A 113738-nucleotide genomic window follows, 5' to 3' on the forward strand; every position below is an offset into this window, starting at 1 on the left:
TTGACGACCATAGAGCATTGGAACCACCTGATCCCATCCCGAACTCAGCAGTGAAACGATGCATCGCCGATGGTAGTGTGGGGTTTCCCCATGTGAGAGTAGGTCATCGTCAAGATTAAATTCCAAACCCCCTGTCTGCTAACGCAGACAGGGGGTTTGTTTTTGTGGCGAGAAAAGGTGTGGCACGCGCCAAACCAGGCGAGGCCGCTCTTCAGATCGGCTACAGCTAAAGTCCTACAAATATGCACAGTTATTTTGTAGTCCGCGCACTAGAATAGACTCAGTCAATTTCTGAGCCAGAGACTCCCTATATGCCAGATCCGGTTGACCCCCGCAGGGTGTCAGAATTACCGCTGGACGAGTTGGTGGCCTGTCATGAGTGCGATCTGTTGATGCGCAAGCCGCATCTTGCTCTCGGTGAGAAAGCCCAATGCCCGCGCTGCGGTTACGAACTCTATGCACACAGGTACAAGGTGGTTGAACGCAGCCTTGCGCTTGTGATCGCCGCCTTGTTGCTCTACATACCTGCGAACTTTTTACCCATCATGCAACTCAACCTCTTGGGCCAGGCGTCGCAAGACACGGTCTGGAGTGGCGTGCTTGGTTTATTCAACACCGGCATGCAGGGCATAGCGGTTGTGGTGTTCCTGTGCAGTATGGGAATTCCGCTACTCAAGTTGCTCTGCCAGCTCGCCGTGCTACTCAGCATTCGATGGAATATAGGTCGCAGCTACGGGTTACTCATCTACCGTATTTATCATCACCTGCGTGACTGGGGCATGCTTGAGGTGTACCTGATGGGGGTGCTGGTGGCGATTGTGAAACTGGCCGATCTGGCAGAGTTGAGCCTTGGCCTGGGTCTGGTCTGTTTTGTGAGTCTATTGCTGGTACAGGTTTGGCTGGAGGTTGTGATGTCGCCTCACCAGATTTGGCAAGCACTGTCCGGGGAGGATGTTCATGCGGGCGATTGATGCGGGCATCTTGATCTGTGGCGAGTGCCACGAACTCAACAGGCAAGATCCCGACACTGACGAACAGACCTGTACTCGCTGCGGGGCACTGGTCCATGCGCGTCGCCCTGACAGCCTGATGCGCACCTGGGCATTACTGCTGACCTCGGCCATTCTCTATATTCCGGCTAACCTGCTGCCGATCATGACGGTCAACTCATTGGGCCAAGGCTCGCCGAGTACTATCATGGCAGGCGTTATCGAACTGGTGCAGCACGGCATGATCCCGATTGCGGCCGTCGTATTTGTGGCAAGCATTCTGGTTCCCACTTTCAAGCTGGTCGGCATTGCCTTGCTGTTGTTTTCAGTTCAGCGTCATCAGCCGCTGTCTGCACGGCAACGCATCATCATGTATCGTTTTATTGAGTTTATTGGCCGTTGGTCAATGTTGGATATTTTCGTCATTGCCATTTTGGTGGCCGTGGTGAACTTTGGACGCATAGCCAGCATCGAGGCCAATCTTGGTGCGGTGGCATTTGCCAGTGTGGTGGTGCTAACGATGCTTGCAGCTGTAACTTTTGATCCCCGACTGATTTGGGATAACACGGAGTCGGACGACGACCATGAGTGACTTGCCTACCGCTAAAACCCGCCCGGCTTCGAACTGGTCGGCGATCTGGATCCTCCCGCTTATTGCCCTGATCATTGGTGGCTGGCTGGGGTGGCGTGCCTACAGCCAAACCGGCATCGATATTCAAGTGCGCTTTGAAAGTGGCGAAGGCATCGTCGCCAACAAGACCGAAGTGGTCTACAAAGGCATGCCTGTGGGCAAGGTCAAAACCCTGGCTCTGGATGAGGATGGCCCCAACAAGGGTGTCATTGCTACCGTCGAGATGGACAAGGACGTAGAACAGTACCTCAAGACCAATACCCGCTTCTGGCTGGTCAAACCCAGCGTGTCATTGGCCGGTATCACGGGGCTCGAAACCCTGGTCTCGGGTAACTACATTGCCGTGAGTCCTTCCGATGGAGAGCCAGCGCGCAAGTTCAAGGCACTGTCGCAAGAGCCGCCCCTGTCAGATGCCGTGCCCGGCCTTCACCTGACCCTCAAGGCTGACCGTCTCGGCTCGCTGAACCGTGGCAGCCCGGTTTTCTATAAGCAAATCCAGGTCGGCCAGATCAAAAGCTACGTGCTCTCGGAAGACCAGAGCACGGTCGAAATCAAAGTCTTTATCGAGCCTACCTACGCCAATCTGGTGCGCAAACACACGCGTTTCTGGAATGCCAGTGGCATCAGCATCGACGCCAACCTGTCAGGTGTGAAGCTGCGCAGCGAATCCCTTGCCAGCATCGTAGCGGGTGGTATTGCGTTCGCTACTCCTGAAAACCGTAAAGACAGCCCGCCTACCGACTCCAATCTGCCGTTCCGGCTCTATGAGGACTTTGATGCCGCACAGGCCGGTATCAAGGTCAAAGTTAAGCTCAGCGACTTTGAGGGCCTGCAGGCGGGTCGCACACCTGTCATGTACAAAGGCATACAGGTCGGCAGCCTCAAGGGCCTCAAGGTCGATCCGGACCTTACCAGCGCTAGCGCCGAGTTGACCCTCGACCCGTTGGCCGAAGACTATCTGGTGCAAGGGACTCAGTTCTGGGTGGTCAAGCCATCGATCTCTCTGGCCGGTATTACCGGGCTGGAAGCGTTGGTAAAAGGCAACTACATCGCCATTCGCCCGGGTGACAAGGGCAGTACCCCTGAACGTGAATTTGTTGCACGGCCCAAGGCACCACCGCTGGATCTGCGTTCGCCGGGCCTGCACATGGTGCTCTTCACCGAGAACCTGGGCTCACTGGATGTCGGTAGCCCGATTCTATACAAGCAGGTCAAAGTCGGTTCAGTTCAGAGCTATCAGTTCTCGCGTACTAAAAAGCAGTTAGTGATTGGCGTACATATCGAGAAGGAATACGAAAACCTGGTCAACGCCTCGACCCGCTTCTGGAATGCTAGCGGTATCACGCTGACCGGTGGCCTGACTGGGGGAATACAGGTCAAGAGTGAGTCCCTGCAAAGCCTGATGGCCGGCGGGATTGCTTTTGAAACCCCAGAAGCCACGGCGCCTCTGCAAAAACGCATCCCGCGCTTCCGCCTGTTTACTGACCGCGATGCCGCGATGCAACAAGGTGTCGCCGTTACGATCAAAGTGGCTCGTGCCGATGGACTGCGTGAGGGCACGCCTATTCGCTTCAAGGGGCTGGATGTTGGCAAGATTGAAAGCGTCGACCTGAGCCAGGACCTGCAATCGGTCATGCTCAAGGCGCGTATTACCGAAGTCCCTGAGCGTATTGCACGGGTTGGTAGCCAATTCTGGGTGGTCAAGCCAGAACTGGGGCTGATGAAAACAGCCAACCTCGAAACCCTGGTCACTGGCCAATACCTTGAAGTGCAGCCTGCGACCAAGCAACTGGGTCGTCAGACCAGCTTTGTCGCTCTGGAACAAGCACCGGATGCCGCTGTTTCTCAGGCCGGGTTAAGCCTTGTATTGAGTGCTGCCCGTCGTGGCTCGCTCAAAGAGGGTGTGCCCGTGACCTACCGTGAAGTCACCGTGGGCAAGGTGACGGGGTATGAACTGGGTAACACCGCCGATCGCGTATTGGTGCATATCCTGATCGAGCCTCGTTACGCGCCATTGGTGCGCACCGGCAGCCGCTTCTGGAACACCAGCGGTTTTGGTGTCGACTTTGGCTTGTTCAAAGGTGCAACGATTCGCACCGAGTCGCTGGAAACCTTGGTCCAGGGCGGCATTGCCTTTGCTACGCCGGATGGCGACAAAATGGGTAATCAGGCCCGCCCCGAGCAAACCTTCCCGCTCTTCGACAAGTTTGAAGACGAGTGGCTGCAATGGGCGCCGAAGATCCAGCTAGGTAAATAAGCGTAAAAAAAACCGCGATCATTGATCGCGGTTTTTTTTATGCTCAGGATCCAGCCTCAGACTTCATCCAGCTCAGGCTCTTGTACAGCCGTAACTGCGTCAGGCTTCACCTCGTCATGCCGACGAATGTACTTCCAGTCGTCTTCATCGATGTAAATCCCGTTAGGCCCGCTGCCGCCCTCAAGGTCGATCGCCACATGAGCGCAGACCTGGGGTTTCACGCTGGCCAGAATCGGCACAAACCCCAGCTGTAAACTGGTCTCCAGCAGTGCGGTCTGGTTTTTCTCGTCGATATCCGCCGCTTCGTCCAGGTAGTACGGCAAGCGGATACGCCCGGCCTGATCGCGGTCCATCAAGTGCAGCAACAAATACATGTTGGTCAGCGCCTTGATCGTCATGGTCGTACCGTTGGACGCTGCACCGTCGATATCGGTATGGATCACCGGTTGGCCATTGACCTTGGTGATCTCGAATGCCAGCTCGAACAAATCCTTGAGCCCCAACTGGTTGTGGTTTGCAGCCACCAGTCGTGCCAGGTACTCCTTGGCTTCTTCGTTCTTGTTGTCCTGATCGGCGCTCTGGCTGAGGTCGAACACCGACAGGGTTTCGCCTTCTTCGTACTGACCGGCGCTGTGGATAATCTGATCGATATGCTTGAGCGCCTCCTTGTTGGGCGCCAGCACGATGCGGAAACTCTTGAGGTTGGACACCTGGCGTTTATTGATCTCGCGGTTGAACAGCGCCAGTTGATGCTCAAGGCTGTCGTAGTCGCTGCGGATGTTGCGCAGCGTACGGGCGATGTCAGTCACTGCCGCCCGGCGCGCCTTGCCCAGCGTCAGGGCTTCTTCGGTGCGGTGTGCGTAAGCATTGATCAACAGCTGCAGACGCCGCTCCATATCGTCTTCGCTGTCGAACTTGGCCACGCCTTTCAAGCGTACCTGAGCGTACAGGGCTTCAATTTGCCCATCGCAGCGCAACAAGCCCTGCCAGCTGTCCTGATAGTCATTGAGCAATGGCAGCAGGTTGTCCATTGAGTCATCGACCGGGTCCATGAACGGCGTACCGAATGGCAAGTCAGCGGGCAACAACTGACGTCGACGCAAGCTGTCATCCAGCGTGCGCTGCTTGGCTTCCATGTCACCGATCTGGCGACCGACCAACTGCAACTTGGCGGACAATTGCTGCACGCGCTCGGTAAAGGCATCGCTGGAACGCTTCAACTCGTCTTGCGCGGCTTCGGCCTGGGCCAGTTGCTCTAGTTTGTCGCCTTCCTCGGCACTTAGCGTCTGGCTGCGGCGGAAATCTTCCAGGGCCTTTTGGGCATCCAGCACTTGTTGATACAACGATTCGGCTTCGGTTTTGCTCGCAGCGCGATCTGATGTGACGGCTTGCTGGGTTTTCAGTTGCTTGAGTTCTTTCTCCAGACGCTCTTTCTGCTCGCGCAAGGCTGCACGGTCAGCCAGCGCCTGCAGGGCAGGGGGCTCAATGTGGCTGAGGTCGATGGAGAGCCCCGGCGCTTCAAAACGCTCGCCTTTAAAGCCGTCCAGGATCAGCTCCAGCGACTTGACCCAGGCATCATTGTCATCCAGCGCAATTCCGTGCTCACCCAACGGCAAGCTGAACAGGGCGCTGTTGAACAGACGCATCAGGCGCTCTACATCTTGCTGCGAAAACTCTTCGCGCAGGCGGGCATAACTGTTGTTGTCGGCGTGATCGAGTTGCTGCTTGACGGACTTGAGGCGTTTTTCCAGTTCACGCAGACGCTCGTCAAGATCCTCTGCACTGAACTGACGTGATTGCGCCAACGCTCCTGCCAGTTCGTCATGGGCATCCTTGGCGCTCAGCAGTTGCTGCTCCAGCACCTTCACATCGTCAACCAGGGCGAAGCGATGCTTGAGTACCGACAGCTCGCCGAGCCAGCGCTGAGCGCTGGCGATTTCTCGCTCAAGGCGCATCAACTCCTGGGTGCTGCTGCGCTGATCGTTTTGCAGGGCGTCCTGTTCGTTGCGGTAGTGCTCGGACTGAATCAGCAGCTCTTCCTTGCGAGCCCCGGCGTAGTCCTGCCATGTGCCAAGCAACGAGTCGAGCAGCGGCGACAGACGATGCAGCTTGCCGCGCAACAGGTCACGCTGGCGAACACCGGCAGCCAAGGACTCAACCAATGGCCCGGCGCCGACCAGTGCGTTGTAGTCTTGCTCCATGCGTCGTACATCGCGGAAAGCCTCTTCACATGCGGCGATGTAATCAACGCTACCCGAGCGCAGGCTGTGTTCGAATGCATCGAGAAACAGCTGCTTGAGCTTGGCAGCGGTGATTTCGCGCATATGCAGCAGGTTGATAAACAGTGCACGGAACGTTTTGAGGCTCTGTTCGCTGGTAGAGCGCAGCGGTATCAGTGTCAGATCCAGCGGGATCGACGTATGCCCACCCACCAGCAAACGACGCAGTTCATCGGGCTTGAGTTCGTAGGCTTTGAGGCCATTACGCTCAAGGTTATTGAACAGTTCTTTTTGGCGCAGGCAGGTATCGTCTTTTTGGTAATGCGCCAGATCCAGCTTGCCCGCATAGGCGAAAAACTGGTGGCCAAAGCCGCCGCCGGGCCCGCGTCCGACCACGCCGATCACATGGGGACCGTGGGGCAGGGAGACTTCTACCAGGATATAGCTGGTATCAGAGGCAAAGTAGAAGCGCCGCGATTGCTCAAGGCTGTACTTGCCGAAGCTCATGTCTGACATGCGTGCCAGAATCGGGAACTGCAAAGCGTTGATCGATGCCGATTTACCGAGGTTGTTTGCCCCGTATACCGACAGCGGGTGTTCCAGCGGGAACAGGCCCAGGCTGTAACCGGCCGTGTTCAACAAAGCAAAGCGGCGAATGCCGTAGCGTTCCTGGCTCATGCGTCCATCTCCTGTTGTTCATCCGCGATGGCGCGGGCCAGAGCCGCTTCGTCGTCAATGTCGTCATCGACCAGAACCGGTGTCGGCAAAGGCAAGATGCTGTGCAGGCTGGCGGCGAGATCACGATCTTGCTGCACCGACAGGCACACATCCAGAAACCGGTGCATCGGTGGCAGAAAACGATAGATACCGGGTTCTTCACTGGCAAAACCGAGCTGGGTCATGCGGCGCATGATCTTTTCTTCCAGCTCTTCATGGGTGGTGACTTCGGCCTGCACAAACAGGTCGCGGTACTTTTCCAGCAAGGCGGGCAACTCGTCGCGGCCCAGGCTGCCACCGTCGAGCACGGCAATCGGGTCGCGGCCCTGATCGGCCAGATGCTCGACGATGATGAAGGTGAAGAGCGCCAGGCGCTGTGCGGTCTTGTTGACTTGCGCGGTGGCGGTGTCGGGCACGAAGTAATAGAAGCCGCGGGTATCACACACCAACTCAAAGCCCAGCGCTTTAAACAGCGTGCGGTATTGATCCTGAAAGTTCGACAGTTGTGCGTACAGCTCCGGGTCCCGGCGGCTGACGTGATAGCCCTTGAACAATTCACGAAAAATCGGTGCCAGCTGGGACAGTTCAGAAAGATCAAGATGCATGCAGGGGGCTCGCAGATGTCTGGGTCGCATCTTCGCAGTGAGAAAGCAAAGCGAATGAGCGCAGGCTGACCAGGTGTTCTTGGGTGTGGTAATCGCGGCGCTCAAGGCGCTCGCGCACGAAGCGTTTTTCGCGGGACAGGCGGGAGAACCAATACAACAATTCGTCGGTGCCGCCGTCCGGCTCTTGTGCCAGTAGCCAGGTCATCAAGTCCGGCATTGGCAGCGCGTCGCTGCAGCGCTCGAGCATTTCCTTGACCGTGCGCGGGGCCTTGGGTGTCTCGCCCCGGTGGACTTTATGAGCCTTGGGAAATTTCGCGGGTTTGGGCTCGAAGCGGGCCAGGGCATACACATAAGCCTCAACCTGACTTGCACTGCCCAAAAAGGTGCTTTGGGGGCGAGTGAACATCGGCATCGAGGCTTGCGGCACCGCGTCCAGCCCCTTGCGCCGGATGGCTGCCAGTGCCAGCGCCGCGCCGCGGGTCACGGCATTGTGCCGGCGGGCTTCTTCACGCAGCGGCAGCAGCAGCTCGCGGGCATGGCGCAGGGTCATCTGGGCGCTGGTTTGCATTTCGAGGATGCGCGCATGGGTGCGCAACAGCATGTCGTCGTCCACCAGATGGCCAAGGCGCTGTTGCTCGCTGAGCATGCGCAGCAGCACGATCTCGACCTTGCGCACGCCCTGCTCGAAGGCACCATCGGCGTTGACCAGTTGAATCATGGGCTCGACGTATTCGTCCCACGTAGCCAGAACTTCGGCATAGCGCTGGCGCAGCGGGATTTGCCGGTCGCTGGTCTTGGCCCGCTCGGCTACGGCCACCAATGCTTGCTCATCGTTCGCCAGCTTCTTCAGTACATCACGTACCCGCATGTCGAGCAGGCGCAGCTGGCGAGCCAGGTCATGGCCGTCACGGATGTCGAACGCATCCTGGATATAGCCCGCCAAGCGCTCCAGATGGCGCAGGTAAGCTTCGATTTCAAGGCACAGCCCAAGGCGATGCTCGTGCCTCAGATACGCTAGAAAGTCGTGAATTTGGGCGTTGAGCTCGAAGCGGTTCGGGCTTTTTGCGACCGGCACCAGAATGTCCAGACGGATCCAGCTGTCGAGCACGCTGGTGATATCTTGAGGTGTGCTGTCCACCTGATGAGCGGCCAGTTGCAGACGCAATTCGTTCAGGCTCAAGGTGCCTTGGTCGAAGTGTTCACACAAAGGCTCAAGGAGTGCCCAGTGCTCGGCGAGGGCACGTAAAACGCGCTTGGGTTCGATCATGGGATGGCCAGTCAATTGGCAATGAAAGGCCGCGATTGTACTGCAACGTGCGGTCGAGTCATCACTTGGCGGATCAACTGCAGGCGGGAAGGGCAGAAGGGCGGTAGAATCCCCCCTCTTTAGTTATCCACAGATGGCCGACCCTTGTTGAACGAGTCCCGCCGCCGCGCTTTTTTAACTGCCATGCAAGTGGTCAGTTGGTTGCCGCGCACCGAACTGCCGTTTGCCGCACCTTCGCGGCCAGAGCTGCTGGTACTTCCTGAACCACCCGCCGAGCCAGTCATCACGCGGCCTGTGGTCAAGGCTGCGGTCGCACCGGGCAAACCTGCTGAGCGTCCAAAAATCGAAGTGCCCCGGCCTGTCAGCAAACCTGTGGTTGAAGCCGAATCGGCGCCCGTACCGGCCAAGGTCGTGCAACTGCCACCGCCACGTTTTGCCTTGCAGTTGCTGCGTGCCGGGCGATGCCTGGTGCTGGTGGAGTTACCCACAGGCAGTGCATTCCAGAGTCGTGACCCGGCCTATTTATTGTTGAAGGACATGCTGCGCGCAGCCGGGCTGCCCGATAGCCCGCAGATCATTGGCGAGCCGGTGCGTTGGCCGTTGCTGCGCCGTGGCAATGTCGATCAGGGGCCTGAGGCCGCACGTGAGTTCGTACAGGGTTTTGTCATGGCCCGCCTCGAAGAGGCCGAATGTGCATGCTTGTGGCTGATAGGCCTGCCGGCCGTGCGCTTTGCCGGTGAGACCGATGCACACGCGTTCAACAGCCAACTCCAAATCGAAGGGCTGGGCTGCGCATGGGCGTTGCCGGGCCTTGAACTCTTAATGGATGAGCCACAACGCAAAGCGGATGTGTGGCAAGCCATGCGCCAGCTAATGGCGCGCTGGAAACAAAACGATGAGTGATGCCGTAACTTTCCGCCCGATGACCGAAGCGGACCTTGATGCCGTACTGAAAATTGAATATGCCGCCTTCAGCCATCCCTGGACCCGCGGTATTTTTCTCGACGGCCTGGGCAAGTACCACATCTGGCTGATGTTTGAAGGTGAGCAGCAAGTAGGGCATGGCGTGGTGCAAATCATCCTCGACGAAGCTCATTTGCTGAACATCACCGTCAAGCCCGAGAGCCAGGGCCGTGGTCTGGGGCTCAAACTGCTCGAGCACCTGATGTCGATTGCCTACAAACATGAGGCGCGCGAGTGCTTCCTCGAACTGCGCGACAGCAACACGGCGGCGTTCAAGTTATACGAGCGCTACGGCTTCAACGAAATCGGCCGCCGCCGCGACTACTACCCTGCGGTAGGGGGGCGTGAAGATGCGGTGGTGATGGCCTGCACCCTGGTCGACTGACGGCGAAAAGTCGTTATGTGGGAGCGGGCTTGCTCGCGATGCAGGCGCTGCGGTTTATCAGGCAAACCGTGTTGATCCGATCGCGAGCAAGCCCGCTCCCACAGGGTTTACCGTTCAACGCTTGCGTCCCACCGGATCGATTTCTGCCATTTCGGCCTCGTCCAGCCCTTTTCCCGCACCGATGTCGTTTTCATCGACCAGGCTCAGATCCCAATCAGCAGCACCGTTTGGGCTCTGGGCGGCTTCCTTGGCATCGCGGGCACCGTCTTCGCGGATGAGCATCTCCTGCTCAAGATCGTCTTCATTCAAACCCAACTCCAGCTCATCATCCAGCACCGCCCTGTGTTTGACTTTTTCATCGTCGATAAACAGATCACTGATGGGCTCGTACGTGTCGTCATCATCAAAATTCAGTGGCTCGACTGAGCCCATGGCGTCTTCTATATCGTCTATAGGCGCGGGTTGCGGTGCCCCGTAAGGGCGGCGTGAATCAGTCATGGTAATTCCTCATAATATGGGGCCTTAATACGATGACTGTAGCCATTGTTGAAGATTCCACCCGGCCGACCGCCGGAATGACATTGATGATCTACGTGACCCCGACTGCAGGTCGGTTGTCAAAGCAGCGCATCAACTCTTGAGGCTTCACAGCATGAACGAACTACAAGATCTGATTGATAACAACGAGCGCTGGGCCGATGCGATCAAGCAGGAAGATCCTGACTTCTTCGCCAAGCTGGCTCGCCAGCAAACGCCTGAATACCTGTGGATTGGTTGTTCGGATGCCCGTGTACCGGCCAACGAAATTGTCGGCATGTTGCCCGGCGATCTCTTTGTGCACCGTAACGTGGCCAATGTTGTGCTGCACACTGACTTGAACTGTCTGTCAGTGATCCAGTACGCGGTCGATGTGTTGAAGGTCAAACACATTCTGGTCACCGGCCACTATGGCTGTGGCGGCGTACGCGCCTCCATGAAGGACCAGCAACTGGGCCTGATCGATGGTTGGCTGCGTTCCATTCGCGACCTGTATTACGAAAATCGCGAAGTGCTGGCGTTGCTGCCAACCGAGGAAGAGCGGGTAGACCGTTTGTGCGAGTTGAACGTGATCCAGCAAGTGGCCAACGTGGGTCACACCAACATTGTGCAAAATGCCTGGCATCGCGGGCAGAAGCTGTCGGTTCACGGCTGTATTTACGGGATCAAGGACGGTCGCTGGAAGAGCCTGAACACCACCATCAGTGGCCTTGACCAGTTGCCGCCGCAGTATCGTCTGCGTCCACTGGGCTCGATCTGAGGTTGCATGCATAACCCGTGGGAGCGGGTTTGCTCGCGATGGTATCGACGCGGTTTTCCTGCATTACCGCGCCGCCTGAATCGCGAGCAAGCCCGCTCCCACATTTGGTTGCGGGTTCGCTTACGGCATCACTGGCGGCGTATACGTAAGGGTAGTCCCCAGCGCCCACAGCAAAAACAGCACCAGCGGCGTGTGCACCAGCAACTGCACAAACGAAAAGCCGATCAAATCCCGCGCTTTGAGTCCCAGCACGCCCAACAGTGGCAGCATGTAAAACGGATTGATCAGGTTCGGCAGCGCTTCGGCTGCGTTGTAAATCTGTACAGCCCAACCCAGGTGGTACTCCAGATCATTGGCCACTTGCATCACATAGGGCGCTTCGATAATCCACTTGCCGCCGCCCGACGGAATGAAAAACCCCAGAATCGCCGAATACACGCCCATCAGTAATGCATAAGTATCGTGGGATGCGATCTGTACGAAAAACGTCGAAATGTGATGGGCCAGGGTTTGCCCGTCAGTTCCCTTGACCACTGTCATCAGCGCCGCAATCGAACCGTACAGCGGGAACTGAATCATCACCCCGGTGGTGGTCGGCACGGCGCTGGTCACGGCATTCAGAAAACTGCGCGGACGCCAGTGAAGCAGAGCCCCGAGCATCAAAAACAGAAAGTTGTAAGTGTTGAGCCCGGAGATGGCGCTGATCGCAGGTTTGGTTGAAAACTCATGGAACAACCAGCCCGCTGCCAGCAGTACCAGCAAAATGGTCAACAGCGGGCTGTATTCCAGCCACTCACCGGGCCGAGTTCGCGGGGGCAACTTTGGCGAACTGAAACTTGGATCAATGCCGCAGGCCGCAGCATCACGGGCTGACTCAGGGCCTGGCGCTGTGGCGTAGGCCACGATGAGCGACACCACGACCAGGGCCGCCAGCAAAACGCCTGATTGCCAAAGAAAGATCGTTTCCGTGAAGGGGATAACCCCCGTGATTGCAAGAATCGACGGTGGCAGGCTGGCCGGGTTGGCCTGTAACTGTGCTGCCGAGGACGACAAACCCAGCGCCCACACCGCGCCAAGCCCCAGGTAGGCCGCAGCCCCGGCGGCGCGATAGTCCATGCGCAGGTTGGTGCGACGTGCCAGCGCCCGCACCAACAAGCCACCAAACACCAGCGACAAGCCCCAGTTAAGCAACGAAGCGACCATTGAAATCAGCGCGACCCAGCACACCGCCTGACGACCGTTTTTCGGTACCTGTGCCAGTTTGTCGATCAGCTTGACGGCGGGCGGCGAACTGGCCACGACATAACCGCCAATGACCACGAAGGCCATTTGCATGGTGAACGGGATCAGGCTCCAGAATCCGTCACCAAACGCCATGGCGGCATCGGTGGGTTTGGCGCCCATAAACATCGTGGCCAGAGCCACCGTGATCACCGCAACAGCGGCGAACACCCACGAGTCGGGGAACCAGCGCTCGGCCCAGTTCGAGCAGCGCAGGGCAAAGTGGGCAGAACGGCTGTCTGCAATCTCAGCGGCCATGGGAAGTACCTCGGTTTTCTTATGATTATGGTGTCGTCAGCAAGGACGACTGACGAGGCACAGTAATTCAATCAGCTGATTTTTCCGATGGGTTTTGCCCCGAGTGACCTGTACGCGATAAAAATAACCTCAGCTGTCCGAAAAGAGGCTGGTGAGGGGTAAACTCTTCCCTTTCCAAAAGGAGTTTCTATGAGTTTTTACCAGCCAGGCATTCTTGCCAAACCTGTGCCTTCACAGGCGCGCTATATGTTTTTCGCCCTCAAGTCAGTAGAAGCATTGCCGGCTGCACTGGACGTTTTGTCTGCGTGGGTGGACGGCAAAAGCGTAGTGGCGGGTCTGGGCTCGCCGCTGGTATTGGCACTTGGCGCGAAAGTCCCGGGCTTGCGCGTGTTTCCGGCACTCAACGCCATGGTTGAAAACCCGTCGACCCAACACGCCCTGTGGTTGTGGTTGCTGGGTGATGATCGCGGCGAGTTGCTGCATCGCAGCCAGGCCATCGAAACGGCGCTGGCGCCTGCCTTCAACCTGCTGCAAGTGACCGAAGGCTTCCGCTACGGCTCCGACCGTGACCTGACCGGTTACGAAGACGGCACCGAGAACCCGGTGGATGACGCGGCTGTCGACGCGGCTATCGTTGCGAACGCTGGCGCAGGGCTGGACGGTGGCAGCTTTGTTGCCATCCAGCAGTGGCAGCACGACCTGAACGGCTTCGCGGCACTGCCGTCCGAAGAGCAGGACAACATCATGGGCCGTCGCATGAGCGACAACGAAGAACTGGACGATGCTCCAGACTTCGCCCACGTCAAACGCACGGCCCAAGAAAGCTTCTCGCCAGAAGCCTTTATCGTGCGCCGCTCCATGCCGTGGACAGAAAACGGCAAGTCCGGCCTGATGTTCGTCGCCTTCGGTCGCACCTTGAACGCTTTTGAAGTTCAGCTGCGTCGCATGAGCGGTATGGAAGACGGCATCATCGACGGGCTGTATCGCTACAGTCGCCCGCTTAACGGCGGCTATTACTGGTGCCCGCCATTGAAGGACGGGCGGATGGACTTGAGCGCTGTGCGCCCCTGAGGAGGCGACGACTGTTCCCGGTCAAGGTCCCTGTGGGAGCGAGCCTGCTCGCGAATGATCTTCGCGAGCAGGCTCGCTCCCACGCTTGAAGTACCTCTATCGCTACAGCGCTTCAGAATTCAGGAATTGTCTGATTATTTTTTTCATGCCCCAGCCTCAGGCTTGCGGCATGAAATCGACCCCTCAAGCCGCCCGAAAACTCCTCCATTTATTTGCCTTTGGCCTGATCGTAGCGGTCTTTGCGGGTTCGTTCGTTTATTTGCGTTCCGTTTTTAACGAAGAAGTGTCCCAGCGTCGCAGCGTCATGAACGAGGCGGTATTCAAAGCTCAGGATTTTTTCGTCAGTCGTCAGACCTTGCTCAAAAGCCTGGTGCTGGCAACGGTGCCTGATACCGCTCTGTCTCAAGCGCTTGGCAGTGTTGATCCCGAAGAAGAGATCAGTATCAGTCTGGGCAGCGATGCTGGCCATTGGAGCCTGTGGCTGACTCGTCGGATGATGGACTATCTGCACGAGAGCAAAGTCAATCTGCTCTACGTCCCACCAACCGATCAACCCCAGGTGGTACGCCTGTTTGACGCCTCGCCCGACCTCGACCCCCTGCCCAAGGTGGTCTTGAAACGATTGGCCGAGGAGGCTGACAAGGCGTATTCCTTTGATGATGACCTCTGGCTGACAGACAACAAGGTTCTGGATTCCCCGTTCTATTTATTCGCACGACTGGATAGCCGCAACCTGTCTTCCGGCTGGTTGGGCATTGAAGTTGAGGTGCCGGATCTTATTGAGGCATTGCGCAGTGACAGCGCTGGCGACTTCATGTTGCTGGACGGTCAGGGGCAGATCATTTTCACTAATACCGCGCAATCCACCCTGGTGGATTCTTTGCACACCCTGGAGGCCAATAAATCGTTTGGCTTTATTGGTTCAGGGTGGTTTCCCGACAGCTTGGCGATCTGGAAAAAACTGGGTTATTCAGGCTGGCAAATAGTCTATTCCGTGGACATCAAGTCTTTGCTGCCCGTACTGGGCTGGCCATTGGCGGGGTGTGTGCTGTTGTTGATTATCGTCTGTATCGGGCTGCGTTATTTGATTGTGCGCATCGACCGACGCCTGATTACTCCGGGTGAAAACCGCATCCAGGCTCTGATTGAAAGTGAGGCATTCAGTCGTGCTGCGCTGCAGGTCGCGCCGGTCGCCTTGTGCGTCATTCGCCGCACAGACGGCACGGTGGTGCTGGAAAACTCGCTTTCTCAACAGTGGCTAGGTAGCAGCAGTGAGCGTGGGAAGTTGTGTCATGGCTGGATTCACCGGGCTTTCGATGAGCCCGACACGCGCAACAGTGATGAAATTGAAATGGAAGATGGTCGTCTTCTGTACCTCGCGTTTACCCCCACACGTTACAAAAGTGAAGACGTGCTGATTTGTGCGTTCAGCGACATTAGTGCGCGCAAACAAATTGAGGTGACGTTGGAGCGTGCCCGGCAGTTGGCTGATCGGGCCAATGAAGCCAAGACCTTATTTCTGGCGACCATGAGCCATGAAATTCGCACACCTTTGTATGGCGTTTTAGGCACCCTTGAATTGCTGGCGCGAACCGATCTCAACGATCAGCAGAACAACTATTTAAAAGCCATCGAGCGCTCTTCCGGCAATTTATTGCAGTTGATCTGCGACGTGCTGGATGTGTCGCGCATTGAGGCGGGCCAATTGCAGCTGGAACTCAACACCTTCAGTCCGATGGAATTGATAGAGGAGGTTGTTCAGGGCTACAGCGGTGCTGCTCAGGCCAAGGGCCTGCAATTGTTTGCCCTGATTGATTCGACCGTACCCGAGTGGCTCAGTGGCGATGTCTCACGTATCCGCCAGATCCTGAACAACCTGCTCAACAACGCCCTCAAGTTCACCGACTACGGAAAAGTCGTGCTGCGCCTGAAAATGGACAGCCGCAACGATGAGCGGGTCATGTTGCACTGGCAGGTTTCGGATACCGGTAAAGGTATTGCCCATGAAGAACAGTCCCACTTGTTCGAGCCCTTTTATCAAGTTGAGTCTTCGAAACACGTGGTCGCGGGTACCGGATTGGGTCTGTCCATCTGCAAGCGCCTCATGCACTTGATGAACGGCACCATGCGGTTGGTCAGCGAGCCGGGCCTGGGCAGTAGTTTCACCCTGCATTTACCCTTGGTTCAGGTCATGGCCCCCTCGCGCTTAGGCGCACTCGGCGAGTTATCTTCCAGCATTGTTTATGTGGTTTCACCACTGCGTGAACTGGCTGAATCTTACTGCGCCTGGTTACAGCGTTGGGGCGCCCGGCCTCATTTGGGAGCGCCCAAGCAGGGTGAAGCCGGTGACGATACAGTTTTGCTGGAGCTGCACCCAGGCGCTGTCCGGCAACTGCTGGAACCCGTTTGGGCGGGACCGCGGGTGGTGGCCGCCAGCGACAACTCGCAGCCGCTTACGATTGAAAGCCCTTGCTGGCGCGCCGACCTCAATAGCTTGCAGGACGTATACCGGGCCTTGTGTGAGGCTCAGGGTATGCGTGCAGGGACTCATTTAAAGACCGGAGTGGCCAAGGTTGAACTCAATCTTGGATTAAACATTCTGGTGGCTGAAGACAACGTCATCAATCAGCTGATTTTGCGTGATCAGCTCCAGGAACTGGGCTGCACCGTGACATTGGCCAGTGATGGTCTGGAGGCCCTTGAACTCTTTCAGCAAGGGGCATTCGACCTGGTTTTAACTGACGTCAACATGCCAAGAATGAACGGTTATGAGCTGGCTACCAGGTTGCGGGCGATGAATATCACTCAGCCGATTATCGGTGCAACGGCCAAGGCCATGCCTGATGACTCCGAGCGTTGCCTGAGCGCCGGGATGAATCACTGTTTGATCAAGCCTTTTACGCTGCACACCCTATACAACTGTCTTCAGCACTTTTAAAGGAGGGTCCAGTGAATCCCTATCGTGTACTGGTCGTTGAGGATCATCCCTTTCAGCATGAGTATTTACTGAATGTATTCAATGAAGTGGGGGGCTTCACAGTTGACACCGTTTGGGACGGCGATGGTGCCTTGCAATGTCTGGCTCGCAACGACTATGACCTGTTGCTCAGCGATTTGCTGATGCCAGGCATGGATGGCGTGCAGTTGATCCAGAAGATCGCTGCTCTGAAAAAAACACCGGCATTGGCACTGATGAGTGCCTCGTCACGTCGAATGTTGATCAGTGCCGGCCTGGCGGCGAAAAACCTGGGTATTTCAGTAGTCGGCCTGATTTCCAAGCCGGTCGAAGTTAATGCGGTTATGCGTTTGAAGGAACGAATGGCTATCTTCCGTCTCAACGGCGCCATGCACCCCGCACGGGGCGTAGAGGTCGATCCGCACAGTATCGAGATGGCCATGGACAACGGCCAGATCCAGGCGTGGTTCCAGCCCAAGAAGTCTCTGCGCAACGGTAATATTCTCAGCGCTGAAGCGTTGGTCCGCTGGGCACATCCCGAGGTCGGACTATTACTGCCCAAGGATTTTCTTTCACTCTTGATCAATCAGGGGCTGGAGGAAAGGCTACTGTGGTTAATGCTGGAACAAACGCTGCAAGCACAAAGACAGTGGAGAGAGCAGGGTTGGGATATTCCGGTTTCAATCAACTTGCCCACCCATTTGCTGGATAGCCATGATCTGGCTGACCGCTTGCGCGATTACGTGATGGCCGATGGAGGTGAGCCGCGCAGCATCGTGTTTGAATTGATGGAGAGCTCAACCACAGAGGAGCTCAGTAACTACTACGCTGGCGCCTGTCGCTTGCGCATGATGGGCTTTGGTTTGGCCCAGGATGACTTCGGCAAAGGGTTCAGTTCCTACTTCAACCTGGTCTCAACACCCTTCAGCGAACTCAAGATTGACCGTTCGCTGGTGCATGGCTGTGTTGAAAATGAAAACTTGGCCTCTGCACTGCGCAGCCTCGTGGAGCTAAGCCGAAAGCTGGGCCTGACGGTCGTCGCCGAAGGTGTCGAGACGCAGGCAGAACTTGCATTCTTGCGTAGTATTGAGTGTGATCAGGCTCAGGGATTCCTGATTTGCGGCGCCGTGTCATGCACAGATTTTGAAACCCTTCTGCTCGAAGATAGCTCCAAACCATCACGGGGATAGCTCCAGCCACGACTTATCGGCATCCCCCTTTTCGGTTGTGCATAACCGCTTTAGTGGCGTCATCAATATGGAGTCAGGTAATGCGCGAATTAAAGGTTGTGATTGCCGACGATCACCCGGTAGTACTGGTGGGGCTTCGGGAAGTGATTCAACGCGATAAGTGTTTCACTCTTGTCGGCGAAGCCTTGAGTTCTTCTCAGTTGGTGGAACAGTTGAGGTTGCATCAACCAGCCTTGTTGATTACCGACTTCAACATGCCCGGCGATGAGACCTATGGCGATGGACTGCAACTCATCGAGTACCTCATCGAACATTTCCCTGAGGTGAAAATCCTTGTGCTGACGATGGAGAGTAATCAGCTGATTATTTCGCGCCTGCTGGAAATGGGCGTGGCGGGAGTGATTGCAAAAAATCATATCTATCAAGAAATAGGTAAAGCACTTAGTGCCCTGGCCAGCGGTAGGTCCTATACCCGGACATCGACCCCGAACACGTCAGTGATAACCAACCCCAAAGTCATCGATGAGCGTTTCTCCACACTGTCGCCCCGTGAGGTTGAAGTGCTACGGCTATTTGTTGCCGGCAACAGCGTGGGGGATATCGCCCGTCAGTTGAATCGAAGTGTCAAAACAGTCAGCACCCATAAAGTAGCTGCGATGCATAAGCTGGAAGTGATTAATGACCATGCTTTACTCACGTATTGCATCAAGGCTGACCTGTGGAACGTGTAGTCACTGCTCTGGCATGAGGCTACGATCCCGATCCGATCCCGATCCGATCTCGTGCCTCGTCAGTGACTACTCAGCAAGTTGGAGTTATGTAAGCCATGCCGCAAATGAAAGTCCTATTGGCCGACGATCACCCGATTGTATTGATGGGCGTGCGTGAAGTCATCGAGCGCGACCCGCGATTCAAGGTTGTGGGAGAGGCAATGAGTCCCTCCCAACTAATCGAAAAGATTTCGCTGCTACGTCCTGATGTGATTATTACGGACTACAACATGCCGGGTGACGATCAATACGGCGATGGCTCGCGTCTGGTCGAATACCTGCGCCGGCATTTTCCCGAGCCTCGGGTGATCGTTCTGACAGTGATTTCCAATCCGCAGGTTTTGACCTGGTTATATGAATTGGGCATCAGCGGGGTCATTTCCAAAAGCTCCGGTCTGGAGCAAATTTTGGTCGCACTGGATGCGTTCTATCGTGAGGGGCACTACCAGCAAGACATGCCCGACTGCACGTCGAGTGACAACGTAGATGATGTCACGCAAAGGCTCAGTCAATTAACCGTCAAGGAATTTGAAGTCTTGCGACTGTTCGCTTCTGGCATGGGTGTCGGGGAAGTTGCGCAAAGCCTGAACCGCAGTATTAAAACGATCAGCACCCTGAAGATTTCAGCAATGCGCAAGCTGGATGTCGACAATGATCAGGCGTTGCTGATTCTGTGTCTCAAAGCCAATCTGTTTGCCTGATCGGCCGGATTTACAGGTAGATCATTTCCATCAGTAGCGTTGAAGTGTAGCTCCCGGCTGCGGGCATCTGACTCCCGATCCTGACTGGGCGGACAGAGAGTTTGAGCATCAGCAGTGTGTCTTCAACAGCAAAAGCATGTTGTTCGCCCAGCTTCAAATCCACCACTTTGGCTGCGCTGGTCATGTCACTCAGACGGGTTTTCAACCCGAGTCTGTCGAGGGTGGTACGCAGGGTATTACTGTCAAATGAACCATTGCCTGCAGTAAAGCGCAGCAGCACCTGGCTGCCTTTGAGGCATTTAAAGTTCAAGTCCACATCGGTCCAGTCAGAACTGTCTGCGCTTAGCGCACTCAGACTCGCCTTGGGAATATCAACACTCTGCGACGCCGGGAAACTGGCGGTGCAGGGCGGCTTTATCAGAGTGCCAGTGATATCGAGTTGGCTTGCGTCCTCGGCGGCATACACTGTGCTGCCGCACAGCGTTACGCTCGCCAGCAATGCTGCAATCAGGCTCCCTTTGGCCTGCCTGAACATCTCACAGATACTCGAGGGTGATGACTGACGACCCGGTAAAAGTACCCTCGGTCTGTGCGGTGATCGCATACAGCTTGGCCGTCAAACCTAGGTTTACGGCGCCGCTTTGATTGGTCAGGTTGCGTTTCGTCCCGGTGACGTTAGCCGCGGTGCCGTCACTTTTCCACGTCAATGTATACACAAGGTTTGCCTTTGTTGTGCTCGCATAGGTGGTCGAGCCTTGATAGACGCCTGAAGCCTTGATGCTGACGTTCAGTGACGAGTTGGCCGGGCAGCTCAGGGTGACCGGAATATCGACGGCACTGGCTGTGTTTATCTGGTCAGTACGGATGCTGCCAAAGTTGGCCGTCAAAGTTTTGCTGCTGGTCAGGGAGCAAGGCGCTCGTGTCAGGGTGCCACTGACGTTGATGGTGACGGTGTCGTCTGCATACGAAGAGGTGCACGCTAGGCCAGTGAGAAGGGCTGCAGCCATTGATAAGCGCAAGTTCATGATCGGTTCCTGTGATTGATCAGAGATAGTTGATGTTGAGGGTGTATTGGCTGGTGAAACTTCCAGTAGGTGAAGCACTGGTATTCAGACTCGGCCGGAAACCCAGGCGAATCGTATTGGTGCCTGTCGTCAGGTTGAGCGTGCGCGGGCTGTTGAACGTTACTGCGGTGTTGTTATCGGCCCAGGTGGCGGCCATCGACAGCCCGGCCAAGGTGGTCGCCGAAACCCCGGGCCTGCCACTGACAGCGCTTTGGGTCGGGACCAGGGTGGCGGTTGCCTGGGTGCCGCGGGTGCAGTTAAGCGTGATGTTGGCAAGTTGCTGGGAGGTCGCGAAGTCGTTGCTGTTCAGGGTGCCGAAGTTAAGGTTCTGTGTGCTGTTCGAGCCCATGGTGCAGGCGGGGCTGATAATCCTGAATTTAAGCGTCAGGGTTTGAATTTTGTCGACATAGGCTTCATAGCCTCTGATGGAGGTACTCGTCAGCGCAAAGGTTATCGAGTAATTGCCAGGCCTATTCACACCGGAGGGCATGTAAAACAGCACGTTGTAGGGCGCGATAGTACCGACGGTCATCGGTTGACAGACACTGCCGTTGGGTGACATGCAAGTAGTTGAGGCGTTACCCCACGGCTGCTCAGGAACGACGCCTCCAGCCGCCGCCCACGCATAAATGGGTAGCCCTGTGTCGACTGTTTCGGTCCAGACCTGGGTGTGTTGCAAAGACGAGCCATAGGGGAAATTGCGGGTTACTCGGCAACTTCCAGTCATTCTCGCTTCGAAATATTGCCCCGGGGCCAGGTCGCCCAGATTAACCACGCCCGTGGTACCTGAAGGGGTACACGTCAGGTTGTTTTCAACCAGGGCAAAGGCCTGCTGGCAGCCAAGGCTGAACAGCAAGCCAAGCAGCAGTAAGCTGCGTTTAACCCAGCTCGAACCGGGTTGCAGTTTTGTTGAGTTATGCATCGGGAGTACCTTGAGTGTCTGCAGGTGCGGCCGACCGGGTATCGCAACTGACCTGCAGTTGTCCGATACCCGTCTCTGACAGCGTGTAGTTGTTCAGGTCCAGATCCTTGGCACACCACTGGCGTCCGTTGACGTTGATCAGCAGTCGTGACTTTTCAGGTACGCCAGTCAGAAATGCCCGCCCCTTGTCCGCCACCATGGCGTTGCTCAATAAAGTGCCATCAAGTCCATACAGCTGAACCTCGGCAGCAAACGGTGCTGGCTTGCCGTCTTTTGAACTGAGGCTGATTAACAGACGGCGGCCGTTACGTGTTTCGAAGTTGGCCAGTACGAAGGCACCACGATTGGGGGTCACTTCCTGAACCAGTTTTTCAACATCGGTGTTGTCGGATAACGAGTCCGTGTCGAGCGCGACCTTGTTTTTTCTGTAGGGCTGAGCAGAAGAAATAATCGTGTAACCACTGCTGTTGGTTTTCACGCCGCTTTTGGTCAGTACCCCGATATCCCCGGCACCAGGTGTGGCCACGATAATGTTGGTCTCGCCCAAGGGCTGGGTCAGCATCACGGTGTCACGGGTGGCGACGATCGCCCCTTCCACGCCATAGTCCGTCTGACGTGTGTTCTGATCCCTGTTGTAAGACCCGTGCCATATGGCATTGGCCGCGTTGTAACGGGCGGCGACCGAACCACCGAGCAAGCGCTCATCGTCACTGACTTGCTGATTGACGCCCAGGTTGTAAGACAGGGTGTCATTCGGGAAATATGAGCCGCTGTATGTGGCGTTACGGCTGGCATTACCGCTGGAATCCTGGCTGTTGCTCAGGCCCAGACGGCTGCTGCTGCCAGGATCGCCCAAAGGAATACTGACGCTCAGCGAAACGCTGCGAATGTCATCTGCGACGCCGCTGTTCTGTGCCACGCCCAGGTTGTAGGACGCGCGCCCGACACTGAAGCTGTAGCCTAATTGCACAGAGGTATTGCTCTTGGCCAGGTTCCAGTAATCGGTTTTGGTCAGGTTGGCATACATGCCGCCATAGGAGCCGAATTGCTGCGATACGTTGGCGGTAAAGCTGCTTTTCATATGGCCGCTCAAGTACGGGGAGTACATCGCACTGTCGGTCAGCGTTTCGTCTACATAGGGTTGGAGCGAGTTGTTGGCGCGCGCGTTGATCGCTTCGTTGAAGCTGTAATAGCCGCTGGTGGAATAGCGGTAGCCAATCAGGCTGAAACTGGTGTCTGTCAGGTCGATCGACTTGGAATAACGAAAGCGATAGGACTGACCCGACAGGGCTTTGGAGTCAGGACCCATGTCGTCGCTGATGGCATGGGTCACGTCCAGCGAAATGGCGCCGAAACCCGCAAAGTCATGCGCAAAACCCGCCAGCACCGAGTGGTACTGCTCGCTGACAATGGTGCCACCGAACAGCGTGGTACCGTCAGTCAGCCCCCGGCGGTAGGTGCCTTGTATAAAGCCCGGCTTTTGCGAATCCAATGCTCCGTCTGCAGGGCGATACTGGCCTGCAGTCACGGCGTAGCTTTGCTGACCTTCGCGCAACATGTAGGGCACGGACGAGAACGACTGGATATACACCTGACGCTCGCCATTGGGGCCTTCAACCGTGACTTCGATATCACCGTTGCCCGAGGTCGAGTAAAGGTCCTTGAGTGCAAACGGGCCGGACGGCACCCACTGTTCGCTGATCACATAGCCGCGCTGGCGTAACGTTACGAGCGAGCGCCCGTTGGCCACGCCACGTACTACAGGCGCGAAGTTGCGCGAGTCATCGGGCAGCATGTCCAGGTCAGAAGCGATGCCCACGCCACGGTACGAGATTGTGTCAAACAGATCGCTGTCGGTTGAGCTTTCACCGACAGTGGCAATGGCCATCATGTTGCCCAGGTCCCGCTGGACATAGGTGTCCACGGACTTCCAGTTGCCGTCGACGTTGGTGCTCTTCTGCCAGGTCGAGAAGTTTCGAAAGCGCCAGGCACCGCTGTTGAATCCGCTGTGCACACTGCCAAACTGGGATTGACGATTACCGTACTGATTCTCGTAGTTGCTGCCCGAAAAGTTATAGTTGGCAAAGGCTACTTGCTCGCCATCACTCCAGCTTTTACGGCGGGTTGCGAATGGAATGCTGCCGATGAATGCCTGTGGCACTTGCAGGTCAAGGTGTTGTTTATTGAAGTCGTAGTCATAGGTGATACCGGTCAGGTCACCCTGAAAATACACACAATGGTCAGCACTGGTCTCAGCGTTTTTCAGGCGCTCTGGATCAACGCCAAAATCAGTCAGGGCCTGAAGGCTCAAGCAGGGAAACAAACCTGAAGGCGTCGATGGCTGACTCGCCGTTTCGCGGACAAATTGCAAGTCGCGCTGTTCGATATAACGATTGTTCAGTGACAGTTCAACACGATAAATGCCCGGAAGTTGACTACGGCTCATGGCCTTTACTTGCTCGGCTACTTCGGCAGAACTGGTACCGCCACCAATCTCCAGAAAGGAAGAATCGAAGCTGTAGTCTGCGAGGGCTGCAGTCGTTGTGAGACTAAGCGCGCTGAGAGGGAGAAGGCCCCAGTAGTTAATTCGGCGCGCGAACGCGCACATGCGCAATCGCAGCATGAGATGGTTCTTCCAGAAGGCGTGTAGTTCAGTATTCAGCGAGCTAAAACAGGGGTTGCCTTGACCGTACTGCCGTATTCATTGATGTAGCTGAATTCGAGGGTGTCGCTGTTTTTCAACGGGATGTTGGTAGTGACGGAGCTACCGGGCTTGATAACCTCAGGCATGCCTTTGCTGGCACTGTTGTTAATTAACAGTTCGCTGACTACCACGTTATAGCCCGACGGGTTATGCACACTTAAATTACCGCCATCCGCACGCCATTGAAGTCCGTCAACGGCTTGCACCAAAGTGCCTTTCAAATCGGCAGGACGATAGAACAGTTTGATCGTAGTCTTGAGTGCAATCTGCAACACGTTCTGGTTACGTTGCTCTTCACTCAGTGCCGGGATCGCCTTTACATTGAGAAAAAACAGGCTTTCTTTATTGGTCGGCAAGTTTTGTGCGTTGGTCGCAATGACTCGCAAAATGTTCTGGCTATTGGCGTCCAGACGAAACAGCGGCGGCGTGATGATGAACTCATCTGCACTCTCATCCGGCTTGTCGAACGTACTGACCCAGGATTGAACCAGATACGGTACACCGTCGTCACCGGAGTTTGAGAGTGAAAGATTGGCTTCCTTATCCTTGCTTTGATAAATAACCCGCGTAGAGCCCACATTGACGCCCGCTTGAATCTGGGGCAGCCAAAAGACTGCTGCCAGTGTCAAAAAGGCTGCAATTTTTAAACGCATGAAGGGTGTCCTCTGTTTAACGTAACGAATGAGCTCGCGATTCATCGCGAGCTCTTTCGTTTACAAACACGAATTACTTGTAAGTCACGTCGAAGCTAGCCAAGGCGTTAACTTTACCTGTGCCGATAGCGCTCACTTCGTCAACGTCTGCAGCCAGACGTACATAGGAAGCGGTGAAATCGAAGGTGTTGCCTTGAGGGCGCAGTACGTAATCAGAGCTGGCGGTGTTCAGTGCCAGTTTGGAGCCGGTGCGGGCATCGTTGATCTGAATGCCGACGCCAGTGATCTGGTTTTCACCGGTCATGCCCAGTACGGTTGCATCCGTCACGGCTTGTTGACCGCTGAACTTGATCGAGGCGTTTTTCAGGGTTGGACCGCTGCAGTTCTCAAGGGAGATAGAGAACGGAGTGGCGCCGGCTGTTGAGCCAACAGTGCTGGCGAAGTCAGCGATACGAACCTGGCCCATATCAACGGACTTCTTCACGCTTTCGCTGTTGATGGTGCATGGGTTGTCGTTGATGACACCGGTGAATTCAACTTGGCCATCCGCGGCTTGAGCGGTAGCCGCTGCCATGACGATCAGCATCGAAGAACCACAAAGTGCCGTGTATTTGCCTATTTTTTGAAACATTAGGGACGTCCTTTACAAACCGATGAAGTGTGATATCTATTTTAAAAGCCAGCCTGTTAACGGCTTGCCGCAGCAGGTGTTGCAAAGGATGCAACTAAACGTGGAGGAGCCCCATCAGACGATTCCTGTTCGTACGGTCAAGATTAATATCGGGCGCTCAAAGGTGTGTTGTGTGCCTCTTGAAGTGTTTAGATACCTGAGCAGGCAGTGGGCATGCGAGGCTCCATCCAGCTAAATGACGGCACTGAATAATGAAGCAAAAAACGGTTCGTCTCGGTGCACTGGCACTGAGTTCACTGCGACTGAACAAGTTGTTGCTGCTGCTGAGCGGGCTTGCTCTGTTGTTGGTGGGCATGAGTTATTGGGCCGTTAACCGGCTACTAATGGAGGAGCGCGAGAAGACGGATTTTCACTTCGCACGGTTGATCGAAAGTATTCATGAGCACGAAGTTTTTTTACGCACAGGCGCTGAGAGTTATGATCACGCCAGCGGCACCTTTTCGATGGATACCAAGCCGCGTTCGCACATTGAATTGATGCGCCAGGGCGATGAGCTTTTATTTCAAAACCGAGACACGGCCAAGTCTCTGCCGTTTACGGTGAGCCAGCGAGACACGTTCACGCTGGGTGAAATGCAGGGGGTCTATTCGCTTGGCGTTCAGTTGACTGATCTGTTCACGGCTTACTGGTCTGATTCTTATTATTCGGCACCCCAGGTGTTTGTGTTTTCGCCCACGGCTCAGTTCTCCATCGCCGTACCCGGTATTGATGGCACCCGTCAGTACCCCCTGTTGTTCAAAAACAATTTTTTTGATGTGACCAAGCGTTTGTACGACGCTTTTTTGCCCCAGCGCCATTTGCTGAACACTGATCGTGTGCTGTGGATGAAAGCGCCGCTCGAACTCATTCAAAAACGCAAATATATAGTGGGCGCAATCAGTGTCGATCTTCCCGATCGCTTTATGCAGGCGGCCAATCAAGGGAGCTCGGTGATTCTTAGCGCCTTGCTCGATGTCAGCGATGTCAGCGACCTTGAACGCTTGTTGATGCGCCCCACTAACAGTCGCCTTACCCTGATTTCCCCTACGGGTGATGTGCTGTTGGGTGACGTTCAGGATGTCGAGGAGCTGGCGCCGGGGTTGAGTTTTGCCCGTGACGGCCTGCGGTTCAAGTTGAGCTCGGGCGGGGATGATCCCTGGATCGGCCTGTACGCCATCACGTATCAGAATTTCTTTGGTTATGCGAAATGGGCCTTGATGTGGGCGGCGGGCCTGTTTCTTTTGTTCGTCCTGATTGGCTGGCGCTTAAATCGCTGGTACAGGGTGCGGATCATCGAGCCCGCACAGCAGTCCAGCCTGTCCCTGGCTGAAAGCGAAGAATTCAATCGGGTCATGCTCGATAACGCGCCCGTTGGGCTGTGTGTGGTTGAAAGGGGGACTGGTGTCGTCTTGCTGGAAAACCAGCGGGCGCACGAATGGCAGGGTACCCCTGAACTGATTGCTTTATTGAAGAGTGATTATGGTGAACGTGAGTCGGGCGAGATACAGCTTGAAGTTTCGGGACGTCATCTTCAGGCCTGTTTCGTCTTCACCCGTTACAAAGGCAAAGACGTAGTGCTCTGCGGTTTCAACGACATCACCCGGCATGTGGATGACGCCAACCTGATGGAGCAAGCACGTCGTTCAGCCGATGAAGCCAGCAAAGCCAAAACCCTATTTTTGGCTACTATGAGCCATGAAATTCGTACCCCTTTGTACGGGGTGCTTGGCAATCTAGAACTACTGGAACTCACTCCTCTGAGTGAGCGCCAACATGAGTACTTGCACACTATTCAGCGCTCATCAGCGGTGTTGTTTCAATTGATCAGCGACGTGTTGGACGTGTCAAAAATCGAGTCCGGGCAAATGGCTGTCGAAGCCCAAACATTCAGCCCTCTGGATGTGTTTGAAGATTGCGTGCGCAGTTATTCCGCTGCTGCGAGCAATAAGGGATTAAAAATATTTGCCTGTGCGGACGCGAACTTACCGGCACTTTTGTGCGGAGATGCGGTGCGCATCCGGCAAATCATCGACAACCTGCTGAGTAATGCGATCAAGTTCACCGATACAGGCTGGGTGCTCTTCAGGCTTAAGGTGACAGACCTTGAGCATGGTCAAGTGTCATTGCAGTGGCAGGTCTCCGATACCGGTGTAGGGATCAGTGAGGAGCAACTGGCGCGTTTGTTTAAGCCCTTTTCCCAGGTGGGTGGCAGCGAGCGTGCAGGCGGTGCGGGCCTAGGTTTGTCTATTTGTGCCCGACTTGGCGAGATAATGGGTGCGAACCTGCGGGTGGTCAGTGAGCCAGGCTTGGGCAGCAGCTTTTCACTGAATATAAGTTTGCCTGTTATGGCTGGCCCGCTGGATAAGAGTGCCGATATTGATCTTGAGGGCGTGAGTGTCTATGTGCGCGCCTCTCGCAGTGATATCGGAGTGGTTCTGATTGACTGGCTAAATCGTTGGGGCGCGCGGGCCCAAGCACTCCCTGCATCGGATACCCACGCCAGCCATGCAATATTGCTGGATGTCGACCCAGACCCGCAGCTTGCTTTGCACTGGCCGGGAGAGCATGTGATAGCGACTGAAACGGGTCGCAGCCAGCCCAAAAAGATCGCGAGGGGATGGGAAGTTAACGCCTATGACATACGAGCCATCGCTAGAACTCTGATGCAGGTCGCGCAAGGAACTGCTCCCGAGTTAGCCGGCAGCGTGCCGCTACCCCTTGCAGGCCTGGACCTGAGCGTTCTGGTTGCAGAAGATAACCCCGTCAATCGGGAGATTCTCAAGGAGCAGCTGGAGGCTTTGGGCGTTCAGGTGACGTTGGCTGAGGATGGTGAGCAAGCCTTGCTGTGTTGGAGTGAGGCGTCATTCGATCTGGTGATTACCGACGTCAATATGCCCAGGCTTGATGGTTATCAGTTGACACGGCGCATACGGGAGCATGATCCGCTGGTGCCGATTATTGGCGTGACCGCCAATGCGCTTCGTGAGGAGGGGGAACAATGTTTGAAGGCCGGGATGAACGTCTGGCTGGTCAAACCCCTGAGCCTGACAACTTTGCGCCAGACCTTGTCAGCCTACTGTTCTCAGCCGGTACCATCGCAGTTGTCCACGTTAGAAGCTGTCGTGGCGACAGTCCAAAAGGATGATCTTGAGGACTGGATTACGCTTTCACCGAGCATGCACCGATTGTTTATCAACACCATGCATGAAGATTTGGAGCAGGCGCAGCGGGCTTTGCAAGAATCCAACACATCGAAATTGCTCAATTATGTACACCGCATGCATGGATCATTTGCGACGGTAGGCGCCATCGCTTTAGCGACGGCCTGTGGTGAGTGTGAAGTCGTTTTGCGGCGTGAACCCTTGAGTCCTGAGTCAGTCGACAAGATCCAGGTGTTGTTGAAACGCTTGCACAGCGCAGTGTCGAGGTTGGTTGACGGGGAGTTGTATCCCAACGGCGGATAATCGTAACCGATGGTATTCATTGATCTTTTTTTAATTCCTGCTTGACGTCCACGGCGTAATAAACGTTTAATTGCGCCGTTGCCCAGATAGCTCAGTCGGTAGAGCAGGGGATTGAAAATCCCCGTGTCGGCGGTTCGATTCCGTCTCTGGGCACCACTACTTCCAAACCCCTGATGCTTAACGGCACCAGGGGTTTTTTGTTTTGGGCCGCTGCCGTTATTTGCAGGCGCGCGCTCCCCATCTCGCAGGCTGACACGGTCTGTGTCGCACTATCAAAATTCAATTCAAAACAGTGATGCGAGTGGCGGGGCCGGCCCGATGTGCTGGCGTTTCTTTTGTGTATGCGCGGCTCAAGTGTTCTTGAGGCATACACGAAGGCGGGGGGCTATGCGCGAAAAACAAATACCCCAGACACAAGAAAGCCCGCACTAGGCGGGCTTCTTGTTGGTTTCATTTTCATCTTGCGATGTAGTGAAGCCGGTGTTTGGTGGCTACACAGGGACTTGAACCCCGGACCCCAGCATTATGAATGCTATGCTCTAACCAACTGAGCTATGTAGCCAATGGCGCGCATTATTCCCTCGTAAGGGACATGTGTCAAGCAAATATCTTAAAAAATCTTTGTTCTATCAACTGCTTAAGGTTTTGGGCGGCTTTGGATGGCAATATCTTGTAAAAAAATGGCACATTGACGTATCTGCAAGCGTGCATTCACCAGTCGTACGGAAGCTCACATGGCTCTTAGCAACGCTCAAACAACTACAAGCGCGTCCTCTCCAGTCCCTCAGTCCAGCCCGTTAGTCATGCGCATTATTGGTGCTGTGGCTTTGGCGCATTTGATCAATGACCTGATCCAGGCGGTACTGCCTTCGATCTATCCCATGCTCAAGGCCAAATATGACCTGACCTTTACCCAGATCGGGCTGATTACCCTGACGTTTCAGATGACGGCCTCTCTGTTGCAGCCTTGGGTGGGGTACTACACCGACCGTCATCCCAATCCGTTATTGCTGCCAGCCGGTATGATTTGCACCCTGATAGGGATTTTGATGCTGTCCCAGGTCGGCAGTTTTCCGCTGATTCTGCTGGCAGCAGGGTTGATCGGTGTTGGTTCTTCAACCTTTCACCCTGAAGCATCCCGTGTGGCACGACTGGCTTCAGGTGGGCGTTACGGCCTGGCGCAATCGACCTTTCAAGTGGGGGGTAACGCGGGCTCGGCCTTTGGGCCGTTATTGGCTGCGGCAATCATCATTCCCTATGGTCAGGGCAATGTGGCCTGGTTCGGGCTATTTGCGTTGTTCGCCGTAGGACTGCTGTATGTCATCAGCCGTTGGTACCGCAACCACTTGAACCTGTTCAAGCTCAAGGCCGGGCAGAAAGCGACTCATGGCCTTTCAAAACGACGGGTGATTGGTGCGTTGGTGGTGCTTGGCCTGCTGGTGTTCTCCAAGTATTTCTACATGGCGAGCCTGACCAGCTACTACACCTTCTTCCTCATTGAGAAGTTCGACGTGTCAGTCTCGACGTCACAGCTGTATCTGTTCCTGTTCCTGGGGGCGGTTGCAGCGGGTACGTTCTTTGGCGGTCCGATAGGCGATCGCATCGGACGCAAGGCGGTGATCTGGTTCTCCATTCTCGGGGTGGCGCCGTTCACGTTGCTGCTGCCTTACGCCGATCTGTTCTGGACCAGCGTACTCAGTGTGGTCATTGGCTTTATTTTGGCATCCGCCTTCTCGGCTATCGTGGTGTACGCGCAGGAGCTGGTGCCGGGGAATGTGGGGATGATTGCCGGTATCTTCTTCGGCTTGATGTTTGGGTTTGGTGGGATCGGTGCCGCCTTGCTCGGGCACTTGGCTGACATTCATGGCATCGAGTACGTTTACACCCTGTGCTCATATTTGCCGCTGTTCGGTGTATTGGCAATTTTGCTGCCGCGAACGAAAAAAATCTGAATCGGTAGTGGGGGCCACTCCCTGGCCTTTCTACACGCTAGCTCTGAGCCATGGACTTCTCTGTGCAGATGTCCGTGGTGAGCACTAGCAATGGGTGGCCATCTTGAGCTGCTCTCGAGCCCGCGAGATACGTGAGCGAACCGTCCCTATGGGGATCTCCAGAACATTGGCCGTGTCGCGATAACTGCCGCCGCTTTCAAGTGACGCGTACAACGTATTGCGCATTTCGGTTGGCAATCGATTGATCGCAGTGAGCGTCAGCTCAAGCCGTCGATTAATTTCGAACTGACCGCCCAGGTCGCTGGCGCAGTGCTGCTCATGGCACAGCGTTTCGTCGTACTCACAATGCACCGGCCTGGCGTACAGGCGGCGAAAATGATTGCGGATCAGGTTCTGGGCAATGCCGCACATCCATGTGCTGAGTGTTGCCTGGCCGTTGAAGCGGTCTTTGCTGCGCCAGGCCTCCAGACAGGTCAATTGAAAAATATCGTCGGCATCCTCCGGGTTCAATACGCGCTTGTGAATAAACGCTTTCAGTTTTTTCTGGAGCTCGGCCGACAGGTCCAGACGGTTGGGAGGAGAGCTCAAAAGGTGGGGTGGGGAAACATCATCAAGGCGATCCATTTTTTTATCCTCAGGGTGAGCATTGTCGAAATGATTTCGACCAAGGCCTCCTAAGCACCGCTTGTGCCAATCAATGGTTGGTATGTATCTGATTGTTTTTTATAGATTTTATTTTTTAAAAGGCGCGATGTAGTGCCGGATCTTGCGTAGCCGCTCCTGGGCTTGCGCCAACTTTTTCAAAAATGATGCCGTCTGCCTCCGGGAACCGTTTGCCTGTGATCGACCACACAGGTCATCGAAACTTCCTCACTTGGCCCCCCTATGAAATTTGACGGACGAAACGAAGCCGCGCAGGCAGTGAGTTCGATGCTCTCTTCGCGTGCCGTTCAATTTCAGGTGCCGCAGACGACTGCGCAAGATGCCGCCGAAGAAGTCGGCATGCTGTTCAGTCAGAAGGTTGAGAGCAGCAGCAAGGAACTGACTCAACGAAAACTGCGAACCCTTGATCCCCAAATACAGAGAATTCAGGGTGTTGAGCAGTTAAGTGAACTCTATGAGCAGTTGGGGCATCCCGGCCAGCTCAGCTTGGGGCAACTGGCCCGGCAAGTTCGTCAGGAGCTGTTGTTAACGCCGGATGTCGACAGCCTGCTGACGTTGACCGGGGGTGATCCGGCTCGCACCCATGTCGTATTGCAGCACGTGACAGATCAGGCCAAGGCGCAAGGGCGTGAAATCGAAGCAGCGCTGGCACGGGACTTTCAGGTGCAGGTGCAAGCCCGCTACCACCCACAAATCCAGGCCGGGATGAACATCGCGCTGGCGCTTAAAACGGCGGATGGCGATGCCGCATTACGCCAGGCGGTTCGCGTTTTGTATTACTCCAGCGTGGTAATGAAGCAATCGCTGGTGAACATCACTCAGGCACTGCTGGGGCTGTTCGGTGAAGAGGGGATCAGCGCCGGGCTGGGCATGATGGGCCGAGCGCTGGCGGATGATCTTGCGGCCTACCGCCCCTCGGTGCCGACGATCAAACTGCGTGCCCTGCTGCTCGGCCTGCACAGCTGTAGCCAGCTGGGCAGTGCCTTGAGCGACTGCCGTTTTTTTCTTGAACGTTTGCCAACCCGTGAGCGGCAGGTCGAACTGTCGGCAGTCGCCCTGTTGCAACGCCTGTTGGGATACGCGAGTACGGACATTGACGCCGATGAAGTTCAAGGCCTGAGCCAGCAGTTGGGCGGCGACAGGTTGTCGAGCCAACTGGTCTCGCTCAATCAAGTCTACCCGCTGATTCAGCGCCTTCCCCCGGCGCTGTGGAGTGATCAGGAAAAACGCGAGGCCACCTTGCACCTTTTTTTGAGCCTGATGGGTGAGCACACTCAGGCCGAAGGCATTGCCCGACTGACACCTGGATTGTCGAGATACATTCGATGAAGCTGGTTCAGTGGCTCAATAAAGGCCTTTCCAATGTTGCTAGTCCGGGGGAGGTGCTCGGGGCCATGGTGGTGCTGGGGATCGTGTTTATTTTTATCGTGCCGCTGCCGACCTGGATGGTCGATATCCTGATTGCGATCAATATCTGCATTGCCTGCCTGCTGATTGTTCTGGCGTTTTATTTGCCCAGTCCCTTGGCGTTCTCTTCGTTTCCTGCACTGCTGCTGCTAACCACGATGTTTCGCCTGGCGTTATCGATTGCAACGACCCGTCTGATCCTGATGGATCAGGACGCCGGCGACATTGTCGAGGCGTTCGGTAATTTTGTGGTGGGGGGCAATCTCGCCGTGGGGCTGGTGATCTTTCTGATCATCACCCTCGTTAACTTTCTGGTAATCACCAAGGGCTCTGAGCGTGTGGCCGAGGTGGCCGCGCGTTTCAGTCTGGATGCGATGCCAGGCAAGCAGATGTCCATCGACAGTGACTTGCGTGGCGGGTTGATCGATGGTGCGCAGGCTCGTTACAAACGCGATCAGCTGTCTCGGGAAAGCCAACTGTTCGGGGCCATGGACGGGGCCATGAAGTTTGTTAAAGGGGACGCCATCGCAGGCTTGGTCATTGTAGTGATCAATATCCTGGGCGGGTTTTCCACAGGCATGTTGCAGCATGGGATGAGTGCTGCAGAGGCCATATCGTTGTATTCGGTACTGACCATCGGTGATGGCCTGATCGCGCAGATTCCGGCGCTGCTGATTTCATTGACCGCAGGCATGATCATCACCCGTGTCGCTCCCGACGACCAATCCCCACGCAGTAACATCGGTACGCAGATCGGGCAGCAAATAACTGGCGAACCCAAGAGCTGGATAATCGCATCGGCGGGCATGCTTGCGTTCGCAGCACTGCCGGGAATGCCGACCCTGGTATTTGTCTTTATTGCCTTGGCCACCTTTTCGCTGGGGCTTTATTTGTTGTTGCGCCGTACTAAGGTCGAGCCGCTGCAGCCTGAACAGGTACTGGAAATTGCTCCGGAACAAAACGGCGAAGATGACCTGAGAGGTTTTGATCCGTCTCGTCCTTACCTGTTGCAGTTCGCCAGTACCCATCAACATCAGGAGCGCACCACGCGACTCATTCACGGGATACGTCAAGTGCGCAACAGCATCGTCACCGCTGTCGGCTTGACTCTTCCTCCGTTTGAAATCGAATACAGCGCCCTTCTGGCCGAGGATGAGTTCCGTTTTTGTGTTCACGAAGCGCCCGTGTTCAGGGCGACCTTTGGTGAGTGGCTGGCAGTGGCACGGGACAGTGTCGAAGGGCAGCCCTCGAATGCGCTCAGGGGCAGCGAGCAGCGAGATGAGCTGGACTGGCTGTGGCTGCAACCCGACGATCCGCTGCTGACCCGGACTGAGGTGATATCTGTCAGTGCGCATGCCTTGATTCTCGAACGCATGCGTCAGGCAATGATGATCAGCGGGCCACGGTTTTTGGGGATTCAGGAGAGCAAATCAATCCTCGGCTGGCTTGAGGAAACACAGCCTGAGCTGGTTCAAGAACTGCAGCGCATCATGCCGCTTTCACGATTCTCTGGCGTATTGCAACGTCTGGCCAGTGAGGGAGTGCCTTTGCGTGCCGTGCGCCTGATTGCCGAAGTATTAACCGAACACGGCCAGCACGAACGCGAAGTGATAGCACTGGCCGACTACGTGAGAATCGCCTTGAGGGCGCAGATCTATCACCTGCACAGCCAGATCGATGGCCTGCATGCCTGGTTGTTTTCACCCCACACCGAAAACATCTTTCGCGAGGCGTTACGCCAGACCCAAACCGGTGTGTTCTTTGCTCTGGACAATGAGCACAGCACCCAGCTTGTGCAGTTGCTCAAGGAAACCTTCGAGCCACGTAGACGCGAGAAAACGGTGTTGCTGGTAGCTCACGATCTGCGCAGCCCTTTGCGCACGTTATTGTTCGATGAGTTCAACCACGTTCCGGTCATATCGTTCGCCGAGTTGATGGGCTCGGCCAAGGTCAAGGTACTTGGCCGCTTTGATCTGGAATACGAAGGCCTGCTGCGCGAGGTCGTGTCTTGAGTATTGAACTCTGTCTGCCTGAAGCCGCAACCGTAGTCATCGACATGGTCGAGCCCGGCGACCTGTTCGAATTGAGGGTGTTGAGCGGTTTGCATCAGGGTGCCGCGTTGCCATTGTTCGGCGAGCAATGGTGTATCGGTGCTCATCAGGAGGCCGACCTGGAGTTGTGCGACCCCGGGATAGAAGATCAGCATGCCCGGTTGCACAGCATTGACGGTGGGTGGATGGTGCAGGCCCAAGAGGGCCTGTTGCAGGATGAAACGGGCGCTACCCTGGCGCGCATTGCCAACCTGGTCCCGGGTGCAGAGTTTTCCATTGGCGGCATTCGACTGTGCATCGCCAATGCACACGGTCCCTGGAGGGAGGCGCCTGTACCCGCGCCTTCTGTGTCGAGCGAAGCCGTCCCTGAGCACAGGCGCACACCCTCTGAAGGACGCACGGGGAAATGGCTGATAGCAACCCTCACCGTGCTACTGCTGGCCATGGCCGGATTGGCCATGTTGCCTTCCAGCAAGGTGCAGCCCGCCGTCCCTCCATCCTCTTCTGTCGGCGACAGACGCCCGCTTGCGACGACCCATCAGGTCCATCAGCAATTGCTCAAAATGTTGATCGAACGGGAACTGGGCAATCACCTCAGGCTGGAGGTGGCCGCAGATCAAATCACGCTGCGTGGTGACGTCACCCAAGAGGTGCTGGCGATGGTTTCGCGCATGCTCGAGCGCTTTGAGGCGCAGTTTGAAACATCGATTTCGATCATCAACAAGGCTCAGGAAATCAGTACCGCGCTGCCCTTCAGAATCGTTCAGGTCATCGGCGGTAAACGGGCCCATGTGGTACTGGCAGATGGTCGTCGGTTGTTTTTTGGAGATGAGACTGACGGCGTTCGGCTGACTGCGATCGACAATCATCGCCTGCTATTTGAGGGAAAACAGCGCTACGAGGTGAACTGGTGAGCCCCGGTATTGAACAGCGCCTTGAGCGCTGGCGGCAGCGTCAGTCTGCAATGCTGGCCGGCTTTTCACCGGTGACCGTTTGTGGTCGGGTACTGCGGGTCAATGGCATGTTGCTGCAGTGTCGGTTGCCCCAGGCCCGGATAGGCGACCTGTGCCAGGTCCAGACATCGGGTAACGAATGGATACTCGCCGAAATCATCGGCTTTGATCAGCAAGACGCAATGCTCAGCGCCCTGGCAGGTCTGGAAGGCATCGCTGCGGGTGCGGCAGTTGAGCGGCTGGGTGGCGCCCATCAGGTTCGTGTCGGTAATGATTTACTGGGTCAAGTGCTCGACGGGTTTGGTCGACCGCTCAGTGGCTGCGGCCAGGGCGCTTTCGCCCGACCGCCTTGCAAAGGTGCCCGTGCGGTTGTGTGCGAGGCGCCATTGCCCACAGAGAGGCCGCGTATCTGGCGTGCATTGCCAACAGGCGTGCGGGCAATCGATGGTCTGTTGACCCTGGGCGAGGGGCAGCGGGTGGGGCTGTTTGCCGGTGCCGGGTGTGGCAAGACCACACTGCTGGCCGAAATTGCCCGCAACGTCGATTGCGATGTGATCGTTTTTGGCCTGATTGGCGAACGCGGTCGCGAGTTACGCGAGTTTCTCGACCACGAGCTGGACGATGGATTGCGTGCCAAGGCAGTGCTGGTGTGTGCGACCTCGGATCGTTCAAGTATGGAGCGTGCGCGGGCAGCCTTGACGGCCACTGCCCTGGCCGAAGGTTTTCGGCGCAAGGGGCAGCGGGTTTTATTGCTGATTGACTCCCTGACGCGCTTTGCCCGTGCCCAGCGGGAAATCGGTCTGGCTGCAGGCGAACCCTTAGGACGAGGCGGGCTGCCGCCATCGGTTTACAGCATGTTGCCGCGTTTGGTGGAGCGCGCGGGCCTGACCCAAGACGGTGTTATCACCGCCATTTATACCGTGCTCATCGAGCAGGACTCCATGAGCGATCCCGTGGCCGATGAGGTCCGCTCCCTATTGGACGGGCACATTGTGTTGTCTCGAAAACTGGCAGAGCGAGGCCACTATCCGGCGGTCGATGTGCTGGGCAGCCTGTCTCGGATCCTGAGCAATGTTGCAACAGCAGAGCATGTGCACAACGCCTCGTCATTGAGGCGCTTGCTTAGCGCTCATCAGCAAATCGAGCTGATGCTCAAGCTGGGTGAATACCAGGCGGGAAACGATGCACTGACCGATATGGCCGTCGATAGTCGACGGCAGGTGGATGCCTTTCTGCGACAGGATCTGCGTGAGCCTGCGTCCTTTCAGGCAACTCTGGAGCATTTGAACGAGTTGACCGCCCATGTCCCTGTTTGACGGGCTTCTTTGTGAAACACGTGCCCTTGAGCGCTTGCGCGGCCATCGAGCCGAGCGGGCCGAGCGCGTATTGCAAAAAGTATTGAGCGAGCAGCGGGCCTTGAACCTGTGTGTCGAGCAAGCCCGCATGGATGTTGAGCAAGCCCGTGACCACGAAAACAGTCAGCAGATCGTATTACTGAATCGCTATCGGGGGCAGGTGGTGTCATTCCAGGTTTTGTCGGGCTGGAACGAGGCGCTGCACAAGGTTTCGGCGCATACGGCTGAGCAACAAAACATCTTGCAGTCGTTGCTTGAGCGTCAGCGCCATGAAGCCGTGAGTGTCGAGCGTGCCCGCAAGCACGTTGCCGAGAGTCAGCGACAAGTCGAGAAACTTCGTGAGTTGTCGTTGTTGCTGGCAGAGGAGGGGGTATGGCCCAGGGATCAGGATTGAAATCGGCGCAATTGTCCTTTCATGACGCTCAGACGGCAGTTGTAGCCCGTGTGTCCGAGGCAGACAGCAAATTGTTTGCCGACAACCTGTCAGGCACCGATTTCGGGCTGGCCCATGCAATGTCTGAGCAGTTGTTGCCCCGTTTGGCAGTGACCGGGCAATCACCCCTGCAGTTTGTGATCTGCCTGGCGCGCCGTGGGCGGATCTATGTCCGCGCCCGGTATGAAGGTCGGGCCTGGAGTATTTCGTTGCAGGCTGAGCAAGCCGGCACCCGCCAATGGCTCATCCGCCTGCAGCAACATTGTCAGCAACACCTGGCCCGCACGCTGGGGCAGCCGGTCAGTCTCCAGTTGATGCAGGCGCGCAGGGGATGAAGGTGATGCCCGTCACATGGTCCCGTCTGGATGCTCAACAGGTAGCGGCTTACCGCCGATTGGGTCGTGGCATTCGATTTTCGTTCCAGGTCGCTGGCGAGCCCGCAGAGCTTTTGCTTGAGCCGGGCCATGGGCCTGAGGCCGGGGTCGCGCACTCATTCGAGACCCGGTGCGGCGTCATCACCCTAAGTGACGCAGGCGCGATGCTGAGCCTGTTCGGTGAGTGTCCGGTGGTTTTGGCCGACGGCGACAATGATCCGAACTCATGGTTTTGGGCACTTTTTCAGCAGCGCATGAGCCCGCAATTAACTCGGCTGTTTGGCCACTTACGACCGCTTGCGACTGTGCAGCCGGGCACCTTCGAATGCCGGATCAGCGTGAGTCTTGGGCAGTCACGCAGTGTCGGCCAACTGAGCATGGCGCCTCACAGCCTGTTGATGTTGCATGACGCGGGAGGATGGCAGGCCATCAAGGCGCTGCTGCCCGAGGACTTTGCGCTGGCAGTTCCTGTGGAACTCGCAGGCTTGCAGTTGGCAATTAAGCAGGTACGCACGTTACGCGTCGGTGACGTACTGGTGGCGGAGCATGGGCCGTTCAGTGCGGATGGCATAGGTCAACTGAGTGTCGGACGGCTGCGGCTACACGCGCAGATTGTTGATGAAGGCGGGCGCCGGAGCCTGCGTATTTGTTCTATCGAGGAGTCAGCTGTGGATGAAGTTCTGTTTGCGGGCACGGCGGTTGCTGAGTCAGAGGGTGATGAGCCGTTTGAAACCTTGCTGTTGGATCTGAGCGTGCGTTGTGGGGTGCTCAAATTGAGCCTGGGAGAGCTGCGTCAATTGGCACCCGGCACGGTAGTGAACATTGAAGGCTACGGCACAGGCATGGCCGGGCTGTACTACGGCAATCGCGCGGTTGGGCACGGTCAATTGGTAGAGGTCGATGGACGACTCGGCTTGCAATTGTCGCGCATCAGTTTTTCGCGATGACGGTTCAGGGGGTTGACCCTCTTCTGCTGGCGCTGTTCCTCGCCGGGCTGTCGTTGATGCCCATGCTGCTGGTGGTGTGCACGGCTTTTTTGAAAATCTGCATCGTGTTGATGATTACCCGTAACGCCATCGGTGTGCAGCAGGTGCCACCGAGCATGGCCCTCTACGGTATTGCGCTTGCCGCAACGCTGTTTGTGATGGCGCCGGTAGGTTATGAAATCTCTCAGATTCTCAAGCAGTCACCGGTGGATTTGAGCAGCGTGCAAGCCTTGCAGGACAGCGGTCTGCAAGCCGTAAAACCCTTGCAGGCGTTTATGTTGCGTAACACCGCCCCTGATGTGCTGACCCACCTGCTGGACAACACCGCCCGCATGTGGCCCCCGGAGATGGCGCAACAGGTCAGTCGCGATGACCTGATTCTGCTGGTTCCGGCTTTTGTTCTTTCGCAGTTGCAGGCGGGGTTTGAAATCGGTTTTTTGATCTATATCCCGTTCATTGTCATCGACTTGATCGTGTCGAACCTGCTGCTTGCTCTCGGCATGCAAGTGGTTTCACCCATGACGATTTCACTGCCGCTCAAGTTACTGCTGTTTGTACTGGTATCGGGCTGGACACGTCTGCTGGACAGCCTTTTTCTGTCCTTTCTGTGAGACGCCAATGGACCCGATCCTATTGTTCAAGCAAGGCATGTTGCTGGTGGTGGTGCTGTCTGCGCCGCCGCTGATTGTGGCGGTCGTAGTGGGGGTGTTGACCTCATTGATCCAGGCGCTGATGCAGATACAGGACCAGACCTTGCCGTTCGGTATCAAGCTGGTAGCCGTGGGAATTACGCTGGCGCTGACCGGGCGCTGGATCGGAGTTGAATTGATCCAGTTGACCAGCCTTACCTTCGATATGGCGGCGCGCACGGCGCAGTGACTGGAGCCCTGGCATGGCGCTACAAATACCTTACCTTGAGTACTTGCCCAGCCTCGCCATTGCCATGGCGCGTCTGTATCCCTGCTTTTATCTGATTCCGGCATTCTGCTTTCAGCATGTGCGAGGGATGCCTCGGCATGCCATCGTTTTTTCACTGGCATTGATCCCTGTACCGGGCATTCACCACACCCTTTCGGGCATGGATTACAGCCTGCTCGCGATAGGCGCGTTGGTGCTTAAAGAAGCGGTTTTGGGTTTTTTGCTGGGGATGTTGCTGTCCATGCCCTTCTGGTTGTTCGAGTCGGTTGGGGCCTTGCTGGACAACCAGCGCGGCGCCTTGATCGGTGGGCAACTCAACCCTTCACTGGGGCCGGATGCCACGCCTGTTGGGCACATGTTCAAGCAGTTGAGTATCTTCTTGCTGATAGTCAGCCTGGGGCTGGGCAGCCTGACCCAGGTGATCTGGGACAGTTACCTGATCTGGCCTGCAACGCTTTGGTTCCCGGCTCCGGGGGCAGATGGCTTTGCCGTTTATTTAACGCTGCTGGGCGACACCTTTACGCATTTGGTGCTTTACGCGGCCCCTTTTATTGCGTTGCTACTGATTGTCGAGTTCGCGGTTGCCGTGCTGAGCCTCTACAGCCCGCAGTTGCAGGTATTCGTGTTATCGATGCCCGCCAAGAGCCTGGCAGGGCTGTGCTTCCTGTTGCTCTATCTGCCGCAGTTGCAGGATCTGATTGTGGAACGCATGAGCCGGTTGGGGGATCTTGGGCATTCCTTGGGTTTGTTGTTCAAGGTACCGCCGCCATGAGTGAAGACTCGGGTGAAAAGAAATACGACGCGAGCCAAAAAAAGCTGCAAGACCAGCGTCAAAAAGGCCAGGTCGCTCAGAGCCAGGACATTGGCAAGCTTCTGGCGCTGACAGCCATCAGCGAAATTGCATTGTTATCGGCTCACAGCAGCATGCAACGCCTCGAACAATTATTGATGTTGCCCGTGAGCCTGATAGGGCAGCCCTTCAGCCGTTCGCTGCAAGCGGTCATCGCAGAGGCGGGCTACGTATTTTTTGGCTTTGCCTTGTTGATGACAGGTACGGCAATTGTCATGAAGTTGATCAGTAGCTGGCTGCAGTTCGGCTTTCTGTTTGCTCCCGAAGTCCTGGTGCCTGACTTCAATCGGCTCAACCCGTTCAATCAAGCCAAGCAGATGTTTTCGGCTCAGTCGTTGATGACCTTGCTCACGGGCCTGATCAAGGCGCTGCTGATCTGTGTGGTGCTTTACCTTGTCATAGGGCCGTCACTGGGCGCGTTGGTGGGGTTGGTCAACGCCGACTTGCCTGGCTATATCGACGCGTTGATTACCTTGTTCCGGTATTTATTGCACGTGTGCCTTGGATTGTTGCTGGTGCTGGCGCTGGTGGATCTGGCGTTGCAAAAGTACTTTTTTGCCAAGCGCATGCGCATGACCTACGTCGAAGTGATCAAGGAGTACAAGGGCATGGAGGGTGATCCGCACGTCAAGATGATGCGCCGGCAACTGGCTTACGAAATGGCCCAGCAAGCGCATGCGCCCACGTTGCCGCCGCTGGAAGAGGCCGACATGTTGCTGGTCAACCCGACTCATTTTGCAGTGGCACTTTATTACCGCCCGCCACAAACCCCCTTGCCGATGCTGCTTGAAAAAGGCACCGATGCCCGCGCGCGGCAGATGATCGACAGAGCCAAGGCTGCGCAGGTACCTGTGGTTCAGTGTGTCTGGCTGGCGCGTACGCTGTATCGCGAAGCGCTTGGCAGTTGCATTGGCCGCGAGACATTGCAGGCCGTTGCGCTGGTCTATCGCACCCTGCGCGAACTGGATGATGACGCGCTGCGTGAAACCATTGAACTGCCGGAGCTTGACCGTCGCTAACCGAGAGGGAACCGGGGCCGGGTTTAAAGCCACTTCATCGATATCATCCGATTGAGTCGAGCCTGTCATGCCCTTAGTGCCCATAGATCCTGTTCGTGCGCACATGCGTTTGAACGCAACCCGTCCCGCCCTCCCGGGCATCCAGCAAAAACCTGCTTCGAGCAGCATCGCAAAGTGGTGTTCCGACCTCTTTCAGCGCGGACGGTGTAGCAGGCCGCCTGCGCAATTGACGCAGTTTCGCAGCTATCGGCAGCCTTCAATGGCGTTCAGCGCCCAACTGTCCGATGGCAAAGTCATGACCGAAGGCTCTCACGCCGGGCAGGACATTGCCCACCAGCTCAACCGGTTGCCCAAACGCTTTATGCAAGACCCGGACTACACAGGTAAAGGCCAGGGGCTGCGGATCCTGGACGAAACGCTCAATGTGTTTCATATCCAGTCCACGCCTGCTGCTGCCGCGGTGCTCAAAAGCAGCCGCACCCTGGCGGCTCAACCGTTGCCACTGGCCAATCCCGGCCGTGCCCACCTGGGGCAGATCAGTGGTGTGCACACCACTGATGACGGTCGCCAATTTCGCTTGGTTGAGCAGCGTCTGCATCGGTTTGAACCGCAGACTTTAAGCTGGCTGCCCGACAAGGATGAGGCTGCCTACAGTCGTCTTGGCCTGACCAGGGAAGGCGCGCTGATGAAGGTGCCACTGGGTGTCGGGGACATGAGTGTCGAGGGCAAGACACAGGTGAGCCTGGAACCTTGGGCTGAGGGTTTCTCACTACGGATCAGCCGGGATGCCACAGCCCCCGGCACGCATCTTGTGCCTGTCAGCGAATCGGGCAAGCCCGTGCAACTCACCCGTATTGGGCTGTCGGGCGATACGCTGTACGCCTCCAATGCCCAGGGTGAACTCTTGCGCGGGGACCTGCGCAGCGCGCAGGCTGGGCGTTTGCGCATGGTGCCTGAACCGGCCGGGAAACTTGAGTCTCTGTACAAGGGGGGCGTCAGCATCAAAGGTTTTATGCATGACGACGCTGGCCAGCTCAATGCCCTGATACGTGACACGCACAACCAGCTGCACAGCGCTCCTCTGACAGATACGCCTTCTCAGGAGCCGGGCTGGAACCTCAGTGATGTGTTGTTCAAGGTTATTGATAAGGGGGTGCCGGAGCCTGGGCTGCGAGCACTCGCTAATGCCGTTGATCTGGGCCAGCGGGGCAAGGTTGCGCTAGAGGGCAACACACTGCTGTGTTGGGACTCGCAAGCACAGCAATGGGAAAAGACCGATCACATGAATGTGGACCAGCTGGAGCGGGGACTGGATGGTCGTGCTTATGTGTTGCAAGCCGGTCAGCTTCAGGAACTGGCGACACACAAAAGTCGTGGCTCTGTGTACATGGAGGCTAGTTACGACCTGGCACCGCCTGAGGGCGCCCGCACTCATGTCACCCTCAGCAGCGGGGCAAGCGTCAAGGGTGAACGGCAGATCACAGGTTTTGCGGTGGAAAACGCCAAGCGCTTTGTGACCCTGGATCAAGATAATCAGCTGCATGCCCATGTGGACGGAGCAGAGAGGGCCTTATCCTTTACCCTGCCAAAAGCGCTTAAGGCACTGGCGCTGGATCGCCGGGGAGATCTTTACGCGCAGAGCCGAACGGGGGAGTTGCTCAAGCTGGAGAAAGCCCACTGGCAAAGTCCTTCCTCGACAGCGAAAACGTGGGAAGCCGTCAAGCTACCCGGCAATGAGTGCTTGAAATCACTGCGCATGGGCCCTGATAAACAGTTGATTGCCAGTTGGGGAGAAAACGATCCTCAACAAAATCGCTGGGGCGAAATATTTCGCCAGTTGGTCGTCTCGCCCGACGGGCAGCCGAAATGGGAAGCGCCAGCGCCGCCCAAAGCGGGCGATAGTTCCTTGAACTCAGTGTTGAGTGGCGGTGAAATCAAAAGCCAAAACAACGGCACAGCCTGGGCTGTGACCTCCACCGTTCTAGGCCATAAAGCGGAAGGTCTGGAGCGTGATCGAGGGCTTTTATCCGGCATTGGCGCCCACATAAAACCCCTTGAAGGCCTTAAGAATATAGGCCTGGATATTCAGTATCACTTCAAGGGACGTGCCGGACTGGCTGGGCTTTACGCCGATGATCGGGCCTTGCGCGGGCAACTTGATGCGCTGGCGAAGGCAGCACCCTGCACCACGAACATGACGACGCGTCTTGAACGCTTGAGTGAGCAGCAATCGACGCAAGCTTTGGCTGGCGCCCTCAAGCACGCACTGGGTCAGGTCGAGAAAAACAGTGAGTCTCTGGCTATCCGGCTGGGTGACATCAAGGGGGCCAGGGTTATCCCGGAACAGGCCGTCGCGGCGGTTGATCACTCTGCGAAGCGCTCGGCGTTCAGTCTTAATCAAATGCGCCAGACGTTCGAAAACCTCGCGCCCTCAAACACTAATACCACCGCCGCTTTGCTTCGCAGTTATGAAAAACAGGGTGTTTCCTTGTCGCCCTGGCACGGGGATCAAAAGCGTGATCTGGGCAACCCGACTGCACTGATAGAAAGTGATTTGATTCAACATGCCCGCACACTGTCCCGGCTCGGCGAACTGATCACCCTGCTGGAAAATGACCCCCCCGATCAGCCCCTGATCAGCGGGACACTGGAGGTGATCATGCAGGCGTATCACGACAGCCCTGTGCACAAGAAAGCGTCGCAACAGATCAACAGCTTCGCGCAAGCGGAGACGCTATATAAGAATTTCAAATTATTGGCCAAGGACTTGAGCAACCCCGGATCAGCGCTGCATTTCCATATAGCGCGAACCTTGGGCATTGGCGGGAAGGGGGATATCAAACAGGTCTTGATGCAGCACATTCAGCAATCGGACAGCGGGCAATCCATCGCGTCTAGCCGGACTAAAACCAAGGCGGCCGGGGTATTTGCCACAGGCATGTTGCCTGTGCCGCTGCTTGAAGTGTTTGTAGGCGTTTCGAGGGCCAAGGCGAGTGGCGTCATTTTCAGTCGAACGGATACGGGCGCCACTATTGAAATCAACAGTGGCACGGCTCATGGGCTCAGTGCCTCTTTGGGCAGTGGCGTGACGCTAATGCCCGTGGGGGACGCATTCGGGACCGGAGTTCGGGTGGGGGCGGAGGCAACCCTGGCTGTCTCGCGGGACACGGGTGCAAGTGTCAGCTTTGATGTGACGGAAGCTGACTTGCCGGCGGCGATGGAGATTCTTGCGGGGCGCAAGGGAGATGTCTTCGACCTACTGGACCTGGGTTGTAATCATCAAAGTGGTCAGCGCTCCAAAAACACCGTGGATTTAAGTGTGTCCGCTCTGGTGCAGGGGCGTGCCCATGTTCTGCTGCCTGAAAACTCAGATGCCCTGGCGGGGCTGGTGCGGGCGGTGATTAATGTGGGCGGGGGACTTAATCTGGCCCATTTTGATCAGAGTCGCTCTGTGTCCCAAGGAGCGAAGGATATGACCTGGGCGAGGGGCGACAATTTTCAGCTGTTAGCCAAAGGCAGTGCATCGGCAGGGGTGGGGCCAGCCAACACGGCCGCGTTGGCCCAGGTCGATTCTGGCGGCTCGACTCTGGTGGGGTTCACCGGGTCTGATATTTCGCTCATGGTCAGTTTTGACCGCAGTGCTGCCCGTGCCATGCGCTTTACCTTCAAGCAGCCTGTTGCGATTGAACAGGCGAAAATCAATGATCTGCGTGATGCCTTGTCGAGCCATTCACCGCAATTAAAGGAGCAATTGCTGGCTAGAGTTCCGGCAGAGGGTCACCCGATCGAACAACTGAAAAGCCTGCAACGTCTATTCGAACAACAGTCAGTCCCGGACACACGGCCCCAGGAACACCATGAGCTCAAGAACCAGCTGCAGCAGCTTCATCATCAGCAGGCACTGATTGCACAGGGCAAGCGCGAGCTGAGTTCAGTTGAAGGCACGGTGACCTATGTGGGGCTGAGCGGTGGCGCGCAGGATGAGTGGCTCAACGACGTTGCTCCCGCGAACAAGGCGGCCATTCTCCACTTGTTGGCGAGTCAGCCACAGCTGGCCCGCACCCTTGAAGACCTGAAGAGCAACCAAGGCACTTCCGTGAGCATCGGGCTGGAGGTCAAACCCGATGTGTTACGGATGATCGAAAGCAAGGTCGGGGATGTCCGCAGCCCTGAATATGATGTTCAACAGGCGCTGAAAAACCCGGACAACCTGCGGATCAAAACCATGAGTGTGAGTTACACGGCCAGCCGAACCCATAGCATGGCGTTGCCCACGCCTGTTTTGTCATTCAGCAGCAGTGCAGCGCTGAGCCATACCCATAAGGTTCTCAATACCGAGTTCGAATATGGCAGGGACCAGAATGTTCCGGTCAGCATGAAGCTCAAGGATGTGGTCAGCGAGCCCGGTAAAACGGAGTTCAATCCAGAGGTGCTTGATCTCAAGATCAGGGATGGCCGCAGACCCTTGATGTAACGATACGGCCAGCCTGACTGCTCACGCAGGCTGGGTCAGCAACTGGCGGGTGTCGGTCACTTGTTGGATAAAACCGCAGACCCATTGGCAAAAGTCGGGTGGCGTTAAACGTTCGGCCGGGCACTGGGCACACAGACGTACGCTGTCATCCGCGTCCAGCGCCAACCAGCAACCGTTCAGCAGGTCGGGTTGAAAGTTGAGCCGGAGCAACTGGCGGTCTTGATCAGGGGCAGGGCGGTGAGTGCTCACCGCACAGTGCAGCAAGGCAGCGCTGTGTTGGGGCAAGAGCTCGATGACGCATACCTCCAGCCCCTGACTGTCGAACAATGCACACACGCCGTTTTCCAGATGCAAGTCGACGTTGAGATGCTGACTCAGGGCTGCCAGCAGTAGCTGAGGGGAGCACGGGTGTTGTTTCATTCATATCTGCCTATGAAGTGTTCGGCGGTTGGGATCACTGTTCAAGGAGAACCACCAGATGGTCTGGCCGTAGGGCGTCAGGACCTGTCTCGTTGCGCATGTGTGTGGGCCACCAGATCACCAGGTTGCCGGCGCTGGACACTGGGCGTGTGCACGAATCACCTTGGCAATTCGTGGCACACCCTTGAAGCGTCATCCCCAGGACAAGGGTCATGACAACAGTGAACAACCGGATCATTGGGAGGCACTCTGTGCGGGTGTTAACAAGGATGGTCGAGGCACCGCCTTCAGCTCATCCTGGTCGGGCGGTCGAGTAGCAATAAAGACTTCCGCCTGCTCTCCCGGGGCCAGCCACGGGCGGGGCCAGACACTCACCGCCAGGGTGTTGGTATTGCTGCATTCACTTTCATCGATGCGCACGCGGCTCTGGCTCCGGTTGTGCAAAACCAGGACGGCGACGTTGTAATGGGCGCTTTCGAACCATTGGCGCCGGTCGGGATCAACCCTCAAGAAATCGGGCGTATTACACCGAATACCCGTCCGGGCAGGCATCGGCATGGCCTTGAAATGGGCAGGTATGCGGCCCGTGACCAAATGAGCCAGGGCTTGCGCGACATCGGTGCGATTGATGACGGGCGGGTGCTGCGCCCCACGCCGTGCCAACGGGCTTAGCGCGGCTTCGAGCACCGCCTGATCCGATTGCGGCAAGTAGCGCACAGGGTTGGTCTGATCGCCAATAAGCCGTGGTGTCAGGATAAACAGTCGTTCACGGCGATTATTAGTGGACTGCGTCGAAGAAAACAGCGCTTTGCCCAGCCAGGGAATACTCCCAAGCCAGGGCACCTGATTGCGGTTGTCGGCTTCTTCTGCCACATGAAAACCGCCAATGACCAGGGATTGTTGTTCGCTGATAACCGCTTGGGTACTGACTTTGCCTTGACGCACATCCGGTGTTGAATTGGGACCGACGTTATTGGCAAAAGCGCCGTCCTCAATGTCGATGATCAAATGAATTTGATTGGCTCCACTGGCTGCGATCACCCGTGGGATGACCTGGAAGCTGGTGCCCGTGGTGACCGGCAAGATGTTTGCCACTCCGTCGCCGACGGCTTTGATGTATTGAGTGCGGTTAAAGTCGATGACGGCAGGCTGGTTTTCCAGTGTCATGATCGAAGGATTGGACACCACCGTCGCCAGGCCGCGCTCCTCCAGGGCCTTCACATCGGCTACGAAACGATCAAACCGGGCAATGTTTACAGTCGAGGGGTTGTTGCCTGACAGATTGCCTGTCCCGGCCCGAAAGCGGCTGTTCTGAAACCCCCAATTCACGCCCAACTCTTTGAGTTGAGTGCGATTGATGTCCAGAATCACAGCATCTATTTCTACCAGTTTTCGTGGTACATCCAGCTCGGCGATCAAGGATTGATAGAGTGCCCGTCGCTCGTTCGTGTCGTAGATCAGCACGCTGTTGTTGCGCACATCGGCCTCCACCCGGATGTTGCTTGTGCTTGTTGGTGCCAGGGCGGTTTTAGGCGCTGGGGTTGTAGAGGTGTTTGAGAAGGAGGCGCCGAGGCTGCCTATCGGGGACGCCCTGTCAGGCTCAAGAGCCAATGGCGTTGGAGATTTGGGATCGAGAAGCCCGCGTAACAGGCTGGCAATACCGGGGACTGTCAGTTTTTCGCCCCGATAGTCGATCTGGCGATCCGCAGCGTTGGCGAACTGGAGCGCGAAGGTCAGAACATCCTGTTTGTTGGTTGCCTCTGCCCGTTTACGGCTGAACTGTCTTATTTGCTCTATGTAGCGTCTGGGGCCTGAAACCAGGACTACGCCGATATCGGGCAGCTCACCCCAACCGAAACGCTCGTCCAGCAGGCCTATCTGACTCAGAGCTGTTTTCAAGTCAGCTACGGTGTCTTGCGCGACTTCCAACCGTGCAGAACGTTGTTGGTCCAGAGAGCTGATGTACAGCGTGTTGTTGTAGACGAACCATTGGAAGCGATGCTCCAGCCCCAGCCGATCCAGAAACCCCGGCAGCGTGTCGGCGCGCAGCTTGCCGTTGACGACGCCTTGCAATGAACCGTCGATCTGTAGCTGAAGGCCAACGGTGTGGGCGAAGTCCTCCAAAACATCGCGCAACATCCGGTTGCTCGCTTCATGGGCATAGGGTGTTTTTTTCCAGTCATCGGGCACTGCAGCCATGGCGTGGGGCATTAAGATAAAAAGATAAGTCAGCAATGCGATCTGGCTGGCGCGCTTGATTCCCATCATTACTGCACGGCATCAATAATGCTTTTGGTCAGGCTGTGTTTGAGCCGTGTTTGCTCGGTGATCGCAAACGTTGCGATCGCCACGCTTCGTGACGCTTCGAAGAACCGCCTCATGTCTTCGACACCGGTCTGATTGTTCGAGGCGATTTCATCCAGGTTTTTTTGGGCCTGGGCAAAACGGGTATCTATTCGGCGCTGGACACTTTCGAACGAAGCCATACTTCCTCCAATCAGTAATATTCACGACTCAGTGGCGGCTACGTCATCATCGGTTCCATCGGTGCAAGCAGGTATCAACAAGGCCTCGATGGCTGTGGCCCAGTCGATACGCAGGTCTTCACGGACAGTGACAAGCACCAGAGCCTGAGTGTCGAGGCGTTCATCGGTCTGGAGTTGCCAGGACGTGTCGGGGTGGGTGCTGAGCCACTGCCCAATACGTTCAAGAGCTTGTGGATGGCAGCGCAGCGTTGCGTTCGCGGGCGGGCATTGTGCGCGCAGCAAATGCTCAAGCAAGGCGACGATACGAGCCGGTTGCGGCACCTCATCGAATAGATGACGCAAGGTCTGGTTGACCACTGTTGAAGCGCTCGACTCAATCCCCTTGCACAGGACCAGGTGTTCCAGTTGCCAGTGCGAAAGCTGGGCGTTGGCCAGTTGCCAGAATTCGCCGTGGGCTTTTTTCAACAGGGCCTGCGATGTTGCTTGAGCAGTGCTCAGCAGTTCGTCAGCTTGCGCCTTTGCTTGCGCAAGTACTTGATTGACCTGGCCGCAGTCGATGAGGTTTTCGCGGGTAATAAGTGTCTGGTGCAGTCCAGGGGGCCCGGGCCGCAGTTTAAGGGTGCGTCGTGACAGCATTGAGCTGAACCTCGGTGCTACCTGCGTCTGGATTGTAGGTTTGCTCGTACCAGAGCACCGCTTGCCAAAGCACCTGAAGCTTGGCCGCAGAGATATCCGGTGCTGGGATTTGCTCCATGGCCATGATCCGGCAAGGCGCAAAACGCAGTCGCAATCGCGACCACACGTGCGGTGCGACCCAAGCCCTCAGGAGTTGCAAGGTATCGTCGGTCGGCTTGAGCCAGCGTTGGGTGTGCAAGCTCATGGCCAGACGCTGGCACCACAGACGCTGTGTCGCGTCGAGCCGATTGGGCTCTAATGGCCGGCAAATGTTGTCGGCCAGTTGCAACATGCGGTCGTGTTGTGACGGTCGCGCCAGGGCCAGGTAAACCAGGCTGGCAGTGGGCTTGCAGGGCAGGCAGGGGGCAATGGCAAAGGTCTTGCTCAGGGCCGCGTGCCGGTTACGGGTCAGTCCGGCTTCATAGGCGACTACGTCTGGGGCCTGCCAGTCCGGGTGCGCGTGGCGCCACGGGAAGGCCCACCACTGAGCCCAGCTGTAAGCGTCGCTCATGCAGAGCCCTCTTTAGAGGGGGCCGTTCTATTTCGTAACTTAAGCCACAAAATCGGGCCAGTGATCGCCAGAAGGAACCCAAGAATCGCACCGTAGAAGGTTTTTTTCCAAAACCCCAGGTCTTGCTTCGGCACCAGAAAAGGGCCGAAGAAGAGCAATTGCTGCGTGTCTTGAAAGGCGGTTGCTGGCACAAACACCGTGGTGATTTTATGCGGGTTGTCTAACGCCGTGGCCATGCCCGGAATGCTGCTGGCAACCATTCGGCGTACCCGTGATTGAATGCTGTCGGGGTCAAGCCTTGAGTCGTGTTTGATAAAAACCGAAGCGGAAGCGGGTTGAACTGCCTCCCCCGGGGCTACCCGCTCGGGAAGTACCACATGCACCCGTGCCACGATGATCCCGTCAATATTCGACAACGTGGCTTCGAGCTCCTGTGACAAGGCATGGATGTAACGGGCGCGCTCTTCCAGCGGCGTAGAAATGACCCCCTCCTTGCGAAATATTTCCCCCAGTGTCGAACGAGTGGCTTTGGGTAACCCGGCTGCTGCCAGTGTCTTTATGGCCCGGCTGATGTCTTGCGCACTTACGCGCACGGAGACTCCGTTTTTGGTAGCGATCTTTTGGCTTTGGACGTGTTTGTCTGCCAGTTCGGCGATGACTTCATTGGCCTCTTGTTCGGAAAGCTGGCTGTGCAGCTCGACGCTTTCGCCACAACCGCTCAAACACAACGCGAGCATCAATAACAGGCTCCTGAGAAGGCGCGATGCCATGCGGTTACCGCCTAGGACAGGTTGGTGAGTTTTTCGATGGCTTGTGACGTCTTGCTGATCATCTTGGCGCTCAACAGCGTCTCAAGGTGAAATGCCGATATGGCCCGGGTTGATTTGAGCATGTCGATTGGATCGGTACTGGTGCTGACTTTTTGCAAGGCACGCGCGGCAGTGTTTGAGAGCTCCTGCAATAACGCCGAGCGTTGCTTTAGCGGATGAGCGATTAGGCTGTCGGAGGTTGCGATGTAAGGTGTTTGGGTGGGAGAGGGGAGTAATGAAGCGGTGAACCAGTTGATATCGGCTATTGCAGGTGTATGAAAAGGGGCCTCAAAAGAGATCGACGGTTTTAGGGCGACAGAGGGTGATGTGTTAATTTTCATTTAAACCTCAAACGACGGCTTGGAATTGCGTATTCCAGTTGCTGTACTCACCGATCGGTTAGATGCCCCATCCAGGGATGGGGCGGTGTTAAAGATTAAACAGTGATTTTTCTTGAGAGTTCGGTCATTGCGTTGACCTGTTTGGTTTGTGAATCTATAACCCCATTAAATTTTGCGCTTTTGTTGTCGGTTTCAATTTTTTCTTTAGTGTCATAAAACTTTTTCAACGCTTCCTGTTTGTTGAAGTCTTTTAGCGCTTCCAACGGGTCGATTTCATTGTTGCGACCCCCCCCCCGATAAGTGAGCCAATAATTCCGCCAATACCAAACATGTGTTTTGCCTCTCTATGATAGCTGGATAACTAGTACGAGATTTTATGGGGTGTATGGGTGGGGTGCGATGTGATGTTTTTGGTGTGTGATACCGCATTGTCTACAACGTTTCCCACCAGGTTTTTGGCCATGCCGCCCAGCGAGTCAATGACTTTATTGGCGAGGGGCAATATAAGAGGTGCTAGCAGAGAAAGCATATGTTATCTCCAAATGCAAAGTGTGAGATTTAGGGGGTGAATCAGTTAATTGATTCAAGTATTGAGTGTCAGTATCGGAGTCTGCAGTTCCAATGAATGTGGGTCAGGAGATTTCAAGTTGTTTCATTCGGTGATAGAGCGTGCGTTTGGCTATGCCAAGCTCAAGCACAACAGCGTCTATACAGTGGCGGTGGCGACGCAGGGAGTCCGCGATCAACTACTTTTCTATTTGCTGTAAACGGTCTTTCAATTTCAGGGTGCTGTTTTCATGTTCGCGGGTAGATGAACACAGGGGGGGAATCCCCAATACCAGGCGCTTGGCGGCGGAGCGCAATTCTCTGACATTGCCTGGCCAATCGTGGCAAGCCACTCGTTGAAGCAGTGAGGTGCTGGGCACTGGTATGGACGAGTTAAAGTAGTGTGCCTCGCGCTGAATAAGATTCAAAAACAATGGAATAATATGTTCGCGTCGTTCACGTAACGGCGGTAAGTGCAGGTTGACTACGTTGAGGCGGTAGTAAAGATCACGTCTGAATTGACCTTGTTCTACCAACGTTGGAAGTGAGGTTTGAGCCGATGCAATAACGCGCATGTCGACCGGTATGAACTTTGTCGAGCCCAGCCGTTCAACCCCTCGGGTTTCAAGTACGCGTAGTAATTTTGCCTGCAGGGTCAGCGGCATACTGTCTATTTCATCAAGGTATAACGTGCCTCTGTCAGACGCTTCTATAAAGCCAGGGCGTGATTGCAGTGCGCCGGTGAATGCCCCTTGAGTGACACCAAATAATTGGCTTTCTGCCAGCCCCTCCGGAATGGCTGCGCAGTTAAGTGCAACGTAGTGGCCTCGGCGTTCGGATAAGTAATGAAGTTGCTCGGCCAGTGTGTCTTTTCCTGTGCCGGTTTCTCCGTGGAGCAATATATCGATATTAAGTGTTGCCGTGCTGTGGATGGTGGCGTCGAGTTCGGGATCTTCGAAATGATAGGTTTGATAAAGTTTGTCTTTCGAATGGGAAGACACCATTGAGTGTACTCTCGTTATATTTCTTTTTTGAGACAGCCGTGTTGACAGCCAACTCGGATAGACAGTTGTGTAGAGTATTTCCCGTCTGGAAACAGCTTGGTGCTATTGAATAGGTAAGCCAAGTCATGAAGTGGCCGTATTTCTGGGGTTAAGAGAAATAGAAACTGTGGGAGTTTGTACTAGTAACTGCGTGATTTAACGCCTGAGCCCGAGGGCTCAAGCGTTTTGCTTGTGCTTAGGGTTTGCTTTTCTCGGCGTTTTTAGTGCTTTCGGTTTGCGTGGTAAAGCCAAAGGTCAAAAGGGCGCTTTCAACCGTACTCAGGTGTTGCAAGCACAGCTGCCACGGGGCCGACACCGCGTCGGCCAGTTCACTGGCAGACACCGGGATCAATACGGGACGCTCATTGTCGTTGGCGATCGAAGCACAGCCTGAGGCGACATTTGCCAGTCGCTCGTGCAGTGAGGCTGGCGCCGGGCCTTGCTCCTTGCGCAAGGCATCGGCAAAGGCTTCAGAGAACAGTAGGGAACTGGCATACAAGCGAACGGCGTGGCGTTCGTAACGACTGGCAATGCCCTTGACCTCGCGTGACACAAAGCGCCCGCGCAAGGTCCAGCGTGCGGTGTTGCGAGCCATGCTGATTCCGTTCTCCAGAGCAATCAGGCTGTCGTGGGCCCGGGAGAAAATCTGCACGGCGTTTTGGGCTTTATCGGCGTTTTTTTCTTCGAGTGCCTGCAAGCTTTTGCTGAAGCCCGAGGAGAGCTTTTCCAGTAAGTCTTTCGCCGAGCTGTCAATGATACCAATAGGGTTGGGGGTCAGTAACACCTGGCTGAAGACCAGTCCAACGCCAGCCCCGACCAATACATCAAGCATGCGTACCACTCCGGCACTCTCCGGGCCGACAGCCAGCATCAGCACAGCAGAAACCCCTGCCTGGATCGGTACTACGGCCCCCAGGCCGTACAAGGCCGCAATGGCGATTGCAGAGAAGGTGGCAAAGCCAATCCGCAGCAGGGGGTAATCATCCGGAAGCCACAAGGCGGCGTCACCGACGATAATCCCGGTGGCCACCCCCACCATCAAACCAATCGCCTGTTTGCCATGACTGGGCAGGCCTGGTGCCAGGCAAACCACTGCGCTGATGGCCGCAAAAACGGGGTGTACATGGCCGAATAAATGTTTGGCGAGGACCCAGGCCAATGCGGCCGCGATTGCCGAGGCCAGCGCATCTCGCCAGGCGGAAGACCAGCGAAAGGTTATCCGCTGAATCAGAGGGGTGGTGAAACGATTGATAAACACCTTGGCGAGCATTGAAACTCCCGGTCAGTCTTGAGGCCTTGAGACTTACCATAGACCTTTTGTCCGGGGGATGGTTTGCCCTGCACTAAATACCAGGCCAAAAAAAACCGCGCCTGAGCGCGGTTTTTTTAGACGTGTGCTGTTTTACACGTTGAAGCGGAAGTGCAGGACGTCACCGTCTTTTACGATGTATTCCTTGCCTTCCAGACGCCATTTACCGGCTTCTTTTGCACCGGCTTCGCCGTTGTACTTGATGAAGTCGTCATACGCGATAACTTCGGCGCGGATAAAGCCTTTTTCGAAGTCGGTGTGAATTACGCCAGCGGCTTGCGGAGCAGTAGCACCTACCTTAACGGTCCAGGCACGTACTTCTTGAACGCCTGCAGTGAAGTAGGTCTGCAGGTTAAGCATCTCGTAACCGGCACGGATAACGCGGTTCAGGCCTGGCTCTTCAAGACCCAGGGCTTCAAGGAACATGTCCTTTTCTTCACCGTCTTCGAGCTCGGCAATTTCAGCTTCGATCTTGTTGCAGACCGGAACCACGATTGCGCCTTCTTCTTCGGCAATGGCCATTACCACGTCGAGCAACGGGTTATTTTCGAAACCGTCTTCGGCCACGTTGGCGATGTACATCACAGGCTTGGTCGTCAGAAGGTGGAAGCCTTTGATGATGTGTTTCTCATCGGCATCCATGTTCTTGATCAGGCTGCGTGCCGGCTTGCCCAAGGTGAAGTGTGCGATCAGTTGTTCCAGCAGTGCTTTTTGAGCCACTGCGTCCTTGTCGCCGCCTTTGGCGTTACGCGCCACTTTCTGCAGTTGCTTTTCGCAGCTGTCGAGGTCGGCGAAGATCAGCTCAAGATCGATGATCTCGATGTCACGCTTCGGGTCAACGCTGTTGGAAACGTGAATCACGTTTTCATCTTCAAAGCAGCGGACCACGTGAGCGATAGCATCGGTCTCACGGATGTTGGCCAGGAACTTGTTGCCCAGGCCTTCGCCTTTCGATGCGCCAGCCACGAGGCCCGCGATATCTACGAACTCCATGGTGGTTGGCAGGATGCGCTGAGGTTTAACGATGGCAGCCAGCGCGTCCAGACGTGGGTCGGGCATCGGCACGATGCCGGTGTTCGGCTCGATCGTGCAGAAGGGGAAGTTCTCGGCCGCAATACCGGATTTGGTCAGGGCGTTGAACAGGGTGGATTTGCCGACGTTAGGCAGGCCGACGATGCCGCAGTTAAATCCCATGGTGTTTTCCCCGAGGAGTAGAGTCAGGCCTTCTGGCTGTGCAGGTTTTTCATCGCACGGTTCCATTCCCCGGCGAGGATATCCGGCAGCACGCCGAGGGCAAAATCGATGCTGGCGTCCAGTTTTTCCTGTTCGGCGCGAGGCGCACGACCCAGAACAAAGTTGGACACCATGCTGGCGACGCCTGGGTGGCCAATGCCGAGCCGCAGACGGTAAAAATTATTGTTGTTTCCCAGCTGCGCGATGATGTCGCGCAACCCGTTATGACCTCCATGACCGCCGCCCAGTTTGAGCTTGGCAACGCCAGGTGGGAGGTCGAGTTCGTCGTGGGCCACCAGTATGGACTCCGGCGCAATGCGGTAGAAACCGGCAAGCGCCGCAACGGCTTGGCCGCTTCGGTTCATATAGGTGGTGGGAATCAACAGACGAACATCCTGACCCTGGTGGCTGAATCGCCCGGTCAGGCCAAAATATTTGCGGTCTGCAACCAGGTTTACCCCGTTTGCCGACGCGAGACGCTCAACAAAAAGGGCCCCTGCGTTATGCCGGGTCTGTTCGTATTCGGTGCCTGGATTTCCCAGGCCAACGATCAGTTTTATGGCGGTCACGACAAGGGCCCTTCTATGGAGTTGTGGATAACATCGCCGCTAACGGTTAGCGGCGAAAACGGACAAAAAAGCGGGTTTACATGAGTAAACTTCGCGATCTTGTCCGCTTTACTCGCTGCGTGTTAGCTCGCGATGTTTCTCAAAACTCCAACGACAGAGTAATGAATTACTCTGCGTCTGCTTCTGGTGCAACACGTGGAGCGTGAACGTTGGCTACTGCCAGGTCGTTACCGTGTGCCAGAGCTACGAACTCAACGCCTTTAGGAGCGGTGATGTCCGACAGGTGAATGATCGAGCCGACTTCGGCGTTAGCCAGGTCAACTTCGATGAATTCAGGCAGGTCTTTTGGCAGGCAGGAAACTTCGATGTCTGCAACAACGTGCGAGATCTCGCCGCCTTTCTTGATCGGAGCAGCTTCACCAACAAAGTGAACTGGAACGATTGCAGTCAGCTTTTGACCAGCAATAACGCGAACGAAGTCAGCGTGCATCACGTGGCCTTTAGCCGGGTGACGTTGCAGAGCTTTGATGATCACGTTTTGCTTAACGCCGCCAACGGTCAGTTCGATAACGTGGCTGTAAGCAGCTTCGTTTTCGAGCAGTTTGGCAACTTCTTTAGCCAGCATGCTGATGGATTCAGGGGCTTTTTCGCCACCGTAAACTACAGCTGGAACCAGGCTTGCGAGACGACGCAGGCGGCGGCTCGCACCTTTCCCCAGGTCGGAACGCACTTCAGCATTCAGAGTAAAATCGTTCATGTTGTATCTCCAAAATAACCACATCCGGCCTAGCGTTTGCGACCAGCGCTATGGACGGTATGGGCAAAAAAGCCCCGCCCCAACAGGCTGCTGGGGCGGGGCGCTTTTCGTCAACGTGATGTCTGAGAAGGGCAGGGCCCTTAGCGGAACATCGCGCTGATCGATTCTTCGTTGCTGATGCGGCGAACCGCTTCAGCAACAACCGGTGCGATATCCAACTGGCGGATACGCGAACAGGCTTGTGCGGCTGCGGACAGCGGAATGGTGTTAGTCACCACCAGCTCATCCAGCATGGAATTTTCGATATTCTCGATTGCCCGACCCGACAGCACAGGGTGTGTGCAGTAGGCGAACACTTTGGAAGCGCCATGCTCTTTCAAGGCTTTAGCCGCGTGGCACAGAGTGCCGGCGGTATCGACCATGTCATCAACCAGAATACAGGTACGCCCTTCGACATCACCGATGATATGCATCACTTCCGAGTGATTGGCTTTCTCACGGCGTTTGTCGATGATACCCAGATCGACGCCCAAGGACTTGGCAACAGCTCGTGCACGCACGACGCCGCCGATATCCGGGGACACAATCATAAGGTTCTCAAAGCGCTGATCTTCGATGTCATCCACCAAAACTGGGGAGCCATAGATGTTATCTACAGGAATATCGAAGAAACCCTGTATTTGGTCAGCATGCAAATCAACCGTGAGAACACGATCGATGCCGACTACGGTAAGCATGTCAGCGACAACTTTTGCGCTGATAGCCACACGTGCGGAACGCGGACGGCGATCCTGACGGGCATAACCAAAGTAAGGAATAACAGCAGTAATACGAGTCGCTGAGGAGCGGCGGAAGGCATCAGCCATCACGACGAGTTCCATCAGGTTATCGTTGGTCGGAGCACAAGTCGGCTGAATGATGAAAACGTCTTTACCGCGGACATTTTCATTAATCTCAGCGGTAATTTCGCCGTCGGAAAACTTGCCGACAGAGATGTCACCGAGTGGGATATGCAGCTGACGTACGACACGCCGAGCCAGATCGGGGTTAGCGTTCCCCGTAAAGACCATCATCTTGGACACGCGCAGTACCTGAAGGCTGAGGGTAACCTGGATGAGTATAAGAAATGGCAGGGGCGGCTGGATTCGAACCAACGCATGGCAGGATCAAAACCTGCTGCCTTACCGCTTGGCGACGCCCCTGTATCTGTTGCTACGAGTACCGTGTACCCGTTTCCTTTGCCAGATCTTGTAGCGTGCGATGCAACATCGAAACGTTGCTTCCTTTTGCTACAAACCCTGTAAGGGTGTCTGTCAGAAGGTGCAGCACTTTATCAGCATCTGCTTCGTTTGGGAAGGCCCCAAATATACAACTTCCAGTTCCAGTTAATTTTGCTTCGGTATATTTACCTAACAAATTCAAAGCGTTACGTACTTCTGGATAACGCTCCTTCACAACTGCTTCGCAGTCGTTTCGGCTGTTTCCCTTGGGAACGGGGCGCACTTTAATGGGCAAAGAGTCACGTGTCAACAAAGGATCTGAAAATATTTCTGCTGTACTAACAGAGACTTGCGGGACAAGGACCAGATACCAGGGTTCTTCAGGGTCTGCAGGCGTAAGGATTTCCCCTACACCCTCAGCAAATGCGGCGTGCCCGCGGACGAAAACCGGGACGTCGGCCCCAAGGCTCAGGCCCAGCGCAGCCAGCCGATCTTCATCCCAGGCCAACTGCCAAAGGTGGTTAAGCCCCAGCAGGGTAGTCGCCGCATTTGAACTGCCGCCACCAATGCCGCCGCCCATGGGCAACACTTTTTTGATCCAGATATCGATCCCCAGTGCGCAACCGGATTGCGCCTGAAGTTTTTTTGCCGCCTTCACGATCAGGTTTTCGTCGTGAGGGACTCCGGGGAATTCGGTGTGTAGGCAAATGACGCCGTCGTCACGCACGGCAAAGGTCATTTCATCGCCGTAATCGAGGAATTGAAACAGCGTTTGCAGTTCGTGATAGCCATCGTCTCGGCGGCCGAGGATGTGCAGCATCAAGTTAAGTTTTGCCGGGGAGGGCAGAACCAGGGCGTCTTTATCTAAATGGCCTTGCATCTCATTGACCCAACAGGCGAGGTTGCCAATCTTTAACCACTAACGTCACATCCAGATCCGGGCCGTGCAGCTTGACCCGCTCGGGCAGCCAGAAGCCGTTTTGCTCGACGTAGCTCAAATATTCGATTTTCCAGCCGTCCTGCTCCAGGTTGGCAAGGCGGCTATCAGCATTCAACGTCACGCGGCTTTTGCTGCCAGGTGCAGGCAAACCGCGCACCCACCAGACCAGATGTGACACCGGCAGGCTCCAGCCCAATTGCTCGCCCAGCAGTTCTTCGGGCGTGGGTGCTTCATAGCGACCCTGGCTGGCGACTTCCAGAACGACACTTCCCGGGCGTCCGGTCAGGCGGGCAGCGCCCCGGCCCAGCGGACCGGAAAGGCGGATATCGTAATAATCCTGGCGCTGGAGCCAGAACAGCGTGGCGCTGCCTGAGTCTTTGGGGGCGCGAATGCCGACTTTGCCGTTGATTTGCCAACCGTCGAGCTGGGTCAATTGCTGTTTATGCGCCGACCACAAGGCCGGGCTGCCGTGACCTTCAACGGATTCGCGGGAACCAAAGCCCGCGCAGCCGGCGAGCAAGGCAACAAGGCTAAAAATAACTAAATGGCGCATATGACGAAAAAACATGAGTTAAAGAGTCTCTGATCCGGTCAGGCGCAAGATGGTTTTGCGCAGAATAGGGCTGTCAGGATTTTCTTTAAGAAAAGTGCCCCAGATTTTTTTGGCTTCACGCTGCTTGCCGTTGGCCCACAGGACTTCGCCCAGGTGAGCGGCGACCTCCTGATCCGGGAAGCGCTCCAGCGCCTGGCGCAGCAAGCGTTCTGCTTCATCGAGATTGCCAAGGCGGAAATTCACCCAGCCCAGGCTGTCGAGCACCGCCGGGTCATCCGGGTTCAGGTCATAGGCTTGCTGAATCAGTGCTTTGGCTTCCGCGTAGCGCGTGGTTCGATCCGATAGCGTGTAGCCCAGCGCATTCAATGCCATGGCATTGTCAGGTTCGCGTTTGATGATGGCGCGCAAATCCCGTTCCATTTGTTCGAGATTGTTGCGTTTTTCGGCCAGCATGGCCCGTGAATACAACAGGTTCATATCGTCCGGGTATTGCTTGAGTGCTTGCTGCAGAACATTCCAGGCGCGATCGGTCTGGTTATTCGCCGACAGGGTTTCCGCTTCTATCAAGTACAACTGAATGGCAAAGTCGGGTTGTGCATCACGAGCCGCGGCCAGCTTTTTCGATGCCTCTGCACCGCGACCGTGGCTGATCAGAATATCGGCCTGACGCAATTGTGCTGGCAGATAGTCGTTGCCCGGGCCCACGAGAGCGTACTGGGTGAGTGCAGTTTCGGGGTCGTTGCGCTCTTCGGCGATACGGCCAAGGTTCAAGTGCGCCGAGTCAACATGGCTGTCGCGCTCGATCAGTTCTTCGAGATAGCCCTCGGCCTCATCCCAGGCCTTGCCTTCCAGGCACACCAGGGCCAGGGAGAACCGCAGCTCATCGTCTTCGGGGTATTGCTCTACCAGTCTGGCAAATTGCACTTTTGCCTCGCCCATGCGGTTCTGCTCGACCAGCGTGCGGGCATACGTCAGGCCCAGGCGTTTGTCGTCGGGGTATTGGCGAATGCTTTTTTGCAGCAGTGGCAACGCTTCGTTGCCGCGATTGAGGCTTTGCAGCAAACGGGCGCGCAACAAGACAGGGGCGACTTCACCGTTTTGCGGCGGATTTTTTTCCAGCAGTTTCAGCGCGCCTTCGGCATCACCGTCCTGCTGCATCAACAAGGCCTTGCCGAAAATCAGCTGGCCATTGTCCGGATGCTTGACCAGCAGGCTATCAAAACTTTTTTGCAGGCCCGCACGGGTTTCCGCGTCTGTTTCTACTGCCGACAAGGCCAGGAAATCGAAGTGAGTATCGCCCTTGGCCTGCAGGACTCTTTCCATGTAGACCATGGACTCGTCGTAACGGCCATTGCGAGCCAGCTGAATGGCTGCAGCACGTTGTGCCTCAAGATCGTCCGGGGCGTTTTTAGCCCAGATCAGCGAGGTATCCAGTGCGGCCTGGTCAGCGCCCAGGTACTCGGCAATACGAAAAGCCCGCTCGGAGATGCCGGGGTCTTGTGTATTGATTGCCTGCGTCACGTAGTTATCGAGTGCGATATCCAGACGATTGCGTTGGCCGGCCAATTCAGCGCTCAACAGGCTGTACAGCGTTTCTTCGCTGAACGAGCTGTAGACCGTTGGTTTTTCCGGGACGGAGGTGACGTCTTCGGCCGCGGATGAGTCATCCGGGGACGTGGGAGCCAAAGCCTGGCAGCCACTGAGAAGAACGAGGGCGAGGAGCAACGCGGAGGATCTATTCATATAAGAGATGGGCGACTTACCTGCGGTCCGGGCATCATGACACATGCTATGACGCAAACCCTAGCAGGTGCGACCATCGATATCCGGGGGGCTGATGGTGTGTTCAACAGACGTTAACTATAGAGACAATAGTCAGGAGTGGTTGTTCTCAATCTGACGAAGTAGGACAATTGCCGGCTTCTCGTCATCATCAGCGATATTGAATGGCCTTCCTCGCACTCGGTATTAACCACAAGACTGCTTCAGTAGACGTCCGCGAGCGCGTGGCTTTTACTCCGGAGCAGTTGGTTGAGGCCCTGCAGCAGCTCTGCCGCCTAACCGACAGTCGCGAAGCTGCGATCCTCTCCACCTGTAATCGCAGTGAGCTCTATGTCGAGCAGGACCACCTTTCAGCTGACAGTGTGCTGCAGTGGCTGGCCGACTATCACAACCTGAGCCTCAATGAGCTGCGTGCGTGCGCGTACGTTCATGAAGACGACGCTGCCGTTCGTCACATGATGCGTGTGGCCTCGGGCCTCGATTCGCTGGTGCTGGGCGAGCCGCAAATTCTCGGCCAGATGAAATCGGCCTACGCCGTGGCGCGTGAGGCGGGCACTGTAGGGCCTTTATTGGGGCGCTTGTTTCAAGCGACCTTCAACTCGGCCAAGCAAGTGCGCACCGATACCGCCATCGGTGAAAACCCGGTTTCCGTCGCTTTTGCTGCCGTGAGCCTGGCCAAGCAGATCTTCAGCGACTTGCAGCGCAGTCAGGCCTTGCTGATCGGTGCGGGCGAGACCATTACCCTGGTCGCCCGTCACCTGCATGACCTTGGTGTAAAACGCATCGTGGTGGCTAACCGTACCCTGGAGCGCGCGAGCACTCTGGCTGAACAGTTCGGTGCCCATGCCGTGCTGCTGTCGGATATCCCTCAAGAGCTGGTACACAGCGATATCGTGATCAGCTCCACGGCCAGCCAGTTGCCGATTTTGGGCAAGGGGGCGGTCGAAAGCGCCTTGAAGTTGCGCAAGCACAAACCTATCTTCATGGTCGATATTGCGGTCCCCCGGGATATCGAGCCTGAAGTCGGCGAGTTGGACGACGTTTACCTCTATACCGTCGATGACTTGCACGAAGTAGTCGCCGAAAACCTCAAAAGTCGTCAGGGCGCTGCCCAGGCTGCAGAAGAGCTGGTCAGTATCGGCGCTGATGACTTTATGGTGCGCTTGCGTGAGCTGGCGGCTGTCGATGTGCTCAAGGCCTATCGCCAGCAGAGCGAGCGTTTGCGTGATGAAGAACTGCAAAAGGCTCAGCGTATGCTCGCCAATGGCAGCAACCCTGAAGATGTGCTGGTACAACTGGCACGTGGCCTGACCAATAAATTGCTGCACGCACCCAGCGTTCAGTTGAAAAAGCTTTCCGCCGAAGGCCGCCTCGATGCGCTGGCCATGGCCCAAGAACTTTTTGCCCTCGGTGAGGGCTCATCGCATAGCTCTGCGGATAAAAAATAGTAATGAAAGCGTCACTGCTTAATAAGCTGGACATCCTCCAGGACCGTTTTGAAGAACTGACCGCACTGCTTGGCGATGGCGAAGTCATTTCGGATCAAACCAAATTTCGTGCCTATTCCAAGGAATACGCAGAAGTTGAACCCATTGTCGCGGCTTACGGGCTGTGGCTCAAAGTGCAGGCCGACCTTGAGGGCGCCCAGGCGCTGCTCAAGGATAACGACCCTGACATGCGTGAAATGGCGGTCGAAGAAGTTCGCGAAGCCAAAGAGCGCCTGAGCGAGCTTGAAAAAGACCTTCAGCGCATGCTGTTGCCCAAGGACCCGAATGACGGACGCAACGTGTTCCTTGAAATTCGGGCCGGCACGGGAGGCGATGAGGCGGCCATTTTTGCTGGCGACCTGTTTCGCATGTATTCCCGTTACGCTGAGCGTCGCGGTTGGAAGCTTGAAATCCTGTCTGAAAACAGCGGAGAGCATGGTGGCTATAAAGAAGTCATTGCCCGCGTCGAAGGCGAGAATGTTTACGGCAAGCTGAAGTTCGAGTCGGGTGTTCATCGCGTACAGCGTGTGCCCGCCACCGAATCCCAGGGCCGTATCCATACCTCCGCGTGTACCGTGGCGGTATTGCCCGAGCCGGACGAGCAGGAAGCCATCGAGATCAACCCGGCCGACTTGCGCGTTGATACCTATCGCTCCTCGGGTGCGGGTGGTCAGCACGTCAACAAGACCGACTCGGCGATTCGTATCACCCACTTGCCGTCGGGCATTGTGGTGGAGTGTCAGGAAGAGCGTTCCCAGCATAAAAACCGGGCGCGGGCGATGTCCTGGCTTTCGGCCAAGTTGAATGACCAGCAAACCAGCGCGGCGGCCAATGCCATTGCCAGCGAGCGCAAGTCGCTGGTGGGCTCGGGAGATCGTTCCGAGCGCATCCGCACTTACAATTTCGCGCAGGGGCGAGTGACCGACCATCGCGTCAACCTGACCCTGTATTCCCTGGATGACGTACTGGCTGGCGGCGTTGATGCCGTTATCGAGCCTTTATTGGCGGAGTTTCAGGCTGATCAACTGACAGCCCTGGGTGAATAAATGACTATTATTGCCAGTTTGTTACGTGCTGCTGAACTGCCTGACTCACCCACGGCCCGCCTGGATGCGGAGCTTTTATTGGCTGCTGCCCTGGGCAAGTCGCGCAGTTATCTGCATACATGGCCCGAAAAAATTGTCAGCAGCGAAGCGGCATTGACCTTCGCCGAATACCTGTTGCGTCGCCGTACCGGTGAGCCGGTGGCCTACATTCTGGGCCAACAGGGTTTCTGGAACCTTGATCTGGAAGTGGCGCCGCATACCCTGATCCCGCGCCCCGATACCGAACTGCTGGTCGAAACCGCGTTGGCTCTGTTGCCTGCGAGCCCGGCCAAGGTGCTGGACTTGGGCACCGGCAGTGGTGCAATTGCCCTGGCATTGGCCAGTGAGCGCGCCGCCTGGCACGTCACGGCGGTTGACCGCGTACTTGAGGCCGTGGCGCTGGCCGAGCGTAATCGCCAGCGTTTGCAGCTCGAAAACGTCAACGTGTTCACCAGTCACTGGTTCAGTGCATTGGCCGACCAGCGTTTTGACCTGATTATCAGCAACCCGCCCTATATTGCCGCGGGTGATGTACACCTGGCGCAAGGCGATGTGCGCTTCGAACCAGAGAGTGCTCTGGTTGCCGGTGCGGATGGTCTGGACGACATACGCGAAATCATCACTGCTTCTGCAGGTCACCTGAACGCGGGTGGCTGGTTGATGCTGGAGCACGGTTACGATCAGGCCGAAGCGGTTCGCCAATTGTTGCAGGACGCAGGTTTTGCACAGGTTGAAAGCCGCAAGGACCTGGGTGGCCACGAACGCATCACGTTGGGCCGCCTGCCGTGCTGACCGATGAGGAGCTGTTGCGCTATAGCCGACAGATCCTGTTGCAACAGGTTGATATCGACGGTCAGTTGAAGCTGAAAAACAGCCGTGTACTGGTTGTCGGCCTTGGCGGGCTTGGATCGCCTGTTGCGCTCTACCTCGCGGCTGCCGGTGTCGGCGAACTGCATCTGGCCGACTTTGACAGCGTTGACCTGACCAATCTGCAGCGTCAGATCATCCATGACACCGCCAATGTGGGGGAGAGCAAGGTCGACTCGGCGTCTCGCCGACTGCGCCTGATCAATCCGCTCATCAAACTGGTTGCCCACCGTTCGGCGCTGGATGCCGACTCGCTGGCCGAGGTCATTAGTGCGGTGGATCTGGTGCTCGATTGCAGCGACAACTTTGCCACCCGTGAAGCGGTGAACAAAGCCTGTGTCGCAGCGCGCAAACCGTTGGTCAGTGGCGCGGCGATTCGCCTTGAGGGGCAGTTGTCGGTGTTTGATTCGCGTCAGCCAGCCAGCCCCTGCTACCACTGCTTGTACGGGCATGGCAGCGAAGCAGAACTGACCTGCAGCGAAGCTGGAGTGATTGGGCCGCTGGTGGGGCTGGTCGGCAGCTTGCAAGCTCTTGAAGCGCTGAAGGTTCTGGCCGGTTTTGGTGAGCCGCTGGTGGGCCGTCTGTTGCTGGTCGATGCCTTGAGCACGCGCTTTCGCGAGTTGCGGGTCAAGCGCGACCCTGCCTGCAGCGTGTGCGGTACAGGCCATGAGTGAGGCGCCGATTGGGGTTTTTGACTCCGGCGTTGGCGGTTTGTCGGTACTCAAAGAAATTCATGCGCTGTTGCCCAACGAATCGCTGCTCTATGTGGCGGACTGTGGCCATATTCCCTATGGCGAAAAAAGCCCCGAGTTTATTCGTCAGCGTTGTGCGGTGATGGCCGATTTTTTCCAGCGCCAAGGTGCCAAGGCTCTGGTGCTGGCCTGTAACACGGCAACGGTGGCGGGAGTGGCGGATTTGCGTCAGCGTTACCCGGACTGGCCAATGGTCGGTATGGAGCCTGCGGTCAAACCGGCTGCAGCGGCCACCCGCAGCGGCGTGGTGGGTGTACTGGCGACGACTGGCACTTTGCAAAGTGCCAAATTTGCCGCCTTGCTTGATCGCTTTGCCAGCGATGTCCGGGTCATCACCCAGCCATGCCCGGGCCTGGTGGAACTGATCGAGACCGGTGATCTGCACAGCGATGCCTTGTGCACCTTGCTACGCGGTTATGTCGAACCGTTGCTGGCAGCGGGCTGTGACACGATCATTCTTGGCTGTACCCATTACCCCTTTCTCAAACCTCTGCTTGCTCAAATGCTCCCGCCCTCGATCACCCTGATCGATACCGGCGCTGCCGTGGCCCGTCAGCTTCAGCGCTTGCTGACTGAAAAAGGCCTGCTGGCATCCGGCCCTCCCTGTGAAACACAGTTCTGGACCAGCGCTTCACCTGAACACATGGGAAATATCCTGCCTGTGTTGTGGAATAAATCTGGCGTTGTGCGAAGCTTCGGTCTGTAAAAAATCGGAACTCTGCTTTAAAACGCCTGCCTGATGAAGCGCATAACAACTGACACAGGCATATGAAAATGGGATTTTTCTTATGAAACGACTGTTTGGCTTGGCTGCGGTTGCAGTCGTGGCACTGGGGCAAAGTTTCACGGCACAGGCTGCCGGACTTGAATTTGGGGTGGGGCATACCAGCGAGTCGACCATGACTTACCGTCTGGGCTTGAAGTCTGATTGGGACAAAAGCTGGTTGCAGACTGATGTCGGGCGTCTGACCGGTTATTGGGATGGGGCTTACACCTACTGGGAAGGTGACAAGTCATCCTCAAGCAGCAGTCTGTCGTTCTCACCCGTACTGGTGTACGAGTTTGCGGGCGAAAGGGTAAAGCCCTATGTCGAGGCTGGTATCGGAGTAGCCTTGTTCTCCCACACGGAAGTCGAAGGCAACAAACTGGGAACGGCTTTCCAGTTTGAAGACCGTATTGGCTTTGGTGTGCGCTTTGCGGGCGGTCATGAAGTGGGGATTCGTGCAACGCACTACTCCAACGCGGGGATCTCGAGTACCAATGACGGTGTCGAAAGTTATGCGCTGCACTACACCATGGCGCTGTAATTGTGGGTGTTTAACGGTACGCCGTTGCAATGCCCTGGCGTTCATTGAGGCATTCGACATCGCCCATTTCGAACTCGCGACAAATCAGCGGGCGCAGCTCATAAATGGTGCACATCATGGTGTTGCGGTCTAGGGCCGCACACCAGCCATCATCCAGACGTAGCATCACTTCACCGCCCCAGTCATCGTTGTCGATAAAACGCTCAGGCACGCCGGTATCGGTGATCAACATCACTTCCAGTTGGCAGCAGCACGCCGCGCACGTCGAGCAGGTGACAGCGGGTTCGGTAATTTCGGTCAGGGGGATGTTGGTCATAGGCGCGCAGTGTAAGGCAGAGCTGCCATCAGGTGTACATGTGCTGATGAACGCAGGTTTTTTTATAGAAACCAGGCTGCCGGTCAAGGGGCCCTTGTAGCCGCTCCCACGGTTGAAATCATGCGGTCCTTATCGCAGCCTTCGGCAGCGGCTACAGGCGTTTAGCAATGGAAACAACCCCGCCCACAACAGGCTCAATCCGGCCAGCGTAGGCCACAGGCCCAAGGGGAATTGCACCGCGCCCAGACGTTGCCCGGCGTAATACGACAGCGGTCCACCGATGGCACCCAGCAAAACAGCCCGCCACCAGGGCTTGGCAGTCCACGCCAGACAGTGGTTCAAAGTGGTTGCCAGCAGGGCCCAAAGCAGTATCAGCCAGAATGGAATCAACAAACCGGGCTGCTTGAAGGCGAAAACCCCGGCATTGAGCAGCAGACTGTCGACGGCAGTGCCGAGCAAACACACGACGGCCACCAGACGGACTTCTGCCATTGAGCGACTTATCCACAGCAAGTGCGTGAACAAGGCAGCACCTGCCAGCACTAGCCACAGGCTATTGCCGCCCAGCACACAGGCAAACCAGCCGAGCTGGAACAGCCCGGCATTCGCCAGATTCTTAAGCATTGAAGCGGCCGAGCAATGGTTCAGGCATGGCTGCAGGCTTGGCCAGCAACAACTGCGCAGTGCCGATGCTGCGTTCCAGAAAGCCACCTTCGCAGTAGCACAGGTAAAACTCCCACAGGCGCAGGAAGTATTCGTCGTAGCCCAGTTCCGTCAGGCGGCTGTGAGCACGACGGAAGTTCTCATGCCACATGCGCAGGGTTTTGGCGTAGTGCAGGCCAAAGTCCTCCATGTGCATCAGATTCATGTCAGTGTCCTTGCCCACGATTTCGAGCATTTTTTGCACACTGGGCAGCGCACCGCCGGGGAATATGTAGCGTTGGATAAAGTCCACGCTGCTTTTGGCTTGCTCGTAACGCTGCTCGCGAATGGTGATGGCTTGCAGCAGCATCAACCCGTGGGGCTTAAGTAGACGGGAGCACTGTTTGAAGTAGCTGGGCAAAAAGTGATGACCCACTGCCTCGATCATTTCGATCGACACCAGCTTGTCGTATTGCCCGGTCAAGTCGCGGTAATCCTCCAGCAGTAACGTCACCTGGTCTTGCAACCCCAAAGCCTCAACGCGGGTTTTGGTGTAGTCGAACTGCTCCTTGGACAGGGTCGTCGTCGTGACCTTGCACCCGTAATGCTGTGCGGCAAATAACGCCATGCTGCCCCATCCGGTGCCGATTTCGAGCAAATGGTCTTCAGGTTTGAGGTCGAGCTTCTGACAGATGCGTGCCAGCTTATTGAGCTGCGCTTGTTCCAGCGTGTCGTCAGGGCTTAAAAATTGCGCCGCTGAATACATCATGGTCGGATCGAGAAACTGCTCAAACATCTCATTGCCAAGGTCGTAATGCGCGGCAATGTTTTTTTGCGAGCCCTTGCGGGTATTGCGGTTGATCCAGTGCAGGCCGCGTATCAGCGGGCGGCCCAGACGCGCCAGGCCACCCTCCATTGCATCAAGTACGTCCATGTTACTGACCAGCACGCGGATCACCTTGGTCAGGTCGGGGGAAGTCCAATAGCCATGAATAAAGGCTTCACCCGCGCCAATCGAGCCGCTGCTGGCCATCATGCCCCACAGGCTTGCATCGTGAATCTGTACTTCGCCGACCAGGCCCGCGGTGCTGTCACCGAACATCAGGCGTTCGCCGTTTTCGATCACCACCAGGTGACCGTTTTTCAACTGGCCGAGCTGGCGCATTACACCGCGTCTCAGCAGCGCACTGGTCAGATTATGGGTAGTCGACAGTGAGGATTTGCTCACCAGGCTAGAGCTCTTCATGGCGTTTATCCTTAGGTTGCAGGGCGGCAATTCGAAAGGCGCCGTCGGCGGCCTGATGGGAAAAAATCGGTGTGCGTTTAAGAAATAGGCGCAAGGCTTGCCAGTAAATGGCCAGACAGGTTTTGGCGGTCATCCACGGAAACTGCCGCAAGTAGCGATGCACCCCGGCGCGGTCCAGTGTCGTGCGTTGCAGGTTGAGGGTGGCGTCGAACAGCTTCATGTCGCCTTGCCAGTCGGCCATGTGCACCCCGAGCCGGGCCCCGGGTGGACTGAAACTCATGCGGTATTCCAGATCCCGAGGCAAAAAGGGGGAGACGTGAAAGGCTTTGGCCACGCTCGCATATTGAAAACCGTCCCCTTGAGCTGGCAGCACGTAGTGATAGCGTTCGCGCCAAGGCGTATTAGTGACTTCACACAAGATTGCGGCCAGTTTCCCGTCCGCCTCGTGGCAGTAAAAGAAACTCACGGGGTTGAAAGACAGCCCCCAGCTGCGGGCCTGCGTCAGCAAACAGACTGAGCCCTGGGGCGTATGCCCTAAGGCGACGCCTACTTGCTGGCGAACCGCGTCAATCAGGCGCATACCGGTTGCCGTGTGCGCTTTCAGGTAATCGGTTTCGCGAAAAGAGAAGGGCGCAAAGCGGCTTTTTCCAGCCAGCGATGAAAGCCCCAGTACAGCGTCTTGCTCATCCAGATCCAGATACAGCAAGCCGATCTGGTAACGAAACGCATGGGTGGTCGGCGCAAAGCGTCGATGGGCGATCCAGCCGCTGTACAGGGCGCTGTTCATAGTTGTCGGCCAAAGGCCTGGGCCACGCGCAATGCGCTGACCACGCCGTCTTCATGAAAACCGTTGGCCCAATAGGCACCGCAAAAGTAGCTGTGCCGAGCGCCCAGCAGTTCTTGCCAGCGCGCTTGCGCGGCAATGGCGTCCAAGCTGTATTGCGGATGCGCGTAGTTGAACCGGGCCAGTACTTTGAACGGATCAATTGCACTGGTTTGATTGAGGCTGACGCAGAATGTTGTCTCGCTCTGAATCCCTTGCAGGATGTTCATGTCATAGGTCACGGCCGCACGTTTTTGACCTGCTGCGCCCAGGCGATAATTCCAGCTCGCCCATGCCAGTTTTCGGTCTGGCAACAAGCGGGTATCGGTGTGCAGCACTACGTCATTTTCGGCATAGGGCATCGCGCCCAGAATTTGCTGCTCTGCAGATGAAGGGTCGGCCATCAAGCTGAGCGCCTGGTCGCTGTGACAGGCAAAGATCACTTTGTCGAAGTGTTCAGAACCGCCAGCGCTGTGTACCTGAACGCCCTGTTCAGTGCGGACCACCTGGATGACCGGGCAGTTGAGGCGGATTCTGTCGGCGAAACCTGCGCTTAACGGTTGAACGTAGGCACTGGAACCTCCTTCAATCACACGCCATTGCGGGCGATTACTGACGCTGAGCAAACCGTGATTTTTGAAAAAGCGCACAAAAAACTGCAGCGGAAAGGTCAGCATGTCTGCCAGTGACATGGACCAAATCGCTGCGCCCATCGGCACGATGTAGTGCTCGATAAAGCGCGATCCATAGCCCTGCTGCTGCAGGTAGTCGCCCAGCCGGGTGTCGCTGGCAATGCGCTGCTCGTCCAGATCGCGAATGGCTTGGCGATTGAAGCGCAGGATGTCACGCAACATGCCCCAGAACCCGGGAGATAACAGGTTGCTGCGCTGGGCGAACAGGCTGTTGAGGGTGTTGCCGTTGTATTCGAGATTGCTCTCGGTGTCGTGTACTGAAAAGCTCATTTCAGTGGCTTTTGAGCGAACCCCTACCTGGTCCATCAGCTTGATGAAATTAGGGTAAGTCCAGTCATTGAAAACGATAAAACCGGTGTCGATGGCATAGGACCGGCCCTCGACGCTCACGTTGACGGTGTGTGTGTGGCCGCCGACCCAGTCACTGGCCTCGAATACGCTGATGTCGTGTTCTTTGTGCAGCAGGTAGCCGCAGGTGAGCCCCGAAATGCCGCTGCCAATGATCGCGATTTTCATGATGGTTTACCGTCAGAATTACGGGCCAGACGTTTGCCGAGTGCTACTTGCAGGCGTTTTGGCAAGTTCGCCAACAGCCGCAGCGTGACGATAAACAGGGTGGGGAAGGCGATCTCCAGCGGACGTTTTTTCAGGCGCTGGCAAATATGCTGTGCCGCCTTTATCGCTGACCAGCGCATGGGCATCGGGAAATCGTTGTTTTCGGTGAGCGGAGTATCGACGAAGCCCGGGCTGACGAGGGTGACGTCGATGCCTTCCTGGGCCAGGTCGATACGCAACGATTCGAGCAAATAGCGCAAGCCCGCTTTTGACGCTCCATAAGCCTGGGCACGTGGCAGCGCCCAATAAGTGACAGAACTCACCACCCCCACCAGATACGGACGCGAACCAGCGCGCAGTAGTGGCAGTGCGCTCTCAATGCAGTAACAGTTGGCCAGCAGGTTGGTGCGCACCACGCGCTCAATCAGTGCAGAGTCGAATTCGCGCACGTCGACATATTCACAGGTCCCGGCGTTGAGGATTACGGTGTCCAGAGCGCCCCAGGCTTGGGCGATGCGTTTGCTGATCTCTCGGACCTGCGCAATGTCGGTCAGGTCGCCGGGCACCAGCAGGACTTGACCAGGGAAACGGTCGGACAAGGCTTTCAAGGGGGCGATCGTGCGAGCAGTCAACGCCAGCCGGGCGCCGCTTATGAGCAATTCCTCAGCCATTTGGGCGCCAATCCCGCTGCTGGCGCCTGTCAGCCAGATCCGCCGTCCGTCAGCCATGGCTCACCTCCAGTAATTGCCGTGATGGCAAGCTCTTGAAAGCGCTCAGGGCCCGCTCACGGCTTTGGCTCAAATTGACCATGGGCGCCGGGTAATTGGCCACGCCAAACAGCCCGCCTATAGAGGCGGGGTTATGCACCTGTTTTTTATTCAGATCCGCCAGTTGAGGCAGCCAGTGCTTGATAAACCGGCCCTCTGGATCAAAACGCTCTGACTGAGTCAGCGGGTTGAAAATTCGGAAATACGGTACTGAATCGGTGCCTGTGGATGAGCTCCACTGCCAGCCACCGTTGTTGGCGGCCAGATCGCCGTCGATCAAGTGCTGCATAAAAAACCGCTCGCCTTCGCGCCAGTCGATCAACAGGTTTTTGGTCAGGAACATTGCGACCACCATGCGCAGGCGGTTGTGCATCCAGCCGGTTTCCAGCAGTTGGGCAATCGCCGCGTCGATAATCGGGAAACCGGTGCGCCCCTGTTTCCAGGCGGCCAGTTCATCCGGTGCGTTACGCCACGGCAGGTACTCAGTTTCGGGGCGGAAGGCCCGATGGCGGGAGACCCTTGGGTAACCGACCAGAATATGTTTGTAGAACTCGCGCCATAGCAGTTCGGTAATCCAGGTGAACACCCCCGGGCTGCCGCTTTCAAACTCGCCGTTGTTACTGTGCAATGCCGCATGCAGGCATTGGCGGGGTGAGATAACGCCCGCCGCGAGATAGGTCGAAAGTTGGCTGGTACCGGGCTTCGCCGGCAGGTCGCGTTCGTCCTGGTAGAAATGAATTTGCTCATCGGCAAACTGCGCCAGGCGCTGCTGAGCTTCTTTCTCGCCTGCGGGCCACAGCGCCCGAAGAGATTCGCTGGGCGCAGCAAAACCGCTGACCGATTCGGGAATGCTGTCAGGCACGATGTTCAGCGGTGCCTGGCTGTCAGGCCTGGCGACAATACGCGGCAAGGCCATGTGCAGTCGGTTGTAGCAGATCCTGCGAAACTGGCTGAAGACCTGAAAGTACGAGCCCGATTGCGTCAGGATGCTGCCCGGCTGAAACAGCAGTTGGTCGAGGTAGCGATGAAACTCGATACCCCGGGCTTCAAGGCTCTGTGCCACCTCCTTGTCACGACGGGTTTCGTTGATGCCGTATTCTTCATTGACGTGGACTGCCTGAACGTCGAGTTGCTGACACAGTTCAAGCAGCACTGCAGACGCCTGATCCCAGGTTGGGGCGGTACGAATCAGCAGCGGGATATTCAGTTGCTGCAAGCTGTCACTCAAGGTGCGCAGGTTTCGCAGCCAGAAATCGACTTTGCTCGGCGCATCATCATGGGCCTGCCATTGCTCGGGGCTGATGAGGTACACGGCCGCAGTAGGGCCACGTTTGGCTGCGGCGCTCAGGGCGGTGTTGTCGTAGTGGCGCAAGTCGGTGCGCAGCCAGATCAGTTGCATGTCAATTCCTTGCTATAAAAGGCCGAGTTGGCTGAGGCGTTGATGGGCCTCAACCGGGTCGTGGGCCAGGTACAATCCTGCGATCTCGGTTGCAGTTACGGACAACAGGTCGAAATGGATGCATACCGTTGGTCCGGCAATCAGGGCCGGGCATTCAATGCCGCCCAGTAGCTTGGGCAGTGCTTGGGTATTAAGGGTCTTGCTCGAATACAGCACCACCGCGCGGGGCTTTAAATGCTCCACAGCAAGGCCCAGCTCGCCGTTGGGCAGTGGCGCGTCGAACACTTCGACCGGGCAGTGACTGCTGCTGACCAGCAGTGCGGTGAGCCACAGTTGAGGCTCGAAAGGCAGGTCCGAATGGTTGATCAGCAATACCGGTGCACCCTTGAGCGAGCGGTTGTTGTGATAAATCCGGGCCCCCAGTTTGCTGCGCAACCAGGAGTGGAAAAACACCCGTTCCAGTTGCGCACCGAATTGCCCTTGCCAGCGCTGTTCCAGATCGTTGAGCAGGGGCATCAGCAGTTGTTCGCAGAGCGGGCGAGCGGGGTAGAGCGACATCGCCTGATTGAAGCAATCATCCAGGCGGCGCTCGGCCAGTTCACCGATGGACTCCATCATGGTTTGGCGCCAGGTCTGCCAGTCACTGTCGGGTGTTTCGGCTGGAGTCGAAGGCGTGTTAAGCAGCGGCTTGATCTGGCTGACCGAGACACCACGATTGAGCCACAACAAAATGTGCTGGATGCGCTGGATGTGTTCGGTCGAAAACAGGCGATGACCCTTGGCCGTGCGGTGCGGCACGATCAGGCCATAGCGGCGCTCCCAGGCACGCAAAGTCACGGCATTCACACCGGTGATGCGCGACACTTCACGAATGGGCAACCAGCCTTCAGCCAGTGCCTGGCTGTAGTCCGTGTCAGGGGTATTGGACATGATCAGGTCATCATTCATGGTCAGATGGCATTGCGCAGGCTGAGGTCTTCAGGATGCGGCTGAAGGTAAACCTGGCGCGAGATATACGGGTTCGGGTGCAGGCGAAAGTGATGCTTGAGCAGGGTCAACGGCACCACCAGCGGCACGATGCCGTGCAGGTACTGGCCAATCAGTTGTTGAACTTCCTGCTTGTCTTCCGGGCTGATGGATTGCTTGAGGTAGCCGCTGATGTGTTGCAGCACATTGGTGTGGGTGCGGCGGGTCGCGCACTTTTTCAGGGCTTTCATCAGTTCGCTGAAGTACTGCGGTGCTATGTCTCGCGGGTCTTGCTTGCCAAGACTGCCGAGCAGATTGCCTAGGATTTTGTACTGCACCGGATGATGGGCCATCAGTTGATATTTGTAGCAGGCGTGAAACTCAGTCAGCGAACGGCGGGTGATGCCCTGTTCGAGTAGGGCTTGCCAGGCGCTGTAGGCATAGACCCGGGTCATGAAGTTTTCGCGCAGAACCGGATCATTCAATCGACCGTCTTCCTCCACCGGCAAGTCGGGATGGGCGTCACAGAACGCTTGGGCGTAAATGCCGCGCCCGCTCAACTCCGCAGGGCGACCACCGTCCTGGTACACCTTGACCCGCTCCAGGCCGCATGACGGCGACTTTTGCATGAAGATGTAGCCACAGATATCGGTGTGAGCTGCGGCCATTTCCACACCGTAGTCGTGCAATGGCCGGGTCACGTTCAACGTGCTGTCGACGGTGCCAACAGCTTGCGGTTGTGCAGGGTTGCCCACCAGTCGTACAGGTTGGCGCGGAATGCCAAGACCGATGGCGACCTCGGGGCACAGGGGCACGAATTCGAAGTGTTGGTTCAACGTCTGGCTGCACAGCCGCGACTCTTTGTGCCCGCCGTTAAAGCGGACTTCGGCCCCCAGCAAGCATGCGCTGATGGCGATTTTCGGTTTGTGCCGGGCGGGAACGGTGCTGGCCATGTGACGAACCTCCAAGAATTACTTGTACATCTTTTAATCGATGTACAGCTTGAGTTCATCATAGGCCTGATGTTGTACAAGTCAATTATCTTGTACAAGTATTTGGAGTGCTGCCGAAAGGATTATTGCCAGCCCATTTTCCATTCGCCCGCATCTTGCAGGCTTTGCCACGTCAAACGCTGATTGCGCTGGGTAAGCACCGCTTGCAGTTCGATATCGAGCACGGTGCCTTCTTCGTCGCAAAACAGCTGGGTGACCAGAAAATGTTTTTCACGGTTACGCGGCACAGCTGCTGTCCATTTTGACAGCAGCAATTTGCGCGGGTTGATGCGGTTCATTCCAGGTGCTCAATCAGCCGGCGTGCAGCTTCCTGACCACTCAGCCATGCCCCTTCGACGCGACCCGACAGGCACCAGTCGCCGCAGGCATACAGGCCCAGATCGGAGTCCGCCAGGGCCCCCCATTCATGGGCTGCGGCGGGGCGGGCGTAGAGCCAGCGGTGCGCCAGGCTGAAAATCGGTGCAGGAGTCGGAAAGTGCATCAGTTCGGCGAATGCACCATGAAGGTGTTCGATGACCGCCTCCTTGGGCAAGTCGAGGTTTTGCTTGCTCCAGGTGCTGGTCGCGTGCAAAACCCAGGTGTCAGGCTGGCTGGCACGTCCGGGTTTGCTGGGGTTGCGGGCCAGCCAGTCCAGCGGGCTGCCTTGTACGAAGCAACCCTCCATAGGTGTGTCGAGGGGGGATTCAAAGGCCAGGGCGACGGCCCAGGCAGGTTCCATTTTGACCCCGGCAGCGGTGCTTGCCAGTTTTGGGGCGCTGGCCAGTAGAGAGGTGGCCTGGGGCGCTGGCGTGGCAATGATGACGTGGCTGAAAGGACCGTGTTCTTCACCCTCGGCATCCAGCAGGTGCCAGTGTTTTTCGCCGCGTATCAGGTCGGTGATCTGGCACGTAAAACTCACTGGCAGACTGCCAAGCAGGCCGCGAGTGATGGCACTCATGCGCGGGGTACCTACCCAACGGGTTTGCTCGTCAGGGGAGGGGCTCAACTGACCATTTTTATAGTGGTACAGGTGTGGCTCCCACTCGGCGGCCCAGCCATTGATTTGCCATTGCTGGACTTCATCGACAAAACGCCGGTCACGTGCGGTGAAGTACTGAGCCCCCAGGTCCAGTACACCGACATCGCTGCGTTTGCTCGACATGCGCCCGCCGCTACCACGGCTTTTATCGAAAAGATGAATCGCGTGACCTGCCTTGTGCAGGGTATTTGCTGCTGCCAGTCCGGCTATGCCGGCGCCAATAATCGCGATAGGTACAGTCATTGTGGCCTCGATCTCTGTTTGCACAGACTACGCCGTTGGCAATACCTGTACAATTCTATTTGTTAGTATAGGTTTTAGTCTTTCTTCCAGATCCATGTGGCCTATTCTTAAGTCAGGTCGACGACCGATAAAAGGTCTTCATATAAAAATAGACCAGTGCTCCCGATAAAACTCCTTGCGAGGATCAACTCATGCACATATTGCTGACCGGCGGTACAGGCTTGATAGGGCGTCAGCTCTGTCGTCACTGGCTGGCGCAAGGCCATCGCCTTAGTGTGTGGAGTCGGCGCCCAGAGCAAGTGGCCCGACTGTGCGGCGCTCAGGTCAAGGGGATTGCCCTCCTCGAAGAGCTGGGACAGGAGCGGATTGATGCTGTGGTCAATCTGGCAGGCGCACCCATTGCGGACCGTCCCTGGACCCGCAAACGCAAGGCTTTGCTGTGGAGCAGTCGCATCACCCTGACCGAAACCCTTGTGGCCTGGCTGGAAAGCCGTGAGCAAAGGCCATCCGTGTTGGTATCCGGTTCGGCCGTGGGCTGGTATGGCGACGGGGGTGAGCGTGAGCTGACCGAAGACTCGCCGCCCGTCAGCGAAGATTTTGCCAGCCACTTGTGCATTGCCTGGGAGGAGACCGCGCAGCGGGCGCAAGCCTTGGGGATCCGTGTGGTACTGGTGCGCACGGGTCTGGTGCTGGCGGCCGAAGGCGGTTTTTTGTCGCGCCTGTTGTTGCCGTTCAAGCTGGCACTGGGCGGGCCCATAGGCAATGGTCGGCAATGGATGCCGTGGATTCATATCAAGGATCAAATTGCCCTGATTGATTTTCTTGTGCATGAGAATGCCACCAGCGGTCCTTATAATGCTTGCGCGCCGCACCCGGTACGTAATGCCGATTTCGCCAGGACTTTGGGCAGCGTGTTGCACCGTCCGGCGTTTATGCCCATGCCCGCCTTTGTGTTGCGCGTGCTGTTAGGCGAAATGTCCGGTTTGTTACTGGGTGGCCAGCGGGCGATGCCTGCAAGGTTGCAGGCTGCCGGTTTTACTTTTCAGTTCACCGATTTGCGCGCGGCACTCGATGATGTAGCCGCCCGCCTCTGAAATAGGAAGTTGCATGACCGACCACGCGCTGTTGCTGGTTAACCTGGGTTCACCGGCGTCTACTTCGGTAGCGGATGTACGCAGTTACTTGAACCAGTTTTTGATGGACCCGTACGTGATCGATTTGCCGTGGCCGGTGCGGCGTTTGCTGGTGTCGCTGATCCTGGTCAAGCGTCCCGAACAGTCGGCCCATGCTTATGCCTCGATCTGGTGGGACGAGGGTTCGCCGCTGGTTGTGCTCAGCCGTCGCTTGCAGCAGGCGATGACTAAAGAGTGGACTCAGGGCCCGGTTGAACTGGCAATGCGTTACGGCGAGCCGTCGATTGAAACCGTGCTCACCCGTCTGGCGGCGCAGGGCATCAAGAAGGTCACGCTGGCACCGCTTTATCCACAGTTCGCTGACAGCACCGTGACCACCGTGATTGAAGAAGCCAAGCGCGTGGTCAAGGCTAAAAAGCTGCCGATGCAATTCTCGATTGTGCAGCCGTTCTACGATCAACCCGAGTACCTCGATGCCCTTGTGGCCAGTGCCAAGCCGCATCTGGAGCAGGATTACGATCATCTGCTGCTGAGTTTTCACGGTTTGCCCGAGCGGCATTTGCACAAGCTGGACCCGACCGGTAACCATTGCTTCAAGAATGAAGACTGTTGCCAGAACGCTTCACCCGCGGTTCTGCAAACCTGTTATCGAGCCCAGTGTTTGCGTTCTGCCCAGGCCTTTGCCGAGCGTATGGGCCTGCCTGACGGCAAATGGTCGGTGGCGTTCCAGTCACGTTTGGGCCGGGCCAAGTGGATCGAACCCTACACGGAGGCGCGTCTTGATGCGTTGGCCAAACAGGGAGTGAAGAAGCTGTTGGTGATGTGCCCGGCGTTTGTGGCCGATTGCATCGAAACGCTGGAAGAGATTGGTGATCGCGGACGCGAGCAGTTTATAGAGGCGGGGGGCGAAGAGTTGGTGCTGGTGCCGTGTCTCAATGACAGCCCGCAATGGGCGTCGGCGTTGAAAACATTGTGTGAACGGGCGCCGCTGGCGCTTTAGAAAAACCCGTGTGGGAGCGGCTTGCTCGCTCCCACACGGATTACAGGTCAGATAACGGGCCCGTCACCTTTCTTGTGTTTCCAGCTGTCATTGCCCGGCAGGATCAGGTTCAGCGCAATGGCCACAATGGCGCACAGCGCGATGCCTTTCAGACCGAAATCTTCAGGCCCCATCCCCGTCCCGATCAGCACACCGCCAATCCCGAACACCAACGTCACCGATACGATCACCAGGTTGCGTGCCTCGCTCAGGTCGACCTGGTGGCGGATCAGGGTGTTCATGCCCACGGCTGCAATTGAACCGAACAACAGGCACAGAATTCCGCCCATTACGGGGACCGGAATGCTTTGCAGCAGTGCGCCGAACTTGCCGACAAACGCCAGGCTGATGGCGAAGATCGCCGCCCAGGTCATGATTTTCGGGTTGTAGTTCTTGGTCAGCATCACTGCGCCAGTCACTTCGGCGTAGGTGGTGTTGGGTGGTCCACCCAGCAAACCAGCTGCGGTGGTGGCAATGCCGTCACCGAACAGCGTGCGGTGCAGACCCGGCTTCTTCAGGTAGTCGCGACCCGTCACGCTGCCTACGGCAATCACGCCGCCGATATGTTCAATGGCCGGAGCAAGGGCTACCGGGACGATAAACAGAATCGCCTGCCAGTTGAACTCGGGGGCCGTGAAGTGCGGCATGGCGAACCACGGCGCAGCGGCGATTTTGGCGGTGTCGACGACGCCGAAGTAGAACGCCATGCCAAAACCTACCAGCACGCCGGCGATGATGGGCACCAGACGGAAAATCCCTTTGCCGAATACAGCCACGATCAATGTGGTCAGCAGCGCTGGCATCGAAATCATCATGGCGGTTTGATAGTGAATCAGCTCGGAGCCATCTTCAGCGCGGCCCATGGCCATGTGCGCAGCAATGGGCGCCATTGCCAGGCCAATCGAGATAATCACCGGGCCGATCACCACAGGTGGCAGAAGGCGGTCGATAAAACCGGTGCCCTTTAGCTTTACCGCGAAACCGAGAAAGGTGTACACGAAACCGGCTGCCATGACGCCGCCCATGGTCGCGGCCAGGCCGAACTGCCCCTTGGCGAGAATGATCGGGGTAATGAAAGCGAAACTCGAAGCCAGAAAGACCGGCACTTGGCGCCGGGTCACGATCTGGAACAGCAGAGTCCCGAGACCCGCCGTGAACAGCGCAACGTTAGGGTCGAGGCCTGTAATCAACGGCATCAACACCAACGCGCCAAACGCCACGAAGAGCATCTGCGCGCCAGAAATTATCTGGCGCCAGAGCGGGTCGTTGAACTCGTCCTGCATGTTATGCGTCCTTTTGCTTGGTGCCGAAGATCTTGTCGCCGGCATCGCCCAGGCCCGGAATGATGTAGCCGTGCTCGTCCAGGCGCTCATCGATCGAGGCCGTGTAGATGATCACGTCGGGGTGGGCCGCTTCTACAGCAGCAATGCCTTCAGGGGCGGCAACCAGCACCATGGCGCGGATTTCCTTGCAACCGGCTTTTTTCAGCAGATCAATAGTGGCAACCATTGAAGAGCCAGTTGCCAGCATCGGGTCGATAATCATCGCCAGACGCTCGTCGATTTCCGGTACGAGTTTTTCCAGGTAGGTATGGGCCTGAAGGGTTTCTTCGTTACGGGCAACGCCGACAGCGCTGACTTTGGCGCCCGGGATCAGGCTCAGAACGCCTTCCAGCATGCCGATACCGGCGCGCAGGATGGGAACGACGGTAATTTTCTTACCGGCAATTTTTTCAACTTGAACCGAGCCGCTCCAGCCTTCGATCTCGTAGGTTTCGAGAGTCAGGTCACTGGTAGCTTCGTAGGTCAGCAAAGCGCCGACTTCCTGGGCGAGCTCTCGGAAATTCTTCGTGCTAATGTCAGCGCGACGCATGAGGCCGAGTTTATGACGGATTAGCGGATGGCGTATCTCACGGATAGGCATAGGGAAAAACTCCGGGGGGCAGGCAAAAAAACCGGCCTAGATTAATCTAATCCGGGGTGATGTCCTACAGACATTACTGCACGTTAGTCCATAAATGCTTGATCTGAGCCATGCGGATGCGTACCTTTGCCCGCTTTTCTTGCACAACCCCCCCTGGAGAGCGTCATGTCTGCTGATCTCGAGCATATCCGTCAAATCATGCGAGAGGCTGACTGCCTGTACACCGAAGCTGAAGTCGAGGCGGCAATTGCCCGCGTTGGTGCGCACATCACGGCAGAAATGGCCGAGACTAATCCAGTGGTATTTTGTGTGATGAACGGCGGCCTGATTTTTTCCGGCAAGTTGCTCACCCATCTCAAGTTCCCGCTTGAGGCGTCGTACCTGCACGCTACGCGCTACCGCAATGAGACCACTGGCGGCGACCTGTTCTGGAAAGCCAAGCCAGAAGTATCGTTCATCGACCGCCACGTGTTGATCATCGACGACATCCTCGACGAGGGCCACACCCTTAGCGCGATCGTAGAGTTCTGCAAACACGCCGGTGCCCGTCAGGTGCACACCGCGGTATTGATCGACAAGGACCACGACCGCAAGGCACGTCCGGACCTCAAGGCTAACTACGTAGGCTTGCCGTGCATTGACCGTTACATCTTCGGTTATGGTATGGATTACAAAGGTTACTGGCGTAATGCCGCCGGCATTTATGCCGTTAAAGGTATGTAAGAAAGGACGCTGAAGCTTTCTTTCAGAAAGCTTCAGCCCGGCTATACCTCAATGAGTGTGCTGACATGCTGGCTATTTTCCTTCAGACGCTCACGATAACCGCTCCCGTATTTGCCATGCTTTTTCTAGGCGTGGTGCTCAAGCGCGTGGGCTGGATCAATGACAACTTTATCCACACAGCGTCGGCACTGGTGTTTAACGTCACCATGCCGACGTTGTTGTTTCTGGGTATTTTGCATGCCGATCTCAGAGCGGCCTTGCAGCCCAAGGTGCTGGGTTATTTTGTCGTGGCGACCCTTGCAAGCTTTGCGCTTGCCTGGGGATGGGCGATCTGGCGTTGCCCCCGTGTGGATCGCGGGATCTACACCCAGGGCGCGTTTCGCGGGAACAACGGGGTTGTTGGCCTGGCCCTGGCGGCCAGCATGTACGGCGACTACGGGATTTCTCTGGGCGCGGTACTCGCCGGTCTGGTGATTCTGCTCTACAACACCTTGTCGACCATCGTCTTGGCGGTATACAGCCCGGTGATCAAGTCCGACCCGTGGAGTATTTGTAAGAGTGTGGTCAAGAACCCGCTGATCATCAGCGTACTGGCGGCGGTCCCTTTTGCAGTCTTCAAGATTGGCTTGCCCGGCTGGTTGCTCGCATCGGGTGGCTACCTGGCGGCGATGACCTTGCCGCTGGCGCTGATCTGTATCGGCGGCACACTGTCGCTGGCAAGTTTGCGCAAAAGTGGCGATATGGCACTGAGCGCCAGCCTGGTGAAAATGGTCAGCATGCCGTTGCTGGCCACCCTGGGGGCCTGGTTATGTGGCTTTCGCGGGCCGGAATTGGGGATTTTGTTTCTTTATTTCGCCAGCCCGACGGCCGCTGCCAGTTATGTCATGGCGCGGGCGGCCAACGGTAATCACGAGCTGGCGGCCGCAATTATCGTGATCACCACGTTGATGGCCGCCATCACGACCAATATCGGGATTTTTGTGTTGCAGTGGGGCGGCTGGATTTAGCGACTGCAGGCTCAGTGCTGTCGGCGCCAGGCGCGCAAGGTACTGAACAGCAGGAACACCAGCAGCGCCGGCAAGATAAAATACAGCATCAGGTGTTCAAGCTTGCCGGCCAAAGGCATGCCGGTTGTGAAGGACACCACGTGCAGCCCATAGGCCAGGTACAGCCCCAGAAACAGCAAGCCCTCACCTCGGGTCACACGGTAGCCCGTGTAGAACACGGGCAGGCACAGCGCCGCAACACCCAGCATTACCGGCAAGTCGAACGCCAGGGCATTGGGGGAGACTGACAAGGGCGCCGGAGCTATCAGTGCGGTCAGGCCCAGTACCCCCAACAGGCTGAAGACATTACTGCCAATCACATTGCCGACAGCGATTTCACGCTGCCCGCGAAATGCTGCGATCAAGGAGGTGGCCAGTTCCGGTAGTGAGGTGCTGACCGCAATGATAGTCAGCCCGATAATCCGCTCCGACAGTCCCAGTTCCGTGGCAACCGTGACTGCCGCGCCCAGTAGCAGGTGCCCTGCAGCCCCGAGCAGGATCAGGGCCGCCAGCATTAACAGGATGTTGTGCCGCCAGGGGGTAGGCGGGTGCTCATGGCTGTTGTGATGATGGCCGCTGTGACGTGATTGGCGCAGAAGCAGGGCCAGGTAGACCAACAGGCCGCACAACAGGACAGCTCCGTCCATGCGATCGAGCTGTTTGTTCAGTGCCAGGGCAAACACCAGGGCGCTTGCGAGGATCATCAGGGGGATGTCCAGGCGCACCAGTTGGCGGGATACGCGCAGGGGTATGATCAGCGCCGAAAGCCCCAGGGTGACCAGGATGTTGAAAATATTGCTGCCGATCACACTGCCCACGGCTATGTCCGAGGTGTCATTGAGCGCGGCCTGCAGGCTGACGGTCATCTGCGGGGCACTGCTGCCCAGTGCGACCACGGTCAAGCCGATCAGCAACGGGCGCACTTTCATGTTGGCGGCCATGCGCACGGCGCAACGCACCAGCAATTCGGCCCCAGCAATCAGCATGACGAGGCCGCAGAGCAATTGCAGCAGGTTCCATGGTGATAGCGCGCTTAAGCCCAAAATGGCGGCAACTCCCTCATTTAATCACCCAAGCCCTGAACCCGGACCTTGGCGGTGCCGGTGCGCAGCATACCCAGCTGCTGGGCGGCCTTGCGCGAAACATCAATCAAACGCCCGCGTGTGTGCGGTCCGCGATCATTGATGCGTACCACAACAGATTTGTCGTTGCTCAGATTGGTGACCAGTACCCGCGTCCCGAATGGCAGGGCGGGGTGGGCGGCGGTAAGGGCATTCTGGTCGAAAGGTTCACCGCTGGCGGTTCGCTTGCCGTGATGGCGAGCACCGTAATAAGAGGCTATGCCTGTTTTGTCATAGCCACGAGGGTCTATGTCATGGCTGGCACAGCCAGCGAGCAAGCCGAGCAGGGCGCAGGCGCCGAGTAGCCGCTTCATGGGGTAGTCCTTATGTTGCGGGAAAAAAACCACAAAACCCTGTGGGAGCGGGCTTGCTCGCGATGCGGGCGGCGCGGTGTTTCTGTAAGGTCCGCATCGATCTCATCGCGAGCAAGCCCGCTCCCACAGTTGAGTGGTTTAGCCTTCGAGTTTGCTTTTGAGCAGCTCGTTGACCTGTTGCGGGTTGGCTTTGCCTTTGGAGGCTTTCATCGCCTGGCCCACAAAGAAGCCGAACATCTTGCCGCGCTTGGCTTCGTCTGCCGCACGGTACTGCTCGACTTGCTCAGCGTTCGCCGCCAGTACTTCATCCAGCACCTTTTCAATGGCGCCGCTGTCGGTCACTTGCTTGAGGCCGCGCTTCTCGATGACCTCGTCTGCACTGCCTTCACCATTGGCCATCGCTTCGAGCACAACCTTGGCAATTTTGCCGGAGATAGTGTTGTCCTTGATGCGCTGCAGCATGCCGCCCAGTTGGTCAGCGGTGACCGGTGACTGGTCGATGTCCAGGCCTTGTTTGTTGAGCAGGCTGCCCAACTCGACCATCACCCAGTTGGCTGCCAGCTTGGCGTCGCCACTGATGCTCACGACTTTTTCGAAGTAGTCCGCTTGCTCGCGGCTCGAGGCCAGGACGCTGGCGTCGTAGGCCGATAGGCCGAATTGCGACTGGAAGCGTTCGCGCTTTTGCGGCGGCAGTTCCGGCAGGGTGGCGCGCACGTCTTCGATAAACGAATCTTCGATCACCACCGGCAGCAGGTCAGGGTCGGGGAAGTAACGGTAGTCGTTGGCTTCCTCCTTGCTGCGCATGGCGCGGGTTTCGTCCTTGTTCGGATCGTACAGGCGGGTCTGTTGAATGACCTTGCCGCCGTCTTCGATCAGCTCGATCTGGCGTTGGATTTCGCTGTTGATCGCCTTCTCGATAAAACGGAACGAGTTGACGTTCTTGATCTCGCAGCGAGTACCGAACTCGGCCTGGCCGACCGGGCGAATCGATACGTTGCAGTCGCAACGCAGGGAGCCTTCAGCCATGTTGCCGTCGCAAATACCCAAGTAACGCACCAGCGCGTGCATCGCCTTGACGTAGGCCACGGCCTCTTTGGCACTGCGCATGTCCGGCTCGGAAACGATTTCTAGCAACGGTGTGCCAGCACGGTTCAGGTCGATGCCGGTGGAGCCGCTAAAGTCTTCGTGCAGGCTTTTGCCTGCGTCTTCTTCCAGGTGGGCACGGGTAATGCCGACACGTTTTACGTTGCCGTCTTCCAGGGTGATGTCCAGGTGGCCCTTGCCGACAATTGGCAGTTCCATCTGGCTGATCTGGTAGCCCTTGGGCAGGTCCGGGTAGAAGTAGTTCTTACGGGCAAACACGTTGTGCTGAACGATTTCGGCATCAACGGCTACACCGAACATGACCGCCATACGCACGGCTTCCTGGTTCAGCACGGGCAGTACGCCGGGCATGCCCAGGTCAACCAGGCTTGCCTGGGTGTTCGGTTCTGCGCCAAAGGTGGTGGCGCTACCGGAGAAAATCTTTGATTGGGTGGCGAGCTGGGAGTGAATTTCCAGCCCGATCACAACTTCCCATTGCATATGTTTCTCCTCAGAAGCCGGCAGGTGAGCGCGTGTGCCAGTCAGTGTTGAGCTGATACTGGTGAGCGACGTTGAGCAGGCGGCCTTCCTGGAAATAAGGCGCAAGCAACTGCACGCCTACGGGCAAGCCATCGACAAAACCGGCTGGCATCGACAGGCCTGGCAGACCTGCGAGGTTGGCGGTAATGGTGTAGACGTCTTCCAGATAGGCAGAAACCGGGTCGCTGTTTTTAGCGCCGATTTTCCAGGCCGGGTTAGGCGTGGTTGGACCGAGGATGATGTCGACTTCGTTGAATGCGGTCATGAAGTCATTTTTGATCAGGCGGCGGATTTTTTGCGCTTGCAGGTAGTAAGCGTCGTAGTAACCCGCCGACAGGGCGTAGGCACCGACCAGAATCCGGCGCTGTACTTCCGGGCCAAAGCCTTCGGCGCGCGAGCGCTTGTACAGGTCAGTGAGGTCTTTCGGGTCTTCGCAGCGATGGCCGAAGCGCACACCGTCAAAACGCGACAGGTTGGACGAAGCCTCTGCTGGCGCGATCACGTAGTACGCCGGAATGGCGTGCTGCATGTTCGGCAGGCTGATGGGTTTGATCACGGCACCGAGCTTTTCAAGTGCCTTGATGCTGTTGTGAACCAGCTCTGCAATGCGCGCGTCGAGACCTTCACTGAAGAACTCTTTTGGCACGCCGATGCGCAGGCCTTGCAGCGAACCATTAAGGTTGGCGCTGAAGTCCGGTACGGGTTCGTCGATGCTGGTGGAGTCTTGCGGGTCGAAGCCGGCCATGCCTTGCAGCAGGATGGCGCAGTCTTCGGCAGTGCGCGCCAATGGGCCGCCCTGATCGAGACTGGAGGCGTAAGCGATCATGCCCCAGCGCGAAACACGACCGTATGTCGGTTTCAGGCCGGTAAGGTTGGTCAGGGCTGCCGGCTGTCGGATAGATCCGCCCGTGTCGGTGCCTGTTGCTGCAGGGAGCAGGCGAGCGGCAACAGCAGCGGCAGAACCGCCCGACGAACCACCCGGTACGTGCTCAAGATTCCACGGGTTTTTAACTGCGCCGTAGTAGCTCGACTCGTTGGCCGACCCCATGGCGAATTCGTCCATGTTGGTCTTGCCCAGGGACACAGCGCCTGCAGCCGCCAGCTTGGCAACGACAGTGGCGTCGTAGGGAGCCTTGAAGTTGTCGAGCATTTTGGAACCGCAGCTGGTGCGTACGCCCAGGGTGCAGAACAGGTCCTTGTGACCGATCGGTGCGCCCAGCAGGGCACCGGTTTCACCGTTGGCGCGACGTACGTCGGCAGCCTTGGCCTGCTCTAGAGCAAGGTCTTCGGTGAGGGTGATGAAACTGTTGAGCTGAGGATCGAGCTGGGCGATACGCGCCAGCAGGGTCTTGGTCAGCTCTTCGGAAGAAAACTTTTTATCGGCGAGTCCGCGGGCGATCTCGGCCAGAGTCAATTGATGCATGCAGGCTCTTTCCCTTTACTCGATGACTTTCGGAACCAGATAGAGGCCGTTTTCGACCGCTGGAGCGATGGACTGATAAGCCTCGCGATGATTGCTTTCAGTCACGACGTCTGCACGCAAGCGCTGGCTGGCTTCCAGGGGGTGAGCCATTGGCTCGATACCTGTAGTGTCGACAGCCTGCATCTGATCAATCAGCCCCAAAATGCTGTTAAGGGCTTCGGTGGTGCGTGGAATATCGGCATCATTGAGGCCAAGACGGGCCAAATGAGCGATTTTTTCCACGTCGGAGCGGTCTAGCGCCATGGGATTCTCCAGTGGAAAACAGGACGGATGCTATCCGTGTGTTAGATTGTCGGAACACTACCGCATTTCTACGGTCATATGGCCGCGATTGTGGGAGTTGGTGCTCAGAAAAGCGCCCAATTTAACATATTGGCGCCTTGCCCAAAATCCCTGTCGTTGTTAGAGTTTGCCGCACTTTTTTACCCACGCGTTGCCTAGGGTCCCTTTCCCATGTTCAAGAAACTGCGTGGCATGTTTTCCAGCGATCTTTCCATCGACCTGGGCACTGCCAACACCCTTATTTACGTGCGTGAGCGCGGTATCGTCCTGAATGAGCCATCGGTTGTGGCTATTCGGACACACGGTAACCAGAAAAGTGTCGTTGCCGTTGGCACCGAGGCCAAGCGTATGCTCGGCCGTACACCGGGCAACATTGCTGCCATTCGTCCGATGAAGGACGGCGTTATTGCCGATTTCAGCGTTTGCGAAAAAATGCTGCAGTACTTCATCAACAAGGTGCATGAAAACAGCTTCCTGCAACCTAGCCCTCGCGTACTGATCTGTGTCCCTTGCAAGTCGACTCAGGTAGAGCGTCGCGCCATTCGTGAATCGGCACTCGGCGCGGGCGCCCGTGAAGTGTTCCTGATCGAAGAGCCAATGGCTGCTGCCATCGGTGCTGGCCTGCCGGTTGAAGAAGCTCGCGGCTCGATGGTTGTCGATATCGGTGGTGGTACCACTGAAATCGCGCTGATCTCCCTGAATGGTGTGGTTTATGCCGAATCCGTAAGGGTTGGCGGCGACCGTTTCGACGAAGCGATCATCACTTATGTGCGTCGTAACTACGGCAGCCTGATTGGTGAATCGACGGCCGAGCGCATCAAGACTGAAATCGGTACTGCCTTCCCGGGTGGCGAAGTACGTGAAGTCGACGTACGCGGCCGTAACCTGGCAGAAGGTGTTCCTCGTGCCTTCACCTTGAACTCCAATGAAGTGCTTGAGGCTCTGCAAGAGTCGCTGGCAACCATCGTTCAGGCAGTGAAAAGCGCGCTGGAGCAGTCTCCGCCAGAGCTGGCTTCGGATATCGCCGAGCGTGGTCTGGTACTGACCGGTGGTGGCGCCTTGCTGCGTGACCTCGACAAGCTGCTGGCACAGGAAACCGGTCTGCCGGTGATTGTTGCCGAAGACCCGCTGACCTGCGTTGCGCGTGGCGGTGGCCGTGCGCTGGAAATGATGGATAAACACACAATGGACCTGCTCTCCAGCGAATAAGATCGCGTGGTGCAGTCCTTTGGTTATCACCAGAAGGTAGCACTTTGCAGTGCTGCCTTTTGGCGTTTATCTTCTGTCAATCTTCATCCAGGCCGCTTGAAGCCGTATGAATAAATTGAACACTTGCCCGGGAGGAGCGGCCTATTAAACCGCTCTTTTCCAAAGGCCCGTCATTGGGCGTGCGCTTTCTGGTGCTGGTCGTGCTATCCGTCACGCTGATGGTAGTGGACGCTCGCTTCACGTTGCTCAAGCCTGTGCGCAGTCAAATGTCGCTGGTGCTGATGCAGTCTTACTGGATCACCGATTTGCCGCAGCGATTGTGGCAGGGCGTGGCCAGTCAGTTCGGCAGCCGTACCGAGCTTGTGGCTGAAAACGAGAAACTCAAAACCGAAAACCTTCTGCTTCAAGGCCGCATGCAAAAGCTGGCCGCCTTGACCGAGCAGAACGTTCGCCTGCGCGAGTTGTTGAACTCCTCTGCGCTGGTCAATGAAAAGGTGGAAGTGGCCGAGTTGATCGGCATGGACCCTAACCCCTTTACCCATCGCATCATCATCAACAAGGGTGAGCGCGACGGCGTGGTGCTGGGTCAGCCTGTGCTCGACGCACGGGGCTTGATGGGGCAGGTGGTTGAGTTGATGCCCTACACCTCCCGTGTACTGTTGCTCACCGATACCACCCACAGCATTCCGGTGCAGGTAAACCGTAATGGCCTGCGTGCGATTGCCAGCGGTACGGGCAACCCCGAGCGTCTGGTATTGCGTCATGTGGCCGACACTGCGGACATCAAAGTGGGCGACCTGCTGGTCAGTTCGGGCCTGGGGCAGCGTTTCCCGGCCGGTTATCCGGTGGCTACGGTCAAAGAAGTGATCCACGACTCGGGTCAGCCTTTTGCCATTGTGCGTGCGGTTCCCACGGCGGCATTAAATCGCAGTCGCTACCTGCTACTGGTGTTCAGCGATAGTCGAACCCCTGAAGAGCGGGCCAACGATGCGGCCCAGGCCCAGGAAGCTGAGCAAAGCGGTGAAGCGCCCGCGATCGTTCCGACGACGGTGCCCAAGCCGGCCCTGCCTGCATCGACCGCAGTACCCGTTGCACCGGCCGCTGCACCCGCCGCACCAGCGGCTGTGGTCACCGATCCCAAGGCCGTGAAAAAACCTGCGCCAGTTGCAACCCCCGCCGCAGCCAGGACGCCTGCCGCTGTGCCGGCCACTACACGGGAGAGGCAATAATGGCGAATACGCGTTCGAGCAATGGCTGGCTGATCTGGCTGACGTTTGCCATCGGCTTGTTGCTCAGCATTTCACCGATGCCGCAATTCATGGAAATCCTGCGCCCGCTCTGGCTGGCCCTGTTGTTGGCCTTTTGGGCTTTATACATGCCGCATAAAGTGGGTATGGTTACTGCGTTTTGCCTGGGCCTGGCCGAAGACGTGCTGTACGGCACGTTGTTGGGGCAGAACGCCCTGACCCTGACACTGATCACCTTCTTGGTGTTGTCACTTCAGCAACGCCTGCGGGTGTTCCCGATGTGGCAGCAATGCCTGGTGCTTCTGGTGATTTTCGGTCTGGCCCAGCTTGCCCAGTTGTGGCTCAGTGCATTGACCGGGAACCGTCAGCCAACCCTGGCGCTGGTGTTGCCCGCGTTGGTCAGCGCCTTGTTGTGGCCCTGGATCAGTTACGGGCTTCGTGGGCTGTGCCGACGTTTTAAAATCAATTAACGGGATACGAGCCATTTCCTGGTTTGTGCACTTCGACAGGGAGATGTCTTGATGACTTCGCTTTATCTGGCCTCTGGCTCACCACGCCGACGAGAACTACTGACTCAAATCGGCGTGCCGTTCAAAACGGTCAGCGCGGCCATTGATGAAACTCCCCTCCAGAATGAGCCCCCTGTGGCCTATGTCGAGCGCCTGGCGCGCGAAAAGGCCCGGGCTGGGCGCCAACAACTACTGACCACACTGCCGGACAGCGCGTTTTGCGTGCTGGGCGCCGACACTGCCGTGGTTCTTGATGACTGCATTCTTGGCAAGCCGGTCGACGAGGCCGATGCCTTGGCTATGCTCATGGCGCTGTCTGGCCGTGAGCATGAAGTGTTGACCTCCATCGCAATCATCGACGCCGATCGCTGTGAAACCCGAGTGGTCAGCAGCCGCGTGCGCTTTCGACACATCAGCAAACAAGAAGCCAAACTGTATTGGGCCAGCGGTGAACCGCAGGATAAAGCCGGTGGTTACGCCATTCAGGGGTTGGCCGCGGTGTTCGTGGCGGGGCTCAATGGCAGTTATTCTGCCGTTGTGGGCCTGCCTGTGTGCGAAACCGCAGAACTGCTCGGGCATTTCGGCATACCCTGTTGGCAAAACCTTACCGTGCGCTGAATACCGCACCTACGAGACGTGGCACTACTGTGATGACGCCTGAACGAGACCCAGCCATGAGTGAAGAGATCCTGATCAACATCACGCCGATGGAATCGCGCGTGGCGGTGGTAGAGAACGGTGTTCTGCAAGAGGTGCATGTCGAACGTACCCAGCGCCGGGGTATTGTGGGCAATATCTACAAGGGCAAGATTGTCAGGGTTTTACCCGGCATGCAGGCCGCCTTTGTTGATATCGGTCTGGATCGCGCTGCTTTTATCCATGCTTCAGAAATTTCCCTGCGCGAAGGCCAGGCCGTCGAAAGCATCAGCACACTGGTGCACGAAGGCCAGAGCCTGGTGGTGCAAGTCACCAAAGACCCGATTGCTTCCAAAGGTGCGCGTCTAACCACTCAGCTGTCGATTCCGTCACGCTACCTGGTGTACATGCCGCGCACTGCCCATGTCGGCATTTCGTTGAAGATCGAAGACGAAGCCGAGCGTGAGCGCCTCAAACAGGTGGTCAGCGACTGCGTTGCCAAAGAAGGCATCAAGGAAACCGGTGGTTTTATCCTGCGTACGGCGGCCGAGGGTGCCGGGGCGGATGAAATCCTGATGGACATTCGATACCTGCGCCGCTTGTGGGACCAGATCGAAGCTCAGATCAAAACCGTTGGCGCGCCGACGGTGATCTACGAGGACTTGGGGCTGGCACTGCGCACACTGCGAGACCTCGTGAGCCCCAAGATCGAGAAAATCCGTATTGACTCGCGCGAGACCTTCCAGAAAACCACGCAGTTTGTTGCCGAGCTGATGCCGGAAATTGCCGACCGCCTTGAGCATTATCCGGGCGAGCGGCCGATTTTTGATTTGTATGGTGTCGAAGACGAGATCCAGAAAGCCCTGGACCGAAAGGTGCCGCTCAAGTCCGGCGGTTATCTGGTGGTCGATCCTGCTGAAGCCATGACCACCATTGACGTCAATACCGGTGCGTTCGTGGGCCATCGAAACCTTGAAGAAACCATCTTCAAGACCAACCTAGAAGCGGCCACCGCCATTGCCCGGCAACTGCGCCTGCGTAATCTGGGCGGGATCATCATTATCGACTTCATCGACATGGAAGATGAAGAGCATCAGCGTCAGGTGTTGCGCACCCTCGAAAAACAGCTCGAACGTGATCACGCCAAAACCAACATCATCGGGATTACCGAGCTGGGCCTGGTGCAGATGACCCGCAAACGCACCCGTGAGAGCCTGGAACAGGTCTTGTGCGAGCCGTGTGTGTGCTGTCAGGGCCGTGGCAAGTTGAAAACCCCTGAAACCATCTGCTATGAAATCTTCCGTGAAATCCTGCGCGAGGCGCGTGCCTATCAGGCAACGGGTTATCGGGTACTGGCCAACCAGAAAGTGGTCGATCGTTTGCTGGACGAAGAGTCGGGTAACGTTGCTGAGCTTGAAGGGTTTATCGGGCGTACGATTCGTTTTCAGGTCGAAACCATGTATTCCCAGGAACAATACGACGTGGTGCTGCTCTGAAGTATCAGGCGTCATATAGCGTTTTAAAGGGGCTGAATCCGGCCCCTTCGATTACTACTGAAGGGGCCACATGACATGGAGCGTCTGACACGCTTTTTTGCCGCGCTGACCCGTTGGGGGTTGGGTCTGTGCGCCCTGGTTTTGGTGCTGACGGCGCTGTACGTCAGCCTGGGCCGAGAACTCACCCCCCTGATTGCTGAATACCGCGTAGAAGTGCAGAACAAGGCCCGCGAAACCTTGGGGATGCCATTGACCATCGGTAGCCTTGAAGGCCGCTGGAGTGTCATGGCGCCGGTGTTGCTGGCACACGACGTGATGATCGGCGAGGGCAACAGTGCCCTGCGTCTGGATGAAGTGCAGGTGGTGCCCGACGTGTGGGCCAGCCTGTTGAACCGTGACATCCGCATCGCCCGCGTACAACTCAACGGCCTGCAACTGAGCCTGCGCCAGGACGAGAGTGGTCACTGGAGCCTTGAAGGGCTGCCAGTGCAGGATGATCAGCCGCTGGATCCCGAGCAGTTGCTCAAGCAGTTGCAGCACGTGGCGCAGTTGTCGGTGCTCGACAGCCAGGTGACCCTTGAACCCTATAAACAAGCTCCGCTGACCCTGACCTATGTAGGGCTTACGCTGGACGTTGGCCCCTCGGATCAGCGTCTCGATGCGCGCCTGACCCTGCCCGATGGCCAGCCAGTCGCGCTGAGCCTCAAGACCCAGGTCCAGGCCAGTCGCTGGCGTGATGGCGCGGCCCAGGCCTACGTGAGCCTGCCGCAAAGTGATTGGGCCAAATGGCTGCCAGCCACACTGATTGCACCCTGGAAAGTCTCTGAGCTGAAGGCGGGCGGCGAACTCTGGTTCAACTGGGGCCAGGGCTCGGTACAGAGCGCGGTAGCGCGCTTGAATGCGCCAAAACTGAAAGGTGCCTACGCCGACCGCAAACCTGAAACCATCGAGAACCTGGCCCTGCATGCCTGGGCCGAACGGGGTAAGCAAGGTTTCAATGTGGTGCTCGATTCATTGGCCATGAATTTGGACAAGACCCGCTGGGAAACCCGCCTGCAACTGCAGCAGTTTGCGGCCTCCGACAAGGAGCAGGAGCGCTGGCATTTACAGGCCGACCGCCTGGACCTGACCCCGATCACGCCATTGCTCGACTCCCTGGCACCGTGGCCGGACGGTGTGGCCAAGGTTATTGACCAACTCAAGGTCACGGGTACGCTGCGCAATGTGCTGGCTGATTACCGCCCACAGGCGAGTGATGATCAAAAACTCAGCTTCGCGGCGAATCTGGAGCAGGTCGGCTTTAACGCTACCCACGGCGCCCCGGCTGCACGCAATGTCAGCGGCTTGATCAGCGGCGACCTGGGCAAGGGCGAACTGCGGCTCGACAGCAAGGATTTCATGCTGCATCTGGACCCGATCTTCGCCAAACCCTGGCAGTACCAGCAAGCCAACGCCTTGCTGACCTGGACGTTGAACAAGGACAGCTTCACCCTGATCGCGCCGTACATCAAAGTGCTGGGCGAAGAGGGCAAGATCGCGGCGGACTTTTTGATCCGTATCCACCTCGACCATTCCCAAGAAGACTACATGGACTTGAGGGTCGGCCTCACGGAGGGTGATGGCAGTTTCACCCCCAAATACCTGCCCGAAGTGTTGAGCCCGGCACTGACCGAATGGTTGAGTACGGCAATCATAAAGGGCGCGGTCGAAGAGGGCTTCTTCCAGTACCAAGGTTCTCTGAGCCACGATGCCGTTGCGGCTGCGCGCAATATCAGCCTGTTTTTTAAAGTGCATGGCGCCGAACTGGCGTTCCAGCCCGGCTGGCCCCATGTGCGTAACGTCTCGGGTGATGTGTTTATCGAAGACAGTGGCGTACGCATCATGGCCAGCAAGGGCCAGTTGCTCGACACTCAGGTTCGTAACGTTGCGGTCAGAATTCCCCATGTACCCAGCGGTAAGGTCAGCCACCTGTTTTTGGACGGCGACTTTGAGGGCGGGCTGGGTGACGGCCTGAAAATTCTTCAGGAGGCGCCCATTGGCACCGCTGAAACTTTTGCTGGCTGGCAGGGAGAGGGCTCGCTCAAAGGCCGCGTCGACCTGGATATCCCTCTGGAGAAAGGCGTTGAGCCTAAAATCCTGGTGGATTTCAACACCGATAAGGCGCGCCTGAAAATCAGCGATCCCGAGTTTGAACTGACTCAGCTCAAAGGCAGCTTTCGCTTTGACAGTTCCAAGGGACTGACCGGTAAGGGCATCAGCGCCCGTGCTTTTGATCGTCCGGTTACGGCGCAGATTTTTGCCGACGGCAAGCCCGGCCGCCTCAGCACCCGGGTCGTGGCCAGCGGTCAAGTGGGGGTTAAAAAGCTCACGGACTGGCTCAAGTTCAATCAGCCGATCCCGGTGACGGGTGACTTGCCCTATCAATTGCAACTCACCCTGGACGGCGCCGACAGCCAGCTACGCGTCAGCTCCAGTCTCAAAGGCGCAGTGGTGGACTTGCCTGCGCCTTTTGGTCTGGCAGCCAATGAAAGCCGCAACAGTGTGTTTCGCATGACCCTGCAAGGTGCCGAGCGTCGTTACTGGTTTGATTACGGTGACCTCGCCAACCTGACCTTTGCCGCTCCCAACGGCAAGTTTGAAGACGGACGCGGTGAGCTGTTTCTGGGTGATGGCGATCCGATATTGCCTGCGACCAAAGGCCTGAGAATTCGTGGCGTACTGTCGGAACTGGACGTGGCCCCGTGGCAGGCGCTGGTCGAGCGCTATGCAGGCAAGGATCCGGGGGGCAGTGCCAAACAAATGCTCAGCAGTGCGGACTTTAAAGTCGGCAAGTTGATTGCCTTCGGCACCCAGCTGGACAAGGCTCGCCTGGTCATGAAGCGCAACGCGGCATCCTGGGCGCTGCAAATCGACAGTAAACAGGCCATCGGTGCAGTGACTTTGCCGGATGCCAAAAACGCCCCGATTGTGGTCACGATGCAGAGCATCAGATTGCCTGCTCCCGATCCAAAGGCCGTGGCTGACGAAAATGCCCCCGACCCACTGGCCACGGTTGATCCGCGAAAAATTCCGGCACTGGACATCATTATTCGTCAGCTCTACCAGGGGCCAGACCTGCTCGGCGCCTGGTCACTCAAGGTGCGGCCCACCAGTCGGGGCATCAGCCTGAGCAACTTGAACCTTGGGCTCAAGGGCATGCTGCTCGAAGGCGCCGGCGGCTGGGAAGGCGTCGCCGGTAACAGCAAGAGCTGGTATCAGGGCCGTCTGGGCGGAGGGAATTTGGCCGATGTACTCAAGAGCTGGGGCTTTGCGCCGAGCGTGACCAGCGACAACTTTCACGTCGACATAGATGGTAACTGGCCCGGTTCACCTGCCTGGATCGGTCTCAAGCGCTTCTCCGGCACCCTGGACGCTTCGCTCAATAAAGGCCAGTTTGTGGAGGTCGATGGCAGCGCCCAAGTACTGCGCATTTTTGGCCTTCTGAACTTCAATGCCATTGGCCGTCGACTGCGCCTGGACTTCTCCGACCTGTTCGGCAAGGGGCTGAGTTATGACCGGGTCAAGGGCGTGCTCAATGCCAGCAGCGGCGTCTACACCACCAGCAAGCCGATCCGGATGACCGGGCCGTCCACCAACCTGGAGCTTAATGGCACGTTGAATATGATCACTGACCAGGTCAATGCCAAGTTGCTGGTGACGTTACCAGTGACCAACAACCTGCCCCTTGCCGCATTGTTGGTGGGTGGGCCGGCAGCGGGTGGGGCTATGTTCTTGCTCAACAAGCTGATTGGTGATCAGGTGTCGCGATTCGCCAGCGTGCAGTACAGCATTCAAGGCCAGTGGAATGATCCCAAGATTACCTTCGACAAGCCTTTTGAGAAAAACTAGGAGCGCGCCGCGATGTCGTTAGCCGTTATTCAAATGGTCAGTCAGAGCGATGTTCTGACCAACCTGGCTCAGGCTCGGCGCCTGCTGGAAGAGGCTGCGCGCGGTGGTGCACAACTGGCCGTGTTGCCCGAGAATTTTGCGGCCATGGGCCGTCGCGATATTGCCGATATCGGTCGTGCCGAGGCATTGGGCGAAGGTCCTGTCCTGCCATGGTTGAAACAGGCTGCTCGCGACCTCAACTTATGGATAGTTGCAGGGACTTTACCCCTGCCACCCGAAGGGCAGCCTGAGGGCAAGGTTAACGCCTGTTCGCTGCTGATCAACGCCGACGGCGAACCTGTGGCACGTTACGACAAATTGCATTTGTTCGACGTCGATGTGTCAGACAATCGTGGTCGCTACCGTGAATCCGATGACTATGCTCATGGTAAACGCGTGGTGGTAGTTGATACCCCGGTCGGCAAGCTGGGCCTGACCGTATGTTATGACCTGCGCTTCCCGGAGTTGTACAGTGAGCTTCGAGCCGCTGGCGCTGAACTGATTACCGCACCGTCGGCATTCACTGCCGTCACCGGGGCCGCGCATTGGGACATCCTGATTCGTGCCCGTGCCATCGAAACCCAGTGCTACGTGCTTGCAGCGGCCCAGGGCGGCGTTCATCCGGGCCCTCGCGAGACATACGGGCATGCTGCCATTATCGACCCCTGGGGGCGGGTGCTGGCCGAGCAGGCACAAGGCGAGGGCGTATTGCTGGCCCGCCGCGATGCGGGTGAGCAAGCCGATATCAGAGCGCGCATGCCGGTGGTGAGCCATCGGCGGTTTAACACCCATTTGATTTAGGTGGGAGCGGTTTTTTCTGCTCCCACAGATCCAGGCAGGACTAATTTTCAGGTCCGTGTGTTCAGCACTCAAAGATGCTGAAGCAGGGGCCAAGACGGAGTGAATATGAGCGAGTTGTTGACCTCAGTCAGCGAACACCTGTTGGCACCGGGCGGTGTCACCATCGAAAGCCTGCAAAGCGTATTGGGCGACCTGGCCGGACCGGGCATCGACGCGGCAGACCTGTATTTTCAGGGCCAGATTTCCGAGTCATGGGCACTCGAAGACGGCATCGTCAAAGAAGGCAGCTTCAATCTCGATCAGGGCGTAGGCGTACGCGCTCAGTCTGGCGAGAAGACCGGTTTTGCATACAGCAACGCCATCACCCTGGAAGCGCTGGGCCTGGCCGCACGTGCTGCGCGATCGATCTCCCGGGCCGGGCAAAACGGCACGGTGCAGGCGTTCACCACCCAGGACGTGGCCCAGTTGTACGGCCCGGATAACCCGCTCGAAGTCATCAGCCGCGCAGAAAAAGTCGAGCTGCTCAAGCGTATCGATGCTGCTACCCGCGCTCTTGATCCGCGGATTCAGCAGGTTACCGTGAGCATGGCCGGGGTTTGGGAGCGGATTCTGGTGGCGTCCACTGACGGTGGCCTGGCGGCAGATATTCGTCCGCTGGTACGTTTCAACGTCAGTGTCATCGTCGAGCAAAATGGCCGTCGCGAACGCGGTGGCCATGGCGGTGGCGGACGCACCGACTACCGTTATTTCCTCACTGACGACCGTGCCATGGGCTATGCCCGCGAGGCGCTGCGTCAGGCATTGGTCAACCTTGAAGCCGTACCGGCACCGGCGGGCACGTTCCCGGTGGTCCTGGGTTCAGGTTGGTCGGGCGTACTGCTGCACGAAGCCGTGGGCCATGGCCTGGAAGGCGACTTCAACCGCAAGGGCAGTTCGGCCTACAGCGGCCGCATGGGTGAAATGGTTGCCTCCAAGCTGTGCACCATCGTCGATGACGGCACCCTGGCCGGTCGTCGTGGCTCGCTCAGCGTGGATGACGAAGGCACCCCGACCGAGTGCACCACGCTGATCGAAAACGGCGTGCTCAAGGGCTATATGCAAGACAAGCTCAATGCCCGCCTGATGGGCGTGGCCCGCACCGGCAACGGCCGTCGCGAGTCTTATGCCCACCTGCCGATGCCACGCATGACCAACACTTACATGTTGGGCGGTGAAAGCGATCCGGCTGAAATTATTGCGTCGGTGAAAAAGGGCATCTACTGCGCCAATCTGGGCGGTGGTCAGGTCGATATCACCAGCGGCAAGTTTGTGTTCTCCACCAGCGAGGCCTACTTGATCGAAGACGGCAAAATCACTCGCCCAGTCAAAGGCGCGACCCTGATTGGCAACGGGCCGGAAGCAATGAGCAAGGTGTCGATGGTCGGTAACGATCTGTCGCTGGACAGCGGCGTGGGGACGTGTGGCAAGGACGGGCAGTCGGTGCCGGTCGGCGTTGGGCAGCCAACGTTGAAAATTGACGCGATTACAGTGGGCGGTACGGGCGGTTGATGGAAGTTGCCCGGAAGGCTGCAAGGCAACCTTCCTGGCTACGAGGCTTAACGCAGACCGCGTTGAGTCTCGTCCAACCCACGGATGTACTTGAACAATTTGCGGCTTGAGGCCGGTGCCTTGTTCTGAGCCAGCTCGTGTTTGGCCTGACGTATGACCGAACGCATTTGCTGGCGATCGGCTTCAGGGAACTCGGCGACAAACTTTTCCAGTACAGCGTCATCACCCTCGATCAGGCGATCACGCCAGCGCTCGAGGTTGTGGAAACGTTCGTTGTACTGGCGAGAAGAGGCATCGACTTGATCGATCAAAGCAAGAATTTCGTCAAGCGGTTGATCGCGCATCAGTTTGCCGATGAACATCATATGGCGCTTGCGCGCAATATTGGCCGTGTGTTTTGGAGCATCTGCCAGAGCCTTTCGCATTGCGTCAGTCAGGGGCATTTTGTTCAGCAAGTCAGGCTTGAGTGTCGTGAGACGCTCGCCCAGATCAACCAGAGCATGAAGCTCGCGCTTGACCTGCGATTTGCTTTTTTCGCCGTCGAAGGCGTCGTCGTAAGAATCAACCATGGTGGCAGTCCGCAAAGAAACGCCGCCATGATAACCAGTCGGGGGCCGCTTGTCCGGCCCGGTCGCTCGGCGGCCCTGCCGAAAACAGAATTTGAGTGGAGAAAACCATGAGTGCAGTACAAAGCGTCGGCCCGCAGGCCTTGCCGGCACTGCAGGAGCAGGTCGAGCAAATCATCGCCGAAGCCAGGCGCCAGGGTGCCAGCGCCTGTGAAGTGGCAGTGTCCCTGGAACAGGGCCTGTCGACCTCGGTGCGTCAGCGCGAGGTCGAAACCGTTGAGTTCAATCGCGATCAGGGTTTTGGGATCACTCTCTACGTAGGGCAGCGCAAAGGCTCGGCCAGCACCTCGGCCACCGGCCCTGAGGCCATCCGCGAAACCGTCGCGGCAGCCTTGGCGATTGCCAAGCACACTTCCGAAGACGAGAGCTCGGGTCTGGCGGATGCCAGCTTGATGGCCCGTGACCTGCAAGACTTCGACGTGTTCCATACCTGGGACATTACCCCCGAGCAAGCCATCGAAAAGGCGCTGGCCTGTGAAGCCGCGGCGTTCGAGGCTGACAGCCGGATCAAAAACGCCGATGGCACCACCCTGAGCACCCATCAGGGCTGCCGCGTGTACGGCAACAGCAACGGTTTTATTGGCGGCTCGGCTTCGACCCGTCACAGCCTCAGCTGCGTAATGATTGCCGAAGGCGACGGACAGATGCAGCGCGACTACTGGTATGACGTCAACTGCCAGGGCGAGTTGTTGATGGACGCCGCCACCATCGGCCAGCGAGCTGCTGAGCGTGCTGCTCGCCGTTTGGGCTCGCGTCCGGTGCCTACGTGCGAAGTCCCGGTGCTGTTTTCGGCCGAGTTGGCCGGTGGTTTGTTTGGCAGCTTCCTGGGTGCGATTTCGGGCGGCAACCTGTATCGCAAGTCGTCCTTCCTGCTGGATGCAATGGGCCAGCAGATCTTCCCTGAATGGCTGACCCTGGATGAGCGTCCGCACCTGATGCGCGCCATGGGCAGTTCGTCGTTTGATAACGATGGCTTGGCCACATACGCCAAACCTTTTATCAAGGACGGCGAACTGGTGTCCTACATCCTCAGCACCTACTCCGGTCGCAAGCTCGGTATGCCAAGCACGGCCAACGCAGGCGGCGTACACAACCTGTTTGTGACCCACGGTGATGAAGATCAGGCGGCGCTGATTCGCCGTATGGGCCGCGGCCTGTTCGTCACTGAACTGATGGGCAGTGGCCTGAACATGGTTACGGGCGACTACTCCCGTGGCGCGGCGGGTTTCTGGGTCGAGAATGGCGAGATCCAATTCCCGGTTCAGGAAGTGACCATTGCCGGCAACATGCGCGACATGTTCAAACAGATCGTGGCCGTGGGCAACGACCTGGAACTGCGCAGCAACATCCGCACCGGCTCGGTGCTGATCGAACGCATGATGGTGGCAGGTAGCTAAAAAGCGGGACTGCGTATGCTCATGCTTACGCTCTCGGACTACACGGTGGGAGCAAGCCTGCTCGCGAAGGTCATTCGCGAGCAGGCTCGCTCCCACCGTTGAAGTTGTTTTTCAACATCAAATTGGAAAGCCCTTACACCCTCTTACGCAGCCTTCGCTCCTCGTCAGCAGTACAGGGCTTGCTGCGCCCGCAGGCTAGTCATAATTGAGCGTGTAAGTGACACCGGAGTTTGCCGTGCCGCCTTTAATAGGGCCGGGGAGCCTTACATAATTTACCGATAGCGGGATTGAATAACTGCCCACGCCCGCCGCGCCATCGAGCCATTGCCCTGGATTACCCGTACCAGACAAATCCGGGCCGAAGCTGACGATGCCAAATTTGTTATGCACTTCGAATGCAATCCCTTGTGCCCCGGAGTCCGGTGACAGATTTAACTGGGTTGTAAGGTTGGCCGGGTTGTTGGCGTCGGTCAGCGTTACATGCACGCCTGTAGTTCCAGCAACTCCCGTGCAATTGAGGTTAATCGTAAAGTCTTTAGGGGTGGTTCTGCCTTGTGCATTGAAGTCCGCTATGTTGACTGTCCCTAGATTGATATTCATGTTTGGGGTAATAGCTGAGCAGGTAGGTTGTAATATGGTTATCGTCAGCGGGGCCAGCATGTTTACATTGAAAGCAATGAAGTCCTCGTTGGTGGGTGAATATCCGGTGGCCAACACCTTGGCGGGGATTAGACCCGCTTCCATAAAGTCGCCCGTTCTAATCAGCTCTATTTCGGTGGGGACTGAATATATAGTATAATTTGTATTATTAACGCCGCTAATTGAATTTGGTACATATGCCCAGCTTGAGGGATCTCCTATTTTTATGCGCATTGCGATTCCTGACAATTCGGTGCTGTAAAGCTCTCCGCCTATGTTGGTGAAGTCGGTTTTTAGTCGGGTTGATTTTACTGCAGTACAATCGGCGCTGAATAGTCCTGCAGTATTATCGGCATAGGTAGTAATCGTCGCCAAAACGCCATTGATAGGAGTGCGAGGGTCGAGCGGTGGAAATTGTACAGATGGTAAATTAAATTCGGGTGAGCCTGATGTGATAGTGCAGCTAGCCAGTGCCGCATAACTAAAAAAACTCCCGCCCATAACGACGAGCGTCATGATGATTTTTTTTGCTGTTTTAGCCGGGCAATAAAATTTACGAGGTGCTCGATATGTAAGAGTGTTCATTATGTTCCCCGCTCTAAATATATTAAAAGTTTGTGCTGTGACCCGTAAATTAATTATCGGCACACCAACTTCATCTGGTCATAACCCTGTGTACTGCTGCGTTCCGGCAATGCATAACCCGCCTCACACGCCAGCGCACCCGACTTGATGTTCAATGTGCCTTTGTCCGACTCGACCAGTACCAGCGCCTGGCCGCTTGGATCGGCGATGGCCAATAGCGTGCCTTCGGCGTTTTCTACGCGGGTGCCAAAGGGCATTGGCGTGCCATCGGCCTTGACCAGCTCGAACTGCACGCGGCGACCCTGTTTGATGTTGAACCGGGCTACGGTCACCGAGCCACGGCGCGGAATGACTTGCTGGGTGGTGTTGTCGATTTCGAAGTCTGAGCCCAACTGGCTGGAGTCCAGGTTGATCCAGTTGGTGCGGTAGGGTTGCGCGTTCGGCACCACGGCATAGCCATTGGCGCCCGTGGTGACTCCGGCGTTGTTGCCCACCGGGATCCCGACCACGCCCGGTACTTCTACCAGGGTAAAACTTTCGCCCACGGTTTGACCGAAGTTGATCCCGCCAGCGTGCACCACGATGGAGCCGGCGGCTGTACCGTTGAGGGACTTGAAGGTGTCCCCCTGGGCGTACCCGGCACCCACTTGGGCCACGGGGGTGGTGCCATTGAGATTGCCGCTGAAGGTTTTGCCGCCCAGGCTTTCGTGACCAGCATTCACCGAATAGAACAAATCGTCACGGTCCATGACTGAGCCATTGGCACCGGTTTGCAGGCTATGAGCACCATTGTTGTCAGCCGCCAGCGTGCTGCTGACCCGGGTAGGTCGGCTGCTGCTGCCCAGCGGGAACGACAGCGACAACGAAACCCGTGTGCCTGCCGACTTTTCCCGGGAGGCGTCAGGGCTCAGTGTTTGCGTGGCATTCAGGTGGTAGGTCATAGACCCCCAATTGCCGCCATATCCCAGGGTAAATTGCCGGGTTTTGCCTGGCAGGTTCCAATAGCGCTGCTCGCCCATTCTCAGGTAAAGCGCACCGTATTGACGCCCGCCCAGACTTTGGTTGAGGGTGAGGTCAAAACGCGTTTTTGCTCGGCCATCTCGGCGGTGCCGATGAGTGATGTCCATATCGCTGACGTGCTCGTTCAAGGTGCGATAGCCCTCGGTCGAGTAGCGATAGCTGGCCAGGCTGAAGGTGGTGTCGGTGCTGGCAAGGGTTTTGGAGTACAGCAGGCGTGCACTCTGGCCCTTGTTGCGTTGACCGACAGCGTTGGTGCTGGTGGATTGGGTGACATCCGCCGAGAACGCACCGATGGCCGTGTTCTGCGAGGCGCCCAGATTGATGGCACTGAAATCCGGCGCCCATTGCACGCCGCCGAACAGGGTGGTGTTATCGGCCGCGCCATACGTCAGCCCGGCGATGCCCACCATGGGTGTAACCCCGTAGTAGCCATTGCTGTCGTATTGCCCCATGCCCAAGTTGTAGCGAAACGTGTCGCGGCGCACCATTTGCGGCAAGGACGCGAATGCCTGGGTGGTCACCCGGCGGCGGCCGTCAGCCTCGATCACGGTAATTTCAAGATCGCCGTTGGAGCCGTTGGGGTAGATGTCGTCAATCACAAAGGGGCCGGGGGCCACGGTGGTGCTGTACAGCAAGTAGTTGTTCTGGCGCACCTCGACGGTTGCATTGGTGTCGGCATCACCTCGGACAATGGGGGCATAACCGCGCAGGCTGTCTGGCAGCATGGAGTCATCGGATGCCAGAGTCAGGCCTTTGATACGAACGCTGTCGAAGACTTGCGAACTGGTGAAGGTCTGGCCCAGGGTCAATTGGCTCTTCAGTGAGGTGATATCGCGCTGAGCAAAGGTGCGGTTGCTGGTCAGCGTGACGCCATTGGCCTCTGTACTGCTAATGTTTGAGTCATTGCGCAGGCGCCATGACCCTAGGTTGATGCCGTTGTTCAGGCCAATCGAGTAGCTGTTGTTATCACCTGCCCGGGTGGTATTGCGACGACCGGTGATGTTGTAGTTGGCAAAGGCTGACGTAACGCCTTCATCCCATAAAGCCGGGTCTACAAAGCCTCGTGCGCTGCGCAGCATGGAAGCTTGCGGCACGCTAATACTCAGGTGTTGGCGACTGGCGTCATAGTCGACGCTGCTTTGCTCGATCAGGCTGACCAGGTCGTAGCAGAGCTCGGACCGGGTTTCATCCAGTTTTCCGGCGTCCCGAAGCAACTTGAGATCCAGCCCAAGTGATTTAAAAATAGGAACTGTCAAACAGGCCTCAACTTGTCCAGTTGATTCCTGTTTGGTAAAGCTGACATCCTGGCGCCCAACTAACGAGCGGTTTATATAAATATCGACCCGGTAACTACCCGCCGCCACAGTACTACCTTGCAGAAAGTCATTAAGGTCTACACCTTGCCCGCCATTTTGTAGAAAGTGGGTGCTGAATGTTGGTTTTTTAGTAGGTTCATTAGAACTGGCAAAAGTGACTGTCGAAGAAAAAACAACAGTGCCCAACACCAGGGAGTGCAAAAGTACGCTGACTTGAGTGGGCGCGTCGACACTTGCTGATCGTGATAACCGATGAGGAGAAGTGCGGTTGTTTAATACAATTAAAGCAGTCATGTAACGCCTCGGTACTGATGTTGCGCATAGGCAGTTCGATGTCATAGCCCGGTAAAGTATTGTTACGTGTCGGCTAAAAAAGTTGTGAGTAAGCGCTTAGGGTTGAAGAGGCTTCAGGTGTGTTGGCGTTGTGCTTAACGATGTGCTGTACACGTTTTTTGCGCCAAAGTCATCAATGCTGCCAGTCGTGAGTGTCATGGAGCTGGTACGAGGAAGTCCTGGTATATCGAGGTACTTGGTGTCGCCCGGTGCAAGCATGAAGTTGTTGATAGGGGCGCTGGTGTAATCGGCAGACTTGATATGGATGTCGGTCAGCGTCACGTAATAGGCAGTGGGGTTTTTAATGATCAGGTTCCTGCCTTCAATCGTCCAGGTTAGAACTTCGGGTGCCTCTTTTGCGGTGCCAGGCAGTCCGGTTGGGCGGTAGAAAAACTTGATGCGCTGACGCACGGCAAGTTGAAGTATGTTTTCACCCTCAGCAGTTTTTGGTATTTCCTGAACATTCAGCCAAAACACCGACTCTTTATCGGTAGGCACCCCAACCCCTTTGTACAGGATTCGCAGAATCTGCCTGCTTTGACCGGCCATATGGGCCAACGGCGGGGTTATGGCAAACGGGATGGACGCTGAACTCATGCCCGGCAGGTCGCTATCCAGCCAGGATTGAATCAGCCTTTCGTCGGTGCCCAAATTACGGACAGTGACGCTGGCTTCTTTTTTGTTTCCTTCAAATACCACTCGGGTTGAACTGAGTGTAATTGCAGCCTGTGCCTGGCTGCACAGAAACAGGGTAATTAAGAGGGCTACCGTGTTTAAGTTTGGAAGTAACATGTCAATAGTCTCACTGCGCGTGTGAACGTTCAGGGAAGACACAGGTCTTCCCTTATCTGTTACTTAGTCATAAATGAAGGTAAAAGGCATGTTTGCATTGGCAGTACCGGCGGCCAGTGGAGTGCCGTTTTTGATGTAGGCTGCGCGCAGATCAAGTTTCGCAGTGGCTGCACCGGTGCCATCAACGATCAGTGCCGTAGTCAGTCGATCGCCTGCACCAAGATTCAAGATCTTGTCAGTGCCATCCATCAGTGCAATACCGACGCCAGTAGCACCACCGGTATTGATCTTCAGCAGACGTGTATCGTCAGCATCCATGCCTGAACCACTCACCGGGTCGAATGACATATGTGCATTGGATAAATCGGTCGCGCCCGTGCAGTTAATGTCCAGTTGAAGTTGGGTCGTTGTAGACGCCTGTCCCGTAGAACCATCTTCAAGATCAGCAATGGAGACAATGCCCATTGGGACGTTAATATTGTTGGCCGTGCTGCCTGGAGCCGTTGCGGAACATGTGGCTGCCGTCAGGCTGCCGGTAAAGTTGATGTCACCTGTTTTAGCCTGAGACAACTGCATAAAAGAAGTGACTGCAATAATGCTGGAGACAAGTATTAGCTTTTTCATGTGTAACCTTTAAAGTCGCGGGAAGTTGCGTTAGAGGCTGCGTGAATACGCGCGAATAATAGGTTCTTGGCTGTAGATAGGATGCGAGGCATGCCCTATTGGTTTGTAGGGGATACCCGAAGATTGATATGAAGGCGACAGTGCCAAAGCGCGATAAATACACAGTTTATGTAAGGTTTTTCACGACTTTAAAAATATCCTCGGTCAATGAGCGGGGCTTCAAGGGGCTGGATGGCGGGCGCTAAACCCTTGGCAGGCTTGTTTTGATAATCAATATCGCTTAATAATGAATCTCATTATCGAGTGAGCTTGAGTCATGAGTTCTGCGTTGCGTGAAGGGCCGTATCTAGAAAGCTGGCGCTGGATGAGCCGCCAGATCCGCTGCGCACTGGCGCCGGACGAACCGCGCCTGATCGAGCATTACCTGGCCGAAGGCCGCTATCTTGCAGGCTGTACGGCGACCTCTCCCTGGATGATTGCCGTTACCTCGTTCCGGTTGTTGCTGGATACCGCAACTGACACTGCGCTGCCATGGCATTGGCGCACCTTGTGTCTGGACCACGCGTGGCGCCCGCTGCGTGACCTCGAAACCCAAGCCCTGTGTACCTGCCGACTCAAGCGTTGGCAAAGCTTTGCCTGGCTGTTGGCTACCTGCGAGCTCGAACCTTCAATTTCTTTAACAGAACTGGTGCAAGGATTTCCTGATGAGTAACACTCGTATCGAACGTGACAGCATGGGTGAGTTGCGCGTACCTGAGGCGGCGCTGTATGGCGCTCAAACACAGCGTGCGGTCGACAACTTCCCCATCAGTCATCAACGCATGCCAGCGCAATTCATTCGCGCGCTGATCCTGGCCAAAGCCGCTGCTGCTCAGGCTAACGTCGAACTCAAGCAGATCAGTGCTGCCCAGGGCGAGGCCATTGTCGAGGCGGCACAGATCCTGCTGACCGGCGATTTCATGGAGCACTTCCCGGTGGATATTTTCCAGACCGGTTCGGGCACCAGTTCCAACATGAATGCCAATGAAGTGATCGCGACGCTGGCCACTCGGCTGCTGGGCGAGGAGGTTAACCCCAACGATCACGTCAATTGCGGGCAAAGCAGCAACGACATCATCCCGACCACCATTCATGTCAGCGCCGCGTTGGGCCTGCACGAACAACTGTTGCCCGCGCTGACGCACCTGGTACAGGTGATCGAGCACAAGGCTGAGCAGGTCCACGTGTACGTTAAAACCGGTCGAACACATTTGATGGACGCCATGCCCGTGCGCATGAGCCAGGTGCTCAATGGTTGGGCGCAACAGCTCAAGGCCAATATCGAGCATTTGCACAACCTGCAGCCTGCGCTGCAATCCCTGGCGCAGGGCGGTACAGCGGTGGGCACCGGGATTAATGCGCACCCGCAATTCGCCGGGTTGTTCAGTCAGCAGCTCAGCGCCCTGACTCACGTGCAGTTCACGCCGGGTAAGGACCTGTTCGCGTTGATTGGTTCGCAGGACACGGCCGTATCGGTATCGGGGCAGCTCAAAGCCACTGCCGTGTCCTTGATGAAAATCGCCAACGATCTTCGCTGGATGAACTCCGGGCCGTTGGCGGGCCTCGGCGAGATTGAACTGGAGGCCTTGCAGCCAGGTTCTTCGATCATGCCAGGCAAGGTCAATCCGGTGATTCCGGAAGCCACTGCAATGGTTGCGGCTCAGGTTATCGGTAACGACACGGTGATTACCGTTGCAGGTCAGTCCGGCAACTTTGAGCTGAACGTGATGTTGCCGGTCATTGCCCAGAACCTGCTGAGCAGCATTGAGTTGTTGGCAAATTCGAGTCGCTTGCTGGCCGACAAGGCTATTGCCAGCTTCAAGGTTAACGACGCCAAGCTTAAAGAGGCGCTTTCGCGCAATCCGATTCTGGTGACGGCCCTGAACCCGATCATCGGTTATCAAAAAGCCGCCGAAATCGCCAAGACCGCATACCAGCAGGGGCGCCCGGTGATTGATGTGGCCCTTGAATACACGGATTTGCCACGCAGCCAGCTCGAGGTCTTGCTCGACCCCGAGAAACTGACCGCCGGCGGCGTTTAATCCATCGACACTGCTTTGGAGGTTCACATGGAGCACTGGAAACGCACGATCGAAAGAGCCAACCGCTGTTTCGCAGAAGGCGAGCTGGTCGATGCCCGGGAGCACTATTTGCAGGCGCTTGCGCTGGCTCAAGTGTTGTTCGAGCGCTGGAGTGATGCCGACGAAGCAGTGGCGGCCTGTGTCATTTCGCATCACAACCTGGCGGATCTGCATTTGCGCCTCAATCAGCCGGAGGAAAGCGTCGAGTACCTCTGTGCGATCCATCAGCGCTTATTGCAAACCATGCAGAACGCCCGTCTGTCGTCAGCGTTGCGTGAAGCAGCGTTGCGTCAGAGCAGTAAAACTTATGTCGAGCTTTTGAATTTCATCAGTGAGCACGGCGAATACCCGCGCTCAAATCTTTTGCTCAAACGCAATGTGGCTCAGAGCAGCCATGAGTTCTCGACAATTAGCGGTCATCACTTAGGAGCACATTGATATGACTTATACCTTGCCTGCCTTGCCTTATGCCTATGACGCGCTTGAGCCGCATATTGATGCGCAAACCATGGAAATCCACTACACCAAGCATCACCAGACCTACATCAATAATCTGAATGCGGCGGTAGAGGGGACGGAGTGGGCGCAATGGCCTGTAGAAAAACTGGTGGCCAGTGTTCATCAACTGCCCGAGAAGCTGCAGGCTGCGGTGATCAACCAGGGTGGCGGGCATGCCAACCACTCGCTGTTTTGGGAGGTCATGAGCCCGAAGGGCGGAGGCAAGCCAGAAGGTGCGCTGGCCAAGGCGATTGACCAGCAACTGGGTGGGCTGGAGACGTTCAAGGAGAATTTCACCAAGGCTGCGTTGACGCGCTTTGGCAGTGGCTGGGCGTGGTTGAGCGTGACGCCGCAAAAAACACTGGTGATAGAAAGCAGTGGTAACCAGGACAGCCCGTTAATGAATGGCAATACGCCAATTCTGGGGCTGGATGTGTGGGAGCATGCCTACTACCTTCGTTATCAAAATCGCCGTCCGGAGTACATTAACGCGTTCTACAACGTGATTAATTGGCCAGAAGTGGCGCGTCGTTATCAAGCCGCGATTGGCTGAGCCCACTTAACAGGATTCAGGCGGATTATGGGCACGCAAATGTTGGCAGTCGGTGGTGTTCGGATGTTTCGTTATGCCCTCGGCACGCTCTTGTTGTTGGCGGGCACAGCTTTGCTGGTGGCCAAAGGATTGGTCTGGCTGGACCTTGAGCCCAGATTGCTGCGGGCGCTGCAAGGCGGTTCGCTTTGTGCGTTAGGTACTGCGTTGGGCGCGGTGCCAGTTTTGGTCATTCGTAAAATGCCAGTTGCGGTCAGCGACACCTTGCTGGGCTTTGGTGCCGGGGTGATGTTGGCCGCCACGGCTTTTTCGCTGATTGTGCCGGGTATTGCTGCAGCTCAAAGTCTGGGGTTGTCGCCCTGGGCCTCAAGCGGTCTGATCAGTGTGGGCATCCTGCTGGGTGCATTTTGCCTGTTTCTGGTAGATCGAAAGGTATCGGGCGCCGGGCCGGAGGTTTTTGCCAGCCGTCCCGGCGAGCCGGTTATTGCACCACGAATATGGCTGTTTGTAATCGCGATTGTGGCGCACAACATTCCTGAGGGCATGGCGGTCGGGGTGTCAGCGGGTGGCGGAATGCCTGATGCCGATAGCTTGGCAATGGGGATTGCGTTGCAGGATGTGCCGGAAGGGCTGGTGATTGCCTTGGTGCTGGCTGGGACTGGGATGTCGCGGGTCAAGGCCTTCCTGATTGGAGCAGCCTCGGGCTTGGTCGAGCCAGTGTTTGCGGTGCTCTGCGCCTGGCTGGTCAATCTGGCCGAAGTGTTGTTGCCATTGGGGTTGGCATTGGCTGCAGGAGCGATGCTGCTGGTTGTCACACAAGAGGTGATCCCGGAGTCGCGGCGCAATGGTCACGAAAAGCTGGCGAGCCTGGGGTTGTGTGTGGGCTTCTGCCTGATGATGGTGATGGATACAGCGTTAGGTTGAGCCGATCTCTTTAGCCGCTGCCGCAGCAGGCTGCGATCGGGCGCGGTTTTCGGGAAATTAAGGTCCTTCGGACCTTATCGCAGCCTGCGGCAGCGGCTACAGGTTGGCGTGCGGCTACTCACCTTCATCGAAGAAGTTGTTGATCAGCGCGACCAGCGCATCCAAAGCTTCCTGTTCTTTCTCGCCTTCGGTTTTCAGGTGGATGGTGGTCCCTTTGCCGGCGGCGAGCATCATCATTGCCATGATGCTCTTGCCGTCAACCATTGACTCAGGTGTGCGACCTGCCCGGATCTGGCATGGAAACTGACCTGCGATACCGACGAACTTTGCAGATGCCCGGGCGTGCAAGCCCAGTTTGTTGATGATTTGTATTTCCAGTGCAGGCATCGCAGGGTAGATCCTTCAAGTAAGGTCGCGGTGGCGAACCTGGACGTTCTTCAGAGTTTCTTGCAGGCACTTGCCCAAGCGTTCAGTCAGGTAGACGGAGCGGTGATGTCCGCCCGTGCAGCCAATCCCAATCGTTACGTAGGCACGATTGCTTGCGGCAAAGCGTGGTAGCCACTTCAGCAGGTAGCTGGAGATGTCCTGGAACATTTCTTCGACATCAGGTTGTGCTGCCAGGTAGTCGGCAACCGGCTGATCCAATCCGGATTGCTCACGCAGTTCCGGTTTCCAATACGGGTTGGGCAGGCAACGTACGTCAAAGACCAGGTCGGCATCCACTGGCATCCCGCGCTTGAAGCCAAACGACTCAACCAAAAAGGCGGTGCCGGGTTCTGGTTTGTTCAGCAAGCGCAGCTTGATGGTGTCGCGCAGCTGATACAGGTTCAGATTGGTGGTGTTGATGGTCAGGTCAGCGAGGTCGGCGATCGGTCCAAGCAGTTGGGTTTCATCGCGAATGGCCTCTGCAAGCGAGCGGCTTGCACTGCTGAGCGGGTGACGCCTGCGTGTTTCCGAGAAGCGCTTGAGCAGGGTTTCTTCGTCGGCATCCAGGTACAGGACATCGCACTGGATATGCCGGTTGCGAACCTCTTCAAGCAGCTGAGGAAAGCGTGACAAGTGGCTTGGCAGGTTTCGCGCGTCAATCGACACGGCCACCAACGGCTGAGCCAATTCGGTGTGAATCAGCGCGCGCTCGGCCAGTTCCGGCAGCAAACCTGCCGGCAGGTTGTCGATGCAATAGAAACCGTTGTCTTCAAGGACGGCGAGGGCAGTACTTTTACCGGAGCCGGAGCGTCCGCTGACAATTACTAAGCGCATGATTAATGACCGTTCTGTACGTCCAGAACAACCTGATACAACGCTTCGTTGCTGGGTGCGGTGCGCAGTCTTTCGCGCACGTCTTTACGATCGAGCATGCTGGCAATCTGCCGAAGCAGTTCCAGGTGTGCATCGGTTGCCGCTTCTGGCACCAGCAAAACGAAAAGCAGGTCGACCGGCGCGCCATCGATGGCGTCGAAATCTATAGGGGCGTCGAGGTGAAGCAAGGCGCTTACAGGCGACTCACAGCCCTTGAGGCGGCAATGGGGTATGGCGATGCCGTTACCAAAACCAGTGGAACCCAGTTTTTCACGGGCGATAAGGCTCTCAAAAACATCCTGCATTTCGAGACCAGGCACTTCGCGGCTGATCAGGTTGGCAATGTGTTCGAGTGCGCGCTTTTTACTGCCGCCCGGCGCGTTCACCAAGGAACGGCCGGGGGTCAGGATACTTTCAAGTCGGATCATGGGTAGGGAGTATTAACGACCGGTCGCGCCCTGGAGCAGGCTTTGGGTCTTTTCCTTATGCTTTTTCAGTTGGCGATCAAGCTTGTCAGTGAGCAGATCAATGGCGGCATACATGTCGTCATGCTCGGCGTTGGCAACGACTTCTCCTCCATGGATATGCAAGGTAGCTTCGATTTTCTGTTTCAGTTTTTCGACCGCCATCGTTACCTGTACGTTGGTAATCTTGTCGAAATGACGCTCAAGTCGGTCGAGTTTTTCGCCGATGTAAGCGCGTAGCGGTTCGGTGACTTCCAGTTGGTGTCCACTGATGTTGACTTGCATACAGTTTCTCCTTTGATGCCATTGCATAAAGTGGCAGGCCGAGCAGCCTGCCACTGAAACGCCGGGGTCCGTGGCTTACATCAAACGCTTGCGTTCGCTCGAAGGCGCTATCCCTAGGGATTCGCGGTACTTGGCGACGGTGCGACGGGCTACCTGAATACCTTGTGCCTCCAGTAAACCAGCGATCTTGCTGTCACTCAACGGCTTTTTCTGATTTTCAGCGGCAACCAGTTTTTTGATGATGGCACGGATGGCAGTGGAGGAGCATTCGCCGCCTTCAGAGGTGCTGACGTGGCTGGAGAAAAAATACTTCAGCTCATAAATACCACGCGGGGTATGCATGAATTTTTGTGTGGTAACACGCGAAATGGTGGATTCGTGCATGCCCACTGCTTCTGCGATGTCATGCAGTACCAGTGGCTTCATGGCCTCGTCGCCATACTCCAGAAAACCGCGCTGATGCTCGACGATTTGGGTCGCCACTTTCATCAGGGTTTCGTTGCGGCTCTGCAGGCTTTTGATAAACCAGCGCGCTTCTTGCAGCTGGTTGCGCATAAAGGTGTTGTCGGCACTGGTGTCGGCACGGCGCACGAAGCCTGCGTATTGCGGGTTCACCCGCAGGCGTGGCACTGATTCCTGGTTGAGTTCTACCAGCCAGCGTTCGTTATCCTTGCGCACGATCACGTCCGGAACGACGTACTCGGCTTCGCTGGACTCGATTTGCGAGCCGGGGCGCGGGTTGAGGCTTTGTACCAGTTCGATGACCTGGCGCAGCTCGTCTTCTTTGAGCTTCATGCGGCGCATGAGCTGGCTGTAGTCGCGTGCGCCCAGCAAGTCGATGTAATCCGTGACCAGGCGTTTGGCTTCGCTCAGCCACGGCGTCTTGGCCGGGAGCTGGCGCAATTGCAGCAGCAGGCACTCGCCCAGATTGCGAGCACCAATGCCGGAGGGTTCGAATTGCTGAATGCGGTGTAATACGGCTTCAATTTCGTCGAGTTCGATATCCAGCTCAGGGTCGAACGCTTCGAGAATCTCTTCGAGGGTTTCGTCCAGGTAGCCCTGGTTATTGATGCAGTCGATGAGGGTTACACCGATCAGTCGGTCGGTGTCGGACATCGGTGCAAGGTTCAACTGCCATAGCAAGTGGCTTTGCAGACTCTCGCCAGCAGACGTACGGGTGGTGAAGTCCCACTCGTCATCGTCGTTGCTTGGCAGGCTGCTAGCGCTGGTCTGATAAACATCCTCCCAGGCCGTGTCCACAGGCAGCTCGTTGGGGATGCGGTCGCCCCAGTCGCCGTCTTCCAGGTTGTCTACAGTCTGTGCGGACTCCTGATAGGTGGGCTCCTGAACGTCGGTATTGGGTTT

106 protein-coding genes, 3 tRNA genes, 1 rRNA gene and 1 pseudogene (1 of these 111 running past the window's edge) are annotated in these 113738 nt (G+C 56.7%); 51 read left to right on the top strand and 60 right to left on the bottom strand.

The window, feature by feature from the left end; genetic code table 11:
- The 4 genes from rrf (at position 1) to TU76_RS06080 (ending at position 3877) form a co-directional block, all read left to right on the top strand.
- Positions 1 to 115 (top strand): 5S ribosomal RNA (gene rrf, locus TU76_RS06065).
- 196 nt (positions 116 to 311) lie between these two features.
- A complete protein-coding gene (locus TU76_RS06070; protein WP_046809075.1) occupies positions 312 to 971 on the top strand; it encodes a paraquat-inducible protein A in 660 nt (219 codons plus the stop codon).
- Complete coding sequence (locus TU76_RS06075; RefSeq protein WP_019825202.1) at positions 958 to 1581, top strand: paraquat-inducible protein A; 624 nt, start codon at positions 958 to 960, stop codon at positions 1579 to 1581. Before TU76_RS06070 ends, TU76_RS06075 begins: the two co-directional genes overlap by 14 nt.
- Complete coding sequence (locus TU76_RS06080; protein ID WP_019825200.1) at positions 1574 to 3877, top strand: PqiB family protein; 2304 nt, start codon at positions 1574 to 1576, stop codon at positions 3875 to 3877. Before TU76_RS06075 ends, TU76_RS06080 begins: the two co-directional genes overlap by 8 nt.
- A 56-nt stretch (positions 3878 to 3933) precedes the next feature.
- Here the strand turns inward: TU76_RS06080 and mksF are convergent, their stop codons facing one another.
- The 3 genes from mksF to mksB are packed head-to-tail and all read right to left on the bottom strand — an operon-like array spanning position 3934 to position 8685.
- The gene (gene mksF / locus TU76_RS06085) at positions 3934 to 6774 is read right to left on the bottom strand and encodes an Mks condensin complex protein MksF (protein WP_019825198.1); all 2841 of its coding nucleotides are present in this window, start codon (positions 6772 to 6774) and stop codon (positions 3934 to 3936) included.
- Positions 6771 to 7418, bottom strand: a complete 648-nt coding sequence (mksE, locus tag TU76_RS06090) for an Mks condensin complex protein MksE (RefSeq protein WP_046809076.1) — start codon at positions 7416 to 7418, stop codon at positions 6771 to 6773. The genes mksF and mksE overlap by 4 nt, the downstream gene beginning before the upstream one ends.
- Positions 7408 to 8685, bottom strand: coding sequence for an Mks condensin complex protein MksB (gene mksB, locus TU76_RS06095; RefSeq protein ID WP_046809077.1), 1278 nt, complete (start codon positions 8683 to 8685; stop codon positions 7408 to 7410). Before mksB ends, mksE begins: the two co-directional genes overlap by 11 nt.
- 144 nt (positions 8686 to 8829) lie before the next feature.
- On the opposite strand from mksB, the gene TU76_RS06100 reads away from it, so the two are divergent.
- Together TU76_RS06100 and rimI are read left to right on the top strand one after the other, a co-directional pair.
- Entirely contained in the window at positions 8830 to 9588 is a 759-nt protein-coding gene (locus tag TU76_RS06100; protein WP_048351277.1) for a hypothetical protein, read from the top strand.
- Entirely contained in the window at positions 9581 to 10033 is a 453-nt protein-coding gene (gene rimI / locus TU76_RS06105) for a ribosomal protein S18-alanine N-acetyltransferase (protein WP_019825191.1), read from the top strand. The genes TU76_RS06100 and rimI overlap by 8 nt, the downstream gene beginning before the upstream one ends.
- 114 nt (positions 10034 to 10147) lie before the next feature.
- Here rimI and TU76_RS06110 read toward each other — a convergent pair whose 3' ends face one another.
- Positions 10148 to 10531 (bottom strand): hypothetical protein, encoded by a 384-nt coding sequence (locus TU76_RS06110; RefSeq protein ID WP_037032146.1) that lies wholly within the window; start codon positions 10529 to 10531, stop codon positions 10148 to 10150.
- Positions 10532 to 10685: 154 nt separating this feature from the next.
- On the opposite strand from TU76_RS06110, the gene can reads away from it, so the two are divergent.
- Positions 10686 to 11330: a carbonate dehydratase gene (can, locus tag TU76_RS06115; RefSeq protein WP_019825187.1), complete on the top strand. Its 645-nt coding sequence runs from the start codon at positions 10686 to 10688 to the stop codon at positions 11328 to 11330.
- Positions 11331 to 11450: 120 nt separating this feature from the next.
- On the opposite strand, the gene TU76_RS06120 is transcribed toward can, so the two are convergent.
- Positions 11451 to 12869 (bottom strand): short-chain fatty acid transporter, encoded by a 1419-nt coding sequence (locus TU76_RS06120; RefSeq protein ID WP_048351278.1) that lies wholly within the window; start codon positions 12867 to 12869, stop codon positions 11451 to 11453.
- Positions 12870 to 13058: 189 nt separating this feature from the next.
- Here TU76_RS06120 and TU76_RS06125 point away from each other — a divergent pair, with 189 nt between their 5' ends.
- From TU76_RS06125 to TU76_RS06145, 5 genes are all read left to right on the top strand, one after another.
- On the top strand, positions 13059 to 13940 hold the full coding sequence (locus tag TU76_RS06125; RefSeq protein WP_048351279.1) for a Dyp-type peroxidase: 882 nt from the start codon (positions 13059 to 13061) through the stop codon (positions 13938 to 13940).
- 169 nt (positions 13941 to 14109) lie between these two features.
- The gene (locus TU76_RS06130; RefSeq protein ID WP_151121068.1) at positions 14110 to 16878 is read left to right on the top strand and encodes an ATP-binding protein; all 2769 of its coding nucleotides are present in this window, start codon (positions 14110 to 14112) and stop codon (positions 16876 to 16878) included.
- Between the two features lie 11 nt (positions 16879 to 16889).
- A complete protein-coding gene (gene pvrR / locus TU76_RS06135) occupies positions 16890 to 18086 on the top strand; it encodes a response regulator cyclic di-GMP phosphodiesterase PvrR (RefSeq protein ID WP_048351280.1) in 1197 nt (398 codons plus the stop codon).
- A gap of 80 nt (positions 18087 to 18166) precedes the next feature.
- Entirely contained in the window at positions 18167 to 18817 is a 651-nt protein-coding gene (locus TU76_RS06140; protein WP_048351281.1) for a response regulator, read from the top strand.
- Positions 18818 to 18912: 95 nt separating this feature from the next.
- Entirely contained in the window at positions 18913 to 19557 is a 645-nt protein-coding gene (locus TU76_RS06145; protein ID WP_048351282.1) for a response regulator, read from the top strand.
- Positions 19558 to 19567: 10 nt separating this feature from the next.
- Here the strand turns inward: TU76_RS06145 and TU76_RS06150 are convergent, their stop codons facing one another.
- The 6 genes from TU76_RS06150 to TU76_RS06175 form a co-directional block, all read right to left on the bottom strand.
- A complete protein-coding gene (locus TU76_RS06150) occupies positions 19568 to 20092 on the bottom strand; it encodes a fimbrial protein (RefSeq protein ID WP_048351283.1) in 525 nt (174 codons plus the stop codon).
- Position 20093: 1 nt separating this feature from the next.
- Positions 20094 to 20582 (bottom strand): fimbrial protein, encoded by a 489-nt coding sequence (locus tag TU76_RS06155; RefSeq protein ID WP_048351284.1) that lies wholly within the window; start codon positions 20580 to 20582, stop codon positions 20094 to 20096.
- Between the two features lie 19 nt (positions 20583 to 20601).
- Positions 20602 to 21543 carry a fimbrial protein gene (locus TU76_RS06160; protein ID WP_048351285.1) on the bottom strand — a complete coding sequence of 314 codons (942 nt, stop codon included), beginning with the start codon at positions 21541 to 21543 and terminating at the stop codon, positions 20602 to 20604.
- Positions 21536 to 24166, bottom strand: a complete 2631-nt coding sequence (locus TU76_RS06165) for a fimbria/pilus outer membrane usher protein (RefSeq protein WP_048351286.1) — start codon at positions 24164 to 24166, stop codon at positions 21536 to 21538. The genes TU76_RS06160 and TU76_RS06165 overlap by 8 nt, the downstream gene beginning before the upstream one ends.
- 35 nt (positions 24167 to 24201) lie before the next feature.
- Positions 24202 to 24900: a fimbrial biogenesis chaperone gene (locus tag TU76_RS06170; RefSeq protein ID WP_048351501.1), complete on the bottom strand. Its 699-nt coding sequence runs from the start codon at positions 24898 to 24900 to the stop codon at positions 24202 to 24204.
- Positions 24901 to 24973: 73 nt separating this feature from the next.
- Entirely contained in the window at positions 24974 to 25531 is a 558-nt protein-coding gene (locus TU76_RS06175) for a fimbrial protein (RefSeq protein ID WP_048351287.1), read from the bottom strand.
- A gap of 251 nt (positions 25532 to 25782) precedes the next feature.
- Here TU76_RS06175 and TU76_RS06180 point away from each other — a divergent pair, with 251 nt between their 5' ends.
- Positions 25783 to 29034, top strand: a complete 3252-nt coding sequence (locus TU76_RS06180) for a hybrid sensor histidine kinase/response regulator (protein WP_048351288.1) — start codon at positions 25783 to 25785, stop codon at positions 29032 to 29034.
- 80 nt (positions 29035 to 29114) lie between these two features.
- Positions 29115 to 29190: transfer RNA gene (locus TU76_RS06185), tRNA-Phe, on the top strand.
- Between the two features lie 329 nt (positions 29191 to 29519).
- On the opposite strand, the gene TU76_RS06190 is transcribed toward TU76_RS06185, so the two are convergent.
- Positions 29520 to 29596 (bottom strand) — tRNA-Met (locus tag TU76_RS06190).
- A 172-nt stretch (positions 29597 to 29768) separates the two neighbouring features.
- Between TU76_RS06190 and TU76_RS06195 the strand changes: the two genes are divergently transcribed.
- Positions 29769 to 30986, top strand: coding sequence for an MFS transporter (locus tag TU76_RS06195; protein ID WP_082113381.1), 1218 nt, complete (start codon positions 29769 to 29771; stop codon positions 30984 to 30986).
- A gap of 84 nt (positions 30987 to 31070) precedes the next feature.
- Here TU76_RS06195 and TU76_RS06200 read toward each other — a convergent pair whose 3' ends face one another.
- Positions 31071 to 31610 (bottom strand): RNA polymerase sigma factor, encoded by a 540-nt coding sequence (locus TU76_RS06200; RefSeq protein WP_019825166.1) that lies wholly within the window; start codon positions 31608 to 31610, stop codon positions 31071 to 31073.
- Positions 31611 to 31916: 306 nt separating this feature from the next.
- On the opposite strand from TU76_RS06200, the gene sctW reads away from it, so the two are divergent.
- From sctW to TU76_RS06260, 12 genes are all read left to right on the top strand, one after another.
- Positions 31917 to 32978, top strand: a complete 1062-nt coding sequence (sctW, locus tag TU76_RS06205; RefSeq protein ID WP_048351502.1) for a type III secretion system gatekeeper subunit SctW — start codon at positions 31917 to 31919, stop codon at positions 32976 to 32978.
- Positions 32975 to 35068 (top strand): type III secretion system export apparatus subunit SctV, encoded by a 2094-nt coding sequence (gene sctV, locus TU76_RS06210; protein WP_048351289.1) that lies wholly within the window; start codon positions 32975 to 32977, stop codon positions 35066 to 35068. The genes sctW and sctV overlap by 4 nt, the downstream gene beginning before the upstream one ends.
- Positions 35065 to 36021 (top strand): FHA domain-containing protein, encoded by a 957-nt coding sequence (locus TU76_RS06215; protein ID WP_048654674.1) that lies wholly within the window; start codon positions 35065 to 35067, stop codon positions 36019 to 36021. The genes sctV and TU76_RS06215 overlap by 4 nt, the downstream gene beginning before the upstream one ends.
- Before the next feature lie 50 nt (positions 36022 to 36071).
- Complete coding sequence (locus tag TU76_RS06220) at positions 36072 to 37376, top strand: FliI/YscN family ATPase (RefSeq protein ID WP_204369339.1); 1305 nt, start codon at positions 36072 to 36074, stop codon at positions 37374 to 37376.
- On the top strand, positions 37363 to 37809 hold the full coding sequence (locus TU76_RS06225; protein ID WP_048351291.1) for a hypothetical protein: 447 nt from the start codon (positions 37363 to 37365) through the stop codon (positions 37807 to 37809). Before TU76_RS06220 ends, TU76_RS06225 begins: the two co-directional genes overlap by 14 nt.
- Positions 37788 to 38183: a type III secretion system HrpP C-terminal domain-containing protein gene (locus TU76_RS06230; RefSeq protein ID WP_048654675.1), complete on the top strand. Its 396-nt coding sequence runs from the start codon at positions 37788 to 37790 to the stop codon at positions 38181 to 38183. Before TU76_RS06225 ends, TU76_RS06230 begins: the two co-directional genes overlap by 22 nt.
- Positions 38180 to 39169 (top strand): FliM/FliN family flagellar motor switch protein, encoded by a 990-nt coding sequence (locus TU76_RS06235; RefSeq protein WP_048351292.1) that lies wholly within the window; start codon positions 38180 to 38182, stop codon positions 39167 to 39169. Before TU76_RS06230 ends, TU76_RS06235 begins: the two co-directional genes overlap by 4 nt.
- Complete coding sequence (gene sctR / locus TU76_RS06240; protein WP_048351293.1) at positions 39166 to 39819, top strand: type III secretion system export apparatus subunit SctR; 654 nt, start codon at positions 39166 to 39168, stop codon at positions 39817 to 39819. Before TU76_RS06235 ends, sctR begins: the two co-directional genes overlap by 4 nt.
- Before the next feature lie 7 nt (positions 39820 to 39826).
- Entirely contained in the window at positions 39827 to 40087 is a 261-nt protein-coding gene (gene sctS / locus TU76_RS06245) for a type III secretion system export apparatus subunit SctS (protein ID WP_019825152.1), read from the top strand.
- A 13-nt stretch (positions 40088 to 40100) separates the two neighbouring features.
- Positions 40101 to 40898: a type III secretion system export apparatus subunit SctT gene (sctT, locus tag TU76_RS06250; protein WP_019825150.1), complete on the top strand. Its 798-nt coding sequence runs from the start codon at positions 40101 to 40103 to the stop codon at positions 40896 to 40898.
- Positions 40895 to 41995: a type III secretion system export apparatus subunit SctU gene (gene sctU / locus TU76_RS06255; RefSeq protein ID WP_048351294.1), complete on the top strand. Its 1101-nt coding sequence runs from the start codon at positions 40895 to 40897 to the stop codon at positions 41993 to 41995. Before sctT ends, sctU begins: the two co-directional genes overlap by 4 nt.
- A gap of 259 nt (positions 41996 to 42254) precedes the next feature.
- A complete protein-coding gene (locus TU76_RS06260) occupies positions 42255 to 46469 on the top strand; it encodes an AvrE-family type 3 secretion system effector (protein ID WP_048351295.1) in 4215 nt (1404 codons plus the stop codon).
- Positions 46470 to 46490: 21 nt separating this feature from the next.
- On the opposite strand, the gene TU76_RS06265 is transcribed toward TU76_RS06260, so the two are convergent.
- The 19 genes and pseudogenes from TU76_RS06265 to TU76_RS06345 all read right to left on the bottom strand — a co-directional run bounded on the left by TU76_RS06265 (position 46491) and on the right by TU76_RS06345 (position 61624).
- Positions 46491 to 46889 carry a type III secretion system chaperone gene (locus tag TU76_RS06265; RefSeq protein ID WP_048351296.1) on the bottom strand — a complete coding sequence of 133 codons (399 nt, stop codon included), beginning with the start codon at positions 46887 to 46889 and terminating at the stop codon, positions 46491 to 46493.
- A 34-nt stretch (positions 46890 to 46923) separates the two neighbouring features.
- The gene (gene hrpT / locus TU76_RS25745; RefSeq protein ID WP_072022825.1) at positions 46924 to 47127 is read right to left on the bottom strand and encodes an HrpT family type III secretion system protein; all 204 of its coding nucleotides are present in this window, start codon (positions 47125 to 47127) and stop codon (positions 46924 to 46926) included.
- Positions 47124 to 49157, bottom strand: a complete 2034-nt coding sequence (gene sctC, locus TU76_RS06270; RefSeq protein ID WP_053070210.1) for a type III secretion system outer membrane ring subunit SctC — start codon at positions 49155 to 49157, stop codon at positions 47124 to 47126. Before sctC ends, hrpT begins: the two co-directional genes overlap by 4 nt.
- The gene (locus TU76_RS06275) at positions 49157 to 49375 is read right to left on the bottom strand and encodes a type III secretion protein HrpF (protein ID WP_048351297.1); all 219 of its coding nucleotides are present in this window, start codon (positions 49373 to 49375) and stop codon (positions 49157 to 49159) included. The genes sctC and TU76_RS06275 overlap by 1 nt, the downstream gene beginning before the upstream one ends.
- Positions 49376 to 49396: 21 nt before the next feature.
- A complete protein-coding gene (gene sctL / locus TU76_RS06280) occupies positions 49397 to 50011 on the bottom strand; it encodes a type III secretion system stator protein SctL (RefSeq protein ID WP_048351298.1) in 615 nt (204 codons plus the stop codon).
- Positions 49989 to 50561 carry a hypothetical protein gene (locus TU76_RS06285; RefSeq protein ID WP_048351299.1) on the bottom strand — a complete coding sequence of 191 codons (573 nt, stop codon included), beginning with the start codon at positions 50559 to 50561 and terminating at the stop codon, positions 49989 to 49991. The genes sctL and TU76_RS06285 overlap by 23 nt, the downstream gene beginning before the upstream one ends.
- The gene (gene sctJ / locus TU76_RS06290; protein WP_048351300.1) at positions 50558 to 51331 is read right to left on the bottom strand and encodes a type III secretion system inner membrane ring lipoprotein SctJ; all 774 of its coding nucleotides are present in this window, start codon (positions 51329 to 51331) and stop codon (positions 50558 to 50560) included. The genes TU76_RS06285 and sctJ overlap by 4 nt, the downstream gene beginning before the upstream one ends.
- Before the next feature lie 11 nt (positions 51332 to 51342).
- Complete coding sequence (locus TU76_RS24605) at positions 51343 to 51711, bottom strand: EscI/YscI/HrpB family type III secretion system inner rod protein (RefSeq protein ID WP_082136504.1); 369 nt, start codon at positions 51709 to 51711, stop codon at positions 51343 to 51345.
- Between the two features lie 95 nt (positions 51712 to 51806).
- Positions 51807 to 51974 (bottom strand): hypothetical protein, encoded by a 168-nt coding sequence (locus tag TU76_RS25185; protein ID WP_019825130.1) that lies wholly within the window; start codon positions 51972 to 51974, stop codon positions 51807 to 51809.
- 369 nt (positions 51975 to 52343) lie between these two features.
- A pseudogene (locus TU76_RS06300) lies at positions 52344 to 53261 on the bottom strand (sigma 54-interacting transcriptional regulator).
- A 235-nt stretch (positions 53262 to 53496) separates the two neighbouring features.
- Positions 53497 to 54570, bottom strand: coding sequence for an FUSC family protein (locus TU76_RS06305; protein ID WP_019825126.1), 1074 nt, complete (start codon positions 54568 to 54570; stop codon positions 53497 to 53499).
- 132 nt (positions 54571 to 54702) lie between these two features.
- Positions 54703 to 55803, bottom strand: coding sequence for a redox-regulated ATPase YchF (gene ychF / locus TU76_RS06310; protein WP_048351301.1), 1101 nt, complete (start codon positions 55801 to 55803; stop codon positions 54703 to 54705).
- Positions 55804 to 55826: 23 nt separating this feature from the next.
- Positions 55827 to 56411 carry an aminoacyl-tRNA hydrolase gene (gene pth / locus TU76_RS06315; protein WP_003439790.1) on the bottom strand — a complete coding sequence of 195 codons (585 nt, stop codon included), beginning with the start codon at positions 56409 to 56411 and terminating at the stop codon, positions 55827 to 55829.
- 166 nt (positions 56412 to 56577) lie between these two features.
- Entirely contained in the window at positions 56578 to 57168 is a 591-nt protein-coding gene (locus tag TU76_RS06320) for a 50S ribosomal protein L25/general stress protein Ctc (protein WP_019825121.1), read from the bottom strand.
- A gap of 140 nt (positions 57169 to 57308) precedes the next feature.
- A complete protein-coding gene (locus TU76_RS06325) occupies positions 57309 to 58250 on the bottom strand; it encodes a ribose-phosphate pyrophosphokinase (protein WP_019825119.1) in 942 nt (313 codons plus the stop codon).
- 45 nt (positions 58251 to 58295) lie between these two features.
- Positions 58296 to 58370 (bottom strand) — tRNA-Gln (locus tag TU76_RS06330).
- A 10-nt stretch (positions 58371 to 58380) separates the two neighbouring features.
- Entirely contained in the window at positions 58381 to 59268 is an 888-nt protein-coding gene (ispE, locus tag TU76_RS06335; RefSeq protein ID WP_019825117.1) for a 4-(cytidine 5'-diphospho)-2-C-methyl-D-erythritol kinase, read from the bottom strand.
- Position 59269: 1 nt separating this feature from the next.
- Entirely contained in the window at positions 59270 to 59881 is a 612-nt protein-coding gene (gene lolB / locus TU76_RS06340) for a lipoprotein insertase outer membrane protein LolB (protein WP_401016083.1), read from the bottom strand.
- An 18-nt stretch (positions 59882 to 59899) separates the two neighbouring features.
- Positions 59900 to 61624, bottom strand: coding sequence for a tetratricopeptide repeat protein (locus TU76_RS06345; RefSeq protein WP_048351302.1), 1725 nt, complete (start codon positions 61622 to 61624; stop codon positions 59900 to 59902).
- A 203-nt stretch (positions 61625 to 61827) separates the two neighbouring features.
- Between TU76_RS06345 and hemA the strand changes: the two genes are divergently transcribed.
- The 6 genes from hemA (at position 61828) to TU76_RS06375 (ending at position 67161) form a co-directional block, all read left to right on the top strand.
- Positions 61828 to 63111 (top strand): glutamyl-tRNA reductase, encoded by a 1284-nt coding sequence (gene hemA, locus TU76_RS06350; protein ID WP_019825111.1) that lies wholly within the window; start codon positions 61828 to 61830, stop codon positions 63109 to 63111.
- A 2-nt stretch (positions 63112 to 63113) separates the two neighbouring features.
- Positions 63114 to 64196, top strand: a complete 1083-nt coding sequence (prfA, locus tag TU76_RS06355) for a peptide chain release factor 1 (protein WP_019825109.1) — start codon at positions 63114 to 63116, stop codon at positions 64194 to 64196.
- A complete protein-coding gene (gene prmC, locus TU76_RS06360; protein WP_019825108.1) occupies positions 64197 to 65027 on the top strand; it encodes a peptide chain release factor N(5)-glutamine methyltransferase in 831 nt (276 codons plus the stop codon).
- Positions 65021 to 65776, top strand: a complete 756-nt coding sequence (locus tag TU76_RS06365; protein WP_046809099.1) for a molybdopterin-synthase adenylyltransferase MoeB — start codon at positions 65021 to 65023, stop codon at positions 65774 to 65776. The genes prmC and TU76_RS06365 overlap by 7 nt, the downstream gene beginning before the upstream one ends.
- Entirely contained in the window at positions 65769 to 66560 is a 792-nt protein-coding gene (murI, locus tag TU76_RS06370) for a glutamate racemase (protein ID WP_048351303.1), read from the top strand. Before TU76_RS06365 ends, murI begins: the two co-directional genes overlap by 8 nt.
- A gap of 82 nt (positions 66561 to 66642) precedes the next feature.
- Positions 66643 to 67161: an acyloxyacyl hydrolase gene (locus TU76_RS06375; RefSeq protein ID WP_019825103.1), complete on the top strand. Its 519-nt coding sequence runs from the start codon at positions 66643 to 66645 to the stop codon at positions 67159 to 67161.
- Between the two features lie 10 nt (positions 67162 to 67171).
- On the opposite strand, the gene TU76_RS06380 is transcribed toward TU76_RS06375, so the two are convergent.
- The 11 genes from TU76_RS06380 to TU76_RS06430 all read right to left on the bottom strand — a co-directional run bounded on the left by TU76_RS06380 (position 67172) and on the right by TU76_RS06430 (position 76841).
- Positions 67172 to 67477, bottom strand: a complete 306-nt coding sequence (locus TU76_RS06380) for a YkgJ family cysteine cluster protein (RefSeq protein ID WP_037032157.1) — start codon at positions 67475 to 67477, stop codon at positions 67172 to 67174.
- Positions 67478 to 67606: 129 nt separating this feature from the next.
- Complete coding sequence (locus TU76_RS06385) at positions 67607 to 68101, bottom strand: DUF2878 domain-containing protein (RefSeq protein ID WP_048351304.1); 495 nt, start codon at positions 68099 to 68101, stop codon at positions 67607 to 67609.
- Positions 68094 to 69365 (bottom strand): SAM-dependent methyltransferase, encoded by a 1272-nt coding sequence (locus TU76_RS06390; protein WP_019825100.1) that lies wholly within the window; start codon positions 69363 to 69365, stop codon positions 68094 to 68096. Before TU76_RS06390 ends, TU76_RS06385 begins: the two co-directional genes overlap by 8 nt.
- Positions 69352 to 70152, bottom strand: coding sequence for a DUF1365 domain-containing protein (locus TU76_RS06395; protein WP_048351305.1), 801 nt, complete (start codon positions 70150 to 70152; stop codon positions 69352 to 69354). The genes TU76_RS06390 and TU76_RS06395 overlap by 14 nt, the downstream gene beginning before the upstream one ends.
- Positions 70149 to 71396, bottom strand: coding sequence for an NAD(P)/FAD-dependent oxidoreductase (locus tag TU76_RS06400; RefSeq protein WP_048351306.1), 1248 nt, complete (start codon positions 71394 to 71396; stop codon positions 70149 to 70151). Before TU76_RS06400 ends, TU76_RS06395 begins: the two co-directional genes overlap by 4 nt.
- A complete protein-coding gene (locus tag TU76_RS06405) occupies positions 71393 to 72163 on the bottom strand; it encodes an SDR family NAD(P)-dependent oxidoreductase (RefSeq protein ID WP_046809104.1) in 771 nt (256 codons plus the stop codon). The genes TU76_RS06400 and TU76_RS06405 overlap by 4 nt, the downstream gene beginning before the upstream one ends.
- Complete coding sequence (gene phrB / locus TU76_RS06410) at positions 72156 to 73601, bottom strand: deoxyribodipyrimidine photo-lyase (protein WP_046809105.1); 1446 nt, start codon at positions 73599 to 73601, stop codon at positions 72156 to 72158. The genes TU76_RS06405 and phrB overlap by 8 nt, the downstream gene beginning before the upstream one ends.
- Positions 73602 to 73613: 12 nt before the next feature.
- Complete coding sequence (locus TU76_RS06415) at positions 73614 to 74549, bottom strand: MerR family transcriptional regulator (RefSeq protein ID WP_048351307.1); 936 nt, start codon at positions 74547 to 74549, stop codon at positions 73614 to 73616.
- Positions 74550 to 74551: 2 nt separating this feature from the next.
- Positions 74552 to 75520, bottom strand: coding sequence for a YbgA family protein (locus TU76_RS06420; protein ID WP_048351308.1), 969 nt, complete (start codon positions 75518 to 75520; stop codon positions 74552 to 74554).
- Positions 75521 to 75642: 122 nt separating this feature from the next.
- A complete protein-coding gene (locus tag TU76_RS06425; protein ID WP_019825089.1) occupies positions 75643 to 75858 on the bottom strand; it encodes a TIGR02450 family Trp-rich protein in 216 nt (71 codons plus the stop codon).
- The gene (locus tag TU76_RS06430) at positions 75855 to 76841 is read right to left on the bottom strand and encodes an NAD(P)/FAD-dependent oxidoreductase (protein WP_019825087.1); all 987 of its coding nucleotides are present in this window, start codon (positions 76839 to 76841) and stop codon (positions 75855 to 75857) included. Before TU76_RS06430 ends, TU76_RS06425 begins: the two co-directional genes overlap by 4 nt.
- 191 nt (positions 76842 to 77032) lie before the next feature.
- Between TU76_RS06430 and TU76_RS06435 the strand changes: the two genes are divergently transcribed.
- Together TU76_RS06435 and hemH are read left to right on the top strand one after the other, a co-directional pair.
- Positions 77033 to 77935: a TIGR01777 family oxidoreductase gene (locus tag TU76_RS06435; RefSeq protein WP_046809107.1), complete on the top strand. Its 903-nt coding sequence runs from the start codon at positions 77033 to 77035 to the stop codon at positions 77933 to 77935.
- A gap of 13 nt (positions 77936 to 77948) precedes the next feature.
- A complete protein-coding gene (gene hemH, locus TU76_RS06440) occupies positions 77949 to 78974 on the top strand; it encodes a ferrochelatase (protein WP_019825083.1) in 1026 nt (341 codons plus the stop codon).
- 47 nt (positions 78975 to 79021) lie between these two features.
- Here the strand turns inward: hemH and TU76_RS06445 are convergent, their stop codons facing one another.
- Together TU76_RS06445 and upp are read right to left on the bottom strand one after the other, a co-directional pair.
- Positions 79022 to 80296: a uracil-xanthine permease family protein gene (locus TU76_RS06445; RefSeq protein WP_019825081.1), complete on the bottom strand. Its 1275-nt coding sequence runs from the start codon at positions 80294 to 80296 to the stop codon at positions 79022 to 79024.
- A 1-nt stretch (position 80297) separates the two neighbouring features.
- Positions 80298 to 80936 carry a uracil phosphoribosyltransferase gene (gene upp / locus TU76_RS06450; protein ID WP_019825079.1) on the bottom strand — a complete coding sequence of 213 codons (639 nt, stop codon included), beginning with the start codon at positions 80934 to 80936 and terminating at the stop codon, positions 80298 to 80300.
- 165 nt (positions 80937 to 81101) lie between these two features.
- Here upp and TU76_RS06455 point away from each other — a divergent pair, with 165 nt between their 5' ends.
- Both TU76_RS06455 and TU76_RS06460 read left to right on the top strand, forming a co-directional pair.
- A complete protein-coding gene (locus tag TU76_RS06455) occupies positions 81102 to 81659 on the top strand; it encodes a hypoxanthine-guanine phosphoribosyltransferase (RefSeq protein WP_019825077.1) in 558 nt (185 codons plus the stop codon).
- Between the two features lie 65 nt (positions 81660 to 81724).
- Complete coding sequence (locus TU76_RS06460) at positions 81725 to 82666, top strand: AEC family transporter (RefSeq protein WP_048351309.1); 942 nt, start codon at positions 81725 to 81727, stop codon at positions 82664 to 82666.
- Positions 82667 to 82677: 11 nt separating this feature from the next.
- Here the strand turns inward: TU76_RS06460 and TU76_RS06465 are convergent, their stop codons facing one another.
- The 5 genes from TU76_RS06465 to gatC form a co-directional block, all read right to left on the bottom strand.
- The gene (locus TU76_RS06465; protein WP_048351507.1) at positions 82678 to 83718 is read right to left on the bottom strand and encodes a calcium/sodium antiporter; all 1041 of its coding nucleotides are present in this window, start codon (positions 83716 to 83718) and stop codon (positions 82678 to 82680) included.
- A gap of 50 nt (positions 83719 to 83768) precedes the next feature.
- Positions 83769 to 84140 carry a septal ring lytic transglycosylase RlpA family protein gene (locus TU76_RS06470; protein WP_019825071.1) on the bottom strand — a complete coding sequence of 124 codons (372 nt, stop codon included), beginning with the start codon at positions 84138 to 84140 and terminating at the stop codon, positions 83769 to 83771.
- A 138-nt stretch (positions 84141 to 84278) separates the two neighbouring features.
- Positions 84279 to 85724, bottom strand: coding sequence for an Asp-tRNA(Asn)/Glu-tRNA(Gln) amidotransferase subunit GatB (gene gatB, locus TU76_RS06475; RefSeq protein ID WP_048351310.1), 1446 nt, complete (start codon positions 85722 to 85724; stop codon positions 84279 to 84281).
- Positions 85725 to 85734: 10 nt separating this feature from the next.
- On the bottom strand, positions 85735 to 87186 hold the full coding sequence (gatA, locus tag TU76_RS06480) for an Asp-tRNA(Asn)/Glu-tRNA(Gln) amidotransferase subunit GatA (protein ID WP_019825067.1): 1452 nt from the start codon (positions 87184 to 87186) through the stop codon (positions 85735 to 85737).
- Positions 87187 to 87201: 15 nt separating this feature from the next.
- The gene (gene gatC / locus TU76_RS06485) at positions 87202 to 87489 is read right to left on the bottom strand and encodes an Asp-tRNA(Asn)/Glu-tRNA(Gln) amidotransferase subunit GatC (protein ID WP_019825066.1); all 288 of its coding nucleotides are present in this window, start codon (positions 87487 to 87489) and stop codon (positions 87202 to 87204) included.
- A 210-nt stretch (positions 87490 to 87699) separates the two neighbouring features.
- Between gatC and mreB the strand changes: the two genes are divergently transcribed.
- From mreB to tldD, 8 genes are all read left to right on the top strand, one after another.
- Positions 87700 to 88737: a rod shape-determining protein MreB gene (gene mreB / locus TU76_RS06490; RefSeq protein WP_003439856.1), complete on the top strand. Its 1038-nt coding sequence runs from the start codon at positions 87700 to 87702 to the stop codon at positions 88735 to 88737.
- Between the two features lie 143 nt (positions 88738 to 88880).
- On the top strand, positions 88881 to 89966 hold the full coding sequence (gene mreC, locus TU76_RS06495; protein ID WP_082136505.1) for a rod shape-determining protein MreC: 1086 nt from the start codon (positions 88881 to 88883) through the stop codon (positions 89964 to 89966).
- Positions 89966 to 90454 carry a rod shape-determining protein MreD gene (mreD, locus tag TU76_RS06500; protein WP_019825061.1) on the top strand — a complete coding sequence of 163 codons (489 nt, stop codon included), beginning with the start codon at positions 89966 to 89968 and terminating at the stop codon, positions 90452 to 90454. Before mreC ends, mreD begins: the two co-directional genes overlap by 1 nt.
- Positions 90455 to 90505: 51 nt before the next feature.
- Positions 90506 to 91111, top strand: a complete 606-nt coding sequence (locus TU76_RS06505; protein ID WP_019825059.1) for a Maf family protein — start codon at positions 90506 to 90508, stop codon at positions 91109 to 91111.
- 56 nt (positions 91112 to 91167) lie between these two features.
- A complete protein-coding gene (gene rng, locus TU76_RS06510; RefSeq protein ID WP_019825058.1) occupies positions 91168 to 92625 on the top strand; it encodes a ribonuclease G in 1458 nt (485 codons plus the stop codon).
- Positions 92626 to 92700: 75 nt separating this feature from the next.
- A complete protein-coding gene (locus TU76_RS06515; RefSeq protein ID WP_048351312.1) occupies positions 92701 to 96513 on the top strand; it encodes a YhdP family protein in 3813 nt (1270 codons plus the stop codon).
- A gap of 12 nt (positions 96514 to 96525) precedes the next feature.
- A complete protein-coding gene (locus tag TU76_RS06520) occupies positions 96526 to 97353 on the top strand; it encodes a carbon-nitrogen hydrolase family protein (RefSeq protein ID WP_019825056.1) in 828 nt (275 codons plus the stop codon).
- A 105-nt stretch (positions 97354 to 97458) separates the two neighbouring features.
- The gene (gene tldD / locus TU76_RS06525) at positions 97459 to 98901 is read left to right on the top strand and encodes a metalloprotease TldD (protein ID WP_019825054.1); all 1443 of its coding nucleotides are present in this window, start codon (positions 97459 to 97461) and stop codon (positions 98899 to 98901) included.
- Between the two features lie 47 nt (positions 98902 to 98948).
- Here the strand turns inward: tldD and yjgA are convergent, their stop codons facing one another.
- Positions 98949 to 99470 (bottom strand): ribosome biogenesis factor YjgA, encoded by a 522-nt coding sequence (gene yjgA, locus TU76_RS06530; protein ID WP_019825053.1) that lies wholly within the window; start codon positions 99468 to 99470, stop codon positions 98949 to 98951.
- 107 nt (positions 99471 to 99577) lie between these two features.
- On the opposite strand from yjgA, the gene pmbA reads away from it, so the two are divergent.
- Positions 99578 to 100924 carry a metalloprotease PmbA gene (pmbA, locus tag TU76_RS06535; protein WP_019825052.1) on the top strand — a complete coding sequence of 449 codons (1347 nt, stop codon included), beginning with the start codon at positions 99578 to 99580 and terminating at the stop codon, positions 100922 to 100924.
- A 195-nt stretch (positions 100925 to 101119) separates the two neighbouring features.
- Here pmbA and TU76_RS24610 read toward each other — a convergent pair whose 3' ends face one another.
- The 4 genes from TU76_RS24610 to TU76_RS06555 all read right to left on the bottom strand — a co-directional run bounded on the left by TU76_RS24610 (position 101120) and on the right by TU76_RS06555 (position 106233).
- Positions 101120 to 102148 (bottom strand): fimbrial protein, encoded by a 1029-nt coding sequence (locus TU76_RS24610; RefSeq protein ID WP_151121067.1) that lies wholly within the window; start codon positions 102146 to 102148, stop codon positions 101120 to 101122.
- Positions 102149 to 102201: 53 nt separating this feature from the next.
- Positions 102202 to 104673: a fimbria/pilus outer membrane usher protein gene (locus TU76_RS06545; protein WP_403212664.1), complete on the bottom strand. Its 2472-nt coding sequence runs from the start codon at positions 104671 to 104673 to the stop codon at positions 102202 to 102204.
- A gap of 201 nt (positions 104674 to 104874) precedes the next feature.
- Positions 104875 to 105609 (bottom strand): fimbrial biogenesis chaperone, encoded by a 735-nt coding sequence (locus TU76_RS06550; RefSeq protein ID WP_048351315.1) that lies wholly within the window; start codon positions 105607 to 105609, stop codon positions 104875 to 104877.
- A 63-nt stretch (positions 105610 to 105672) separates the two neighbouring features.
- A complete protein-coding gene (locus TU76_RS06555) occupies positions 105673 to 106233 on the bottom strand; it encodes a fimbrial protein (protein ID WP_048351316.1) in 561 nt (186 codons plus the stop codon).
- Between the two features lie 316 nt (positions 106234 to 106549).
- Here TU76_RS06555 and TU76_RS06560 point away from each other — a divergent pair, with 316 nt between their 5' ends.
- The 5 genes from TU76_RS06560 to TU76_RS06580 are packed head-to-tail and all read left to right on the top strand — an operon-like array spanning position 106550 to position 110325.
- The gene (locus TU76_RS06560) at positions 106550 to 106945 is read left to right on the top strand and encodes a hypothetical protein (RefSeq protein ID WP_019825042.1); all 396 of its coding nucleotides are present in this window, start codon (positions 106550 to 106552) and stop codon (positions 106943 to 106945) included.
- A complete protein-coding gene (locus TU76_RS06565) occupies positions 106938 to 108314 on the top strand; it encodes a class II fumarate hydratase (protein ID WP_048351317.1) in 1377 nt (458 codons plus the stop codon). The genes TU76_RS06560 and TU76_RS06565 overlap by 8 nt, the downstream gene beginning before the upstream one ends.
- Before the next feature lie 27 nt (positions 108315 to 108341).
- Positions 108342 to 108791: a hypothetical protein gene (locus tag TU76_RS06570; RefSeq protein ID WP_048351318.1), complete on the top strand. Its 450-nt coding sequence runs from the start codon at positions 108342 to 108344 to the stop codon at positions 108789 to 108791.
- Position 108792: 1 nt separating this feature from the next.
- A complete protein-coding gene (locus TU76_RS06575) occupies positions 108793 to 109404 on the top strand; it encodes a superoxide dismutase (RefSeq protein WP_046809024.1) in 612 nt (203 codons plus the stop codon).
- A 27-nt stretch (positions 109405 to 109431) separates the two neighbouring features.
- The gene (locus TU76_RS06580) at positions 109432 to 110325 is read left to right on the top strand and encodes a ZIP family metal transporter (protein WP_048351319.1); all 894 of its coding nucleotides are present in this window, start codon (positions 109432 to 109434) and stop codon (positions 110323 to 110325) included.
- Between the two features lie 114 nt (positions 110326 to 110439).
- Here the strand turns inward: TU76_RS06580 and TU76_RS06585 are convergent, their stop codons facing one another.
- The 5 genes from TU76_RS06585 to TU76_RS06605 all read right to left on the bottom strand — a co-directional run.
- Entirely contained in the window at positions 110440 to 110712 is a 273-nt protein-coding gene (locus TU76_RS06585) for an HPr family phosphocarrier protein (RefSeq protein ID WP_019825032.1), read from the bottom strand.
- A 15-nt stretch (positions 110713 to 110727) separates the two neighbouring features.
- Positions 110728 to 111585: an RNase adapter RapZ gene (rapZ, locus tag TU76_RS06590; protein ID WP_019825031.1), complete on the bottom strand. Its 858-nt coding sequence runs from the start codon at positions 111583 to 111585 to the stop codon at positions 110728 to 110730.
- Positions 111586 to 111587: 2 nt separating this feature from the next.
- The gene (ptsN, locus tag TU76_RS06595) at positions 111588 to 112052 is read right to left on the bottom strand and encodes a PTS IIA-like nitrogen regulatory protein PtsN (protein WP_019825029.1); all 465 of its coding nucleotides are present in this window, start codon (positions 112050 to 112052) and stop codon (positions 111588 to 111590) included.
- 12 nt (positions 112053 to 112064) lie between these two features.
- Positions 112065 to 112373 carry a ribosome hibernation-promoting factor, HPF/YfiA family gene (gene hpf / locus TU76_RS06600; RefSeq protein WP_016781796.1) on the bottom strand — a complete coding sequence of 103 codons (309 nt, stop codon included), beginning with the start codon at positions 112371 to 112373 and terminating at the stop codon, positions 112065 to 112067.
- A 75-nt stretch (positions 112374 to 112448) separates the two neighbouring features.
- Positions 112449 to 113738 carry the 3' portion of an RNA polymerase factor sigma-54 gene (locus tag TU76_RS06605; RefSeq protein ID WP_019825026.1) on the bottom strand. Its footprint extends 204 nt past the window's final position, so only the last 1290 of its 1494 coding nucleotides appear in the window; its start codon lies off the right edge, out of view; its stop codon occupies positions 112449 to 112451.

Source organism: Pseudomonas psychrophila, from assembly GCF_001043005.1.
GTDB classification, from domain to species: domain Bacteria; phylum Pseudomonadota; class Gammaproteobacteria; order Pseudomonadales; family Pseudomonadaceae; genus Aquipseudomonas; species Aquipseudomonas psychrophila.

What these genes read in the sequence shown, in the direction of transcription:
- TU76_RS06070 (WP_046809075.1), top strand. Translation starts at nt 312, where the DNA reads ATGCCAGATCCGGTTGACCCCCGCAGGGTGTCAGAATTACCGCTGGAC.
- TU76_RS06075 (WP_019825202.1), top strand. Translation starts at nt 958, where the DNA reads ATGCGGGCGATTGATGCGGGCATCTTGATCTGTGGCGAGTGCCACGAA.
- TU76_RS06080 (WP_019825200.1), top strand. Translation starts at nt 1,574, where the DNA reads ATGAGTGACTTGCCTACCGCTAAAACCCGCCCGGCTTCGAACTGGTCG.
- mksF (WP_019825198.1), bottom strand. Translation starts at nt 6,774, where the DNA reads ATGAGCCAGGAACGCTACGGCATTCGCCGCTTTGCTTTGTTGAACACG.
- mksE (WP_046809076.1), bottom strand. Translation starts at nt 7,418, where the DNA reads ATGCATCTTGATCTTTCTGAACTGTCCCAGCTGGCACCGATTTTTCGT.
- mksB (WP_046809077.1), bottom strand. Translation starts at nt 8,685, where the DNA reads ATGATCGAACCCAAGCGCGTTTTACGTGCCCTCGCCGAGCACTGGGCA.
- rimI (WP_019825191.1), top strand. Translation starts at nt 9,581, where the DNA reads ATGAGTGATGCCGTAACTTTCCGCCCGATGACCGAAGCGGACCTTGAT.
- TU76_RS06110 (WP_037032146.1), bottom strand. Translation starts at nt 10,531, where the DNA reads ATGACTGATTCACGCCGCCCTTACGGGGCACCGCAACCCGCGCCTATA.
- can (WP_019825187.1), top strand. Translation starts at nt 10,686, where the DNA reads ATGAACGAACTACAAGATCTGATTGATAACAACGAGCGCTGGGCCGAT.
- TU76_RS06120 (WP_048351278.1), bottom strand. Translation starts at nt 12,869, where the DNA reads ATGGCCGCTGAGATTGCAGACAGCCGTTCTGCCCACTTTGCCCTGCGC.
- TU76_RS06125 (WP_048351279.1), top strand. Translation starts at nt 13,059, where the DNA reads ATGAGTTTTTACCAGCCAGGCATTCTTGCCAAACCTGTGCCTTCACAG.
- TU76_RS06130 (WP_151121068.1), top strand. Translation starts at nt 14,110, where the DNA reads ATGAAATCGACCCCTCAAGCCGCCCGAAAACTCCTCCATTTATTTGCC.
- TU76_RS06140 (WP_048351281.1), top strand. Translation starts at nt 18,167, where the DNA reads ATGCGCGAATTAAAGGTTGTGATTGCCGACGATCACCCGGTAGTACTG.
- TU76_RS06145 (WP_048351282.1), top strand. Translation starts at nt 18,913, where the DNA reads ATGCCGCAAATGAAAGTCCTATTGGCCGACGATCACCCGATTGTATTG.
- TU76_RS06150 (WP_048351283.1), bottom strand. Translation starts at nt 20,092, where the DNA reads ATGTTCAGGCAGGCCAAAGGGAGCCTGATTGCAGCATTGCTGGCGAGC.
- TU76_RS06155 (WP_048351284.1), bottom strand. Translation starts at nt 20,582, where the DNA reads ATGAACTTGCGCTTATCAATGGCTGCAGCCCTTCTCACTGGCCTAGCG.
- TU76_RS06160 (WP_048351285.1), bottom strand. Translation starts at nt 21,543, where the DNA reads ATGCATAACTCAACAAAACTGCAACCCGGTTCGAGCTGGGTTAAACGC.
- TU76_RS06165 (WP_048351286.1), bottom strand. Translation starts at nt 24,166, where the DNA reads ATGCTGCGATTGCGCATGTGCGCGTTCGCGCGCCGAATTAACTACTGG.
- TU76_RS06170 (WP_048351501.1), bottom strand. Translation starts at nt 24,900, where the DNA reads ATGCGTTTAAAAATTGCAGCCTTTTTGACACTGGCAGCAGTCTTTTGG.
- TU76_RS06175 (WP_048351287.1), bottom strand. Translation starts at nt 25,531, where the DNA reads ATGTTTCAAAAAATAGGCAAATACACGGCACTTTGTGGTTCTTCGATG.
- TU76_RS06180 (WP_048351288.1), top strand. Translation starts at nt 25,783, where the DNA reads ATGAAGCAAAAAACGGTTCGTCTCGGTGCACTGGCACTGAGTTCACTG.
- TU76_RS06195 (WP_082113381.1), top strand. Translation starts at nt 29,769, where the DNA reads ATGGCTCTTAGCAACGCTCAAACAACTACAAGCGCGTCCTCTCCAGTC.
- TU76_RS06200 (WP_019825166.1), bottom strand. Translation starts at nt 31,610, where the DNA reads ATGGATCGCCTTGATGATGTTTCCCCACCCCACCTTTTGAGCTCTCCT.
- sctW (WP_048351502.1), top strand. Translation starts at nt 31,917, where the DNA reads ATGCTCTCTTCGCGTGCCGTTCAATTTCAGGTGCCGCAGACGACTGCG.
- sctV (WP_048351289.1), top strand. Translation starts at nt 32,975, where the DNA reads ATGAAGCTGGTTCAGTGGCTCAATAAAGGCCTTTCCAATGTTGCTAGT.
- TU76_RS06220 (WP_204369339.1), top strand. Translation starts at nt 36,072, where the DNA reads ATGCTGGCCGGCTTTTCACCGGTGACCGTTTGTGGTCGGGTACTGCGG.
- TU76_RS06225 (WP_048351291.1), top strand. Translation starts at nt 37,363, where the DNA reads ATGTCCCTGTTTGACGGGCTTCTTTGTGAAACACGTGCCCTTGAGCGC.
- TU76_RS06230 (WP_048654675.1), top strand. Translation starts at nt 37,788, where the DNA reads ATGGCCCAGGGATCAGGATTGAAATCGGCGCAATTGTCCTTTCATGAC.
- TU76_RS06235 (WP_048351292.1), top strand. Translation starts at nt 38,180, where the DNA reads ATGAAGGTGATGCCCGTCACATGGTCCCGTCTGGATGCTCAACAGGTA.
- sctR (WP_048351293.1), top strand. Translation starts at nt 39,166, where the DNA reads ATGACGGTTCAGGGGGTTGACCCTCTTCTGCTGGCGCTGTTCCTCGCC.
- sctS (WP_019825152.1), top strand. Translation starts at nt 39,827, where the DNA reads ATGGACCCGATCCTATTGTTCAAGCAAGGCATGTTGCTGGTGGTGGTG.
- sctT (WP_019825150.1), top strand. Translation starts at nt 40,101, where the DNA reads ATGGCGCTACAAATACCTTACCTTGAGTACTTGCCCAGCCTCGCCATT.
- sctU (WP_048351294.1), top strand. Translation starts at nt 40,895, where the DNA reads ATGAGTGAAGACTCGGGTGAAAAGAAATACGACGCGAGCCAAAAAAAG.
- TU76_RS06260 (WP_048351295.1), top strand. Translation starts at nt 42,255, where the DNA reads ATGGCGTTCAGCGCCCAACTGTCCGATGGCAAAGTCATGACCGAAGGC.
- TU76_RS06265 (WP_048351296.1), bottom strand. Translation starts at nt 46,889, where the DNA reads ATGAAACAACACCCGTGCTCCCCTCAGCTACTGCTGGCAGCCCTGAGT.
- hrpT (WP_072022825.1), bottom strand. Translation starts at nt 47,127, where the DNA reads ATGATCCGGTTGTTCACTGTTGTCATGACCCTTGTCCTGGGGATGACG.
- sctC (WP_053070210.1), bottom strand. Translation starts at nt 49,157, where the DNA reads ATGATGGGAATCAAGCGCGCCAGCCAGATCGCATTGCTGACTTATCTT.
- TU76_RS06275 (WP_048351297.1), bottom strand. Translation starts at nt 49,375, where the DNA reads ATGGCTTCGTTCGAAAGTGTCCAGCGCCGAATAGATACCCGTTTTGCC.
- sctL (WP_048351298.1), bottom strand. Translation starts at nt 50,011, where the DNA reads ATGCTGTCACGACGCACCCTTAAACTGCGGCCCGGGCCCCCTGGACTG.
- TU76_RS06285 (WP_048351299.1), bottom strand. Translation starts at nt 50,561, where the DNA reads ATGAGCGACGCTTACAGCTGGGCTCAGTGGTGGGCCTTCCCGTGGCGC.
- sctJ (WP_048351300.1), bottom strand. Translation starts at nt 51,331, where the DNA reads ATGGCATCGCGCCTTCTCAGGAGCCTGTTATTGATGCTCGCGTTGTGT.
- TU76_RS24605 (WP_082136504.1), bottom strand. Translation starts at nt 51,711, where the DNA reads ATGAAAATTAACACATCACCCTCTGTCGCCCTAAAACCGTCGATCTCT.
- TU76_RS06305 (WP_019825126.1), bottom strand. Translation starts at nt 54,570, where the DNA reads ATGCTCGCCAAGGTGTTTATCAATCGTTTCACCACCCCTCTGATTCAG.
- ychF (WP_048351301.1), bottom strand. Translation starts at nt 55,803, where the DNA reads ATGGGATTTAACTGCGGCATCGTCGGCCTGCCTAACGTCGGCAAATCC.
- TU76_RS06320 (WP_019825121.1), bottom strand. Translation starts at nt 57,168, where the DNA reads ATGAACGATTTTACTCTGAATGCTGAAGTGCGTTCCGACCTGGGGAAA.
- ispE (WP_019825117.1), bottom strand. Translation starts at nt 59,268, where the DNA reads ATGCAAGGCCATTTAGATAAAGACGCCCTGGTTCTGCCCTCCCCGGCA.
- lolB (WP_401016083.1), bottom strand. Translation starts at nt 59,881, where the DNA reads ATGCGCCATTTAGTTATTTTTAGCCTTGTTGCCTTGCTCGCCGGCTGC.
- TU76_RS06345 (WP_048351302.1), bottom strand. Translation starts at nt 61,624, where the DNA reads ATGAATAGATCCTCCGCGTTGCTCCTCGCCCTCGTTCTTCTCAGTGGC.
- hemA (WP_019825111.1), top strand. Translation starts at nt 61,828, where the DNA reads ATGGCCTTCCTCGCACTCGGTATTAACCACAAGACTGCTTCAGTAGAC.
- prfA (WP_019825109.1), top strand. Translation starts at nt 63,114, where the DNA reads ATGAAAGCGTCACTGCTTAATAAGCTGGACATCCTCCAGGACCGTTTT.
- prmC (WP_019825108.1), top strand. Translation starts at nt 64,197, where the DNA reads ATGACTATTATTGCCAGTTTGTTACGTGCTGCTGAACTGCCTGACTCA.
- murI (WP_048351303.1), top strand. Translation starts at nt 65,769, where the DNA reads ATGAGTGAGGCGCCGATTGGGGTTTTTGACTCCGGCGTTGGCGGTTTG.
- TU76_RS06375 (WP_019825103.1), top strand. Translation starts at nt 66,643, where the DNA reads ATGAAACGACTGTTTGGCTTGGCTGCGGTTGCAGTCGTGGCACTGGGG.
- TU76_RS06380 (WP_037032157.1), bottom strand. Translation starts at nt 67,477, where the DNA reads ATGACCAACATCCCCCTGACCGAAATTACCGAACCCGCTGTCACCTGC.
- TU76_RS06385 (WP_048351304.1), bottom strand. Translation starts at nt 68,101, where the DNA reads ATGCTTAAGAATCTGGCGAATGCCGGGCTGTTCCAGCTCGGCTGGTTT.
- TU76_RS06390 (WP_019825100.1), bottom strand. Translation starts at nt 69,365, where the DNA reads ATGAAGAGCTCTAGCCTGGTGAGCAAATCCTCACTGTCGACTACCCAT.
- TU76_RS06395 (WP_048351305.1), bottom strand. Translation starts at nt 70,152, where the DNA reads ATGAACAGCGCCCTGTACAGCGGCTGGATCGCCCATCGACGCTTTGCG.
- TU76_RS06400 (WP_048351306.1), bottom strand. Translation starts at nt 71,396, where the DNA reads ATGAAAATCGCGATCATTGGCAGCGGCATTTCGGGGCTCACCTGCGGC.
- TU76_RS06405 (WP_046809104.1), bottom strand. Translation starts at nt 72,163, where the DNA reads ATGGCTGACGGACGGCGGATCTGGCTGACAGGCGCCAGCAGCGGGATT.
- phrB (WP_046809105.1), bottom strand. Translation starts at nt 73,601, where the DNA reads ATGCAACTGATCTGGCTGCGCACCGACTTGCGCCACTACGACAACACC.
- TU76_RS06415 (WP_048351307.1), bottom strand. Translation starts at nt 74,549, where the DNA reads ATGAATGATGACCTGATCATGTCCAATACCCCTGACACGGACTACAGC.
- TU76_RS06420 (WP_048351308.1), bottom strand. Translation starts at nt 75,520, where the DNA reads ATGGCCAGCACCGTTCCCGCCCGGCACAAACCGAAAATCGCCATCAGC.
- TU76_RS06425 (WP_019825089.1), bottom strand. Translation starts at nt 75,858, where the DNA reads ATGAACCGCATCAACCCGCGCAAATTGCTGCTGTCAAAATGGACAGCA.
- TU76_RS06430 (WP_019825087.1), bottom strand. Translation starts at nt 76,841, where the DNA reads ATGACTGTACCTATCGCGATTATTGGCGCCGGCATAGCCGGACTGGCA.
- TU76_RS06435 (WP_046809107.1), top strand. Translation starts at nt 77,033, where the DNA reads ATGCACATATTGCTGACCGGCGGTACAGGCTTGATAGGGCGTCAGCTC.
- hemH (WP_019825083.1), top strand. Translation starts at nt 77,949, where the DNA reads ATGACCGACCACGCGCTGTTGCTGGTTAACCTGGGTTCACCGGCGTCT.
- TU76_RS06445 (WP_019825081.1), bottom strand. Translation starts at nt 80,296, where the DNA reads ATGCAGGACGAGTTCAACGACCCGCTCTGGCGCCAGATAATTTCTGGC.
- upp (WP_019825079.1), bottom strand. Translation starts at nt 80,936, where the DNA reads ATGCCTATCCGTGAGATACGCCATCCGCTAATCCGTCATAAACTCGGC.
- TU76_RS06455 (WP_019825077.1), top strand. Translation starts at nt 81,102, where the DNA reads ATGTCTGCTGATCTCGAGCATATCCGTCAAATCATGCGAGAGGCTGAC.
- TU76_RS06460 (WP_048351309.1), top strand. Translation starts at nt 81,725, where the DNA reads ATGCTGGCTATTTTCCTTCAGACGCTCACGATAACCGCTCCCGTATTT.
- TU76_RS06470 (WP_019825071.1), bottom strand. Translation starts at nt 84,140, where the DNA reads ATGAAGCGGCTACTCGGCGCCTGCGCCCTGCTCGGCTTGCTCGCTGGC.
- gatB (WP_048351310.1), bottom strand. Translation starts at nt 85,724, where the DNA reads ATGCAATGGGAAGTTGTGATCGGGCTGGAAATTCACTCCCAGCTCGCC.
- gatA (WP_019825067.1), bottom strand. Translation starts at nt 87,186, where the DNA reads ATGCATCAATTGACTCTGGCCGAGATCGCCCGCGGACTCGCCGATAAA.
- gatC (WP_019825066.1), bottom strand. Translation starts at nt 87,489, where the DNA reads ATGGCGCTAGACCGCTCCGACGTGGAAAAAATCGCTCATTTGGCCCGT.
- mreB (WP_003439856.1), top strand. Translation starts at nt 87,700, where the DNA reads ATGTTCAAGAAACTGCGTGGCATGTTTTCCAGCGATCTTTCCATCGAC.
- mreD (WP_019825061.1), top strand. Translation starts at nt 89,966, where the DNA reads ATGGCGAATACGCGTTCGAGCAATGGCTGGCTGATCTGGCTGACGTTT.
- TU76_RS06505 (WP_019825059.1), top strand. Translation starts at nt 90,506, where the DNA reads ATGACTTCGCTTTATCTGGCCTCTGGCTCACCACGCCGACGAGAACTA.
- rng (WP_019825058.1), top strand. Translation starts at nt 91,168, where the DNA reads ATGAGTGAAGAGATCCTGATCAACATCACGCCGATGGAATCGCGCGTG.
- TU76_RS06515 (WP_048351312.1), top strand. Translation starts at nt 92,701, where the DNA reads ATGGAGCGTCTGACACGCTTTTTTGCCGCGCTGACCCGTTGGGGGTTG.
- TU76_RS06520 (WP_019825056.1), top strand. Translation starts at nt 96,526, where the DNA reads ATGTCGTTAGCCGTTATTCAAATGGTCAGTCAGAGCGATGTTCTGACC.
- tldD (WP_019825054.1), top strand. Translation starts at nt 97,459, where the DNA reads ATGAGCGAGTTGTTGACCTCAGTCAGCGAACACCTGTTGGCACCGGGC.
- yjgA (WP_019825053.1), bottom strand. Translation starts at nt 99,470, where the DNA reads ATGGTTGATTCTTACGACGACGCCTTCGACGGCGAAAAAAGCAAATCG.
- pmbA (WP_019825052.1), top strand. Translation starts at nt 99,578, where the DNA reads ATGAGTGCAGTACAAAGCGTCGGCCCGCAGGCCTTGCCGGCACTGCAG.
- TU76_RS24610 (WP_151121067.1), bottom strand. Translation starts at nt 102,148, where the DNA reads ATGAACACTCTTACATATCGAGCACCTCGTAAATTTTATTGCCCGGCT.
- TU76_RS06550 (WP_048351315.1), bottom strand. Translation starts at nt 105,609, where the DNA reads ATGTTACTTCCAAACTTAAACACGGTAGCCCTCTTAATTACCCTGTTT.
- TU76_RS06555 (WP_048351316.1), bottom strand. Translation starts at nt 106,233, where the DNA reads ATGAAAAAGCTAATACTTGTCTCCAGCATTATTGCAGTCACTTCTTTT.
- TU76_RS06560 (WP_019825042.1), top strand. Translation starts at nt 106,550, where the DNA reads ATGAGTTCTGCGTTGCGTGAAGGGCCGTATCTAGAAAGCTGGCGCTGG.
- TU76_RS06565 (WP_048351317.1), top strand. Translation starts at nt 106,938, where the DNA reads ATGAGTAACACTCGTATCGAACGTGACAGCATGGGTGAGTTGCGCGTA.
- TU76_RS06570 (WP_048351318.1), top strand. Translation starts at nt 108,342, where the DNA reads ATGGAGCACTGGAAACGCACGATCGAAAGAGCCAACCGCTGTTTCGCA.
- TU76_RS06575 (WP_046809024.1), top strand. Translation starts at nt 108,793, where the DNA reads ATGACTTATACCTTGCCTGCCTTGCCTTATGCCTATGACGCGCTTGAG.
- TU76_RS06580 (WP_048351319.1), top strand. Translation starts at nt 109,432, where the DNA reads ATGGGCACGCAAATGTTGGCAGTCGGTGGTGTTCGGATGTTTCGTTAT.
- TU76_RS06585 (WP_019825032.1), bottom strand. Translation starts at nt 110,712, where the DNA reads ATGCCTGCACTGGAAATACAAATCATCAACAAACTGGGCTTGCACGCC.
- rapZ (WP_019825031.1), bottom strand. Translation starts at nt 111,585, where the DNA reads ATGCGCTTAGTAATTGTCAGCGGACGCTCCGGCTCCGGTAAAAGTACT.
- ptsN (WP_019825029.1), bottom strand. Translation starts at nt 112,052, where the DNA reads ATGATCCGACTTGAAAGTATCCTGACCCCCGGCCGTTCCTTGGTGAAC.
- hpf (WP_016781796.1), bottom strand. Translation starts at nt 112,373, where the DNA reads ATGCAAGTCAACATCAGTGGACACCAACTGGAAGTCACCGAACCGCTA.